Raw genomic sequence first — 105,037 nt, 5'->3', positions numbered from 1 at the left:
CGGTCACCATCCAGTGACCGTCCCGCCTCCCAACCCGTCACCGCTTGCCCGCGCTCAGCGCGCCAGGCGCCGATGCCGCGCCGTCCTGCCCGCCGCACTCGCCGCTCGTGTCGCGCGCGCCCCAGCGCTGCGCGAGCGCCGCGCACGCCATCAACTGGATCTGGTGGAACAGCATCAGCGGCAGCACGATCGCGCCGACCGCGTTCGCCGAGAAGATCACCTTCGCCATCGGCACGCCGGCCGCGAGGCTCTTCTTCGATCCGCAGAAGATGATCGTGATCTGGTCGGCCCGGTTGAAGCCGAGCCGCTTGCTGACGAACGCGGTCAGCAGCAGCGCGATCGCGAGCAGCACGAGGTTGACGACCAGCAGGCCGCCGAGCGCCCGCGCCGGAATCTGGTGCCACAGGCCCTCGTTGACGGCTTCGCTGAACGCGACGTAGACCACGAGCAGGATCGAGCCCTGGTCGACGAAGCGCAGCACGCCGCGGTTGCGTTCGATCCAGCCGCCGATCACGGGCCGCAGCAACTGGCCGGCGATGAACGGCACGAGCAGCTGCATCACGATGCTGGCGACGGTGCTCCACGCCGACGCCGCGGCGGCCGACTGCGACGTGATCATCAGCCCGACGAGCGCCGGCGTGACGAAGATCCCGAGCAGGCTCGACGCCGATGCCGCGCACACGGCGGCCGGCACGTTGCCCTTCGCGATCGACGTGAACGCGATCGACGACTGGACCGTCGACGGCAGCGTGCACAGAAACAGCACGCCCGCATAAAGCGCCGGCGTGACGAGCGGCTGCAGCACGGGTTTCAGCACGAGGCCGAGCAGCGGGAACAGCGCGAACGTGCTGAGCAGCACGACCGCGTGCAGCCGCCAGTGGGTTGCGCCCGCAACGACGGCTTCCCGCGACAGCTTCGCGCCGTGCAGGAAGAACAGCAGGCCGACGGCGATGTTGGTCGCCCAGTTGAACGCGTGGGCGGCCGGGCCGCGGCACGGCAGGAGGCTCGCGAGCACGACGGTGCCGACCAGGGCGAGCGTGAAGTTGTCGGGAAGAAAACGGGGACGGGCCATCGGGAACTCGATTCGAAAACGACGGAGGCGCGCGTCGCGCGCGTGGATGGCGCTATTGTCCCGGTTGGCCATTCACTACACAAATTCATTGTGAGAATCGATTGATGATTCGATTGCATGCGACAACGGCCGTCGCGCCTGCCCGGCCATGCGCAAAACGGCAGAAGAATGTTCTGTCGCGTTCGCCCCCTGAAGTGAAAAAACCTAGCAGTAACATGGTGTTACACCGATGCCGGCGACCTAACACTTTTTGGCTCGACACCGTTTCGGGCCGCTCATAAATTACTGCTGAAAGCCTTGCGTCGGCCGAAAGGAGCCGGCGGCAGGCGTGGACAGGCACTGAACGATGACGGAACGTGTGAAACGGAAGATCGGACGATGGGTGGCAGGCGTGCTCGGCGCGCTGTTGGTGCCGCTTGCGCTCGCGCAGCCGCCACACGGCGGTCATGGGTTCGGCGGCCACGGGTTCGGTGGCGGCGACATGCGCGCGTATGGTCAGCAGGCTGGCGGCGGGTTCGGTGGCGGGCCCGTCTGGCGCCGCGTTCCGCCCCCCGCCGGTGCACGCGCCGGCGGCGTGAGCAGCTACGGCTCCCGCTGGGGGCTGCGGCCGACACCGTCGTACGGTCATTACGCCGCGCAAAGCCCGTATCGCCCGATCAGCGCCGACGCGCGCCAGATGCCGCGCCCGCCGGGCGGCGGCAACGTGCCGCTGCGCGCCGGTTCGATCCGCGCCGACGTCGCGCGCTACAACGAGGAGCGCGGCGGCCGTCCGATGCCGCCGCCCCGTTCGCAGGAAGAGCCCTCGCACTCGCCGTATTTCTCCCCGTTCTACCGAAACTGAGCGCCCGCGCGCTCGTCCTATGCCGGCTGATGCGAATTCGCCACAGTCGCGCGCAGATTTCCGCTGATTTTCCCGTCGCATTGCGCTATCTTTCGCGCCCGGCTCGCGTGCGCCACACCGCCGTCCCGTCGCGCAACCGCTTTCGCGCGGGGCCGCCGCGGTGCATCCGGCCACGTATCGATTCCGCGAAGTTAATGCTGGCGCTATACCAGCAATAAGTGTGCGCAATTTTGACCGGACAAATGATCCGTAAAGATGGCTGCGCCCCATACGACGCAAGCACTCGGCTCCAAAAAACAACGCTCGCGCCACTTATCGACTATCCGACAAAACCTGGAGATCCCATGAAAGCATTCGCTCGCCGTGCGTCGCGCACGTCCGTCAAGCTGATCGCCGCAGCCGCCTGTGCGGCGGCTGCCGCACCCGTTTATGCGCAATCGAGCGTGTCGCTCTACGGGCAGGTAGACGAATGGGTCGGCGCAACCAAGTTCCCGGGCGGCGATCGCGCATGGAACGTGTCGGGCGGCGGAATGTCGACGTCGTACTGGGGCCTGCACGGCGCAGAGGATCTGGGCAACGGCTACAAGGCGATCTTCACGCTGGAAAGCTTCTTCCGCGCGCAGAACGGCCAGTTCGGCCGCTTCCAGGGCGACACGTTCTTCGCCCGCAACGCGTACGTCGGCATCAGCTCGCCGTACGGCACGGTGACGGCAGGCCGCCTGACGACGCACCTGTTCCTGTCGACGATCCTGTTCAACCCGTTCTACGATTCGTACACCTTCTCGCCGATGGTGTACCACGTGTTCCTCGGCCTCGGCACGTTCCCGACCTATCCGAGCGACCAGGGCGCGGTCGGCGATTCGGGCTGGAACAACGCGGTGTCGTACACGTCGCCTTCGTTCGGCGGACTGAATGGCAGCGCGATGTACGCGTTCGGCAACCAGGCCGGCGACAACGGCTCGAAGAAGTGGAGCGCGCAGTTCAACTATGCGAACGGCCCGTTCGCGGCGACTGCCATGTATCAGTACGTGAACTTCAACAACGGCCCGCGCGACCTGAGCGCGCTCGTCGCCGGGATGAAGAGCCAGGGCATCGCGCTGGTCGGCGCGACCTACGACCTGAAGCTCGTGAAGCTGTTCGGCCAGTACATGTATACGAAGAATGACCAGGTCGCGGGCAGCTGGCACGTGAACACCGCGCAGGGCGGCGTGTCGGTGCCGCTCGGCGTGGGCAACGCGATGGCGTCGTACGCATATTCGCGCGATGCAGGCGGCCTCGACCAGACGCGCCAGACCTGGGCCGTCGGCTACGACTACCCGCTGTCCAAGCGCACGGACGTCTACGCCGCGTACATGAACGACCACATCAGCGGCCTGTCGACCGGCAACACGTTCGGCGCGGGCATCCGCGCGAAGTTCTGACGCGCACGCGCGATCGGCGCGCCGGACGCGCGCGGAAATCGCGCGTTCCGGCTGCATGTTTTCCCGCCCGAAACGGCGCCGCCTCCCCGCGGCGCCGTTTTGCCTTTGTTGACCTTTCTGTTTCCTCGCCTTTGTTACCCTATCTCGTAATTGGACCATTCCCCCGTCATTACGAGCTAGTTCGATGGATACCCTCGTCAGCATGAATGTGTTTCGCTACGTCGTCGAAGTGGGCAGCTTCGTCGGCGCGGCCGAGCGCATGCAGATGTCGGCTGCGATGGCGAGCAAGCACGTGATGCATCTCGAGCAGCAGCTCGGCGCGCGGCTGCTGCATCGCACGACACGACGCGTCGCGCCTACCGAGGCGGGACGCGAATACTACGAGCGCCTCGTGCAGGCGCTGTCTGAACTCGACGAAGCCGGGCAGGCCGTCGGTGCCGCGAGCGTGGTGCCGCAGGGCCGCCTGCGCGTGACGTCGCTGTCCGCGTTCGGGCTGCGGCACGTGATGCAGGCCGTCACCGATTACGCGGGCCGGTTCCCGGACGTGACCGTCGACATGACGCTGTCCGATCGCGTGGTCGACCTGATCGAGGAAGGCTACGACGTCGCGGTGCGCGCGGCGCCGAACGGATTGAAATCGTCGTCGCTGGTCGCACGGCAGATCGCGACCGCGCACATCCTGCTCGTCGCGTCGCCCGAGTATCTCGACAAGCACGGCACGCCCGCGACGATCGCCGATCTCGCGCACCACAACTACCTGCGGCGCGACTCGAATTCGACGATGCTCGACTCGCTCGTGATCGACGCGGCGGCCGCGTCGCGCGTGACCCTCAACGGCAACCTGATCGTGAACCATCTCGAAGGGCTGCGTGCGGCCGTGCTCGCGGGCGCGGGCATCGCGCTGCTCGGCACCGAGGTGGTCGGCGACGACATCGAATCCGGCCGGCTCGTGCCGGTGCTGCTCGATTCGGTGCCGCCGCACGAAGCGCCGATCTACGCGGTGTATGCGAGCCGCCGTCACGTGTCGGCTAAGGTGCGTTCGTTCGTCGATTTCCTCGCGGCGCGTTTCGAAGGCCAGTCGCTGTGCCCATCGATCGAGTCGCGCCTGCGCGTGCTGCCGATCACGCGGATCAAGCGCGCGGGCTGAGCCGCGTGTCCCGCGGCGGCGGGGCGATGAAAACAAAAGCGCGAACCGCTTGCGGTTCGCGCTTTTGTTTTGTCCGACGGGATTTGCGGCGGCGATGGCGAATGCGGCCGCAGGGGCCGCCGCATCCGTCAGCGTGCGATGCCGAGCCGCGCCTTCGCGTCGTCGTACTCGCGCTTCAGGCGCTCGACGAGCGCACCCACGGTCGGCAGGTCGTCCATCAGCCCGACGCCCTGGCCGGCGCCCCAGATGTCCTTCCACGCCTTCGTCTTGTCGCCGCCGAAATTCATCTTCGTCTTGTCGGATTCCGGCAGCGCTTCCGGATCGAGGCCGGCTTTCTCGATGCTCTCGCGGATGTAGTTGCCGTGCACGCCGGTGAAGAGGTTCGTGTAGATGATGTCGGACGATTTCGCGTTCAGGATCGCGTGCTTGTAGTCGTCGATCGCGTGCGCTTCCTGCGTTGCGATGAAGCGCGTGCCCATGTACGCGAAATCGGCGCCCATCGCCTGCGCGGCGAGGATCGAGCCGCCGTTCGCGATCGAGCCGGACAGCACGATCGGACCATCGAAGATCTTGCGGACCTCGCCGACGAGCGCGAACGGCGACGTCGTGCCCGCGTGGCCGCCCGCGCCGGCCGCGACGAGGATCAGCCCGTCGACGCCGGCTTCGAGCGCCTTCTGAGCGTGGCGCAGGTTGATCACGTCGTGCAGCACGATGCCGCCGTAGCTGTGCACCGCGTCGACGATCTCGCGCGCCGGCGCGCGCAGGCTCGTGATGAAGATCGGCACCTTGTGCTCGACGCATACGCGCACGTCGTGTTCGAGCCGCGCGTTCGACTGGTGGACGATCTGGTTGACCGCGATCGGGCCGATCACCGCGTCCGGGTGTTTCGCCTTGTGGTCGGCGAGTTCCGACTGGATCTGCGTGAGCCACTCGTCGAGCAGTTCGGCCGGACGGGCGTTGAGCGCGGGGAACGAACCGACGATGCCCGCCTTGCATTGCGCGAGCACGAGTTCGGGGTAGCTGACGATGAACATCGGCGACGCGATGACGGGCAGCGTCAGGTTCTGCAGGACGGTGGGCAATGCCATGTGATGTCTCCAGTCTCCAGGGAGGGCCGGCGCCCGCGCGGTCGCGTTGACGCCGACACCATGCTTTGCGGTCGAACGATGATTCGAGTGTAGCTGCGGAACGAGATCGTTCATATTAATACGAACGGTCGTGCGATTCTACGCGAGCTTAACAAAATGCGCGGTGTGGCCGCAATCGAGTGAGTGTTCTCTTTCTACGGATTCTGGCTGCTGCCCCGCTGTGAAGATGCGCGAGCGCTCCTAAAATAGCCGCCATAACAAACCAACGAGAAATAAACCATGTCGTTTGAGGCGTTTGCACCGTTTCGCGTGACGGTGCAGGACACCGACATCTTCGGTGTCAAAGGAGGCGCGGGCCCGCCGCTCCTGTTGCTGCACGGGCATCCGCAAACCCACATGATCTGGCATCGCGTTGCCGCGACGCTCGCGAATCACTTCACGGTGATCGCCACCGACCTGCGCGGATACGGCGCGTCGGGCCGGCCGCCGAGCGACGCGCGGCACGCGCCGTATTCGAAACGTGCGATGGCGGCCGACCAGGTCGCCGTGATGCGGCATTTCGGCTTCGAGCACTTCCATGTCTGCGCGCACGATCGCGGCGCGCGTGTCGCGCACCGGCTCGCGCTCGATCACGCGGATGCCGTCGAGCGGATGATGCTGCTCGACATCGCGCCGACGCTCGCGATGTACGAGAAAACCGATCGCGCGTTCGCGACCGCGTATTTCCACTGGTTCTTCCTGATCCAGCCGGAGCCGCTGCCCGAGACGCTGATCGGCGGGCATACCGATGCGTATATCGAGCGCGTGATGGGCAACCGGTCCGCCGGGCTCGCGCCGTTCGCGCCCGAGGCGCTCAATGCGTACCGCGCCGCGCTCGCGCAGCCGGGCGCGGTGCACGCGATGTGCGAGGACTACCGCGCATCGGCGACGATCGACCTCGAGCACGATCGTGCCGATCTCGAGCGCGGCAACAAGGTCGCGTGTCCGCTGCGCGTGCTGTGGGGCGAGAAAGGGATCGTCGGCCGCTGCTTCGATCCGCTCGACGAATGGCGTCGCGTCGCGCGCGACGTCAGCGGCCGCGCGCTCGAATGCGGGCACTACATTCCGGAAGAGGCGCCCGTCGCGCTGATCGACGAACTGCTCGCGTTCTTCGAGGCGCGCGACCCGGCCGCATGAGGGCGCGGGCGGGCGGCGCGGGCCGTCCGCTCAGCGGTGTGCGCTGTCGTCCTCGACGAGCGGCGGCAGGCGGCGCGGCACGGGCGTCGATTTCACGATCGCGGTGCTCGTCTCCGCGCGCTCCGTCACCTTCGACAGGATGTCGTCCAGGTGCGCGATCGTGCGCAGGTAGAGCCGGCAGATGAAGCAGTCTTCGCCGGTCACCTTGTCGCATTCGACGAATTCGGGAATCCGCCGCAGCAACTCCTCGACCAGATGCAACTGGCCGGGCAGCGGCTTCACGCGGACGATTGCCTGCAGCGTGTAGCCGAGCGCGCGCGGGTCGAGCTCGACGGTGAACGCGGCGATCACGCCTTGCGCCTCGAGCCGCCGCACGCGGTCGGCGGTCGCGGGCGCCGACAGCCCGATCTGCCGCGCGAGCTCGCTGGTCGCGATGCGCGCGTCGTCGGCCAGCGCCGCAAGGATCGCGCGGTCGGTCGCGTCGAGCGACGCGACGGCGGGTGGGGAAAGGCGTTTCGGCATGATCGCTTTGCTTTCGAAGGTAAATCGGCTGATTCACTTCAGTTTAGCCATGGTTGCGGCGAAAGCAAGTTTCTAGAATCGAAGTCATCCACTCTCATCGACGGAGTTCAAGATGGCCTCGAATGAAATTCGCCGCGGCGCCGCCGAAATGGTCGTCGCGATGATGATGTCCGGCACGATCGGCTGGCTCGTGATGTCGTCGCAGCAGCCGCTGACGAACGTCGTGTTCTTCCGCTGCCTGTTCGGCGCCGCGACGCTCGCGATCGTCTGCGCGGCGTTCGGCTTCCTGCGCCGCGCGCTGTTCTCGCTGCGGATGCTCGCACTTGCGACGCTCGGCAGCGTCGCGATCGTCGCGAACTGGCTGCTGCTGTTCGCCGCCTATTCGCGCGCGTCGATCTCGATGGCGACCGCCGTCTACAACACGCAGCCGTTCATGCTCGTCGCGCTCGGCGCGATCGTGTTCCGCGAACGGATCACCGCATCGACGATCACGTGGCTCGCGCTCGCGTTCGCCGGGCTTGTCTTCGTGGTGCGCGTCGAGCCGGCCGTGCTCGCGGTGCCGGGCGAATATCTGGAAGGCGTCGCGCTGTCGCTCGGCGCGGCATCCCTGTATGCGATCTCGTCGATCGTCACGAAGCATCTGAAGGGCACGCCGCCGCATCTGCTCGCGCTGCTGCAGGCCGGCCTCGGCATCGTGCTGCTCGCGCCGTTCGCGCACTTCGATACGCTGCCCGCGACTGCCGGGCAATGGCTCGACCTCGTCGTGCTCGGCGTCGTGAACACGGGCCTGATGTATGTGCTGCTGTACGGCGCGATCCAGAAGCTGCCGACCGCGATGACAGGCGCACTGTCGTTCGTGTATCCGGTCGTCGCGATCGTCGTCGATCGTGTTGCGTTCGGGCAGACGCTCGCGTGGACGCAGGTGTTCGGCGCGCTGCTGATCCTGCTCGCGGCGGCCGGCGTGAATCTCGGCTGGCGCATCGTGCCCGCGCGTCGCACGGCGGTCGGCAACTGAAACGGTCGTACGATTCGGCGCTGCGACGGGGTACCGCCGCGGCTCGCCGGCGGCGGATTTCGGGTACGAGGATTGCGCGCGGATTGTGCTCGAAATGAGCCCGCGCGCACGCGCGAAAGACGCTGTAAGAAGTTGTAGGGAAACACCCGATGCGATGCGGCCGCGTCGCTCGTATCATGCGGGCTGTGACGTTGATCACGTTCACAGGATTCCGATCTCGATGCCGTTCGCCCGTGAGGCTGAACGGCTTTTTTTTATGTGCCGCTCCCGGCGAGCATGCGCCGCCGCGCATCGAGCCGTGCGAGCAGCGCGCGCCGCGCGTCGTCGTCCGACGCACGCCATCCCTTGATCTCGTCGCGCGTGCGCAGGCAGCCCGCGCACCAGTCGGTGCGCGGATCGATCCTGCAGACGTCCGTGCACGGCGAGGCGACCGTGCCGACCGGCACCTGCACGTCGCTCATGCGTTGTCCCGCAAGGCGACGTCCGCGACCGGCGCGCCCGTCAGCGACACGAGTTCGTGCGGCGACAGGTTGAACACCGCGTGCGGATGGCCGGCGGCCGCCCACAGGCTGTCGAGCTCGAGCAGGTCGGCATCGATCAGCGTGACGGGCTCGACGAGATGGCCGATCGGGCAGACGCCGCCGATCGCATAACCGGTGTTGTCGCGCACGAACTTCGCGTCCGCGCGGCCCACCTCGCCGACCTGCGCGGCAACCTTCTTTTCATCGACGCGGTTGACGCCGCTCGCGACCACGAGCACGGGCGCGCCGTCCGACTGCCGGCGAAACAGGATCGACTTCGCGATCTGCGCGACCTCGCAGCCGAGCCCGGCCGCGGCCTCGGCCGACGTCTTGCCGGTTTCGGCGAGCATCACGATGCCTTTCGCATGGCCGCGCTCGCGCAGCAGCAGCGCGACTCTGCGCGCGGAATCGGGGAGGGAGTCGAATGAAGCAGGTGTCGTCATGTTGAGGAATCCATGGAATGCCGGGGTCAGACGCAGTTCGCGGCGTCGGCCGCGCTCTGCGCCTTGGCGAGCAGCGCGCGACCGGCGCGCGACACGTTCGTGCGGCCGATCGCGTTCGAGATGAAGTCGCCGGCGGCGACGACCTGCGCGAGATCGACGCCGGTGTCGATGCCGAGGCCCTGCATCAGGTACAGCACGTCCTCGGTCGCGACGTTGCCGGTCGCGCCCTTCGCGTACGGGCAGCCGCCGAGGCCGGCGACCGACGCGTGAAAGATCTCGATCCCTTCGAACAACGCCGCGTAGATGTTCGCGAGCGCCTGGCCGTAGGTGTCGTGGAAATGGCCCGACAGGCGTTCGCGCGGGAACACGCGCGTGACGGCCGAGAGCACTTCGCGCGTGCGCTTGGGCGTGCCGACGCCGATCGTATCGGCGATGTCGATCTCGTCGCAGCCGAGCGCCGCGAAGCGTTCGACGACGTCGACGACCGACGCGACCGGCACCTCGCCCTGGTACGGGCAGCCGAGCGTGCACGACACGCTGCCGCGCAGCCGCAGGCCCGCGTCCTTCGCGGCCTTCGCGACGGGCTCGAAGCGCGCGATGCTCTCGGCGATGCTGCAGTTGATGTTCCGCTGCGAGAACGCCTCGCTCGCCGCGCCGAAGATCACGACTTCGTCGGCGCGTGCGGCGAGCGCGTTCTCGAAGCCCTTCAGGTTCGGCGTGAGCACCGAGTACACGGTGCCCGCGCGGCGCTCGATGCCGGCCATCACGTCGGCGCCGTCGGCCATCTGCGGCACCCATTTCGGCGACACGAACGACGCGGCCTCGATGTTGCGGAAGCCGGCGCGCGACAGGCGGTCGACGAGCGCGATCTTCACGTCGGTCGGCACGAAGGTCTTCTCGTTCTGCAGCCCGTCGCGCGGGCCGACTTCGACGATCTTGACGGCGGTGGGGAAGCTCATGGTTGTCTCCGGTTTTGTCTGTATTCAGTAGCCGCGCGCGTAGTCGACGATGCCGCCGACGCGCTCGCCGCGCTCGAATGCGCGGATCTTGCCGGCGATCTGCTCGACGGCCTCCGCGCGCAGCGTTTCGGCCGAGCTGTGCGGCGTGATCGTGATGCGCGGCGCGCGCCAGAACGGATGGTCGTCCGGCAGCGGTTCGTGCTGGAACACGTCGAGCGTGGCCGCGGCGATCCGGCCGCTCGCGAGCGCGTCGAGCAGGTCGGCCTCGACGAGATGCGCGCCGCGCGCGACATTGACGACGTACGCGCCGGGCGCGAGCCGCGCGAACGCGCGCGACGACAGGATGCCGTCGGTGTCGGGCGTGCTCGGCAGCAGGTTGACGAGCACCTTCGCGCCGTCGATGCACGCGTCGAACGCGCCGTCGCCGGCGAAGGTCGCGATGCCGTCGAGCTGCTTCGCGCTGCGGCTGTAGCCGCGCACCGGCAGGCCGAGCGCGGCGAGCGCGAGCGCAACCTGCGCGCCGAGCACGCCGAGGCCGAGCACGGCGACGGTGAACGTTGCGCGCGGATGCGGTTCGAGCGGGTGCCAGCGGCGCTCGCGCTGCTGCGCGTCGTATTCGTCGAAGCGGCGCAGGTAGCGCAGCACCGCGTGCGTCACGTATTCGACCATCTGCTGCGCCATGCCCGAATCCTCGAGCCGCACGAGCGGCACGTGCGCGGGCAGCGTGCCCGGATGCGCGCGGTCGAGCGCGAGCAGCGCGTCGACGCCCGCGCCGAGGTTGAAGATCGCGCGCAGGCCGTCGCGCGGCGCGAACAACTCGCGCGGCGGGCGCCATACGAGTGCGTAGTCGGCGGCGGCCGTGTCGCCCGGCTGCCATGCGCGCAGTTCGGCTTCCGGCAGCGCGTGCGCGATCTCGTCGCGCCATGCGGCGGCTTCCTGGTGCGGGGAGTAGAACAGGATCTTCATTGCATGCTTTCGTGCGTGCCGGCGAGGCTCGTCACGGGAACGGCAAGAGGGAGCAGGCGCAGCGCGCCGGCGGGCGTAGCGGACATCGGGCGTCTCCTGACGACCGGGCCCGGCGCGTCGGCGCCCGGCCCGGTTCCGTGTGAAGCTGACGGGAAGCCCACATTCTACGGTTTCGACGCGAATTGCGCCGTCGCGCGGGCCGGCGCGCGCAAAAGCAAAGCACAAAATATTGGTTCGGCCGCCGGGCGCCGCGCGCCACAATCGAAACTCGTCTTCAAGCAAGCGAGGGCAATCATGCGCGCATGCAGCAAATCGGCGTGGCCGCCGCGGCTCGTCACCGTACCGGGCCTGCACGGCAGCGAAGGCGCTCATTGGCAGACCTGGCTCGAGCGGCAGTTCCCGCGCTCGCTGCGCGTCGAGCAGGACGACTGGGACGCGCCCGATCTCGCGCGCTGGGCGCAGTCCGTGCGCGCGCTGCTCGGCCGCGAGCGCGGCCCGTTCGTGCTCGCCGCGCACAGCTTCGGCTGCCTCGCGGCCGCGCATGCGCTCGCGCAGTGGCCGCATGCGGGCGATGTCGCGGGCGTGCTGTTCGTCGCGCCCGCCAGCCCGAAGAAATTCACGTTTGCCGGGCCGTTCGACGCGCGCCGGCTCGCGGTGCCGTCGATCGTGATCGGCAGCGAGACCGATCCGTGGATGCCGCTCGCCGATGCGCGCACGCTCGCGCAGCGCCTGGGCAGCGCGTTCGTGAACCTTGGCGATGCCGGGCACATCAATACGGCGGCCGGCTTCGGGCCGTGGCCGCGCGCGAAGTATTTCATCGACACGCTGGTGCACTGCGCGGCGCCGCTGCGCTTTCGCGAGACGACGGACGAGGCAGGCGAAACGTCAATTGTACTTTCCGAAACCGAATTGAGCCTAGAGCGCTCTGTGGTTCTGTTGGGTTGATCGTTGAGTACTGGACCATTCTAAGGGCAGTGATTCAGGCAGTATGCGATTTTGCGAGGCTCCAGACGTCGTTGTGGACCGGGTACATGCGTCGCAGCACGACGAACATAACCGGCTCCGACGACTGACCATACTCGCGCTCGACTTTGGTCAGCACGTCCCGATTGGCAGCCGTGTAGCGTCGCACAAAAGGCATTCGACGAAGTCCGTCTGACGCGCATCAGTGTCTTGAAATTGATCGAGTGCTTCACCAGCCGCGTGACATGGGCGCGGCTGACGCCGCGAAAGCGACGCAAATACAGTAGCACCAGCCCGCGATCGGCTGCGCTTGACGGGGGCGGTAACTCAAGGGCGCCAGAACCGACGCGATCCACGTGCATCGCGCCTGCGCGTTCGCGGGCGGCGTGAGTTCCAGTGTCCGGGTAGCGTCGAGCACGGCACTCATTTGCTCAACGGTGCAGATTCTTGTCTTGTCCAAATCGTTGATCACCTGACAGATGATCAACCATCTCCGATAGCCTGCGGCCCATCTGCAGTCAACTCCAGGCTCGCTTCCCCATTCAGTCTCGACGCCCGATGCAATTGAGCGCTTGCGGGCTCATTTGCCGTTGGATAGTACTGTTATGGATGATTTGCGTCGAATTGGACGATTTGCTATAGATCGCGAAGAATCTATTTCGTATTAACGATTGCAATGAAATCGAGCAACCCCGGGATTTCTGAAATTTGAATGCATACCGAACGAAATCCGAGGGATTGTGTTTGCACAGCGGTGGAGCATAAGCATGAAGCGTGAGGGCTGGATTATTTTGTTGCGACTACTTCTGACTTTCTTGTTGTTCCTCGGCGTTCATCGGCTGTTGGAACGCTTTACCGTTGATGTTGTGCTGCACTACATCGATGCGATTTCCGCAGTGGTTGCGGCGTTGCTCGGTGAATTCTTTTATCGAAGTTTTTCGAATGTGCGGGGAAAATATAATGACGCATGAAATCCATTTTAACAAAGCAGAGGTTTTCATCGCGGTCGCACCGACGATGTTCGGTCATTGGCCGTCTGCCGGTATTGCCGGCATGGTCAGCGGCGGGCTCGGCGGAGCCTTCGCTGGCTTTACTGGCGGCCCTCGCTGACCGAACAGCAGGCGGGCGAGTGGCGCGTCTGCCGAACGGCGCCCCGGTCACATTGCTGGCCGGGGCGTCGCATTTTCTCATGTACCGCGGGCTTTCTTTGGCGGGACGAGAATCGCCGGCTTGCGCATATGCGCTATGCCGTGACGGGCTGCACCGCGGCCGGGTCCGAATAGCTCGGCCGGCCATTCTCGACGTGGCCCGCGAAACGGCGCGAGAACGTGCCGTTCGCGCCGTCGCTCACCGTCACGTCATACCATTGGTGGCTCGACGCGAGCGCCCACTGCTCGACGCGCTCGTCGCCGCCGTGCAGTGTGACCTGCCGCGCCGGCGCGCCGTACGCGTTGTCGGTCAGCGTCAGCGTGATGTGCGCCCCGCCGTGGTTGTGCAGCTTCAGGTACAGATTCCCGTTCGCGACGTCGTAGCCGGCCTTCACCTCCGGCTGCGCCGGCTTGCGGTGGGGCGCGGTTCCGGCCGACACGTTGCCCGAGAACACGCGCACAAAGCCGTTCGGCCCGTACACCGAGAACGCATACGCGCCGTTCGTCACCGTCAGGTCGAAATCCGCATGCAGCAGGCGGCGCGCGCCGACCGTATAGCGCCACGGGCCGTCGGTGCGGTTCGTCGAATACACGTGGAAGTGCGCGCCCTGGTTGCCGCGGTTCGCGAACTCGATGCGCAGTGTGTTCCCGCCGTAGAGGTTCGTGTTCACGTGAAGCTCATATGGCAGCGCGCGCGCCGGCCGCACGCCGGGCTCCTGCGGGGCGACCGGCGACGGCGTCGCGGGCACGGTCGGCGCGGGCTGCGACGTGCACTGCCGGTCCGCGATCGAGCGGTACTGGCTCGTATCGGGCAGCGGCGGGAACGACGCATCGGACGAGCGGAAGTCGAATGCGGCGGTGAGATCGCCGCACACCGTGCGGCGCCACGGCGTGATGTTCGGTTCGTCGACGCCGAAACGCTCGCCGATGAAGCGGATCACCGACGTGTGATCGAACACCTGCGAGCAGACGAAGCCGCCCTTGGTCCACGGCGACACGACCGTCATCGGTACGCGCGGCCCGAGGCCGTACGGCAGGCCGTCGGCCGTGTAGCTGCCGCCGCGGCCGGGGTTCACGACCGTGTGCAGCTCGCCGTCGGTCGTCACGGTCGACGCGCCCTGCGCGGCCGACGTCGGCGGCTGCGGCGGCACGATGTGGTCGAAGAAGCCGTCGTTCTCGTCGTACATGATGAACAGCACGGTCTTGCGCCACACGTCCGGATTCGACGTGAGCGCGTCGAGGATCTGCGACGTGTAGTTCGCGCCGTACGCGGGCGTGAATTTCGGATGCTCGGAGAACGCGGCGGGCGGGCACAGCCACGACACCTGCGGCAGCCGGTCGTTGATCACGTCGTCCTTCAGGTTGTCGAGCGTGCGCACCGTCTGCGCGCGCCGGTACAGCGACGAACCCGGCTTCGCGTTGATGAAGTTCGCGAAGTTCTGCAGGACGTTCGTGCCGTAGTTGCCGTTGTACGGATCGCTGCCGGTCGTGCCCTGCTGGTAGATCTGCCACGACACGCCGTGTGCCTCGAGGCGCTCGGGAAAGGTTGGCCACGACAGCAACTGGTAGGCGGGCGGCCCGTCGCCGTCGACGTAGTCGCTGTTGTCGAGCAGCGGGCCGCCGAACTTGCCGGTCGGGTCGATCGTGCCCGTCATCAGGTACGAACGGTTCGGGTGCGTCGGCCCCGGCAGCGAGCAGAAGTAGTTGTCGCATACGGTGAACGCGTCGGCGAGCGCGTAGTGGAACGGGATGTCCTCGCGCACGTGATAGCCCATCGTCATGTCGGTCTTGTTCGCGGGCCACTGGTCGTAGCGGCCGCCGTCGATCGCCGCGTGCGTCTTGTACCACGAGTGGTCGAGGTCGCCCACGCACTGCGCGCTCGTCGTCAGCGTGTTCAGCCGGAACGGCAGCACGGGCTTGGTAGGGTCGGCCTTCGACGGCTGGTACCACACCGGCTTGCCGTTCGGCAGCGGGATCGGGAAGCGGTCGTTGTAGCCGCGCACACCGCGCAGGTGTCCGAAATAATGATCGAACGAACGGTTTTCCTGCATGAACACGACGATGTGCTCGACATCGCGGATCGTGCCGGTGCCGCGCGCGGCGGGAATCGCGAGTGCGCGGCGGATCGATTCGGGAAAGGCGTTGAGCGCGACGGCGGCGCCCGCGGATTGTGCGACGGTATGCAGGAAACGGCGGCGGCTCGATGACGGCATGTTGTTCACCTCGGTTCTGCGGTCGGGGGGGCGGAAACGGCGCGATCAGCTCGGCGAAGATGCAGCGGTGGCCGACGCGGCCGTGTTCGACGCGGGCTTCGCGTCGTCGTCGTCATCGGGCGGGTAATGCACGACGGGCGGCGCGAGCGGCGCGGCACCGGACGCGGCGGCATTCGCGCTGGCATCGCTGTTGAACGCGCTGGCGGAGCCGCTCGATGCGCCGGCCTGCTGCGATGCGTCGGCCGCGTGCGCGTCGTGCGGCGCGTCGTCGCTGCAGGCGGCGACCAAAGCGGCGGCACAAAGAACGACGAAGACGGAAACGCGACGCATGACTTCTCTCCTGGCAGGCTGATCGGGAAACGTTTTCGAGTATGCCGGTGCGATGCGACGTTTCGGTGAATCGTTTGCGACCGGCACGTGATCGCGAAATGCTTTCGTCAAACTAACGAATTACTTTCGTGCGCGCATGCAGCCGGCATGCGGCCATCGCCGGCCGCCGTCTGTCAGCGCGGCGGCGTCCTGCGCCGCACTTCGCTGCGCAGCCAGTCGAGCCAGGTGCGGATCGCCGCTTCGTGCGGATGGCCGGGGCGCCACACGACGTAGTGCGCATACACGTCGGTCACGCGCACCGTCGACACGCGCACGAGCGTGCCGGCCGCGAGTTCGGGCTCGATCAGCGAGCGGCGTGCGAGTGCGACGCCGCGCCCTTTCAGCGCCGCGTCGATCAGCGCGTTCGCATCGGTGAAGCGCGGCGCGCGCGCGGATTCGGTGAGGTCGAGCCGCGCGGCCTGGAACCACGGTTCCCACGGTTGCGCGGGATGGCGCAGCAGCGTCGCGCGCACGAGATCGGCCGGCGCGCGCGGCACGACGCCGTCGCGATTGCGGTACGCGGGGCTCGCGACCGGAAAGATCGTCTCGTTCATCAGCTTCTCGGCGACGACGCCCGGCCACGTGCCGGGCCCGTAGCGCAGCGCGACGTCGATGCGGTCGCGCTTGCGCAGCGGCGCGAGCGTCGCGTCCGGGTGCAGCGCGATCGCAATGTGCGGATGCGCGGCCGAGAAGCGCGGCAGGCGCGGTGCGAGCCAGCGCTCGGCGACGCTCGGCAGCACGCTGACGTTCAGCGTGACGTCGCAGGTGCGCGGGCGGCTGCGTACGGCGAGCGTCGGCTCGAATGCGCGTTCGAGCACGCTCAGGCCCTGGCGCACCTGCAGCGCGAGCGCGTGCGCGGCGTGCGTCGGTGTCGCGCCGTTGCGCTCGCGCGTGAAGAGCGGATAGCCGAGCTGCGCCTCGAGCGTGCGGATGTGCTGGCTGACCGCGCCTTGCGTGAGTGCGAGTGCATCGGCCGCGTGCGTGAAGCTCTGCAGCCGCACGGCGGCCTCGAACGCACGCAGCGTCTGCAGCGGAGGGAGGTGGATACGTCGCATGCGGGTATTAGTAACACTAATGTCCGAGCACGACAATTCATCGTTTGCGGCGCCCGGCCACGCATTCCTACACTCGGTTCAGTCTTCCACAGCCCGGTCGGGCCATACCATCATGAACGCATATCGTCTCTATCTTTCGCCGGGCGCGTGCTCGCTTGCCGCTCACATCGCGCTGGAGGAAACCGGCGCGCCGTTCGACGTCGAGATCGTCTCGGTGCAGAAGCAGCAGAACCTCGAAGCGCGCTATCTCGCGATCAACGCGAAGGCACGCGTGCCCGTGCTCGCGATTCCGGGTGAGCCGCGCGTGCTGACCGAAACGCCCGCGATCCTCACGTATCTCGCGCGCCGTTATCCGGATGCGCAATTGCTGCCGCTTGGCGATCCGCTGCGCGAGGCGCGCTGCCATGAATGGCTCGCCTGGCTGGTCGGCTGGGTGCATGGCGTCGGCTACGGCGCGCTGTGGCGGCCAGGCCGCTTCATCGGCGACCCGGCCCTGCACGGTGCGGTCAGCGAGCACGGTCGCGGCACGATCGATGCCGCGAACGAGAAGATCGAAGCCGCGCTCGCCGACGGCCGCACGTGGGCCGAACCGGGCGGCCATTCGATCGTCGATCCGTTCCTGCTCGTGCTGTATCGCTGGGGCGTCGCGATCGGGCTCGACATGACGCGGCATCCCGCGTGGACCGCTCATGCGCAGCGCGAGGCCGAACGGCCGGCCGTGCGGCGCGCGCTGGCGCGCGAGGCGGGCTGACGGATGCGCGAGCGTCGGTGCGTGCGCGGCGACGCCCGGCGTGCAACATGCGGCGCGCTATCGCACGGCGAACAGCGGATAGGTCGCGCCGGCGACCAGCGCGGCCGCGAGCCAGACCACGCTCCACGAACTGACGGCGAGCAGCGGCGGAATCGCGAGCGGCGTCGCGAACAGCCCGAGGTAGACGATCGTGTTCGCCATCCCGAGCGCAGTGCCCGCGTGGTTCGCGCCGGCGAGCGTCGCGAGTTCCGTGTACGCGACGCCGTGCCATGCCGATACGCAGACGCCCGCGAACACGAGAATCGCGACGATCGCCGCGAGCGGCACGTGTGGGCTGCCGGCCGTCGCGGCGGCAAGCAGCGCGAACGACCCGGCGGCGACGAGCACCGAACCGCGCAGGTACGCGCGGCGGTTGCCGTGCCGGTCGGTATGACGGCCGCTCCAGACGCGCATCACCATCGCGCCGAGCTGCAGCGCGACCATCGCCGCGCTGATGCCGGCGAGGCCGAGCCGGCCGAAGTCGTGCAGGAACACCGTCGCGAACGTGAGCACCGCGAACTGCGGCGTGCACAGCAGGCCCATGCCGAGCACGATGCGCCACACGCGGCCGCTCGCGAGCGGGCTGCGCGTTTGCCGGGCGGGCTGCTGCTGTTCGACGGGACGATGCACGGTGCCGTGCACGGCGGCCGGCGCGGCGGGCGGTTCGTGCAGCCAGCGCCAGGTCAGCGCGGCCGATCCCGCGCACAGCAGCATCAGCGCACCGAACACCGCGGCGAAGCCGAGATGCGACGCGAGCGACGGCAGCAGTGCCGCGCCGATGCCGCCGCCGAGCGGCACGGCCGTCTGGCGGATGCTCATCGCGAGGCCGCGTTCGCGCTCGCCGAACCAGCGCATCACCGCACGCCCGCTCGACCCGTTCACGCTGCCGCCAAGCAGGCCGACGCAGCTCATCATCGCGACGACGCGCATCAGCGGCGGCACCGCGTGCGCGGTCGGGACGATCGTGCACACCATCAGCGCGAGCATCGCGGCCGTCGCGACGAGCCCGCTCAGCAGCACGCGGCGATCGCCGAAGCGGTCGGCGGCGATCCCCCAAGGCAGCTCGGATAGCGCGACGCCGAAGCCGAGCGCGCCGAGCACGAGGCCGAGCGCGCCGTTGTCGAGGTGATAGGCCGTGCGCATCCACACGGCGGTGGTCGGAATGCCGGCCGCGGCGGCCGAAAAGCTCATGTTCGCGGCGACGCCGGCCGCCAGCACGCGCCAGCGGTGGGCCGGCCCGCGCGCGGGCGAGGAGGGGGAAGCGAAGCAGGTGGTATCCATGGCGACAGGCCCGGTTGGAAATTGACATCGACAGTCTGGCGGCCTACATTCATCCTGAAAATCGGAAAGTTTTTGATGAATCGTTCGATAAAACAGGATGATTGACGTGCCCGGACAAGACATTCCCCGTGGTGGCGGCGAGCCGCTCGCGATGGCCGATGCCGCGCAGGCAAGGCCCAATTTCGACGTGGCGGCGCTGCGCAGCCTCGTCGCGGGCGTGGATCTCGGCAGTTTCGCGAAGGCGGCCGACCGCGTCGCGCGCTCGTCGTCGGCGGTGAGCGCGCAGATCCGCAAGCTCGAGGAGCAGGCCGGCACGCCGCTGTTCGTGAAAGCCGGTCGCGGGCTCGCGCTGACCGATGCCGGCGACGCGATGCTGCGTTATGCGCGGCGGATGATCGAGCTGAACGACGAGGCGGCCGCGGCCGTGCGCGGCGTGAATCTCGACGGCTGGGTGCGCGTCGGGCTGCAGGAGGATTTCGGTGAGGCGATCCTGCCCGACGTGCTCGGGCGGTTTGCGCGCGCGCATCCGAAGGTGAGGATCGAGGCGCGCGTGGCGCGCAATGCCGAACTGCTCGACCGGCTCGATGCGAACCAGCTCGATCTCGCGCTCGTGTGGGGCGACCCGGCGTCGGCGGCGCTCGTGTCTCGGGCAGGGATCGACAGCGAAGCGATCGCGCAGGTGCCGATGCAATGGATCGGCGCGGCGGGCGCGGGCGGTTTCGGGATGCCGGACGGCGGCGGGGACGGCGCGGAAGACGGTGCGGCAGCGGTTACGCGCGGCGAAACGGGTTGCGAAGCGGGCGGCCGTGCCGTGCGCGCGCCTGGCGAGCCGCTGCCGCTCGTCGTGTTCGACCGGCCGTGCCGGTTCTTCGGCGCGGCGACCGATGCGCTCGACCGCGCGGGCGTGCCGTGGCGCGTCGCATTCACGACGCCGAGCCTCGCCGGGCTATGGGCGGCGGCGGCGGCCGGCCTCGGGCTGACGGTGCGCTCGCACTACGGGCTGCCCGCGTCGGTGCGCGTGCTCGACGCGGCGTCGTCCGGGCTGCCGGAGCTGCCGCGCCTGCCGCTGATCCTGCTGCGGCGCACGTCGTCGGCGACGCCGACCGTCGACCGGCTCGCGCGGATCGTGACGCAGGCGGTGCGGGATGCGACGGAGGGGGCGGGGGCGGCACTGGCGGCCTGACGAAGCGTACGATTGCCGCGGCGGTTCGCGACTCGGCAGCCCCTCGGCCGATCGGACGAATGGATCGATCGGGCGAACCTGACTGCAGTGATGGTCACCCGAAACGGAGGTCATCATGCAAAACGCGAACATTCCCGACGCCAGTGCGATCGATCCATCGCAACGGGCTGATTCCACGATCCGCGATGACGGGGCGTCAGCCGATCGACTCGCGCCTGCCAGGCCGCCCATTCGGTTCGGCGTCCTGCAAGGGCAGGCCTGGATCGCGGACGACTTCGACGCTCCGCTGCCCGATTACCTGCTGGATGCTTTCGAAGGGCGCTGATGCGGCTGTTGCTCGATACGCACATCTTTTTGTGGATCGTGACCAATGACCCCAAGCTCAGCACGCGGGCGCGCGGACTGATCTCGGCCGCCGACGAACGTTTCGTCAGCAGCGCGAGTATCTGGGAGGCCGCCATCAAGGCCGGCTTGAGGAAGCTCGACATTGACGTGGGCAAGCTGATTCGCTCGATCGGCGCAAGCGGGATTCGCGAGCTACCGGTTCGGGCCGTGCATGGGGCCGCAGTCCGTGATTTGCCTCACCACCATCGCGCCCCGTTCGATCGCTTGCTGGTCGTGCAGGCCCGGCTCGAACCGCTTCAGCTCGTGACCGCCGACGCCCTTCTTGCACGGTACGGCCTGTCTCTGGTTCCGACAGTTTGAAATAATCCGTCGGGCCGAAACGCTTCTGTCGCCAGCGCTCCACGCGGCGTTGACGCTTATGCCGCCGCGACGTCCGGCTCGATTTCGTCGAGTGCCGAGCAGATGGCTCCCAGCCGCTTCCGCAACCCATCGCTCGCCGGCACGAACGGCAGCCGCAATCCGTCCTCGCACCACCCTTGCGCAGCCAGCACGGCCTTCACCGGCGCCGGGTTCGGCTCTGCGAACAGCGCCGCGACGAGCGGCTGCAGCGCGACAGACAGGCGCCGCGCATCGGCGAGCCGCCCGTCGCGCAGCAGCGCATGGATGCGCACATGCCATTCGGGCAGCACGTGCGCGCTGCTGGCAATCGCGCCGTGCGCACCGGCGCACAGTGCCGCGAAGTTCTGATTGTCGTCGCCGGACAGGATCGCGAGCGGCGTGTCGTGCACGAGCCGGCTCATCCGGTCGAGCGTGCCGCCGCATTCCTTGATGCCCGCGACGCGCGGGTCGCGCGCGAGCGCCTGCAGCGTTTCCAGTTCGACGTTCACGCCGGTGCGGTACGGGATGTTGTAGACGAGCACCGGCAGGTCGGCCGCGTCGACGATCGCCTCGACATGGCGGCGGATGCCGTCCTGCGTCGGCCGCACGTAGACGGGCGGCGTGACGAGCAGCCCGTCGGGCCGCAGCGCGGCGAGTTCGCGCGCGCGGGCCGCCGCGACATGCGTCGCGCTCGCGGTCAGCCCGACGACGATCGGCAGGCCAGGCGCCGCGTCGCGCAGCGTCGCGAACACGGCATCCTGTTCGCGTGCGTCGAGCAGCACGCCTTCACCGGTCGTCGCGCCCGCGACGAAACCCGCGATGCCCGCGGCCGCATAGTGGCGCGCGAGTCGCGCGAGCGCCGCATGATCGACTTCGCCGTGGTGAAACGGCGTGATGATCGGCAGCCAGATACCTTCGAAACGTGTGTGCATGCAAAGCCTCATGGTGGAAACGGAGTGGGAAGGAACCGTTCCGCCGGCGGAGTGCCGGAACGAGGCATGCGGGCAAGGAGAAAGAAACGACCTGCGGGCATCCCGTCCGGCATTCGCCTGACGGGACGCGACGTCCCCGTCAGTCGAGGAGTCGTTTTTTCAGTTTCAGCCCGGCCGCGCGCGTACCTGCCGCGACGGCGGCGAGGATTGAGAGCGAACGCAGGGCAACGGACATGGATGAACCGTGAAGTGGGCTGAACGGCGATCTTAACACCGGATCTGGCGCGCACGCGAGCGTCCGCCGCCGTTTAGCAGGATTCGAGATTTGCTTTCCACGACTGATTGGAAAGCGCGCCGCGGCCGGCCGCTAGAATGCCCGCTTACGTTTCGATGACAGCGCGTACGCGTGCCGTCACGCACATTCACCACCACTGGAAACGGGGCATATCACGATGGCAAGCATCAAGGGGATCGGTCGCTGGCTGCACACGGGCGCGGCGGCGGCACTCGTCGTGGCGGCGACGGCTGCGCACGCGGACACGTCGATCCTGAACGTGTCGTACGACGTGACGCGCGAGCTGTACAAGGACATCAATGCGAGCTTTGTCGCCGCGTACAAGCAGAAGACCGGCGAGACGGTCGCGCTCAAGCAGTCGCACGGCGCGTCGAGCGCGCAGGCGCTGTCGGTGCTGCAGGGGCTGCAGGCCGACGTCGTGACGATGAACCAGCCGAACGACATCGACCTGCTCGCCGAGCGCGGCCAGCTGCTGCCGAAGGACTGGCGCGCGCGCTTCCCGGACAACAGCTCGCCGTATTCGACGACGATGGTGTTCCTCGTGCGCAAGGGCAACCCGAAGGCGATCAAGGACTGGAGCGATCTCGCGAAGCCGGGCGTCCAGGTGATCATCGCGAACCCGAAGACGTCGGGCAACGGCCGCTACGCGTATCTCGCCGCGTGGGGCTTCCAGAAGCAGAAGGGCGCGACCGACCAGCAGGCGCTCGACTTCGAGAAGGCGATCTTCCGCAACGTGCCGGTGCTCGACTCGGGCGGCCGAGGCGCCACGACGACGTTCACGCAGCGTGGCATCGGCGACGTGCTGGTCACGTTCGAGAACGAAGTCGCGCTGATGGACACCGGCGCGTCGGGCGCGCAGTTCGACGCCGTGTACCCGTCGGCGAGCATCCTCGCGGAGCCGCCCGTCGCCGTCGTCGACAAGGTCGTCGACAAGAAGGGCACGCGCAAGGTCGCGCAGGCGTATCTCGACTACCTGTACACGCCGGAAGCGCAGGAGATCATCGCGCGGCACCATCTGCGCCCGCGCGACGCGAACGTGCTGAAGAAGCATGCGGCCGAGTTCAAGTCGCTGAAGACGTTCAGCGTCGAGCAGGTCTTCGGTAGCTGGGCGAACGCGCAGAAGACCCATTTCGCCGACGGCGGCACGTTCGACCAGGTGATCGTCGACCGGAAGTGACAGCGGCGCGCACCGCGCGCTTGTCCGCACGATGACGATGCAGCCGGCCGCTTTCATGCGGCCGGTTTTTTTTGACGCTGCGCGGCCGCACGCGTCCGGCCACGCGGCAAATTTCCATTCCGAATCGGCACGCATTCCCGGCCGCCGCCGCGCGTGCTACGCTCATCGCCTTCCTGCAACCGGCACCGCGCGATGAACGTCGATTCGTCCTCCCCCGCCTCCCGCGGCCGTGGCCGCAAGCTCTGGTCGGGCACCCGCCCGGTGATCGCGTACGGGATGCCGCCGCTCGGCTGGCGCGACTTCTATCACCGCGCGCTGACGGTGAGCTGGCCCGTGTTCTTCCTGTCGCTCGCGGTGCTGTTCCTGCTGCTCAACGGCGGTTTCGCGATGCTCTACATGCTCGGCCACGCGCCGATCGCGAACCAGTCGCCGTCCGGGTTCGGCGGTGCGTTCTTCTTCAGCGTCGAGACGCTCGCGACCGTCGGCTACGGCGACATGCATCCGCAGACCACTTATGCGCACCTGGTCGCGACGTTCGAGATCTTCGTCGGGATGTCGAGCATCGCGCTGGCGACGGGGCTCGTGTTCGCGCGGTTTTCCCGGCCGCAGGCGAAGATCCTGTTCGCGCGCTATGCGATCGTGCGGCCGCTGAACGGCCGAATGACGCTGATGGTGCGCGCCGCGAACGCGCGCCAGAACGTGATTGCCGAGGCGCAGGCGAAATTGCGGCTGATGCGCGTCGAAGGCACGCACGAAGGCTACTCGCTGCGCAAGATCCACGACCTGCCGCTCGTGCGCAGCGAGCATCCGATCTTCCTGCTCGGCTGGAACCTGATGCACGTGATCGACGAATCGAGCGCGCTGTTCGGCGAGACGCCCGAATCGCTCGCCGCGCGCGACGCGTCGCTGCTGATCACGATCGAGGGCTCGGACGAGACGACCGCGCAGGTCATGCAGGCGCGTCACTCGTGGGCGCATGGGGAGATCCGCTGGCGTCATCGTTATGTCGACCTGATGCACGACGAAGACGGTGTCACGCACATCGACTACACGCATTTTCACGACATAGTGCCGGTCGACGCCGACACCGACGAGCGCGGTTCGCCGGGCGTGGTGGTCGACGCGGGCGCGGCGGCGCAGGGGCCGGCTGCGTAGGTGTGCTCGCGGGGCGGCGGGCGCCGCCCCGCATGCGTCACGCGTGCAGCAGACGCGCCGCTTCGCGTTGTTCGATCGCGACCGCGCGGCGGAACGCGTCGCGGTCCTCGGCTCGCGCGACGTAGTCGCCGAGCACGCCTTCGTGCGGCAGCAGATGCGCGTCGAACGCGATCTTCAGCGTGCTGGCGAGCAGCAGGTCGGCCGCGGTGAAGCGGTCGCCGACGAGCCAGGGGCTGTGGGCGAGCGTCTGCGCGAGTGCGCGCTGCACGCGCGTGATGTTGCCCCAGCCGAACGCGACCGGATTGCCCGATGCGCCCGTGAACTTCTCGGCCATCGCCGGCTCGAGGCAGGTCGGCGTGAAGAACATCCATTGCAGGAAACGGCCGCGCAGCGGATCGTCGGGTGCGATGCCGAGCCCGGCGCCCGGGCAACGGTCGGCGAGATAGAGCAGCACGGCGCCCGATTCGGCGAATGGCGCGCTGCCGTCGTCGAGCGCGGGCAGCTTGGCCATCGGGTTGACCTGCACGAACGCGTCGCTGCCCTGTTCGTGCGAGCGCAGGTCGATCGGCACGAGTTCGTACACCACGCCGATTTCCTCCAGCATCCACAACGCCCGGAATGCCCGGGTCTTCGGCCAGTAGTAGAGCTTCATCGCGCCTCCGCGTTTGGGTGCAGGCAGGGTCCGGTGGATGCTCAAGCGTACCCGAGCGCAGGAGGTTCGGACAGGGGCGCCCGGCTAGGGGCGCCCGGCTAAGGGTGGCCGGCTGGGGGCGCCCGACCCGGGGGCGGCCCGCTGAGCGTGTCTCATCCGGTGTGTTGTGTCGGATATGAATCGGGTGGAAGGCCGGTGCTACAAGGATTCTTCGAATAACTAGTTATATTGAAACTAGTTATGAATAACGTCGAAAAATCCCGGTGTAAGCCTGCGTCACTACAATGCACCGCCTCTCCCGCTGCACTCGTGCACATGGCAGTGCAGGCATTCATCCGTGATCGCGACGCTTCGCGCAACGCGGGAATCTTCAACCCGGCGCCGCTGCCGCGCGCCCACCGCCGGTTCGACCGCGCATGGAGACAAGCAACGAATGGCAAACGACGATCGCACCACGATCATTCCGCGAAGAACGCCGGAATCGGCGGCCATGGTGGCCGAGGTCAAGCGAGCGATGGCGATCACCGCGCGGCTCAACCGTCTGACGTTCGACGATGCGGCAGACGTTCGAACGTTGTTCAGCGAACTGATCGGCGCGCAGGTGGACGACGGCTTCGTGCTGATCCCGCCGTTCCATGCGACGGGCGGCACCGGCATGAAGATCGGGCGCAACGTGTTCGTCAACCAGAACTGCACGTTCTACGATCTGGGCGGGCTCGAGATCGGCGACGACGTGATGATCGGGCCGAACGTCAGCCTCATCACGTCCGGCCATCCGGTCGAACCTTCCCGGCGGCGCGACTTCGTCGTCGCGAAGCCGATCGCGATCGAACGGAACGTGTGGATCGGCGCGGGTGCGACGATCATCGGCGGCGTGACGGTGGGCGAGCATTCGGTCGTCGCGGCCGGGGCCGTCGTGACCAGGGACGTTCCGCCGAATACGCTGGTCGGCGGCAATCCGGCAACGGTCATCCGTTCGATTGCCGAGTGAGGTTGCCCGGAGTGCGTGTCGGCTTGAGTCAGCGCAATGGGCCGGATGTGGACAACTCACCCCCAAGGCGACTCGAAACGCTGTGCATTTGAATGGTGAGGGTGCCGCCAAGGCTGTCTGGACAAGGCTTTCCGGCTACTACCGGATTGCTGCGCATCGATGCGCAAATCGCTTCAGCCGATGTGCCGACAAACGTTTCTTCGCGCGATCCGTTGTGGATATCCGCGCACCGAAACGACTCGCAGCCCTGTGCATTTCACCGGTGAGGATGACCGGATACCGCGTAATGCAGGAAGAGGGGTGTGGATAACCGACCCGCGGAACGACGCGAAATGCTGTGAAATTCAGCGGTGAGTGTCGGCGCCTGATCGCGCGACGCGCCTGTTCCGGCGCAGCTTCCCGAACCTTGGTGTGATTCGGAGCGCCGCGCATTCTAGCCGAACGCGCGAATGCGTGACCGAACCGCGAATGTGTCCCGGGGTGGATATCCGGTTCCGGAAGTTACTCGAAGGGCCGTGCATTCTAACGGTGAGAGTGGGTGTGTGGTCCGGCAACGAGCAGATTTCATTGCGCGTCTCAACCTTCTCGAGCGACTCGAAGCGCTGTGTAATTCAATGGTGAGCGTGAGTGCGCTACGGCGGACAGCCGGTCAAGACACGGCCGTTCGGCCGACAGCGCCGTCTGAATCGCCGCGCATTTCAGGCTCGGGAGCGAGCACGCTATCGAGGGCAACGCGGATTCTCGTGTGGATATCCGGCCAACCAAACGACTCGCGGCACTGTGTATTTCGAAGGTGAGCGTCGACGCCCGATCGGACAGCGTGCCGATGCCGGCGTGGACTTCCGGTCGTCGCGGCCCTTGGAAACGTACTTTCATGGCTGATCAAAGGATTCGTGTCCATGTGGATATCCGCCTCTCCGGGCCACTCGAAGCGCTGTGATTTTCGACGGTGAGGGTGTGTGCGAGATCGGACGGCAGTGCAGGTCCGGGCGGTGGACAACCACCACCGCAGCCACTCGAAGCGCTGTGATTCTCAACGGTGAGGGTGCGTGCGGGACCGGTCAGCAGAGCCGGTTCGGGCGTGGACAACTTCCACCGCAGCCACTCGACGCGCTGTGATTCTCAGCGGTGAGGGTGCGTGCGAGACCGGACGACAGAGCCGGTTCGAGCGTGGACAACCACCACCGCAGCCACTCGAAGCGCTGTGATTCTCAGCGGTGAGGGTGCACTTGAGACCGGACGACAGAGGCAGTTCGGGCGGTGGACAACCATCACCACAGCGACTCGAAGCGCTGCGGTTTTCAACGGAGAGGATACGCTTGAGACCGGACGACAGAGGCAGTTCGGGTGGTGGACAACGACCACCGCAGCCACTCGACGCGCTGTGATTTCCGACGGTGAGGGTGCGCGCGAGACCGGACGACAGAGGCAGTTCGGGCGGTGGACAACCACCGCCACAGCCACTCGAAGCGCTGTGGTTTTCTACGGTGAGCGCGAGCCCACGACTGCGCAGCATGCCTGTTCTGGCGTCGATATCGGGCGAACGAACCCACTCGCGCTCCTGTGTATTCGATCGGTGAGGGTGAACCTCGGATCGACGAAACGAGCCGTTCCCGATGTGGCTATCCACCGCCGAAACTCACTCGCCGCGCTGTGAATTTTTACGGTGAGCATCGGCGCCCGAGCGAAACGGATACCGATCACGGATGTGGACATCCCGTCCCCAACGCCACTCGAAACGCTGTGCAATCGAACGGTGAGCGCGCGAGCCCGATCGGCCGAAGGGCGCAGCATTGTGGACATCCCGCGCCCCGACCAATCGGAATGCTGTGCATTTCAATGGTGAGGGTGACCGCCTCCGACAGCTGAAACCCTTATCACACGAGGCGTGAGCGCCCGCCGCCGCGCCGGCCGATTGCCTTCGGGCCGCACCGGTTGTTCCACCAAACCACCCGACCGTCCCGACCCCCCGCCCATCCCGCTCCGCCACCGCGCGCGAAAACTCTCTCAAATCCCGATAAAAAGCTGCGCAGTTTTTCTCGCTGCGGGCCCGCCCGAGCAAGAAGAGAAAAAACATTCTCGTCTGCGCGCGAAAAAATAGAGCCATTCGCTGGCGCCGATCACGCGTCGTCCGACGCCCCGCCGCGCAGCCCAGAACAGCACAGCACAATCAGGAGACTTCCCCCATGACCGCCCGCTTGCCCGTCGACGGCCCGCCCGCCCTGTCCGACTACCGCCTGACCGACAACCTGACCGCGACGCGCGGCCGGATCTTCCTGACCGGCACGCAGGCGCTGGTCCGCCTGCTGCTGATGCAGCGCACGGTCGATACCGAACAGGGGCTCAACACGGCCGGCTTCGTCAGCGGCTATCGCGGCTCGCCGCTCGGCATGGTCGATCAGCAGTTGTGGAAAGCGCAGAAACTACTCGACGGCAGCGGCGTGCGCTTCCTGCCCGCGATCAACGAGGAACTCGGCGGCACGGCCGTGCTCGGCACGCAGCGTGTCGAGGCCGATCCCGAGCGCACGGTCGAGGGCGTGTATGCGATGTGGTACGGCAAGGGCCCGGGCGTCGATCGCGCCGGCGACGCGCTGAAGCACGGCAATGCGTACGGTTCGTCGCCGCACGGCGGCGTGCTCGTCGTCGCGGGCGACGACCACGGCTGCGTATCGTCGTCGATGCCGCACCAGAGCGACTTCGCGATGATCGCGTGGCACATGCCGGTCGTGAACCCGGCGAACATCGCCGACATGCTCGAATTCGGCCTGTACGGCTGGGCGCTGTCGCGCTACTCGGGCGCCTGGGTCGGCTTCAAGGCGATCTCGGAAACGGTCGAGTCGGGCTCGACCGTCGATCTCGACGCGCTGCAGACGCAGTGGCCGGCGCCGACCGGCTTCACGCCGCCGCCGGGCGGCCTGCACAACCGCTGGCCCGACCTGCCGAGCCTCACGATCGAGGCACGTCTCGCCGCGAAGCTCGACGCGGTGCGCCATTTCGCGCGCACCAACAGCATCGACAAGTGGATCGCACCGAGCGCGCAGGCGAACGTCGGCATCGTCACCTGCGGCAAGGCGCACCTCGACCTGATGGAAGCGCTGCGCCGTCTCGACCTGACGGTGGCCGACCTCGACGCGGCCGGCGTGCGGATCTACAAGGTCGGCCTGTCGTATCCGCTCGAGATGACGCGCATCGAGACCTTCGTCGACGGGCTCGCCGAAGTGCTCGTGATCGAGGAGAAAGGCCCGGTCATCGAGCAGCAGATCAAGGATTACCTGTACAACCGCACGGAAGGCCCGCGTCCGCGCGTGCTTGGCAAGCACGACGCTGCCGGCGCCTGCCTGCTGTCCGAGCTCGGCGAGATGCGCCCGTCGCGCATCCTGCCGGTGTTCGCCGAATGGCTCGCGCGGCACAAGCCGGCGCTCGACCGCCGCGAACGCGTCGTCGATCTCGTCGCGCCGCAGATCCTGTCGAACGAGGCCGACGCGGTGAAGCGCACGCCGTACTTCTGCTCGGGCTGCCCGCACAACACGTCGACGAAGGTGCCGGAAGGCTCGATCGCGCAGGCCGGCATCGGCTGTCACTTCATGGCGTCGTGGATGGAGCGCGACACGACGGGGCTGATCCAGATGGGCGGCGAGGGCGTCGACTGGGCCGCGCACGCGATGTTCACGAACACGAAGCACGTGTTCCAGAACCTCGGCGACGGCACCTACTTCCACTCGGGGATCCTCGCGATCCGCCAGGCGGTCGCCGCGAAAGCGAACATCACGTACAAGATCCTCTACAACGATGCGGTCGCGATGACGGGCGGCCAGCCGGTCGACGGCAGCATCTCGGTGCCGCAGATCGCGCGGCAGGTCGAGGCGGAAGGCGTGTCGCGCTTCGTCGTCGTGTCCGACGAACCGGAGAAGTACGACGGCCATCACGGGCTGTTCCCGAAGGGCACGACGTTCCATCACCGCAGCGAGCTCGACACGGTGCAGCGCGAGTTGCGCGAGACGCCGGGCGTCACCGTGCTGATCTACGACCAGACCTGCGCGGCCGAGAAGCGCCGCCGCCGCAAGAAGGGCGAATTCCCCGACCCGGACAAGCGCCTGTTCATCAACGAAGCGGTGTGCGAAGGCTGCGGCGACTGCGGCGTGCAGTCGAACTGCCTGTCGGTCGAGCCGCTCGAGACGCCGCTCGGTCGCAAGCGCCGCATCGACCAGTCGTCGTGCAACAAGGACTATTCGTGCGTGAACGGCTTCTGCCCGAGCTTCGTGACGGTCGAAGGCGCGGCGCTGAAGAAGGCCGCGGGTGCCGCGTTCGACGAAGCGGCGCTCGCCGTGCGTGTCGACGCGCTGCCGGTGCCGGCGACGCATCTCGATGCGGCGCCGTTCGACATGCTCGTGACGGGCGTCGGCGGCACGGGCGTCGTGACGGTCGGCGCGCTGATCAGCATGGCCGCTCACCTCGAAGGCAAGAGCGCATCGGTGCTCGACTTCATGGGCTTCGCGCAGAAGGGCGGCTCGGTGCTGTCGTTCGTGCGGATCGCCGCGAGCGACCGATGGCTGAACCAGGTGCGCATCGACACGCAGCAGGCCGACGTGCTGCTCGCGTGCGACATGGTCGTCGGCGCGAGTGCCGAAGCGCTGCAGACGGTGCGTCACGAGCGTTCGCGGATCGTCGTCAACACGCACCGGATTCCGAACGCGTCGTTCGTGCAGAACCCCGACGCGAACCTGCACGCTGACGCGCTGCTCGAGAAGATGCGTCACGCGGCCGGCGACGGTTACCTGTCGAGCTGCGATGCGCAGGCGCTCGCTGCGAAGTTCCTCGGCGATTCGATCGGCGCGAACATCCTGATGCTCGGCTACGCGTGGCAGCTCGGCCTCGTGCCGGTGTCGCTCGCCGCGATGATGCGCGCGATCGAGCTGAACAACGTCGCGGTGCCGATGAACAAGCTCGCGTTCTCGATCGGCCGGATGGCGGCCGGCGATGCGGCGGGCCTCGATGCGTTGTGGAACGCGCGTCATGCGGTGGCCGCGCACGCCGCGCCGGAAACGCTCGCCGAGCTGATCGCCGATCGCGAAGCGCGTCTCGACGCGTACGGCGGCGCGCGCTACGTCGAGCGCTACCGTGCGCTCGTGAGCGCGGCGGCCGCGAAGGGCGATGACGCGCTGACGCGCGCGGTCGCGACGACGTTCTACCGGCTGCTCGCGGTAAAGGACGAATACGAGGTCGCGCGGCTCTACGCGGACGATGCATTCCGCACGGCGCTCGAAGCGCAGTTCGAAGGCGTGCCGGGGCAGGCCTATCGCGTGAAGTTCAACCTTGCGCCGCCGACGGTCGCAAAGGCCGGCAGCGACGGCAGCGTGCCGAAGAAGCGCGTGTTCGGCCAGTGGATGTGGCCGGTGTTCGGCATGCTGGCGCGCGTGCGCAGCCTGCGCGGCACGTGGCTCGATCCGTTCGGCCGCACCGTCGAGCGCAGGATGGAACGCGCGCTCGCCGACGACTACGAGACGACGCTCGCCCGAGCGCTCGCCGCGACGACGGCCGGCAATGCGGCGCAGGTCGCGCAGCTGGCCGACCTGCACGCCCGCGTGCGTGGCTTCGGTCACGTGAAGGTGCGCAACCTGGCCGGCGTGAAGCGCGCGGAGCGCGAGCTCGCGCTGCAGCTCGGCATCGACGCGGCGACGAGCGCGGCCGTGCAGCACGCGCTCGACGAGATGAAGGGCGCGGGCATGCTGAAGGGGATTCCGGTCGTCGTCGCGAAGTAACACGAACGCGGACGGATGTGAAAACGGCGACGCATCGGCGTCGCCGTTTTTTATGGGAGGTTGCTTCCGGGCATCGAACGGCCCGTCAGAGAATGCCTTTCTTGCGCGTCGACAGCACGGTTTCCGACAGGTCGATCTCGCGGATCAGCTTCGTCAGCGTCTCGTCGGAAATCTTGCTCTCGCTGCGCAGCCGGTACAGCACCGAGCGTTCCGCGCGCACGGCCGCGATCCGCATCTGCAGCTCCATCGTCTCGGACTGCTTCGCTTCCGCGCGCGGCGTGGGGCCGTCCTCGGCAAGCGCGGTGAGCCGGCGGCGATACTGGTCCATCACACGCGCCGAGATGTCCGCGCAGCGCGCGGCGCCCGATTCGTCGAGATCGGCCGAGATCGCGTCGTGCGACGAGTCGATCGCGCGGATCGCGGCCTGCGCGGCGGCTGCGCGCGCGGCGCGCTCCTCGTCGGCGAGCGGGTTGCGCGACGAGCGCACGCCGCGCAGCAGCAGCGGCAGGCCGATCACCGCGACGACGAGCGAGCCGAGGATCACGGCCGACGCGACGAAGATCGCGGTGTCGCGCCCCGGCAGCGGCGCGCCGTCGGCGAGTGCGACCGGGATCGACAGCACGCCGGCGAGCGTGACCGCGCCGCGCACGCCGCCGACCGTCATCACCGCGATCGTGCGCACGCCGGCCATCGTGCCGGCGAGGCCCTGGCGCGCCGCGCGGCGGCTCGCGAACCAGCGCAGCAGCCAGACCCACAGGAAGCGGATCGCATACAGCGCGAGCATCATCGCGCACACGTTGAAGATCATCCGGCCGACCAGCGCGTCGCTCGTATGGTGCGCGTCGACGAGCGCGCGGCCGATGATGTGCGGCAACTGCAGCCCGAGCATGATGAACACCATGCCGTTGAACACGAACTCGATCATCGCCCACGTGCTTTCGGCGCGCACGCGCGACGCGACGGTGCTTTTGCGCGAGAAGCTCGTGTAATTCATCATCATCCCGGCCGACACGGCCGCGAGCACGCCCGACAGGTCGAGATGCTCGGCGAACAGGTAGGCCGCGAACGGCACGAGCAGCGTCATCACGATGCCGGGGGCCGGGTCGCCTTCCTGCTCGGCGTTCAGGAAGCGCGTCGACAGCGCGCTGAACACCCACGACACGATCGCGCCCGTCGCGAGCCCGCCGGCGGCGACGATCACGAACGTGACCGACGCGGCGCGCAGCGAGAACACGCCGGTCAGCGCGGCCGCGATCGCGAACTTCAGCGCGACGAGGCCCGACGCGTCGTTCATCAGCGCCTCGCCTTCGAGGATGTGCATCAGTTGCGGCGGGATTCTGCCACGGCCGGCGATGCCCGACAGCGCGACCGCGTCGGTCGGCGACAGCACGGCCGCGAGCGCGAACGCGATCGGCAGCGGCAACTCGGGAATCAGCCAATGCGCGAAGTAGCCCACTGCGAGTACCGTCATGAACACGAGCCCGAATGCGAGCATCAGGATCGCGCGGCGCTGCAGGTACAGCTCGCGTTTCGGAATTCGCCAGCCGTCCGCGAACAGCAGCGGCGGGATGAACAGCAGCATGAAGATTTCGGGATCGAACGTGACGTGCAGGTTGAACTTCGGCCATGCGAGGATCGCGCCGAATGCGATCTGCATCAGCGGCAGCGGCAGTTGCAATGGCAGGTTGCGCGTGACGGCGCCGGACAGTGCGACGGTCAGCAGCAGGATCAGGACGGTGAAGACGATTTCCATCGATACGGCGAATGCGGGGAATGAAACGATCGTACGGAGTGTAGCGTGCCGCAATGACGGCTGCGCTCGAGCGGCCGGTGCGTGCGCACGGAAATGGTGCGTCGGACGCGCGCCACGCTGGTGCGGCAGCCCCGCGCACCCGCGCGGCGTATGGGTTGTTCGCCCCTTGCACGGAGCTTGCTTGATGCTGGGCAGCCGTCCGGCACCGACCGGACAACCGAGGGTCCAACCAAGACATTGCACGCGCCGTCCGTTTCGTCGGTCGGCGCGTTCGAGTGCTTCACCAGGAGGAAGGCATGACGATCGTGCAACAGGAGCGTCCGGCCGCCGCGTCGCCGTACCGTTTCGAGCGGGAGATGAGCTCCGGCCTCGAGCGTCTGGCGACGCAGCATCGCGACCTGACGCTCACGACCGTGTTCCAGCCGATATTCAGCCTGTCGCACCAGCGTGCGGTCGGCTACGAGGCGCTGTTGCGCGCGCACGATGCGCTCGACCGCCCCGTGTCGCCGCTCGACGTGTTCGGCGAAGCCGCGCGCCAGGGCGAATTGCTGCAGCTCGACCGGCTCGCGCAGGCGCTGCATCTCGAGAACTTCGCGCTGTTCGGCGCCGAGCGCGAGTGGCTGTTTCTCAACGTCCATCCGGGCGTGCTCACCGACCCGTTCCAGGCGGCCGCGCTGCTCGCGAACCTGAAGCGGCTCGGCATGCCGCCGCGCCGCGTCGTGCTCGAAGTGCTCGAACAGCGCGCGGATGACGTCGAGCGGCTCGCCGAGGCCGTGCGCGAATTCCGCACGCACGGCTTCCTGATCGCGCTCGACGATTTCGGCGCAGGCCACTCGAACCTCGAGCGGATCTGGCAATTGAACCCGGACATCGTGAAGCTCGACCGCATCATGCTGTCTCACGCGGCGCACCGCACGGGGCTCACCGCGATCCTGCACGGGCTGGTGACGCTGCTGCACGAGGCCGGCAAGCTCGTGCTCGTCGAAGGGATCGAGACCGAGCACGAGGCGCAGATCGCACTGTCGTGCGAGGCCGATTTCGTGCAGGGCTACTACTTCGGCCGCCCGGCGCCGGGGCTGCCCGACAGCGCGGCCGCGACGGCCTGCATCGGCGAGTTGACCGAGCGCTTTCGTCAGCAGACCGAAGCGCGCGAGCGGCGCGACGCGCAGCGAATCGCGCCGTACCTGCGCGCGTTCGAGCGCGCGGCCGAGCGTCTCGCGGCCGGCGAGACGCTCGACGAGGTGTGCTGGAACTTCCTCGCGCTCGATGCCGCCGCGCGCTGCTTCCTGCTCGACGCGCAGGGCCGGCAGTCGGGCCGCAACGTCGTGCTGCGCGCCGATCGCGCGCTGAGCGAGGCGCGCTTCTCGCCGCTGGCGGACGCGCAGGGCGCGAACTGGCTGCGCCGGCCGTATTTCCGCTCGGCGATTGCCGAGCCGGGGCGCGTGCAGGTCACGCGGCCGTACCTGTCGATCAACGAGGCGCAGCCGTGCGTGACGCTGTCGGTGGCCGTACGCGTCGGCGATGCGCAGCGCGTGCTGTGCGGCGATATCGACTGGGTCGACGACGAGGCGGACGCCGGCTAGCGCAGCGTGCACTTACTGCATGTGGCGGTTGCATTGACCCGATGCGCCGGCGCGGGCCGGCCGCGTGCGCGGGGCGCAGGCATCGCGCTGCTCGTCGCGACCGCGGCCACCGCGCTCGGGATGATGGGCTGGGCGTCGCTGTTGCTGGCGCCGGGGATCGTAGACGTGATGCAGCAGGGCGTGGACGTGAACGCGCGGATGTTCCGGTTCGCGCCCGGTGCCGTGGTGACGGCGTTGTCCGCGCTGGCCGGCGTCTGGCTCGTGGGGCGCGGCTGATACGCGCGGCGGCCGGCACGCTGGCGCCCGTCGCGCCGCTCGGCTAGGATGCGCGAATTGTCCTGACGAATCGCGAGCCGCCGATGAACCGAAACGCTGCTTCCTCCGTCCTCCTCGAAGTGATCGCCACGACCGTCGGCGATGCGAAGGCCGCGGCCCGCGCGGGCGCCGACCGCCTCGAACTCGTGACCGCGATCACCGAAGGCGGGCTAACGCCGAGCGTCGGCCTGATCGAGGCCGTCGTGGCCGCCGTGCCGATTCCCGTCAATGTGATCGTGCGTCCGCACAGCCGGTCGTTCGTCTACGACGCCGACGATCTGCGCGTGATCGAACGCGACGTGCGCGCGGCCGTCGCGGCCGGCGCGAACGGCGTCGTGTTCGGCGCGCTCGACGCGCGCGGCGACGTCGATCTCGGCGCGCTGGCGCGCATCGCCGCCGCCGCGGATGGCCGCGCGCTGACGTTCCACCGCGCGTTCGACGTGTCGCGCGACCTCAACGCCGCGTTCGATGCGCTGCTGCGCGTGCCGGCCGTCACGTCGGTGCTGACGTCGGGCGGCCATCCGTCGGTGCTCGACGCGGCCGCGACGATCACGCGGATGGTGCGGCAGGCCGAAGGGTCGACGTGCACGGTGCTCGCCGGCTCGGGGCTCACCGTCGATGCGGTCGGCGATTTCGTCCGGGCCACCGGCGTGCACGCCGTGCATTTCGGCTCGGGCGTGCGGCCGCGCGGCGAGGTGCTGGCGCCCGTCGACGCACAGCTCGTCGAGCGGGTGCGCGCGGCGCTCGACGGCGCGGCGTCGCACGTGTGACGCTCGATTGCGTGCGCAGGCGCGTCGCGAAGACCGTGATCCGAGCCGCGAAAACCAACGCGGTGCAGACGATCGGATACAAAAAAGCCGGGGCATGCCCCGGCTTTTTCGTTCGCAGGCGCAGCCCGCCGGCCGCCGTTTCGCTTACGCGTTGTCCGACAGCGCGTCGGCCTGGCTCGCGCGGATGCCGAGGCGCTCGAACAGCGCGCGGTCGCGCTGCGTCTGCGGGTTGCTCGTCGTCAGCAGCTGGTCGCCGTAGAACATCGAGTTCGCGCCGGCGAGGAAGCACATCGCCTGCATCGCGTCGTCGAGCTGCTCGCGGCCGGCCGACAGGCGCACGACTGCCTTCGGCATCGTGATGCGCGCGACCGCGATCGTGCGCACGAACTCGAACGGGTCGAGCGGCGCGGTGCCTTCGAGCGGCGTGCCTTCGATCGCGACGAGGTTGTTGATCGGCACCGATTCCGGATACGGGTTCAGGTTCGCAAGCTGCGAGATCAGGCCCGCGCGCTCGCGGCGCGACTCGCCCATCCCGATGATGCCGCCGCAGCACACGTTGATGCCCGCGTCGCGCACGCGGTCGAGCGTGTCGAGGCGGTCCTGGTACGTGCGCGTCGAGATCACCTGGCCGTAGAACTCCGGCGACGTGTCGAGGTTGTGGTTGTAGTAGTCGAGGCCCGCGTCGGCGAGCTGCTGCGCCTGTTCGTCCTCGAGCATGCCGAGCGTCATGCAGGTTTCGAGGCCGAGCTCCTTCACGCCGCGCACCATCTCGGTCAGCGCCGGCATGTGGCGCTCCTTCGGGTTGCGCCACGCGGCGCCCATGCAGAAGCGGCTCGCGCCGTTCGCCTTCGCCGCGCGCGCGGCGTCGAGCACCGTGTCGACGTCCATCAGCTTCTCGGCCTTCAGGCCCGTGTCGTGATGCGACGACTGCGAGCAGTAGCCGCAATCTTCCTCGCAGCCGCCCGTCTTGATCGACAGCAGCGTCGACAGCTGCACCGCGTTGGCATCGAAGTGCTCGCGATGCACCTGCTGCGCGCGGAAGATCAGGTCGTTGAACGGCAGAGCGAACAGCGCGACGACGTCGGCGACGCGCCAGCGCTGCGGGGCCGGTGCGGCCACGGGAATCGCGTCGGGTTGCACGGCGGCGGTCTGGGCTTGGGTCATTTCGTTTTCCTGTCCTGGGCGGGATTGGGGGATCGGTTGGGTCAATGCTGCGCGGCGCGCAGCGACTCGACGAGCGCGGCGATGTCGAGCATCGCCGCGGCGGATTCGGGAGCGGCCGGGCTCAGGTGCGCGATGCGGCCGAGCAGCGGCGCGCGATGCTCGCGCGCGAGCCAGTCGCGGATCGTCGCGACGTTCTCGTCGGCGAACGACATCGCCGGGTCGACATGGTTCGCGACCCAGCCCGCGAGCGTGAGGCCGCGTTGGCGAATCGCGTCGGCCGTCAGCAGCGCGTGGCTGATGCAGCCGAGCCGCACGCCGACCACCATCACGACCGGCAGGCCGAGTGCGACCGCGAGATCGGCCGTGTCCTGCGTGTCGTTCAGCGGCACGCGAAAGCCGCCGACGCCTTCGACGACGACGATGTCCGCGCGCGTCAGCGCTTCGCGGTGGCACGCGACGATGGTGTCGAGGTCGAGCGTCACGCCTTCCTGCGCGGCGACGATATGCGGCGCGGCCGGTGCTTTCAGCAGGAACGGCGTGCGCAGCTCGGGCGGCAGCACGACGTTTGCGGCCGCGTCGAGCTGGTCCGCATCCTCGTTGCGCCAGATGCCGTCGCGCTCGTACGCGCCGGCCGCGACCGGCTTCAGCGCGGCCGCGCGCAGGCCGTGCCGCGCGAAGCCGTGCAGCATCGCGGCCGACACGAAGGTCTTGCCGATTTCGGTGTCGGTGCCGGTGACGAAGAGCGAGAGCGGGAGAGTCATGCAGCTGCCTCGCTGGCTTCGATCAATGCGGTTTCGAGCCGCGCGAGATCGTCGAACGAATGCGCGGCCGACAGCGACACGCGCAGCCGCGACGTGCCGGCGGGCACCGTCGGCGGCCGGATCGCGGGCACCCACAGGCCGTGCGCGTCGAGCGCGCGCATCGCGGCGAGCGTCGCGTCGTTGCTGCCGATCACGAGCGGCTGCACGGCCGTGTGCGAATCGACCGGCTGCCAGCGCGTGTTGCGCAGCAGCGCGCGCGTGCGCTCGATCAGCGCGGCGAGATGCGCGCGGCGCGCGTCGCCTTCGTCGCCCGCGATCACCTTCAGGCTGGCCGATACCGCATGCGCGACGGCCGGCGGCGCGGCCGTCGTGAAGATGTAGCTGCGCGCGCGCTGGATCAACCATTCGATCACGGTCTCGTGCGCGATGACGAACGCGCCCGCGACGCCGGCCGCCTTGCCGAGCGTGCCGACGTAGACGAGATTCGGCGAACGCAGCGCGGCGGCCGCGAGTGCGCCGCGGCCCTGCGGGCCGAGCACGCCGAAGCCGTGTGCGTCGTCGACGACAAGCCATGCGCGGTGGCGTTCGGCCAGCGCGACGAGTTCGGCGAGCGGCGCGACGTCGCCGTCCATGCTGAACACGGTGTCGCTGACGATCAGTTTCGTTTCGGCATCCGATGCTTCGAGCAGCGCGGCGAGCGCGGCCGTGTCCGCGTGCGGGTAGACCTGCACGTTCGCGCGCGACAGCCGCATGCCGTCGATCAGCGATGCATGGTTCAGCGCGTCGGAGAAGATCGTCGCGCCTTTGCCGGTGAGCGCCGTCATCGCGGCGAGGTTCGCCATGTAGCCGGTGCTGAAGTACAGCGCGCGCGGCGCGTCGCAGAAGCCGCCTGCGAAGCCCGCGAGTTCGTCCTCGAGCTTTGCATGCGCGCGCGAATGGCCGCCGAGCAGGTGTGAGCCGCCGCTGCCGGAGCCGTAGCGCTGCGCGCCTTCGGCGAACGCGGCGACGAGCGCCGGGTGCGCGGCGAGGCCGAGGTAGTCGTTGCTCGCGAAACCGACGATCTCGCGGCCGTCGACGGTCATGCGCGCGTCGCACGCGGTGTCGGCGATGCGGCGCACGCGACGCAGCCCTTGCGCGTCGAGATCGGCGAGGCCGCGCTGCAGCGTGTCGAGCAGGGGCGTCGTCATTGCATGATCTCCGCGAGCGTTGCGTCGAGCGTGTCGCGCGTATGCTGCGCGAGCCACGCGATGTCGTCGTCGCTCATCACGTACGGCGGCATCAGGTACACGGTCGTGCCGATCGGGCGCAGCAGCAGCTCGCGCTCGAGCGCGCGTTCGAAGAAGCGCCGCGAGAAGCCGCGCGCCGCGTCGCCGTCGAGCGCGACGTCGAATGCGAACAGCGTGCCGCGTTCGCGCAGGTGGCGCACCTGCGGGTGCGCGTCGAGCGGCGCGAGCGCGGCGCGCATCGCGGCCGACTTGCGCGCGTTTTGCGCGAGCACGTCGTCGCGCGCGAACAGGTCGAGCGTCGCGACCGCCGCGCGGCACGCGAGCGGGTTGCCCGTGTACGAATGCGAGTGGAGGAAGCCGCGCGTCGTGTCGTCGTCGTAGAACGCCGCGAACACATCGTCTCGCGTGAGCACGAGCGACAGCGGCAGGTAGCCGCCGCTGATGCCTTTCGACAGGCACATGAAATCGGGCCACGCGCCGGCCTGCTCGCACGCGAAGAAGGTGCCCGTGCGGCCGCAGCCCACCGCGATCTCGTCGGCGATCAGGTGCACGCCGAATTCGTCGCACAGCGCGCGCAGCCCGCGCACGTACGACGGATCGTGCATCGCCATGCCGGCCGCGCACTGCACGAGCGGCTCGACGATCAGCGCGGCGATCCGGTCGCCGCGTTCGACGAACAGGCGCCGCACGTCCGCGAGCGCGCGGCCCGCGACATCGGCGGCCGTCTCGCCCGGCAGCGCGCCGCGCGCATCGGGCGACGCGACGACGTGTGCATGGCGGATCAGCGGGTCGTACGCATCCTTGAACAGCGCGACGTCGGTCACGCCGAGCGCGCCGATCGTCTCGCCGTGATAGCTGTTCGCGACGCAGACGAATTCCTGCTTGTTCGCGCGGCCGCGGTTGCGCCACGCGTGGAAGCTCATCTTCAGCGAGATCTCGACGGCCGACGCGCCGTCCGACGCGAAGAACGCATGGCCGAGCGTGCGCTCGGTGAGCGCATGCAGCCGCTCGGCGAGCTCGATCGCGGGCTCGTGCGTGCAGCCGGCGAGCATCGCGTGCTCGAGCGTGTCGAGCTGGTCCTTCAGCGCCGCGTTGATGTCCGGGTTCGCATGACCGAACAGGTTGACCCACCACGAGCTGATTGCGTCGAAGTAACGACGGCCTTCGCGGTCGTACAGCCACACGCCCGCGCCGCGCGCGACCGGAATCAGCGGCAGGCGCTCGTGGTGCTTCATCTGGGTGCAGGGATGCCAGACCGCGCGCAGGCTGCGCGCGACCCAGTCGTCGGTGGCTGGCGTACTCAAGGCAACTCCGAAGGGTAAAACGGCCGCGCGGCATCGACGGGATGCCGCGCGGCAGATTCCAAAACGCGCTGAGATTAGCGTGTTCCGCGACACGTTGCACTAGCGGTTACAAACGCCGCAAAGCCTTGCCGGGCGGGAGTTCGGCGCAGATCGGCGCTGCTCGGGACGGTACGATCCAGATGCCCAGAAATGTGCGCAGATGACGACGTTCGAGTGACACCCCCCGGCAGAAAAAAATCGCGGGACGGGGCGCGATGCGATCGCGAAAAATCGGGGATCGAAGGGGGCCGGCAAAACGGGGCGGCGCCACGCGCGAACCGCGGCAGCGGAATGGTCTGCTGAATTCGGGGGGATCAGGCTGCCGGAACGGCAGGCGATGGCGTGATGGCGCGATTGCGCGAATACGGCGACGCGCGATGCGATCGCGCACGGAAGAACGGGGCGGGAAGCGGAAGGGAAGCGAATAAGGCGCGGCGGGCGGCCCGCCGCGCGTCAGCGCGAAGCCAGCGCGTGCGTATCGGTGTCGTGCGTGCTGCCGTCGCCGTTGTCGGCCGTTTGCGTCGTGTTCGCGTTCCACACGACGCGGTCGTTGACCGCATACAGCCGGCACGCGCCTGCGCCCTGTTTCGCGCAGTTGTCGAGCGCGAGCGCCATCGGGTCGTCGCCGCCTTCGGCCCACGACCACGCGCCTTCCGACGACACCGCGAACGCGCGGCTCGGATGCTGGTTCAGGAAGCGGCGATAGCCTTCGCGGCCGGCTTCGTCGACATACGGCACCGCGTTGACCGCGTCGATGGCCGCATAGCCGGTGGCCTTCGGTTCGTGCGGGTTCGCGACCGCGTAGCGTACCGAGGTCGGCAGGTTCAGTTTCTCGAGGAACGCGTTGACGGCCGGCCACCAGACCGGCACGCCGTCGCGATCGACGATCAGCCGGTGCGCGTCGTCCTTGTAGCGCCCGAAATCGATGAACTGGGCCTGGGTGCCGTGCGACACGTACGCGTCGTGCATTTGCGCGACGAGCGCGGGCGTCCACACCGAATCGTTGTCGCCGTACAGCCACAGCGACCGCACGGCCGTGCGTGCGCCGTATTGGTCGAAGGCATCGACCAGGTTGCGCTGCCAGCCGTCGCACAGGTCCTGGCGCAGCCCGCCGGAGAAGTTGATGATGCCGCGCACGCCCGGTGCGGCTTCGGTGCCGTACGCGACCGACGCGAGGCCGCCGTGCGACGTGCCGGCGACGACGATGCGCGACGCATCGACATACGGCTGGCGCGACATGTAGCGCACCGTCGCGTCGACGTCGGCGGCCTGCGCGAGGCCATTCTTGCCGACGTTGCAGCCTTCCTGCTGATAGGTGCCGCCCGAGCCGGCGAAGCCCTGGCGGTTCGGCGCGATCACCGCATAGCCGCGGCGCACGAATTCGCGTGCGAACGCGAGCGGCCGGCTGCGCGGCTGCAGATGGAGATCGCCGGTGTTCTTGCCGTGGTTGAAGACGACGAGCGGGAACGGGCCGGGGCCGTCCGGCTTGAAGAGCGTCGCCTCGAGCGTGACGGAGCCCGAAGCATCGGCCGGAATGCGGAGGATCTGTTCGTTGAGGCCGGCCGCGACCTGCGGCAGGTTCGAGCCGCCGTAATCGAAGCGTTCGGCGTGGGCGAGCGAGCCGCTGGCGGTGCCGGCACCCGTATTTGCGTTCGGCAGCGTACCGGCCTGAGCGGCCGACAGCGCACCGGCCGCCATCCATCCCACCAATATCTTGCTGAACGCCATTCGTAAGCCCTGCCATGCAACATGACCAATCTGACAGCCATCCTAGCCTGACAAAATCGGGTTGTGCAATGCGGGAATTACCCGGCGTCTGACATGGCAACTATTTGTCAGCGGTCGCTTACTTCGCCGTCGACATAGCGCCAGAAACCGTGCTCGTCGCGCTCGAAACGGCTCGTCTCGTGGAGCCGGTAAGCACGTCCGCCAACCTTGTAGCGGGCCACGAATTCGACCTCCGCGTGCCGTTCGTCGAGCGGCACATGGCGTTTTACCGCGAGGCCGAGCCAGCGCGGCGCGTCGGGCGCTTCGGGATCGGTGTCGAGATCGGGCGGGCAGGTGCGCGCGGCCCACGTCGCGCGCAGGTAGCCGGTCGCGCCGAGCACGTACGCGCTGTACCGCGAACGCATCAACTCGAGCGCCGTCGGTGCGGCTTCGCCGCCGTCGATGAAGCGGCCGCAGCAGGCCGCATAGCGCGGGGCCGGCGCTTTGCCGGCGGGAGCAGGGGACGCGCCGCCGCACGGGCACGCGTCAGGTCGGTTCAAAATCATGCGAAACGGGAATTAACGACGCTCGGTTGTGATCGCGGCTCACCAGCTCAGCTCGATGCCGTCGTACTGGAAGAAACGGCCGTTTGCCTGCGACACGTCGGCGCCGGCTTCGGCGATCACGCGGCGCATGCCGGTCACGCTGGTTTCCGGATCGATCGCGGCCTGCGCGCCGCCCATGTCGGTGCGCACCCAGCCGGGGTGGAGCGAGATGCACGCGGCGTGGCGCGTCTGCAGCGACGCGATGCGCAGCACGTCGTTCAGCGCCGCCTTGCTCGCGCGGTACAGCCAGCCGGTCGTGCCGGTCGCCTCGGCGATGCTGCCCATCCGGCTCGACACGACGGCCAGCACGCCGCGCGCATCCTCGACGAGCGGCAGCAGGATCGGCAGCAACTGCATCGGCCCGCGCACGTTCGTATGCATCACCGCGTCGAAATCCTCGGCGGTGATCGTCTCGACGCCTTCGGTGCGCGGCCCGTAGACGCCCGACACGAGCACGGCCGCATCGAGCCGTTCGCCGTCGAGCTTCCAGCCGAGCGCCGCGATCTGCTCGGGCTGCGCGATGTCGAGCGCATGCGCCTGCGCGCCGAGCGCGCGCAGCGCGGCGAGCGACGCGTCGTCGCGCGCGGTGGCGATCACGTTCCAGCCGTCGCGCCGGTATTGCCGGACGAATTCGCGGCCGAGGCCGCGCGATGCGCCGACGATCAGTACGGTTTTCATGTTCGCCGCTCCTTTGCAGTGCCGTGGTGACGGCGTCAGGTCAGTTCGATGCAGGCTGCCGTTGCGTCGCCGCCGCCGCGGAGCGCGTGCTTACTCCGCGTCCGTGCAAGGCTTCAGCGTATCGACCACCGCCTGCGCGACTTCGTTCATTTGCGCGGCATCGGCGGCGACCATGTCGTTGTCGGGCGCATGCTGGCCGCCCGCGGTCAGCGCGGCGACGCAGCGCTTGTAGGTTTCGTCGAGCGCTTCGAAGTTCGACACGGCCATCCCGAGGTTGCGCATCCGGCCGTCGTGCACACCGTACACGAGCCCGTGCACGGTGAGCGACTGGCCGCGTGCCCATGCGTCGTTGACGATCGTCGTGCGGCACACGTTGACGACCTGTTCGATCGCGTTCAGCTCGATCAGGCGGCGATAGCGTGCCTCGCCCACCGGCCATTCGTCGAGCAGCGCCGCATGGCGCTCGCGCACGTCCTGCACGTGATGCAGCCAGTTGTCCGCGAGGCCGACGCGGCGGTTGTGCAGCGCCGCGTTCACGCCCGAGCAGCCGTAGTGGCCGACGACCATGATGTGCTTCACGCGCAGGATGTCGACCGCGAACTGGATCACCGACAGGCAGTTCAGGTCGCTGTGCACGACGACGTTCGCGATGTTGCGGTGGACGAACACTTCGCCCGGCGGCAGGCCGATGATCTGGTTCGCGGGCACGCGCGAATCCGAGCAGCCGATCCACAGATATTCCGGCGCCTGCTGGTCGGCGAGGCGCGTGAAGAACTCGGGGTCGTCGGCGAGCTTGCGCCTGACCCAGGCGTCGTTGTTGTCGAACAGGTGCGAGAGCGGGTTGACTGGAGTGTTCATCGGTGTGGATTCCGTTTTCGGAACTCGGGTCGATATCGGGTTCGGTGTAACCGGCGTCAGGCGGCGCGCTGCGCGTCGCCTTCACCGTCGTTCTGGTCCGTCGCGCCGAAGCGCTCCGGGTAGCGCACGCAAAAGCGCAGCGCGACGTCGTACGGATGAAAATCGGGCAATTCGCCCTGCAGCAGCTTGTCCTTGCTCGTCTGCCACAGCACGGGGTCGAAAAAGTCCGCGTGATGCTTCATGAATACGTCCCGCACGCGCGGGTCGCCGAGCAGGAACGGCCCGTAGGTCTCCGGAAAGATGTCGTGCGGGCCGACGGTATACCACGGTTCGCCGGACAGCTCGTCTTCCTCGTTGCGCGGTGCCGGCACGCGGCGCACGTTACAGTCGGTCAGGTACTCGATCTCGTCGTAGTCGTAGAACACGACGCGGCCGTGGCGCGTGACGCCGAAGTTCTTGTACAGCATGTCGCCGGGGAAGATGTTCGCCTTCATCAGCTCCTTCACCGCGTTGCCGTACTCCTTCACGCCGTGCTCGATGTCCGCGTCGGTGCCGTTCTGCAGGTACAGGTTCAGCGGTGTCATCCGGCGCTCGATGTACAGGTGCTTGATCACGAGATTGTCGTCCTCGTATTCGAGCAGCGACGGCACTTCCTTCTCGAGCTCGCGCACGAGCGCATGGTCGAGCCGCGCGAGCGGCAGCGCGACGCTCGAATACTCGAGCGTGTCGGCCATCCGTCCGAGGCGGTCGTGGCGCTTCACGAGCTGGTACTTCTCCATGATCTGCGCGCGCGTCGTTTCCTTCGGCGGCGGGAAGTGATCCTTGATGATCTTGAACACGTACGGGAACGACGGCAGCGTGAACACGAGCATCACGAGGCCCTTGATCCCGGGCGCGACGATGAAGCGGTCGCTCGAGTGCGACAGGTGATGCAGCAGGTCGCGGTAGAACAGGTTCTTGCCCTGCTTCTGCAGGCCGACCGACGTGTAGATCTCCGCCTTCGGCTTGCCGGGCATGATCGTGCACAGGAAGTCGACATACGCGGACGGCACGCCCATGTCGACCAGGAAATACGAGTGCGAGAAGCTGAAGATGATCTGCAGCAGGTCGCGGCGCAGCAGCACGGTGTCGAGTGCGAGCAGGCCCGGGCGCACGTGGCGGATCGGCACCGCGAACGGCAGCACGCGGTCGGCATTGATGATGCGGCCGACGATGTACGCGCTCTTGTTGCGGAAGAACAGCGACGACAGCACGTGGATCTGGAAATTCGGCGCTGCGTCGAAGTGGCCGAATTCGTCGTGGATCGCCTGCATCACGCACGCGGTGTCGCGCGAGAGATCCTCGAACGGCGGGTCGAGCTGGAAGTTCGTGACGATGCGCTCGAGCGTGACCGCGAGCCCGTCGGTGCCCGGGTAATACGCGCGGTAGGTCGGTTTCGCGGCCGGCTCGTCGTTCTCGAGATATTCGGTCGAGATCGCCGGGCGCACGAAGATGAAATCGTTGTTGAAATACGAGCGGTGCAGGATCTTGCAGCACACCGAATTGAAGAACGTCTCCGCGCACTCGGGCTGGCGGTGCGACGTGAGCAGGCCGATATAGTGCAGCTTGATCTGCTGCCAGACCTCGTCGTCGATGTTCTCCGCGTCGTATTCGTCTTCCAGCACCTCGACGCACTCCTGCACGCGATCGTCGTACGACGTGATCCGTTCGCGTGCGAGCCGCTGCAGCCCGTGCCAGTCGGCGCGCTCGTACAGCGTCTTCGCCTCGACGGCCGCTTCGCGGAAGATCCGGTAGTGGCGGTCGAAGTTTTCGAGCATCGTCTGCGCGACGTCGAAACCGATCTGCGAAGACAGCAGTTTGGGGAAGTGATTCATTGCGTGCAGGCTCGTTCAGGAGGGGCTGTAAGCACTCGCCATTTTAGCGCCCAAGCGGGCGGATCAAAGACTTTGCGGCGACGCGTGGCCGGCCGGCAAGCGGCGGGTTATCCGTCGTTGGGCGCCGTTCGGTGCATCTTCGCGTAAAGATACGGGTACGGAACCGATTCTGACACGAACTTTTTTGACGGGCCGGCGGCCGCCGGGCACGCGTTTCGCGCGACGGCGATAGAATCGACGCACCGCCCGCCGCGGCCTGCCGCCGGCGCGCATTCGCACCGATAACGACGAGACGCCCCACCGATGAACGCACTGGAACACCAACTCGACTATCCCTTCGCCGACACGTTGCCCGCCGCGGGCGACACGTTCGAGGTCGCGCCCGGCGTGCGCTGGCTGCGCATGCCGCTGCCGTTCTCGCTCGATCACATCAACCTGTGGCTGCTGCGCGACGAGATCGACGGGCAGGCCGGCTGGACGATCGTCGATTGCGGGATCTCGTCGGATGCGATCCGCACGCACTGGGAGCAGATCTTCGATACGCATCTCGACGGCCTGCCCGTGCTGCGCGTGCTCGTCACGCACTGTCACCCCGATCACTTCGGGCTCGCGAACTGGCTGTGCGAAGGCGGCGACAAGGGCCGCTGGAACGTGCGGCTATGGATGACGCTCGGCGAATACATGTTCGGCTGCCTGATGGCGGCCGGCAACGGCTCGAACGCGGGCGGCGCGGCCGCCGCCGATCATTTCGCGCGCCACGGGCTGACCGATCCGGCCGCGCTCGACAAGCTGCGCAACCGCCGCAGCTACTACTCCGATCTCGTGCCGGCCGTGCCGCCGCGCTACCGGCGCCTGCGCGAAGGCGATGCGGTGACGATCGGCGCGCGCACTTGGCGCGTCGTCACCGGCTACGGCCATTCGCCTGAACATTGCGCGCTGCACTGCGAAGCGGACGGCGTGCTGATCTCCGGCGACATGGTGCTGCCGCGCATCTCGACGAACGTGTCCGTGTTCGACCTCGAGCCGGAAGCGAACCCGCTCGCGCTGTACCTGCAGTCGCTCGGCCGCTACGAGACGATGGCGCCCGACACGCTCGTGCTGCCGTCGCACGGCAAGCCGTTCCGCGGTGTGCGCACGCGCATCGTGCAACTGCGCGAGCACCACGACGCGCGGCTCGACGAAGTGCGCGTCGCGTGCGCGGAGCAGCCGATGAGCGCGGCCGACATCGTGCCGATCATGTTCCGGCGCCGCGAGCTCGACATCCACCAGATGACGTTCGCGCTCGGCGAGGCGCTCGCGCATTTGAACCTGCTGTGGCTCGCGGGGGAACTCGTGCGCGAGCAGGGCGACGACGGTGTAATCCGATTCGTGCGGCGTTGAGCATGTGCGCAGGCGGTAGCGCGTCCGGCGCTTTTGTAGAATTCCCGGGATCCGGACTCGATACTCGTCGCACCCCATGCCAGGTAATGTCTCCCTCTCCGATGTCATCACGCTCGCGGAAATCCGGGCCCTGGCCGACCCGAAATCCTTCGAACGCGGCAAGGCCTACTATCACGACGGCGCGGTTTCGCGGCTGATCGAAAGCAACGGCGAACTGTCGGCGACCGTGCGCGGCACGTATCGCTATCGTGTCGAATTCGCGGTGGGCGACGACGGCACACTGGCCTACGCATGCAACTGCCCGGTAGGCGATGATGGCGCTTTCTGCAAGCATGCGGTGGCCGTTGCATTGTCGTGGCTCGAAAACAGCGGCGAGGAAGTCTTTCACGACGAGGCGCTCGAACAACCGGCGCGTCCGCGACGCAAACGCAAGACCCATGCGGAACTGATTCACGACTATCTGAATACGCTCGACGAGGATGCGTTGCGGAGCTGGCTGCTCGACGCGGCCGAGCGCGATCGGTCATTGCGCGACAGGCTGCTGTTCGACGCACGTGCCGCGAATGCCGGCGATGCGGCAAGCCTGCGCGCCGCCGTCCGGCAATTGACGCGCGTGTCGCGGCCGCTCGGCTGGGATGAAGCGCACACGTACGGCGAAGCCCTCTTCGAAGTGGCCGACATGCTGCGGCGGCAGTTGGCGGGCCCTCATGCCGTGCAGGTGGTCGAGCTGGCAGAACTGGCGATTGCGGACGCGGAAGCGAGCCTCGAACAGATCGACGACTCGGACGGCAGCGTGGCGCCCGGCATCGGCGAACTCGCCGATGTGCACCTCGAGGCATGCATCCGGACGCGGCCGGAGCCGGTGAAACTGGCCGAACGCCTGTTTCGCCTGCAGGTCGGGGGACAGTGGGACACGTTCCGCGGCGTGCTGCCGGCCTATGCGGAGCCGCTGGGCGACGCGGGATTGAGCCGCTACCGGGAACTGGTCGAGCATCAATGGGCCACGCTGCCTCCGCTGCCGGCCGGGCGGGAGGATCGGCGCGCGTTCGATTCGGTGCGCTCGAATCTCGAGCATGCGATGGAATCGCTGGCGAGGCACGACGGCGACGTCGACGCGCTGATTCGCATCTGGTCGAAGGATCTGTCGGCGTCGTACCGATTCGCGCAGATCGCGGAATTGTGCGCGGAGCATGGCCGTTTCGACGAAGGGCTGGCGTGGGCCGAACGCGGGATGCGCGAAACGAAGGACCGGCACGACGATCGTCTGCTGGGTTTCTGTATCGACGAGTATGTGCGCCGGCGCGCATTCGATCGGGCGGACGAACTCGCGTGGCAACGCTTCGCGTACCATCCGACGGCAGACGCATTCCGGGCGCTGATGAAGGTTGCGAAGGCGACGAAGCGACGCGACGCCGTGCAGGAGCGGGCGATTTCGCATCTGTTGTCGCTTGCCCGGGCGCGGGAAACCCCGGGGCGGGCGATCCCGGCTGCACGGCGCTGGGAACCGCCGCCGCGTACCGAACTGGTGAAGCTGCTGCTCGCGGAGCAGAACGATGCCGCCGCGTGGGATGCGTTTCTCGGCGGGCCGGTCGAGGTCGATGTCTGGCCGGCGATGGCGGCGGCGCGCGCGAAGACGCATCCGGAGGACGCGATCGCCGTTTATCACCGGTATCTGCCGTTCGCGGTTGATCATGGCGCCGGCAGCGCGCGGTACGACCAAGCGTTCGGTGTCGTGCGCGATATTCGCGCGCTGCGGGCCGCGCATCGCCAGCAGGCGGCATTCGAAGCGGAGCTCGAAGAGATCCGCAAGACCTACCGCGCGAAGCGCAACTTCATCAAGCTGCTCGCGACGCTCGGTTCCTGACCGGGCGATCGGATCGGAGGAAATGGCGATGAAGATCGATCTCGACGCCGTTGACGACGCCGTTCTGGCGCTCTTTCATTTGACCTTGCACGATCGCAATCGCGCGTGGAAAACCTTCGATTGGGACGTGCTGAACCGGTTGCATGAACGCGGACTGATCGGCGACCCCGTCAACAAGACGAAATCTGTCGTGCTGACCGACGAGGGCCTGCGGGAATCGGAGCGGCTCTTCACGCAGCTGTTCGTCGATTCCGGCGGCACGCCGACAGACGATTCGCGATGATCTTCAGTTAGACAACGGGTTCGTAGCGCCACCCGTCGCGATGCCATTGCATCGTGTGCGTCGGTTCGAGCGCCGCGAGAAACGCGGTGTCGTGCGACGCGACCACGATCGCGCCCGGGAAGCCGGCCAGCGCGGCTTCGATCGCGCGCACCGATTCGAGATCGAGGTGATTGGTCGGCTCGTCGAGCAGCAGCAGTTGCGCGGGCGTGCCGCGCCACAACGCACACGCGAGCGCGGCCTTCAGCCGTTCGCCGCCGCTCAGTTGCCGCGCCGGCTGCGTCGCGCGTGTCGCGTCGAGCTGCAACAGCGCGAGGCGGCTGCGCAGGTCGCCTTCGGCGAGCGGCGTATCGAGCAGCCCCAGTTGCTCGACGATCGAGCGGTCGGGATCGAGCAGCGCGAGCCGCTGGTCGAGATACGCGGCGCTCACGTGCGTCGTGCATGTGCCTGAACGCGGCGCGAGTTCCCCCGCGAGCATCCGCAGCAACGTCGATTTGCCGCAGCCGTTCGGGCCCGTCAGCGCGATGCGCACGACGCCGCTTGCCGACCACGTGATCGAATCCGAATCCGCATCGCCGGCCGCGCGCCACGGCAGTTGCGCGCGTTCGAGCGTGAACAGCTGGCGGCGCGCGCTGACCTCGGTGCCCGGCAGCGACACGAGCACGGGCGCATCGGCTTCGACGCGCGCGGCCGCCTGCTGCACGCGTTCGTCGAGCGTTGCCTTGAAATCGTACTGTTGGCGCCGGACCTGTCCCATGATGTTGCGCGCCGCACCCTTGCGGCTCTGTTTTGCCCCCGACGACAGGTTGGCCGTCTTCGCATCGCGCAGCGAGCCGGCTGCGTGACGCTGAATCGTGTCGTGTTCCTGTTCGAGCCTGCGCTTCACGCGCCCGCGCTCGGTGCGCGCATGATCGAGTGCCGCCTGCGCGGCGTCCTGTTCCGCGCCGCGCTGCGCGCGGTAGAGCGCGTAGTTGCCGCCGTACGAGCGTGCGCCTTGCGGTGTCAGCTCGACGATGCGCTGCACGTCGGCGAGCAGCGCACGATCGTGGCTCACGACCACGAGCCCGCCGCGCCAGCCGTCGAGCGCCGCGCGCAGCCATGCACGGCCCGGCGCGTCGAGATGGTTGGTCGGTTCGTCGAGCACGAGCAGGCCGGCGCCGGACAGCAGCGCGCCGATCAGCGCGACGCGCGCGAGCTGGCCGCCGCTCAGCGCGTGTGCGGGCGTGTCGGGCCGCACATCGTGCAGGCCGGCCGCGTCGAGCGCCGCGCGCAGCCGCTCGGCGAGATCCCAGCGATCGCCGATCAGGTCGAAGTCGTGCGGCTCCGCGCGGCCGTTCGTGAGACGCGCAAGCGCGCCGAGCGGCGCATCGAGCGCGGCGATCCGCGCGACGGTCCGCGGGCAGGCCGCAGCGTCGTCGTTGTGCTGCTGCGCGACGTAGGCGACCGGCACATGCCGGTCGATCGTCCCCGAGCTCGGTGCGCAGCGGCCCGCGATCAGTTGCGCGAGCTGGCTCTTGCCGATGCCGTTGCGGCCGACGATGCCCGTCGGCGTGCGATCGATGGAAAGGTCGAGCGAATCGAACAGCGTGAAGCCGTCGTCGAAGCGGAAGGAAACGTGATGAAGCGCGACGAGCGCGCCGGTGGGCGTGGCTGCAGCCATAAGCACCTCCGAAAATGCGTGAAGACCTTCGCGCGGCGTGCATGGCACGGCGGCGAAAACATTTTGGGAAGGCTTAGTTGTTCACTTTGGCTGGCGTCCGGTATGAGGAATAGGGGCGGAGTGTAGCAAGCGGGGTGCGCGGGCCGCAAGCGAGCGGCGCGAACGCCGTCGCTTGCGCGCCACGCGCGGTTACTGCACGGCGACCGCCGTGAAGTTCTGCCGTCCGAACGGGCTCACGCGATAGCCGCTCACGTTCGCGCGCGTGAGCGCCGCGGCGGTCGGGTAGCCGAGCGGGATCCACAGCGCCTGGTCGTGGATGATCTTCTGCGCGGCTTCATACAGCTTCGTGCGCTTGGCCTGGTCGGCGGTCGACTTGCCGTCGACGATCAGCTTGTCGAGCTGCGCGTCGCAGAAGCGCGCGAAGTTGATGCCCGACTTCACCGCATTGCAGCTGAACTGCGGCGACAGGTAGTTGTCCGGATCGCCGTTGTCGCCGGCCCAGCCCATGAACAGCATGTCATGCTGGCCGAGCTTCGCCTGCTTGATCAGCTCGCCCCATTCGATCACCTTCACGTCGGCCTTCACGCCGATCTTCGCGAGGTCGGCCTGCAGCAGTTCCGCGCCGACCTTCGGGTTCGGGTTCAGCACGCTGCCGGTCGGGCGCGTCCAGATCGTCGTCGAGAAACCGTTCGGGAAGCCGGCCTGCGCGAGCAACTGCTTCGCCTTCGCGGGATCGTACGCATACGGCGCGACGTCCTTCGCGTAGCTCCACGTGTTCGGCGGATACGGGTTGTTCGCGGCCGTCGCGGTGTTGTCGAACACGACCTTCAGGTAGGTCGCACGATCGAACGCGAGGTTCAGCGCCTCGCGCACCTTGTCGTTGTCGAGCGGCTTCTTCTGCGTGTTCAGCGCGACGAACGCGGTCATGAACGCGGGCGTCTGCACGACCTTCAGCGCGCTTTCGCCCTTCGCGGCGAGCACGTCCTGCGGCTTCGGCGACAGCGCGATCTGGCATTCGCCGGCCTTCACCTTCTGCAGGCGCACCGACGGGTCGGGCGTGATCGCGTAGATCAGCCGGTCGACCTTCGGCTTCGCGCCCCAGTACGTCGGGTTCACGTCGTAGCGGATCAGCGCGTCCTTCGTATAGCTCTTCAGCACGAACGGGCCCGTGCCGACCGGCTTCGCGTTCAGGTCGGCCTGCTTGCCGGCCTTCAGCAGCTGGTCCGCGTATTCGGCCGAGTAGATCGACGCGAAGCCCATCGTCAGGATCGGCACGAACGTCGCGTTCGGCTCGTTCAGCACGAACTTCACGGTGCTGTCGTCGACCTTCGTGACCGACTTCACGAGCTTCACGAGGCCCATCGACTGCGCGTGCGGGAAGCCGCTCGCGCCGGCCACCTTGTGCCACGGGTTCGCATCGTCGAGCATCCGCGTGAACGTGAACACGACGTCGTCCGCGTCGAGCGCGCGGCCCGGCTTGAAATAGTCGGTGGTCTGGAACGCGACGTTCGGGCGCAGGTGGAACGTGTAGGTGAGGCCGTCGGCGCTCGCGTCCCATTTGTCGGCGAGCGCGGGCACGACCTTTTTCGCGGCTTCGTCGTACGACACGAGCGTGTTGAAGATCACGTCGGCCGATGCGTTGGTCGTGACGAGCGAGTTGTACTGCACGACGTCGAAGCCGTCCGGGCTCGATTCGGTGCAGACGGTGAGCGGCTTGGCGGCGGCGAGGCCGGGGGCGGCGAGTGCGGCGGCGACCGCGGCCGCGGCGAACAGCTTGACGTGCATAGGATCTCCCACGTGGCTTGTGCTTTTGCTTGGTGACGGGATGCAGGCGCGGCCCGGAAGCGGGCGGGCCGGCGCGGCTGGCGAACAGCATAACGTCAAAGCGTGCGGCGCGTGAAAAAAGGCGCCGGAACGCAGCGAATTGACCGAAAAACGGCTGCGTTCGCGACGGAACGGGTGTTGATGCGGCGGAAGGTGCTGCGGAGGCGGCGGGTGGGGAGGGGAGGTCGCGGCGCGTCGGCGCGCGCGGCGGGATCTGCGCGGCCGCCGCAGGAAGTGCCGCGAAATCGAAGCTTCGATGCGGCGATGCGGCCCGGCGCGTGTTACACGGGCCGGCCGCCGATTCGTCAGTGCGCGCCGGCCTTCGGCTTGCGCGGCGCCTTCTCGAACAGGCGGTCGTACAGCCAGCGCGGCAGCACGTGCAGCACCTTCGCGACGACGCCCATCTGCCACGGAATCACGCGGAACGCGTGCTGCCGCGCAATCGCTTTCGCCGCGCGCGCGGCGAAGCGGTCGGCGTCCATCAGGAACGGCATCCGGTACGGGTTGTGCGCGGTCATCGGCGTGCGGATGTAGCCGGGTGCGATCGTCACGACGCCGACGCCGGCCGGGCGCAACTCGACGCGCAGCGATTCGAGATACTTGATCGCGGCCGATTTCGACGCGCTGTACGCGCCGGAGCCGGGCAGGCCGCGCACGCCGGCGACGCTCGCGACGCCGACCAGCGTGCCGTGGCGCGCAGCCGTCATCGGGCCGACGAACGGCTCGAACGTCGCGACCATCCCGTAGTAGTTGATGTCCATCACGTTGCGGAACGTCGCGAGATCGCCCTGGCCCGTGACGGCACCCTGGCTGATGCCCGCGTTCGCGATCACGACGTCCGGGCAGCCGTGCGTCGCGATGAACGACGCGGCGGCCGTCGCGAGCGCGTCGGCATCGCGCACGTCGGCGGAGTAGACGGAGATGGACAGCTTGGGGAAGCGCCGCGCGAACGCATCGAGCGCGTCGGTGCGTCGCGCGACCAGCGCGAGCGTGGCGCCCTGGCGGGCGTATTCCTCGGCCATCGCGAGGCCGAGGCCGCTCGACGCGCCGGTGATGAAGACCTTCAGCGGAGTAGTCATGCCGGCGCGCGGGCGGGGATCAGAGCTTCTTGTCCTGAACCTGCTTCACGAGGAAGTCGAGCACCTGGGCGGTACCCGGGATGCTGTTCGTGTAAGCGGGGCCCGTCTTGTACTTGCCCTGGACGACGACCGTCGGCACGCCGTCGATCGCATAGTTCTTCAGCAGTTCGGCCGATTGCTTCACCTGGCCCTGCACGCTGAACGAGTTGTACGCGTCCATGAACTGCTTCTTGTCGACGCCCTGCGTGGCCAGGAAGTCGGCCTGCGCCTGCGGCGTCAGCAGGTAGTTCTTCTGCTTGTGGATCGCGTTGAAGATCGCCGGCGTGACCTTCTCGGAGATGCCGAGCGCGGACACCGCATAGAACAGCTTCGAGTGCGGGATGAAATCGTCGCGGAATGCGACCGGCACGCGCTTGAAGTCGATGTTGTTGCCCTGCTTCTTCACCCAGGCCTCGATCGTCGGCTCGAATTCGTAGCAGTGCGGGCAGCCGTACCAGAAGAACTCGATCACCTCGACCTTACCGGCCGGCGCGGACACCGGCTGCGGCGACTTCATCACCTCGAAGTCCTTGCCGGAGGCGGGCGCGGCAGGCGTTGCCTGGGCGAAGCCGGCCGCGAGGCCCAGGGACAGAAGGAGCGTGCTAAGCAGTTTTTTCATGTTGTGAACGTCGAATCAGTTGCTCGGGTTACGAAACGTAACGGGTTCTGCGTGGGCTCGACCGGCTGCCTACTGCTTCGTGAAGCGGATCACCGCCGTGTCGACACCTGCATCGGACAAGCGCTGACGGGCCGAGTTCATATCCTCGAACTTCGAGAACGGGCCGACGCGCACGCGGAAATAGGTCACGCCGCTGACATCGCGCTTCGACACCTTCGACTCGAAGCCCTGGAAGCCGAGGCGCGCGCGCTGCTGCTCGGCGTCGCCTTCCGTCTTGTACGCGCCGACCTGCAGGAAGTAGCCGGTATTCGCGTCGTTCGCGGTCGGCGGCTTCGCTGCCGCGGTGGCGGTGGCCGACGACGTCGGCTTCGGCGTGTTCGCGGCCTGCTGCTGCTGTTGCTGCTTTTGCGCGGCGGCCTGCTGCGCCTGCTTCTGCGCGGCGAAGCGCGCGAGGTCGTCCTCGCCGGCCTGCTGTTGCTGTTGCGGCGGCGGCGTCTTCTTCGGCGGCGTGGTGTCGGCCGGCTTCGGCGCGACGGCGACGCCGTTACCCGACGACGTATTGTTCGATGCGGTCGTGTTGCTCGAGCTGCCGGTGTTGTTCGAGCCGCTCGACCCGTTGGCCGACGGCGGCACTTCGACGATCTGCGGCTCGGGCAACAGGCCGCCCTGGGTCTGGTTCGCGGCCTGGCCGGGCGCGGTGTTGGGCGGCGCGGGCTGCGCGGCCTGCGGCACCGGCTGGCCGGGCGTCTTGCCCTGCAGCGCGCGGTTCGGGTCGAACTGCTGCGGCTGGCTCGCGCCGTTGTCGGCCGGCGGCGGCGCGACCTTCGACACGAACGGCGACGGCGAACGCGTGATGTAGAGCGCCACCACCACGGCGATCGCGAGGCCGACGATCAGGCCCAGCACGATTCCAAGAAATGTCCCTCCGGCTTGTTTCGATTGTTTCGAAGTGCGGCGTGGTTGTGCCATTGCTTGAGTCACCTGCAAAAAGAATCGTGAAAAGGCTGCGGCAGGCGCTCCTGCGGCGGGCGCTGCCGCGGCCATTCGCTGCCCGGTTCGGGCCGCTTGCGTCCTTACATCTTGGCGGGCGCGGACACGCCGAGCACCGCCAGGCCGTTCTCGAGCACCTGCCGGGTCGCGGCGAGGAGCGCGGCGCGCGCGTTGCGCGGCGCTTCATCGTCGACCAGCACGCGCTCCGCATTGTAGAACGAGTGGAATTCGCCAGCGAGATCGCGCAGGTAGAACGCGACCGCGTGCGGCGCCAGCTCGTTCGCCGCGTGCGTGAGCATGTCCGGATACTCGGCGAGCTTCTGCATCAGCGATGCGGCCTGCGCGCTCGTCAGTTGCGACAGGTCGGCGCCCGGCAGTTGCGCGGCGTCGACGTTGTAGCGCGACTTCAATTCATTGAGCACCGAGCAGATCCGCGCATGTGCGTACTGGACGTAATAGACCGGGTTCTCGTCGTTCTGTTTCAGCGCGAGGTCGATGTCGAACACGAACTCGGTATCGGCCTTGCGCGAGATCAGGAAGAAGCGCACCGCGTCGCGGCCGCGCGTGATGGTCGCCTCGTCGATCAGGTCGGGCGCCGCTTCCTGGCCCGCCGCCGCGCCGCCCGACCATTCGATCAGGTCGCGCACCGTCACGTAGCTGCCCGCGCGCTTCGAGATCTTCACTTCCTGGCCGTCACGCATCACGGTGACCATCTTGTGCAGCACGTAGTCGGGATAGCCCTTCGGGATCCCGATGTGCAGCCCCTGCAGGCCCGCGCGCACGCGCGCGATCGTGCCGTGGTGGTCCGAGCCCTGGATGTTGATCACCTTCGTGAAGCCGCGCTCCCACTTCGTCACGTGGTACGCGACGTCCGGCACGAAGTACGTGTACGTGCCGTCCGACTTGCGCATCACGCGATCCTTGTCGTCGCCTTCGTCGGTCGTGCGCAGCCACAGCGCGCCGTCCTGCTCGTAGGTCATGCCGGCCTTGATCAGCGCGTCGACCGTCTTCTCGACGCGGCCTTCGCTGTACAGCGACGATTCGAGGTAGTACTGGTCGAACTTCACGCCGAACGCCTGCAGGTCCATGTCCTGTTCGCGACGCAGGTACGTGACCGCGAACTTGCGGATCGCGTCGAGATCCTCGACGTCGCCCGCGCCCTTGACGGGCTCGCCGTCCGACGCGGCGACCGTTTCGCCGTTCAGGTAGTCGCGTGCGATGTCGGCGATGTATTCGCCGTTGTACGCGGCTTCCGGCCAGCCCGCGTCGCCCGGCTTCAGGCCGCGCGCGCGCGCCTGCGTCGAGATCGCGAGGTTGCCGATCTGCACGCCCGCGTCGTTGTAGTAGAACTCGCGGTGCACCGCGTAGCCCTGGCTCGCGATCACGTTCGCGAGCACGTCGCCGAGCGCGGCCTGGCGGCCGTGGCCGACGTGCAGCGGGCCGGTCGGGTTCGCCGACACGAATTCGAGCAGCACCTGCTTGCCTTTCTCGCGATCCGACGTGCCGAACGCGCGGCCCTGGTCGAACACGGCGGCGATCACCGCCTGCTTCGCGGCGGCCGACAGGCGCAGGTTGATGAAGCCGGGGCCGGCGATTTCGGCGGCTTCGACGAGCCCTTGCGCGGCCGGCTGCGCGGTGAGCGCGGCGACGATCTGCTCGGCGAGCTGGCGCGGGTTCGCGCCGAGCGGCTTGGCGAGCTGCATCGCGACGTTGCACGCGACGTCGCCGTGCGCGGCGACCTTCGGGCGCTCCAGCGTGATGGCCGGGGCGACGAACGCTGCGTCGGCGCCTTTCAGCGCGTGTGCGACCTGCTTGACGCTATCCGCGAGCAGGGCTTCGAGGGTCTGTTTGTGTGCTGGCAGCATGCTGGTAGAAGGCTTCGTTGGTGGCGGCCGGAAACGCCGGGCCGCCGGCGCGCTTTTTAAGCGCGCGTTTCAGGGATCGCAGAATTTTAACAGGTGCTAATATGCCGCTCAGGCGCCCCGCGTCCGCGAGGCCGGACGCCGGTCTGCCGGCGTTCCCCCAACCTCGCCGCGCAGGCACAACAAGATGAAAAGGGAATTGTCATGATTACGTTCAAGAGCAAGGCGGCACAGGATCTCGACGTGCTGAAGGATTTCGCGGTGTATGTGCTGGGCCTCGTCGGCAAGCAGCTGGGCGAGCGCGGTGTGATTACGCACGACGAGCTGGACCACGCGATCGCGAAGCTGGAAGGCGCAGTCGCGCAGGCGAAGCAGGCGCGCGCCGAGCACGCCGGCCATTTCCATGAGGACGAAGCCGATCACGCACACCATGAAGTGCCGCCGAGCCTGGCCCAGCGCGTCGCGCCGTTCCTCACGATGCTGCGCGAGGCGAAAGCCGGCGAAGCCGACGTGCACTGGGGCTTCTGAGCTTCGTTGCCCGGCAGTACGAAAGTTTAGTAAGGCAGGAAAAAGCCCGCTTCCGAGCGGGCTTTTTCTTTTTGTCTGACCAAACGAGCGGTCGGCCGCCCGTGCGCATCGATCAGAGCTGCGGCGCGAGCGCGCGGCGCGCATCGTCGAGCGACAGCGCCATGCGCCGCGCGTAGTCCTCGAGCTGATCCTGCCCGATTTTGCCGACCGAGAAATAGCGGCTGTCCGGATGCGCGAGGTAGAAGCCCGATACGCTCGCGGCCGGCAGCATCGCCAGCGAGTCGGTCACGCTCATGCCGATCTCGTCCGCATGCAGCACGTCGAACATGTCGCGCTTCACGAGGTGGTCGGGGCAGGCCGGGTAGCCGGGCGCCGGGCGGATGCCTGCGTACTTTTCGGCGATCAGCGCGTCGTTGTCGAGCGTCTCGCCGCTCGCGTAACCCCACAGCTCGCGTCGCACGCGCGCATGCATCGCCTCGGCGAACGCTTCCGCGAAACGGTCGGCGAGCGCCTTCAGCATGATCGCGCTGTAATCGTCGTGGTCGGCTTCGAACTGCTTTTCCTTCACGTCGACGCCGAGGCCGGCCGTCACCGCGAACATGCCGATGTAGTCGGCGACGCCCGATTCCTTCGGCGCGATGAAGTCGGCGAGCGAGCGGTTCGGCCGCATCACGCCGTCCACCACCGGGCGCACGCTCTGCTGGCGCAGGTTGCGCCACGTGAGCAGCACTTCCGAGCGCGACTCGTCGCTGTAGATCTCGATGTCGTCGTCGTTGACGGTGTTCGCCGGCAGCAGCGCGATCACGCCGTTCGCGCTCAGCCAGCGGCCCTGGATCAGGCGCGCGAGCATCGATTTCGCGTCGGAGAACACGCGCCGCGCCGATTCGCCGACGATCTCGTCGTTCAGGATCGCCGGGTACGGGCCTGCCAGGTCCCACGTCTGGAAGAACGGGCCCCAGTCGATGTAGTTCGCGAGTTCGTTCAGGTCGTAGTTCTTGAACACGCGGCGGCCGATGAACTTCGGCTTCACGGGCGTGTAACCGGCCCAGTCGACCTTCGTCTTGTTCGCGCGCGCCTCGGCGAGCGTGACCATCGGCTGCGCCTTGCGGTTCGCGTGCTGGTCGCGGATGCGCTCGTAGTCGGACTTCAGCTCGTCGAGATACTTCGCCGCGCCTTCGTCGGACAGCAGGCTCGACGCGACCGACACCGAACGCGACGCATCGGGCACGTAGACGACCGGGCCCTCGTAGTGCGGCGCGATCTTCACGGCCGTGTGCACGCGCGACGTGGTCGCGCCGCCGATCAGCAGCGGGATCTTCTTCACGCGGAAGTAGTCGTCGCGCTGCATTTCGGACGCGACGTACGCCATTTCCTCGAGGCTCGGCGTGATGAGGCCCGACAGCCCGATGATGTCCGCGCCCTCGACCTTCGCTTTCGCGAGGATCTCGTTGCACGGGACCATCACGCCCATGTTGACCACTTCGAAGTTGTTGCACTGGAGCACGACCGACACGATGTTCTTGCCGATGTCGTGCACGTCGCCCTTCACGGTCGCGATGACGATCTTGCCCTTCGCGCGCACGTCGCCGCCCGCTTCCGCGAGCAGGCGCTTTTCTTCCTCGATGAACGGGATCAGGTGCGCGACCGCCTGCTTCATCACGCGCGCCGACTTCACGACCTGCGGCAGGAACATCTTGCCCTGGCCGAACAGGTCGCCGACGATGTTCATCCCGTCCATCAGCGGGCCTTCGATCACGTTGATCGGGCGACCGCCGGCCGCGTCGATCTTCGCGCGCACTTCTTCGGTGTCCTCGACGATGAAGGTCGTGATGCCGTGCACGAGCGCATGCGAGAGCCGTTTCTCGACCGGCTGGTTGCGCCACTCGAGGTTCTCTTCCTTCTTCGCGCCGCCCGCCTTGAACTTGTCGGCGATCTCGAGCAGGCGGTCGGTGGAATCGGCGCGGCGGTTCAGGATCACGTCCTCGACGCGCTCGCGCAGCTCGGCGTCGAGCTCGGCATACACGCCGAGCTGGCCGGCGTTGACGATGCCCATGTCCATGCCGGCCTGGATCGCGTGATACAGGAACACGGTGTGGATCGCCTCGCGCACCGGGTCGTTGCCGCGGAACGAGAACGACACGTTCGACACGCCGCCGCTCACCTTCGCGTACGGCAGGTTCTGCTTGATCCAGCGGGTCGCCTCGATGAAGTCGACCGCGTAGTTGTTGTGCTCCTCGATGCCGGTCGCGACCGCGAAGATGTTCGGGTCGAAGATGATGTCTTCCGGCGGGAAGCCGACTTCGTTCACGAGGAAGTCGTACGAGCGCTTGCAGATCTCGGTCTTGCGCTCGTACGTATCGGCCTGGCCCTTCTCGTCGAACGCCATCACGACGGCCGCCGCGCCGTAGCGGCGGATCAGGTTCGCGTGGCGGCGGAACGCTTCCTCGCCTTCCTTCAGCGAGATCGAGTTCACGATCGCCTTGCCCTGCACGCACTTGAGGCCGGCCTCGATCACGTCCCACTTCGACGAGTCGATCATGATCGGCACGCGCGCGATGTCCGGCTCCGACGCGATCAGGTTCAGGAAGCGCACCATCGCTGCCTTCGAATCGAGCATCGCCTCGTCCATGTTGATGTCGATCACCTGCGCGCCGTTCTCGACCTGCTGGCGCGCGACGGCGAGCGCCTCGTCGAACTGGCCGTTGAGGATCATCCGCGCGAACGCCTTCGAGCCGGTGACGTTGGTGCGTTCACCGACGTTGATGAAGAGCGTTCCGGACGTGACGTTGAACGGCTCGAGGCCGGCAAGGCGCATCATGTGATCGGTCATGGCGGTGCGAATTCGTGTAATGAAGGGCGTGGGGCGGTCGGGTCAGGCGTTGTCGCTGTACTGGTTCGGCCAGCGGCGCGGCTTCACGTCGGCGAGCGCCTTCGCGATCTCGGCGATGTGCTCGGGCGTCGTGCCGCAGCAGCCGCCCGCGAGGTTCACGAGCCCGGCCTGCGCGAATTCCTTCAGCAGGCCCGACGTGACGTCCGGCGTTTCGTCGAAGCCGGTGTCGCTCATCGGGTTCGGCAGGCCCGCGTTCGGGTAGCACGACACGTAGGTGTCGCACAGCTTCGCGAGCTCGGCGATGTACGGGCGCATCAGCGCCGCGCCGAGCGCGCAGTTCAGGCCGAACGTGAGCGGCTTCGCGTGGCGCAGCGAATTCCAGAACGCCTCGACCGTCTGGCCCGACAGGATCCGGCCCGATGCATCCGTGACGGTGCCCGAGATCATGATCGGCAGGCGCTCGCCGGTGTCCTCGAACAGCTCGTCGAGCGCGAACAGCGCGGCTTTCGCGTTCAGCGTGTCGAAGATCGTCTCGACGAGGAACAGGTCGACGCCGCCGTCGAGCAGCGCCTTCGCCTGCTGGTAGTACGCGTCGCGCAGCTCGTCGAACGTGACGTTGCGGGCGCCCGGATCGTTGACGTCCGGCGAGATGCTCGCCGTCTTCGGCGTCGGCCCGATCGCGCCCGCGACGAAGCGCGGTTTGTCCGGCGTCGCGTATTTCGCGGCCGATTCGCGCGCGAGCTTCGCCGATTCGACGTTCATCTCGACGACGAGATCTTCCATCCCGTAGTCGGCCTGCGCGACCGTCGTCGCGCCGAACGTGTTGGTTTCGACGATGTCGGCACCGGCCGCGAAGTACTGGTCGTGGATCTCGCGGATGATCTGCGGCTGCGTGAGCGACAGCAGCTCGTTGTTGCCCTTGATGTCGCGCGGGAAATCCTTGAAGCGCTCGCCGCGATATGCGGCTTCGTCGAGCTTGTAGCGCTGGATCATCGTGCCCATCGCGCCGTCGAGGATCAGGATGCGCGATTTCAGCAGCGCGGGCAGTGCGGCGCCGCGCGTGTAGGGCGCGTCGAGCGGGACGGAAGCGGCGAGAGGAGTCGCAGACATGGGCGGAGGACCGGCGAAGACGGGAAAACCGTCATTGTAGCCGCTGCGCCTGGCCGCCGCCCGGCCTCGCGCCGGCCGGGGCGTCCGCCAAATGAAAGCCCCCGCCAGGCGAACCGGACGGGGGCATGATCGGAGTGCTCGCGGGCGCCGCGTCGGTGCGCGGCGAATGGCCCGGCCGCGCGAGGCGCCGGGCCGCGGGTCGTCAGTGCAGCACGACGGGCATCATCATCAGGCTGTCGAATTGCCCGAGGAATTCGTCGACTTCGTCGAGCGACGGTTCATCCTCGATCAGTTGCTTCACGTGCGCTCGAAAGCGTTCGGCAAGTTCGCCGTCGATGAAGATCTCGCGCTGCGCGTTCTTGTCGACGATTTCGTATCCGCCGGCATTCATCAGATGATGGCCGGCCTGCGGCGCAAATTCGACGACGCAGTAGTTGGGGCTGTTGTAGATCATTTGCATGGCGGCACTCCTCTTCGCAGTGGCATCTGGCCTTGTTGTCCCCTAGGTGGGGCGAGCCTTGCCGGTTTCAAGGGGCTTGCGCAGCACACCCCGTTCCCGTTGCGTGGGGTGTATCGGTTAGAAGCCGATGTCTATGAAACGTTTCCCATTGTCTGCCGGTGGACTGAAATAGTTGTTAAAGAGTGTCATCGGCCATTTCACGGAAATCTGTAATCGGTCGAAATTGCCGATCCACGCGCGTTCACTGTGTGACAGGCGACGACGCCGGCGGTGCAGCCGGTTGCGCGGGCGGTTGCACGGTGGCAGGCGGTGCAGGTTGTGCCGGTTCCGTGGGCGGTGCGGATGATGCGGCCGATGCTTCGGGCGTCGCTGCGCCAGCGGGCGCGTTCGTTGTGCCGCCTGCCGGCGCCGCATCGGACGGCACGGCAGGCGCCGCGAGCCGGCCGTGCCACAGCAGCTCGATCTGCGCGCCGTTCGGTTCGCTCTGCACGAGCCGCGCGGGCAGCCAGCCGAGCGACGGCGCGAGCCACATGTCGATGCGGCGCGTGTCGCCGTCGCGGCGCGGCAGGCGCATGAAGTGCCGCGCGTCGATGATGCCGGCCTGCGTCTGTACCTGCTCGTCGCCGATCACCGTGATCGGCCAGGTCTCGCCGCTGTTGTTGTCGATCACGAAGAACTGCTGCGTGACGCCCGGCTTGTAGGCGGACGGGTTGCCGCGCAAGAGCCCCGACAACTGCATCAGCATGCTGAAGCGGTCCTGCACACCGTCGGGTAGCGGCGCGTTGTTCGGCGTGCGCGTGAACACGACCTGCCGGATCTCGCGGTTGAAGATCGCGATGTCTTCCGGCCGCTTGCCGCGCTTCTCGACGTAACGGTCGGGCGCAACGCCGAATGCGTCGATGCGGCCTTCGCTGCGATAGGCGAACGGGCCGACGAACGGCACCGGCATCGATACCGACAGGTCGTAGGTGTGCCCGTCGGTGCGCCAGTGGATCGTACCGATCATGTTCTGCATCCCGTTGTAGAACGTGTCGTACTGCAGGTCGCCGGACGGCGGCGCGGCGAACTTCACGCCGCTGGCCGCGGGGCCCGGCGTCGCGGCGCTGCCGGCGCCGGCGGCCGATGCGGCGTGCGCGTCCGATGCATCCGGCACGCCGCTCGCCGCGGAGGCGGCAGCCGGTGGCGGCTCGCCGTGCTCGGCCGTCTGCGTCGACGTGAGGACCGGCTCGGGCGACGGTGCGGGCTTCGGTGCGGCGGCCTTCGGCGCGGCCGGTGCGGGGGCGGCCGGATGCTCGACCGGCTTCGGCGCAGGCGGCGCGGGCTGGCGCTCGATCGGTTGCGGCTTCAGCAGCTCGATCTGCACGGGGACCTCGGCGGGTGCCGGCGGCGTGAACGATTCGCGATTGCGCATCAGCCAGATCGCGGCGAGCGCGTGCAGCACCAGCACGACGACGAGCGCGACGCCCACGCGCAGCCAGCGGCGGGGCAGGGCGTGACGCGGGCGGATGTCGGCAGGCTGCATGGGCATCGGAACGGGGGCGGGGCGGTCGCGTGAAGTTGGGCGCGCAACGCGCCACAGGAATCGGACCGTCGGAGGCGCCGCGCGTTCGCGGCGCGTACCGGGGGTGTCTCGCGTGCGTCAGGCGTCGCGTGCGTCGGGACTATAGCCGAGTTCGTAAGACAGTTTCCGCGCGCACGCGCGCAGCGCGGTGTCGATCTCGCCGCCCCACGCGATATCGAACGAGCCTTCCTGGCCGAGCGCGACGATCGCGAGCGCGAGCTCGCCGACCGCGTCGAACACGGGCATGCAGAACGCGTGGATCGTCGGCAGCAGCATCCCTTCGACGCGCGCGGCCTCGTGTTCGCGCACGTCGGCCAGCACCGCGTCGACCTCGTCGAGCGTGCGCGGGCCGCCGTGATGCGGCGAGCGGCGCGTATCGGCGAGTTCGCGCTCGAGCATCGCGGCGGTCTTGCTGCGCGGCAGGTACGCGGCGAACAGCAGCCCGGTCGCGGAGCCGAGCAGCGGCATCACGTCGCCGAGCTTCAGCGACGCCTTCGCCGGATGGCTCGATTCCATCCAGTGCACGATCGTCGGCCCCTGGTTGCCCCACACCGCGATGCCGACCGTCTGGTCGAGGCGGTCGCGGAACTCGGTCAGCGCGATCCGCGCGAGCTTCACGCCGTCGACGCGCGCGAGCCGCGCGAGCCCCATCTGCAGCGCGAAGCCGCCGAGTTCGTAGCGGCCCGATACGGGATCCTGCGATACGACGCCGAGCCGAGAAAAGCTGACCAGGTAGCGGTGTGCCTTCGCAGGACTCATGCCCGCGCGCTGCGCGAGGTCGCGCAGCATCATCGCGCGCGGCTCGCTCGTCAGCACGTCGAGCAGGCGGAAGCCGACCTCGATCGACTGGATGCCGGAACGGACCTTCTCGCCGTGCTCGCCGGAAGCGGCGTCGTCGGTGTCGGAGTCGGCGAGATCGTCGTCGGGAAGCGGGCTGGCGGGCATGGGCAGCGGGTGCGCGAAAATGCGGCAAGGATCGGGGCGAACACGGCGTGCGCGATCGTCGCGCGCCGCATGGATTCACCATCGTAAAATAGATTCCTTCCATCGTCACTACAACGGCAGATCCCCGCTATGAAACTTGCTTCGCTGAAGGACGGCACGCGCGACGGCCAGCTGATCGTCGTGTCGCGCGACCTGCACACCGCGGCGATCGCCGACGCGATCGCGCCGACGCTGCAGCGCGTCCTCGACGACTGGGCGTTCTACGCGCCGCAGCTGCGCGACCTGTCCGACGCGCTGAACCACGGTCGCGCGCGCAACGCGTTCCCGTTCGATCCGGCCAACTGCATGGCGCCGCTGCCGCGCGCGTTCCAGTGGGCCGACGGCTCCGCGTACGTGAACCACGTCGAGCTCGTGCGCCGCGCGCGCGGCGCGGAGATGCCGCCCGAGTTCTGGACCGATCCGCTGATGTACCAGGGCGGCAGCGACGATTTCCTGGGGCCCCGCGACGACGTCGTGTGTCCGTCCGAGGAATGGGGCATCGATTTCGAGGCGGAAGTCGCGGTGATCACCGGCGACGTGCCGATGAGCGCCTCGCCCGACGACGCGCTGAAGGCCGTGCGGCTCGTCACGCTCGTGAACGACGTGTCGCTGCGCAACCTGATTCCGGCCGAGCTCGCGAAGGGCTTCGGTTTCTTCCAGAGCAAGCCGGCCACCGCGTTCGCGCCGGTCGCCGTGACGCCGGACGAGCTCGGCGACGAATGGCGCGAAGGCCGCGTGCACCGGCCGATGATCGTCCACTGGAACGGCAAGAAGGTCGGCCAGCCCGATGCGGGCACCGACATGGTGTTCCACTTCGGTCAGCTGGTCGCGCACGCGGCGAAGACGCGCAACCTGCGTGCCGGTTCGATCGTCGGTTCGGGCACGGTATCGAACAAGGATGCGAAGCGCGGCTATTGCTGCATCGCCGAGAAGCGCTGCCTCGAGACGATCGAGCACGGCGCGCCGCAGACCGAATTCATGCGCTACGGCGACACCGTGCGCATCGAGATGTTCGATGCGGCCGGCAAGTCGATCTTCGGCGCGATCGAGCAATCGGTCGCACCGCCCGACGGCGCGGCGTAAGGCGAGGCGCGCGACGCACGCAGCGCCCGCGCGAAACCCGGCCCCGGCCCGCGCGCCGGGTTTCGCCTGATGTTTGCCCGCGCGGGCTTGGCTACACTCGATTCAAGAGCCTCGAGCAAGGAGCAGGCGCATGGCCGATCTCGCCGCGTACGGCGGTTACGAAGCACTGAAGGTGACGCGCCGCGACCATGGCGTGCTCGACATCGTGATGAGCGGCGAGGGCGCGAACCGCAGCGGTCTCGCGACCGCGAACGCGCGCATGCATCGCGAGCTCGCCGACATCTGGCGCGACGTCGACCGCGATCCCGACACGCGCGTCGCGGTGATCCGCGGCGAAGGCAAGGGCTTTTCGGCGGGCGGCGATCTCGCGCTCGTCGAGGACATGGCGAACGACTTCGACGTGCGCGCCCGCGTGTGGCGCGAAGCGCGCGACCTCGTCTACAACGTGATCAACTGCAGCAAGCCGATCGTGTCGGCGATGCACGGGCCGGCCGTCGGCGCGGGGCTCGTCGCCGGGCTGCTCGCCGACATCTCGATCGCCGCGAAGGATGCACGCATCATCGACGGCCATACGCGGCTCGGCGTCGCGGCCGGCGACCACGCGGCGATCGTGTGGCCGCTGCTGTGCGGGATGGCGAAGGCGAAGTACTACCTGCTGCTGTGCGAGCCCGTGAGCGGCGCGGAAGCCGAGCGGATCGGGCTGGTGTCGCTCGCGGTCGAGCCGGCCGACCTGCTGCCGAAGGCGTACGAAGTGGCCGAGCGGCTCGCGCACGGTTCGCAGTCGGCGATCCGCTGGACCAAGTACGCGCTGAACAACTGGCTGCGCACGGCCGGGCCGACCTTCGACACGTCGCTCGCGCTCGAATTCATGGGCTTCTCGGGGCCCGACGTGCAGGAAGGCATTCGTTCGCTGCGCGAGCGGCGCCCGCCCGACTTCCCCGGCGACGCGCCGTTCTGACGACGCGCGCTATGATCGAATCACGCGCGGCTGCACGACGCATGGCGGCCGCCTCGCTCCCCCAGTCAACCAGGATGCCCGTATGACGACCGATGCCTCCGGCTCCAACCCTTTCGCCGGCTTTGCCGGCTTCAAGCCCGCCGACATGATGGACCGGATGTGGGACATGATGCGGATGTCGCCGTTCGGCGGGATGACGTCGTTTCCGGGCGCCACGCAAGGGCTGCCGCCGTCGCTGTCGAGCATGTCCGACATGATGGCGCCGCTCACGAGCGTCGAGGAACTCGACAAGCGGATCACCGATCTGCGCGCGGTCGAGCAGTGGCTGAAGCTCAATCTCGGGATGCTGCAGTCCGCGATCCAGGCGCTCGAGGTGCAGCGCGCGACGCTCGCGACGCTGCGGGCGTTCGGCGCGTTCGCGCAAAGCTCGATGTCGGCGGCCGAGGAAGCGGCCGTCGCGGCGGCGCAGGCGGCGAAAGCCGCGTCGGCGCCGCCGGGCGACGCAGCGCCGGCGGCGGACGGTGCGGATGCGCCGCCGGAAGGCGATGCCGCGCAGCAGGCGTTCGATCCGGCCGGCTGGTGGAACCTGCTGCAGTCGCAGTTCAACCAGCTCGCGAGCCTCGCGATGGCGCAGCCGGGCATGCAGCCCGCGGCGCCGGGCGACGCGCCGCCGGACGCGGCCGCCCCGCCGGAGCAGGCCGCGAAGCCGGCACGGGCCGCCGCCGCGCCGCGCAAGCCCGCCGCGAAGCGCGCGAAGCCGACCGGTTCGGCCGCGGCGAGCGCGGCGGCCGCTTCGTCGCCCGAAACCCGTCCGCCGAAGCGCTCGACGTGACGCGGCGCCGGTAGCAGGTCGATCATGCGGCTCGCGCTCGTTCTGATGGGAGGCGGCGCGCGTGCCGCCTACCAGGTCGGCGTGCTGAAGGCGCTGGCCGAGATCGCGCTCGAGGCCGATCCGGACCGGCACACGCTGCCGTTCGCTGTCGTGTGCGGCTCGTCGGCCGGCGCGATCAACGCGACGTCGATCGCGAGCCACGCGGACGACTTTTCCCACGGCGTGCGCCGCCTGCTCGAATTCTGGGAGCACCTGCGCCCCGACTACGTGTACCGCACCGACTGGCTCGGCATCGCGGCCGCCGGCGCGCGCTGGCTCGCGACGATGACGTTCGGCTGGGCGGCCCGCCGTTCGCCGCGCGGGCTGCTCGACAACACGCCGCTCGCGCACCTGTTGCAGCGCGAACTGAGCTTCCACCGGATCGAGCAGATGCTCGAGGCGCGGCTGCTGCACGCGCTTGCGGTGACGGCGCTCAGTTATTCGAGCGGCCGGCACCTCACGTTCTACCAGGCGGCCGAACCGATCCAGGCGTGGCGGCGCGCGCAGCGCACCGCGCGGCTCGTCGATCTGTCGGCGTCGCACCTGCTCGCGTCGTCGGCGATTCCGTTCGTGTTCCCGGCCGTGCCGCTCGTGCTCGACGGGCAGATCGAATATTTCGGCGACGGTTCGATCCGGCAGATCGCGCCGCTGTCGCCGGCGATCCACTTCGGCGCGCACCGGATCGTCGTCGTCGGCGCGGCCGATCCGCGGCCCGAGATTCCGGCCGCGAACGGCGCCGGCCGCGTGCGCGGCTACCCGACGCTCGCGCAGATCGGCCAGCAGGTGCTTGCGAGCGTGTTCCTCGACTCGATCGGCTCGGACATCGAGCGGATCGAGCACATCAACCGGATGATCGAGCACCTGCCGCACCAGGTCGAGATCGACAGCGGCTGGCGGCACGTCGACGTGCTCGCGATCGCGCCGTCCGAGCGGATCGAGCTGATCGCCGCGAAGCACCTGAAGCAGATGCCGGCCGCGATGCGCGGGCTGCTCGGCGCGGTCGGCGGCAGCCAGCCGGCCGGCGCGTCGTTCGCGAGCTACCTGCTGTTCGAGGAGGCGTTCACGCGCGAACTGATCGAGCTCGGCTACGGCGACGGGCGCGCGCAGCGCGACACGCTCGCCGGCTGGATCGCGCAGGCGGACGGCGGCAGCGCGCCGGCAGCCGGCACGCCGCCGGAAGACGGGCTCGCGACGGGCGAAATACGGGTCTGATGCGCGCGGATGGCGGATGGTTGCGCGCGGTTGCGTTTTCGCGACGGCCGGGCGCGACCGATCGCCGCACCGGGATTGGCGGCGCGCGACCGGGCAGGCGTCTCGGAAGCGTCATACACGCGTGATATCATGGCCGCCGCCGTATACACCACATCGAGCAGCCCGCCGATCCGGCATCCGCACGGGACCCTACGGGGAACCCGCCTGGGGGCAGGGGACGGGCTCGCCAACGAGCCGGCCAGCGCCGGCCCCCAACTCAGGCAAGCGCGGCCGGTTCCGTTCGAACGGAGCGTGGCTGCGGCGTGCCCAACGGCGGCGGCGCGGCCGCCCGGCTGCCGGACGCGGAATCAGCGTCCGGTCGGTCGGTTTCACGCGTAAAATTACAGTCTTGGCTGCAAAAAGCGCGCTTGGCGCGCCTTTGTGGCAACAGTCACGTTTAGAGAAGTCGCATTGCGCAGAACAGGGGTGGGACCATCATGAACACGATGCTTTATCCGGAACTTTACAGGTCGCTCGAAGCCGTCCGCTGGGACATGGAGAAGGACATTCCGTGGGACAAGTTCGACGCTTCGCTGCTCACCGACGAGCAGGCGAAGACGATCAAGATGAACGCGATCACCGAATGGTCGGCGCTGCCCGCGACGGAAATGTTCCTGCGCGACAACCAGCACGACAGCGACTTTTCCGCGTTCATGAGCGTATGGTTCTTCGAGGAGCAGAAGCATTCGCTCGTGCTGATGGAATACCTGCGCCGCTTCAAGCCGGAAATGGTGCCGACCGAAGAGGAGCTGCATGCGGTGCGCTTCCAGTTCGATCCGGCGCCGCCGCTCGAAACGCTGATGCTGCACTTCTGCGGCGAAATCCGCCTGAACCACTGGTACCGCTGCGCGGCCGACTGGCACACCGAGCCCGTCATCAAGCAGATCTACGAAACGATCTCGCGCGACGAAGCGCGCCATGGCGGCGCGTACCTGCGCTACATGAAGAAGGCGCTGAACAACTGCGGCGACGTCGCACGTGCCGCGTTCGCGAAGATCGGCGTGCTGATGGCGTCGGCGCGCCGCACCGAGAAGCCGCTGCACCCGACCAACCTGCACGTGAACCAGGCGCTGTTCCCGCGCGATACCGTGCAGTCGCGCCTGCCGGATCCGGAATGGCTCGAGCGCTGGCTCGACGAGCAGATCCGTTTCGACGGCGAGTGGGAAAAGAAGGTCGTCGAGCGCATCCTGCACAACCTGTCGATCCTGTTCGAGCGCACGTTCGCGACCGCGCAGGAACTGAACCGCTACCGCAAGGAAGTCACCGGCCGCCTGCAGGCCGAAAGCGGCCCGTCGTCGGCCGCGCAGCCGGCCTGAGGCCGCAACGCACTGCAGCCGGCGTGAGTCGCGCCGGCCGCACCGCGTCGTTTCGTGTCCGTTGCATGAAGCCCGCCCGGCCGGTCCGGCGGGCTTTTTATCTGGCGCCGCCATCGCGCCCTGCCGTCCGGGCCGCCGCGCGCGCCATCGTTCATTTCGTCCGATCTCCATCATGTCCGCCACCTTCGAACGCAAGCTGATCACCCGCGACGCCCTCGTCGCCCTGCGCGCGTCGCTGCCGTCGCCCGTCGTGTTCACCAACGGCGTATTCGACATCCTGCATCGCGGCCACGTCACGTATCTCGCCGACGCGAAAGCGCTCGGCGCATGCCTGATCGTCGGCGTGAACTGCGATGCGTCGGTGCGCATGCTCGGCAAGGGCGACGATCGGCCGATCAATCGCGAGGACGATCGCGCGGCGCTGCTCGCGGCGCTGGAAAGCGTCGACTGGGTCGTGAAGTTCGAGGAAAAGACGCCGGTGTCGCTGATCGAGGCGATCCGCCCGGACATCCTCGTGAAGGGCGGCGACTACGACATGGATGCGCTGCCGGAATCGGCGCTCGTGCGCAGCTGGGGCGGCCGCGCGCTGGCGATTCCGTTCGCGCACGACCGCTCGACCACCGCGTTGCTGAAGAAGGTCCGCGCGCAGCAGTCCTGAGCGCGGCCCGGCGCCGTCAGGGCGCGGATGCCGCGAGCGGCGCGGCCGTGACGGCCGGCGGCGCGATCGGGCCGCCGACGACGGGTTGGTCGGCAGCCTGCGCCAGCGGCGTCACGCGCAGCACGTCGGGCTGCACCTGCCGCGACAGCACGCCCGGTTCGCGCGGGCCGGCTGCCGGCAGCGGCCCGAACACGCCGCGCGCCACCACGAACGCGAGCATGTTGGCGAGAAAGAGAACAGCGATCAGCCAGCGCAGCATCGTCGATACCCCTTTTCGTTCAGTCGTTCAGTCGGACCCGCCGCATGGCCGGCCTGTTCGTTGTTTTCATGACTGTTCGCAACAGTCAGGCAATGCATGTGCGACCTTTGCCGCGCGGTGGCCTGCTGCCTGTATCGCCGCGGCGGCGTGCTTCCTCACCGTCACCGCGATGAAGCCCTGCATGGGCATTCGTCGATACCGCCGGTGCGGTGCTAAGCCGGCGAATTTCCGTCAATCCTGCGCGACAGCTTCCGCGGCGATCAGCGCGAGCCCGGACAGGATCAACGCGTCGTGCCGCGTATGCGGCAGCGTCAGCGCGCGCGCGACCTCGTCCGCCGCGCCGCCTGCCAGCACGAGCCGCACGGGTGCCTGCCATGCATCGGCGAGATCGCGCCACGCGCGTTCGATCAGCCCCGCCTGCGCGTACAGGCAGCCTGCCGACAGCGAACGCGGTGTGTCGACCTGAAACGGCTCGGCCTGCGCACCGGCGAGCAGCCCGCTCGCGATGTCGGTGGTCAGCGTCGGCAACTGCGCGGTGTGCGTGCCGAGCGCGCGCATCATCAGCGCCCAGCCCGGCGCGATCAGGCCGCCCGTGAAGCGGCCGTCCGCGCGCAGCGCCTCGAGTGTCGTCGCGGTGCCGAACGTCGCGATCAGCAGATGCTCGCCCGGAAAGGCCGCGCGCGCGCCGATCAGGCCGGCCCAGCGGTCGCTGCCGAGCTGGTCGGGCGTCGTATAGCCGTTCGTCACGCCGCATTGCGCGGGGCGCGAGCGTATCGTCGTGCGCGGCAGGCCGGGCCAGCGCGCGTCGAGCAGCGCGTCGATCCGTGCGGCCACGTCGGCGCCCGCGACGTTCGAGATCCATGCGCCGCGCGGACGCGGCAGGTTCGACCAGTCGGGGTCGCCGCCGCCGTCGCGTGCGTGGCCGAACGCGCCGGTCTGGACAAGCGTGCGCTGCGCATCGGCGAGCGCCCACTTGATCCGGCTGTTGCCGGCGTCGATCAGCAGGGACGGCTCGTTCATTGCGCTTCGCGCAGCGAAACGTCGCCGGCCGCGATCGCCTGCACGCCGTTCGGCGTGTCGAGCAGCAACTGGCCGGTCGCATCGATACCGGTCGCGATGCCGCGCGCGCGTTCGACGCCCTGTTCGAGCAGCACGACTTCACGCCCCGCATAGGCGTGCAGCGCGTGCCAGCGCGGCAGGAACGGCGCGAGCCCGTCGGCGCCGAACTGCGCGAGTGCGGGCGTGAGCGCGTTCAGCGACGCGGCGAGCGTATCGGTGAGGTTGGCCGATGCGCATGCAATCGACAGCGCGGCGGGCGGCAGCCCGCTCGCGAGCGTCGCTTCGCGCGCGCGCAGCGCGTCGACCTGCGCGGCGACGGCTTCCGCGCCGCGCACGTTGATACCGAAGCCGATCACGACGGCGGTCGCATCGGCGGTGGTCCAGACGGTTTCGATCAGGATCCCGGCGAGCTTGCCGACGATGCGCGGCGTGCCGTCGTCGGCGGCCGCCAGCAGCAGGTCGTTCGGCCATTTGAGCGCGACGCGCATGCGGGCGTCGAGCGGCAGCGTGGCCAGCCCTTCGGCGAGCGCGACGCCGATCGCGATGCTCAGGCCGCCGAGTGCGTCGACGGCGCGCGGCACGATGCAGCCGACCGAGCAGAGCAGCGCATTGCCGGGCTGCGCGAACCACGGGCGGCCCTGCCGGCCGCGGCCGGCCGTCTGCTCGAACGCGACGCGCACGAGCGGCGCGGGCAGCGCGTTCGCGCTGCGCGGCAGCGCCTTGAGCCGCGTCGCGACGTCGGCGTTGGTCGAGCCGGTGGCGGCGACGATGTCGAGCGGCCACGCACGCGGCGCGGCGTCCAGGTGCGCCTCGAGCCGGTTGCGCGCGATGTGCGCGTCGCCGGAATCGGGCGTGTCGGAGGAGGTGGGGGCGTTCATGGTGGCTATTGTAGCGACAGGGGGCGGGAGGCGAGTCGGGAAGCGGGGAACAGGTAAGTACCGATATGGTCGCGCCGCGCAAGTTCAGAGTCTTGGGATTTCGCGAGACCGAATCAACATCGATACAAAGATCTGGCACAACGATTCGCTCATTCTCCCGAGCCAGCGTAACCGGATCGAGATCGAGTTCATTCCCGCCGGTTCGCGTGGCGGCTGTGAGAACACTTGCGGCGCAACCATGCACCGGCAGAAATATCGACGGCGACGGCCGCGCATCCGGCGCGGCCGTTTGTTTGCCGGCTCGGCTTCACGGACACGCAAGCGCTTGCAGTCGGTGTCCTGCTTGACCACGGGCCTGTTGCCGCTTTCGTCTGCAGAACCCGGCACCGTTGCGCACCGGCGCCAGCCTGCATCTTGATATTCCCGACCGGCGCGACTACGTTCGATATATCCGCTCCGGCGGCCCGCGCGGCGCGTCCTCGTCGTTGCCGCATCGAGGGAAATGGCAATGAACAAGCTTCATTCGTGTTCGAGCCTGTCCAGCCTGTTCGAGCGCTTTCACCGCAAGACGCGCCGGATCTCCGACACCGTCGGTCCCCCGATGACGCGCGCCTGTCGCCGGCTGATGGACTCGCTCGCGTCGGCATGGTCGGCGGTGCGCTCGGGTATGTCGCATACGCACCGGCACTGACGCGGCGGACCGTTTTCAAGGAGGTGGCCATGCAACTCCACATGCATTCGCACCATTACGCGCGCCGCGTTCCGGTGTGGCGCGCCGCCGTGATCGGCGGGTGCGTGGCCGGTGCGGTTTTCCTCGTCATCCAGGTCGTCGCGGCGGCAATCATCGGACACGACGCGTGGGCGCCGCTGCGCATGATCGCGGCGATCTACTTCGGCGACGACGCGCTCGCGCCGTCGATCACGGTCGAAGTGGGGACGCTGCTGGCGGCGCTGGGCGTGCACTTCGCGTTGTCGATCGTATTTGCGCTGATTCTGGCCGTGATCATCGCGTGTTTCAGCCTGGATTCGAGCGTCGGGATGGCCAGCGTGGCGGGGGCCGTATTCGGCGTGCTGCTGTACGTCGTCAACTACTACGGCATGACTCAGTTGTTCCCGTGGTTCGCCGACGCGCGAGGCTGGGTGAGCGCGCTCGATCACATCCTCTTCGGACTGATCGTGTCCGACGCGTACATGCGTCTGGAGCGACCCGCGCAGAGCGGTGCCGCCTGACGGGATGCCGCGACGGCGCCCGGCCAGGCGGCAGGGTCGCGTCACGGAGCAACGACCGGATGCTTCAGCGCATGCGCGGTCTCGATCCACTGCGCGTGGAATTCGTCCGCGTCGGGCCGGAGCCCCAGCTCGCCGTTGCGATAGGCCATCGCGAGCGTCTGCACGGCTTCCGGCAGCTCGTGTTCGGCGGCCCGGCGATACAGCGCGAGTGCGCGCGCGTCGTCGCGCGGCACGCCGCTGCCGTCGCGGTACGCGTTCGCGAGCATGAAGTCGGCGGCCGGGATGTCCGCGCGCGACGCGACGTCGAACCAGTGCGCGGCCTGCACCGGATCGGCGGCGATGCCGTAGCCGCTGCGATAGATCAGCCCGAGGTAATACGCGGCGGCCGGGTCGCCCTGTTCGGCCGCTTCGCCGAGCAGCGCGCGTGCGCGTGCGTAGTCCTTCGGGATGTCGCCGCTGCCGAGCAGCAACGCCTTGCCGAGCGCGAGCTGCGCGCGCCGCGCGGCCGGTGCGTCAGCCTTGCCGTCCGCCTGCGCGGCGGTTTCCAGCCAGCCGCGCCCCTCGTCGCGCAGCCCCGGTTCGCGCGCGTCGACGAGCGCGATGCCGAGCGCCGCCTGCGCGGCGCCCGACCCGCGGCGCGCGAGCGTGCGCAACTGCGCGAGCGCGTGCGGCTCGGTGGCCTGCGTGACCATCGCCTGCCACTCGTCGAGCTGCGCGGCGCTCGGTGCGGGGCCGGCGCCGCGCAAGCCGGTCGCAGCGACCACGGCCGCGACGGTCACGGCCGCCGCCGCGAGCAGCGCGGCCGGCGGGAGTTTCGCGCGCAGCAGGCGCCGCGCGGCGGCGGCGAAGCCGGTTTCGGCCGGCCGCATCGTCCGGATCGGTTGCAGCGCGTGTCTCATTGCGTGAGGTCGATCTCGTAGGTGGCGAGGTTCTTGCCCGAACCGTCGTCGGCCGCGACCTGCGTGATGCCGGCCAGGCCCGCGGCGGCGGCATCGCCGAGCCGGTTCGGCGCGGACGCGAACTGCACGTGCGCGACCGAGCTCGCGAGCTTCGTGAAGCGCCAGCTGCGCTGCGCGCCGTCCGCCGTGCGCGTGATCGCGCCGCGCTTCTTGATGAACGAGATCAGCACGTCGCGGTTCGCGTCCGGCGACGCGAAGATCGTCTTGCTGCCGTCGAGGCCCGGGAAGTTGCCGCCGCCGCTCGCGCGGTAGTTGTTGGTCGCGACGATGAACTGCGCGTTCGGGTCGATCGGCGCGCCCTTGTACGTCAGATTCCTGATCCGGCTGCCGAGCGGCTGCGTGACGTCGATCTCGTACGACAGATCGGCCGACGTGAACATGTCGAAGTTGTAGCCGGGGAAGCTGCTGACGAGCTTCTGCACGGTCGCTTGCGTCGGATCGATCCGGTTGAAGCGCTTCGCGGCGGTCTCGAGCCAGTTCTTCACGTCGGCGCCGCTCACCTTCACCGCGTACACGGTGTTCGGATACAGGTACAGGTCGGCCGCGTTGTTGATCGCGAGCGCGCCCGGCGCGACGTCGGTGTAGTCGCTGCCGCCGCCGAAGCCGCTCTTGAACGGCGCGCTGACCGACAGCACCGGCAGCGACGCGTACTGCGGCAGGTTCGCCTGCACGTAGGTCTTCACGTAGTCGGCCTGCGCCTCGTTGACGATCTGGATCGCGCCCGGATCGCCGACATCCGCGAAATACGAGTTCATCCGGTAGTCGGTCGAGCCGATCGGCGTCTTCACGTAGTCGATCGTCGCCTGGTGCTCGGCCGCGATCGCCGCGGATACCGACGGGTCGGCCGCGACGTAGGTCTTGTCGGTGTTCTGGATCGGTCGCGCCTCGACGGTCGTCTGCGACTTGTCGACGCTCCACGTCTTGCCGTCGAACTTCAGGCCGAGCTTGATCACGCCGAGGTGCTTGCCCCAGTAGTTGGCCATCACGGTTGGCACGCCGTTGACGGTGCCCTTGACCTTGTCGACGCCCGGCAGGTTGAACTGCGACACGGTGCTGTTCGCGTCCGGGAACACCTGGTGCGAGTGGCCGATCAGCATCGCGTCGATGCCGGCTACCGTCGACAGCCACCAGCTGCCGTTCTCCATCGTCGGCGAATACGCGGAATTGTCGAGGCCGCCGTGCGAGATCGCGACGACGAGATCGGCGCCCTTCGCACGCATCTCGGGAATGTACTTCTCGGCGGCTTCCTTCAGGCCGGTCGTGTAGACCTTGCCGTCGAGCCAGCGTTTGTCCCAGCTCATGATCGCGGGCGGCGTGAAGCCGATGATGCCGATCTTCACGGGTGCACTGACCGTCTTGCCGTCCGGCGTCGTCGCCGTCACCGTGCGGGTCAGGATCGTGTACGGCGTGAACAGCGGCGCGTTGGTTTTCGCGCTGATCACGTTCGCGAGCACCTGCGGGAAGTTCGGGCCCGCGCATTTCTTCTGCTGGGCCGGAGCCGGCAGCCCGTCGACCTCGAACGTGTTGCCGGTCACCTGCGACAGGTACGGCAGCCCGTAGTTGAACTCGTGGTTGCCGATCCCGCCGCCGTCGAATTTCGCGGCGTTCATCACCTTGTAGATCGCCAGCGTCTGGTCGCAGCCGATCGGCTTCACGAGCGCCTGGTAGTCCGACAGCGCGGTGCCCTGGATCGTGTCGCCGTTGTCGAGCAGCAGCGTGTTCGGGTACTGCGCGCGCGCCTGCGCGATCAGCGTCGACACCCGCTCGAAGCCGAGCGAATTGTCGGCGGCGAGCTTGAAATAGTCATACGACAGCACGTTGGTGTGCAGGTCGGTCGTCTCGAGCAGCGCGAGCGTGGCCGTCGTGCCGACGGGCGCCTGGGCCTGCGACGGCGGCGGGGCGGTGACGTCGTCGCCGCCGCAGCCGGCGAGGGCAAAGGCCAGGCTGGCGAGCGCGGCGGCGGCCGGTACGCGGCGACGGGAAAGCGGGGGGAAACGCATCGGTTGTCCTGTTCTCGGAGTTCTGTTTTGTGAAATGCGAAGTGCGCAACAAAATGGCGGCGCGGGGCGCCGACGGCCTGAGGTGCGGCGCGTGAGAGTATCGAAAGGAATCGTGACGGAAGAATGAAAGGCGATGACGCCGGCAGCGGGCCGCGATGTGCGGCGGCCTCCGGCAGGCCCGGGCCGGGCGCCGCCGCTGAATCCTCACGTCGCTGCGCCGGGCGGTTCGCTACAATGGCCGCTGTCATCCTTTTGCAAACAACCTGCCCTTGGACTTCGAGACTCCTCCCGGCCTGTCGGTCGACGCCGGCGGCCAGGGCCAGACGGTGCGCCTGACCGGCCAGTGGACCGCCATCGCGCTTGCGCGCAATCGCGGCGCGGTCGCGCGCCGCGTCGCGAGCATCGGGTCCGGGCGCGTGAGCGAATGGGATCTGTCCGGCATCGAGCGGCTCGACCACGTCGGCGGCCAGGCGCTGTGGCGCGTGTGGGGCCGCAAGCTACCGGCCGGCGTCACGCTGAGCGACACGCAGCGCACGATCTTCGAGCGCGTCGAGCGGCTCGACAGCGGGCGCGAGGCGCCCGAGCGCGTCGTGCGCGTCGATCCCGTCACGCGGCTCGGCCAGGCGATCTTCACGTTCGGCGAACACCTGCAGGGCGGCATCGCGATGTTCGGCCTCGTGATCCTCGACGCGCTGTCGGTGCTGCGCCGTCCGCAGACCATGCCGTGGAAGGAAACCTCGGCGAACATCTACAGCGCCGGCGCGCAGGCGCTGCCGATCACCGCGCTGGTCGCGTTCCTGATCGGCATCGTGCTCAGCTACCTGTCCGCGCAGCAGCTGCAGATGTTCGGCGCGAACCGCTACATCGTGAACATCCTCGGGCTGTCGGTGATCCGCGAGCTCGGCCCCGTGCTGTCGGCGATCCTCGTCGCGGGCCGCTCGGGCTCGGCGATCACCGCGCAGATCGGCGTGATGCGCGTGACCGAGGAGCTCGACGCGATGCGCGTGATGGGCATCCCGCACGGGCTGCGGCTGGTCCTGCCGCGCGTGCTTGCACTCGGCGTCGCGATGCCGCTGCTCGTGATGTGGACCAACATCATCGCGCTGACGGGCGGCGCGCTCGCCGCGAAGCTCGTGCTCGGGATCGACGTCAATTATTTCGTGCGCTCGCTGCCGGGCGTCGTGCCGATCGCGAACCTGTACATCGGCATCGGCAAGGGCGTCGTGTTCGGCATGCTGATCGCGCTGGTCGCCTGTCATTTCGGCTTCCGGATCAAGGCGAACTCGCAGAGCCTCGGCGAAGGGACGACCACGTCGGTCGTGTCGTCGATCACGGTCGTGATCCTCGCCGACGCGGTGTTCGCGATCCTGTTCCAGAACGTGGGGCTCGGATGAACGCATCGAACGAATCGTCGGCCGGTGCCGCGCCGGCCCATGCCGCGGCAGCCGGCGCCGCCCCGGTCGGCACGCCGCCGGCCGCGGCGGCGGATGCCGGCGACCTCGTGATCGAGGTGCGCAACCTGACCAAGCGCTACGGGCGCAACATCGTTCACCAGAAGCTCGACTTCGACGTGCGGCGCGGCGAGATCGTGTCGGTCGTCGGCGGCTCGGGCTCCGGCAAGACGACGCTCGTGCGCCAGATCCTCGGCCTCGAGCGGCCGACGTCGGGCACGATCAAGGTGTTCGGCGAAGATACCGCGACGATCGACGATGCGACCGCGCGGATGATGCGCACGCGCTCCGGGATGCTGTTCCAGCAGGGCGCGCTGTTCTCGTCGATGACGGTGTTCGACAACGTCGCGCAGCCGCTGCGCGAGCTCGGCCGCGTGCCGCCGGACCTGCTGCACGACATCGTGATGCTGAAGCTCGAGATGGTCGGGCTGCCGTGCAAGCACGCGTCGAAGATGCCGGCCGCGCTGTCGGGCGGGATGGTGAAGCGGGTCGGCATCGCGCGCGCGATTGCGCTCGAGCCCGAGCTGCTGTTCCTCGACGAGCCGACGGCCGGCCTCGATCCGCAGGCGTCCGACGAATTCGTCGAGCTGATCGCGACGCTGCACCGCACGCTCGGGCTGACCGTCGTGATGATCACGCACGATCTCGACACGATGGTCGCGCTGTCGACGCGCGTCGCGGTGCTGGCCGACCGCAAGGTGCTGGTCGCGGCGCCGGTCGAGGAGGTCGCGAACGTCGACCATCCGTTCATCCACGAATATTTCCTGGGGCTGCGCGGGCGCCGCGCATTGCAGGCGCTGCCGCCCGAGCGGCGCGCGAAGCTGCCGAAGGCGGCCCTCGAACCGGCGCTGTCGAGCGTCGAGCTGTAGGCAAGGCAAGGAGCAAGGAACCCGCGAATGGAAAACAAATCACATGCGTTCTGGGCCGGCCTGTTCACGATCGCGCTGACGCTCGCGATCGCGGGCACCGTGTTCTGGTTCAACGTCGACCGCACCGTGCGCGTGCCGTACGACCTGCTCGCGCGCACCAACGTGACGGGGCTGTTCCCGGACGCGGCCGTGCGCTTTCGCGGTCTCGACGTCGGCAAGGTGCAGTCGATCGGCTTCGACCGCACGCACCCGGGCCAGATCCGGATCCGGATTCTCGTCGACCACGACGCGCCGATCACGCAGTCGACCTACGGCAGCCTCGGCTTCCAGGGCGTGACGGGCATCGCGTTCGTGCAGCTCGAGGATACGGGCCGCGACCTGGCGCCGCTGCCGTCGTCGCCGAAGGCGATTGCGCAGATCCCGATGCGGCCGAGCCTGTTCGACCAGATCCAGGAGCGCGGCGACGTGCTGCTGCGGCAGCTCGAACTGGCCGCGAAAAGCGCGAACGCGCTGATGTCGCCCGAGATGCGCGAGCAGTTGCGCGCGACGGCCGAAAGCCTGCAGCACGCGGCCGATGGCGCGACGACGCTGTCGAAGCAACTCGCCCCGGCCGTCGCCGCACTGCCGGAAACGATGCACCAGGTGAACCGCACGATGGCGTCGGCGAACACGCTGCTGCAGCCGAACGGGCCGCTCGTGTCGAACCTGAACAAGGCCGGCACGGCCGCCGAGCAGGTCGGCGTCGCGCTGAACGATCTCAACGCGCGCGTGCAGTACGACACGCTGCCGCGCTTCAATGCGCTGGCCGGCAGCGTCGGCGACGCGTCGCAGCAATTGAAGGACGTCGCCGGTGAACTCGGCCGCAACCCGCGCAGTCTGTTGTTCGGTTCGCCCGGCGCGGCGCCGGGGCCCGGCGAAGCGGGCTTCGTCTGGCCGGGTGCGACGGCCGGGAAGTGAAGCGGGCCGGAAACCCGTCGATCGCCCGGCCGGAAACGGCAGGGCAGTGACGTCCATCGAAACCGGAAACATCATGCAGGAACACGCCATGCCACGAATCCTTGACCGCGCGCTGCGTCCGGCTGCGACCGCGCTCGCCGTGCTGACGCTTGCGCTTGCGGCCGGCTGTGCCGGCAACAGCGCGGTGCTGTCGAATGTCCGCTACGACCTGGGGCCGGCCGCGCCGGTCGTGACGGCCGGTGCGGGCCCCGCGCTGAAGGTGCTCGACGTCGCCGCGCCCGATGCGCTCGATTCGGACAAGTTCGCGTACCGCCTCGCGTATGCGGATGCGCAGCACGTGGCCGTCTATCGCGACAGCCGCTGGACCGCACCGCCCGCGCAACTGCTCACGCAGCGGCTGCGCGGCGCGCTGTCGTCGCGCGGCGCGGTGCTCGAAGGGTCCGACGGCGTGCGCGCGCCGACCCTGAAAGTCGACCTGAACGAATTCGAGCAGGTGTTCGACGGGCAGTCGCAAAGCCACGGCGCCGTCACCGCGCGCGCGACGCTGATGCTCGACGGCAAGGTGCTCGGCCAGCGCACGTTCGTCGCGCGCGCGCCGTCGAGCACGCCCGACGCGGCCGGCGGCGCGCGTGCGCTTGCGACGGCGAGCGACGAGCTCGTGTCGCAGATCGCCGCGTGGGTCGGCATGCAGGCGTACGCGGGCACGCCGTGACGCACGCAGCGCAGCCGCGATGAACGCGACCGGCGCGCATCGCGCATCGCCGCTCGCGCGGCAGGCCTTTGCTGCCTACGCGGCGCTCATCGTCTACGCGTCGCTGTATCCGTTCGAAGGCTGGGTGTCGCTCGGCATCGGGCCGTTCGACTACCTGTTCGCGCCGATGCAGCGCTACGTGACCGCGTTCGACGTGGTCACGAACGTGCTCGGCTATTTGCCGTTCGGCGCGCTCGGCGTGCTTGCGCTGCACCCGCGCTGGCGCGGGGTTGCCGCGACACTGATCGCGGGCGCGCTCGGCGTGCTGCTGTCGGGCTCGATGGAGGCGCTGCAGACCTACCTGCCGACGCGCATCGCATCGAATCTCGATCTCGCGGCCAACGCGCTCGGCGCGCTGCTGGGCGCGGCGCTCGTCGCGCCGGCCACCGGTGCGCTGCTCGACCGCGGCGCGCTGCGCCGGCTGCGCTTCGCGTGGTTCGAGGCCGATGGCGCGACGCCGCTGCTGCTGGCCGCGCTGTGGCCGTTCGCGATCCTGTTTCCGTCGCCGTTCCTGTTCGGCATCGGCGACTGGCCGGCCGCGCTGTGGGAGCGCGCCGACGCGTCGATGCAGGACACGCTGCTCGCATGGCTGCCGGCCGCGTGGCACGTGAGCGAATGGCCCGAGCGCGTCGACGGCTGGCTGTCCGATTCCGCGTGGGAGGCCGCGCTCGGCGGGCTGATGCTGTTCGCCGTGCTGGCGATCGCGTCGCTCGCGATGCGGCCGCGTGCGCCGCGCATCCGGCTGCTGATCGCGTTCGTCGCCGCGACGCTCGTGCTGAAGGCGGCCGCGACGTTCATGCAGTCGGCCACCGGTCTCGTCGTCGTGTGGGCGACGCCCGGCGCGCGGCTCGGCATCGAGCTCGGCTTCGCGGCCGCGCTCGTCGCGCTGCACGTGCCGGCGACCTGGCGCGCGACGCTGGCGGCACTTGCGCTGCTGGCCGGCGTGGCGCTCGTCAACCTGTTGCCGGTCAATCCGTTCTTCGACTTCACGCTGTCGGGCTGGCGGCAGGGCCGCTACGTGCACTTCAACAGCATCGCGCGCTGGCTCGCCTGGATCTGGCCGTACGCGGCGCTGATCTGGCTCGGCCAGCGCGTCGAGCGCGCGTGGCTGCCGGCCGCGGTGCGCCGCTGACGGTGCAGGCCGGGCAGCGCAGCCCCGGCCGCATCGCGGGCAGCGGCGCGCGCCGGTCGCTATAATCGTCCGGACCATCATCCGTTGCACCGCGCAACGGCTATCGCCCCTCTTTCCGCCCGGCATCGCGCCGGGCCGCTCGCCACCATCATGGATTCCTACTACCAGCACCACGTCTTCTTCTGCCTGAACCAGCGCGAACCGGGCGCCGAGCGTCCGAGCTGCGCGCAATGCGACGCGCAGACCATGCAGGAATACGCGAAAAAGCGCGTGAAGGAACTCGGCCTCGCGGGGCCCGGCAAGGTTCGCATCAACAAGGCCGGCTGCCTCGACCGCTGCGAGGAAGGGCCCGTGATGGTCGTGTATCCGGAAGGCACGTGGTACACGTACGTCGACCAGGCCGACATCGACGAGATCGTCGAATCGCACCTGCGCGACGGCAAGGTCGTCGATCGCCTGAAGATCTGAGCGGGCCGGCCGAATGAACGTTCATACGCAGAAATCGCTGATCGCGGGCCCGGTCGGGCAGATCGAAATCGCGGTCGACCTGCCCGACGCCGTGCGCGAAGGCGGCGCCGCGCCGCGCGGCATCGCGCTCGTCGCGCATCCGCATCCGCTGTTCGGCGGCACGATGGACAACAAGGTCGCGCAGACCCTGGCGCGCACGCTCGTGCAGCTCGACTACGTCGTCTACCGGTCGAACTTCCGCGGCGTCGGCGCGACCGAAGGCGTGCACGACAACGGCATCGGCGAGGCCGACGACCTGCTCGCGGTGCTCGCGCACATGCGCGCGCAGCCCGCGTATGCGGACCTGCCGCTCGTGCTCGCGGGCTTCTCGTTCGGCACCTTCGTGCTGTCGCATGTCGCGAAGCGGCTGCGCGACGCGGGCGAGTCGATCGAGCGGATGGTGTTCGTCGGCACGGCAGCGAGCCGCTGGCAGGTAGCCGACGTGCCCGAGAACACGCTCGTGATCCACGGCGAAACCGACGACACGGTGCCGATCGCGTCGGTGTACGACTGGGCGCGGCCGCAGGAGCTGCCGGTCGTCGTGATCCCCGGCGCCGAGCATTTCCTCCATCGCAAGCTGCATGTGCTGAAGCGCATCATCGTCGACGCGTGGCGCTAGCCGGTACGCGGGCGCCGGCGTAACGGCCGGCGGCTCGCGTTGCGCACCGGCATCCGCCGAATACGCGATCGACCACACGACAGCGCGCCGCACCGCCTGCGCGCGCCTTTCGCGCGCCTTCGGGCGATTTCCCGCAGCGTGCCCGCGCTATCCTCCTGAAGCCGGTGTGCGGCCGGCCAGCGATCGTGCAGTGTTCGGCGCCAACCGGCGCCGACGTGCTGCGCCTTCGCATCCATGGCGGCGTGGCAAATCCTCGCGATGCCGCTACACATCGCCGCGGTTTGCGCGTCGCAATGAGCACGAATCTGCCGGCACATCGGCACAGCCTGGCACCGGACGCTACACCCGGTTCGCGAAAACGCCGTTCGCGGCCACGTATAATGGCCGCATTTCGCGTCGCCCGCGGCCCGGCTGGGCGCATGCGGCGCTCGTTTCGCCGCCTGTCCGCCCGCTCGCGACGGCCGCGAACCGAACGCGTCCGCACGAGTCCAACCGGCGCGTTTCGCGTCGCCCGACGATGTCGGGCGAGTGCCCGAAACGCCCGCCGCCTTGCCGTTCAACCCTGCGCGTTTCGCACCGCACTTTCTGCCATCAGCCTGAATCGATCATGCGTCTGTCTCCCCAAGGCCTCAAGTCCCTCGCTTCCTCCATCGCCTTCGGCACCGCCGCGCGCAACGTCGCGCTCGGCGTGATGCTGCCCGTCGCGCTCGCGTCGACGATCGTCGTCGCCGAGGCGAAGCCGGCCGCCAAGGCCAAGGCCGCGCACGCGGCGCCGGCCGCTGCTGCCGAGCAGTTCACCGGCGCGCCCGCGACCTTCATGCCGGGCGCGGTTCCGCCGCCGGGCGTGAACGCGCGTTCGTGGGTGCTCGTCGACGCGACGAGCAACACGGTGCTCGCATCGGGCAATGCGGACGAGCGTGTCGAGCCCGCATCGCTGACGAAGCTGATGACGGCCTACCTGGTGTTCGAGGCGCTCGACAAGAAGAAGATCTCGATGGAGCAGATCGTCACGCCGAGCGTAGCGGTGCGCCGTGTCGGCACCGACGAGTCGCGCATGTTCATCGAGGCGAACAAGCCGGTGTCCGTGCACGACCTCGTGTACGGGATGATCATCCAGTCGGGCAACGACGCCGCGATCGCGCTGGCCGAACTGGTCGGCGGCAGCGAAGGGCAGTTCGTCACGCTGATGAACGACGAGGCACAGCGCCTCGGCATGAAGGGCACGCACTTCGCCGACGTGAACGGCATGCCCGACCCGAACCACTACACGACGGCCGGCGACCTCGCGAAGCTGTCCGCGCACCTGATCCGCGATTTTCCGCAGTACTACGGCATCTTCTCGGAGAAGGAATTCAAGTACAACAACATCCGCCAGGGCAACCGCAACCGTCTGCTGTGGCTCGACCCGACGGTCGACGGCCTGAAGACGGGCCATACGCAGGCGGCCGGCTACTGCCTGATCGCGTCGGCCAAGCGCGCGATTCCGGGCGTCGACGGCCAGCGCCGCCTGGTGTCGGTGATGATGGGCGAGCAGAAGGAAGGCGAGCGCACGCAGGACAGCATGAAGATGCTGAACTACGGCTACAGCGCGTTCGATTCGGTGCGCCTGTTCAAGGGCGGCCAGGCGATCTCGACGCCGCGCATCTACAAGGGCAAGGCAAACACCGTGCAGGTCGGCGTGAAGGGCGACCAGTGGGCGACCGTGCCGCGCGGCCTCGGCGACAAGGTCAAGACGGAAGTCGACGTCAACGCGCCGCTGATCGCGCCGCTCGCGGAAGGCCAGCAGGTCGGCACCGTGAAGATCGTCGCCGACGGCAAGACGCTGTCCGAATTCCCGGTCGTCGCGCTGCAGGCCGTGCCGGAAGCCGGTATCTTCGGGCGTATCTGGGACTCGATCCTGCTGATGTTCAGCAAGAAGAAGTAAGCACGACGGGCCTTTGTTTTTACGACTTCATCCCCATCTGTCATAGCCATGAGCCAAGCCGAATTCGAACCGATCGTCTACCTCAGCGTCTCGTCGCAGGAGGAACTGGTGCCGCTGTCCGAAGCCCGTGTCCCGGTGCTCGACCGCGGGTTCATCTTCGGCGACGGCGTGTATGAAGTCGTTCCCGTTTATGCGCACGACGGCGCGCACGTGCCGTTCCGGATCGAGCAGCATCTGGAGCGGCTCGCGCGCAGCCTGAAGAAGATCGGCATCGACAATCCGCACGACGCCGCCGGCTGGCGCGCGCTGATCGAGCGCGTCGTCGCGGCGAATGCCGAAGGCCTCGGCGATGGCAACGCGCTCGTCTACCTGCAGGTGACGCGCGGCGTCGCGAAGCGCGGCCATGCGTTCCCGGCGAACGCGGTGCCGACGGTGTTCGCGATGACGAGCCCGCTGCGCCTGCCGTCGGAAGAGGAGCGCGCGAAGGGCGTGCGCTGCGTGACGGCCGAGGATCGCCGCTGGCTGCATTGCGACATCAAGTCGATCTCGCTGCTCGGCAACGTGCTGATGGCGCAGCATGCGGCCGAACGTGACGCGTTCGAGACGCTGCAGTTGCGCGACGGCTACCTGACCGAAGGCTCGTCGTCGAACGTGTGGATCGTGAAGAACGGCGAGCTGATCGCGCCGCCGCGCAGCAACAAGATCCTCGAGGGGATCCGCTACGCGCTGGTCGAGCAGCTGGCCGACGAATGCAAGATCCCGTTCACCGCGCGGGAGATCGGCGAAGCGGAGTTGCGCGCGGCCGACGAGATCATGATCACGTCGGCCACGAAGGAAGTACTGCCCGTCACGTCGCTCGACGATCTGCCCGTGCAGGGCGGCAAGCCAGGCCCCGTGTTCGCGGCGCTGTACGACGCGTACCAGCGTGCGAAGGCACGCGAGTTTGAACAGTTTGACCTAACCCGGAGAAAATGATGAGCGAACCGACCAAAACCGTCGAGGTCACCGGCGCGATCGAGACCCGGAAGGAGTCGCTGCTGGAGTTCCCGTGCGATTTCCCGATCAAGATCATGGGCAAGGCGCACCCCGAGTTCAAGGACACGATCTTCAAGGTCGTCGCCGTTCACGACAACGAGATCGATGTCGAGAAGATCGAGGAGCGCGCGTCGAGCGGCGGCAATTACACGGGCCTCACGATCACCGTGCGCGCGACGAGCCAGGAACAGCTCGACAACATCTACCGCGCACTGACCGGCCATCCGATGGTCAAGGTCGTACTCTAAGCGCCTCCTTCCTGCGCGCACTCGGCGGGGGTCTTCCCCGCCGCGCGCCGCGCGTCCAGTTCGTCGCACAGCCGCTTGTATTCGGCGACCTCATCGAGCAGCCAGGTCCTGAACGCCTGCACGCGCGGCGTGTTCAGCAGCGGCGGCGGACACACGAAAAAATAGTGCCACGGGCTCGGCCCGTCGATGTCGAACAGGCGCACGATGCGCCCGTCCAGCAGGTCGTGCACCGCGAGCGAGCGGCGCACCAGCGCGATGCCCTGGCCGTCGATCGCGGCCAGCAGCAGGTTCGACGAATCCTGGTACAGAATCCCCCGCTTCGGCTCGGTCAGCGTATCGAGCCCGGCCGCGTCGAACCACGGCCGCCACAGCTCATCGTCCGAACGCAGCAGGTTGTAGTGCGCGAGATCGGCGGGCGTCTGCGGCAGCTTGCCGCCATTCAGCGTCGGCGAGCACGCCGGAAAGAACACCTCCTCGAACAGCGGCTCGACATGCAGCCCCGGATAGCTGCCGAAGCCGAAGCGGATCGCGAGATCGACGTCGTCGCGCGCGAAATCGGTGAGCGAGTTGGTCGACTGCAGCTCGACGTCGATTTCCGGATGCCGCTCGATGAACGTGCCGATGCGCGGCGTGATGAAGCGCGCGGCGAACGACGACAGCATCGACACCACGAGCCGCCGGTCGCGGTCGCTCGCGCGCACGTCGCGCGTCGCGTCGGCGATCACCATCAGCGCGGTGCGGATCTGCTGCGCGTAGCGCATGCCGGCGTCGGTCAGGCACAGCCGCTTGCCGTTGCGCGTGAAAAGCTGCACGCCGAGCTCCTCCTCGAGCGCGCGCACCTGGTGGCTGACCGCGCCGTGCGTGACGTACAGCTCGTCGGCGGCGCGCGAGAAATTCTCGTGACGGGCGGCGGCTTCGAACGCGCGAATCGCGTTCAATGCAGGCAGCTGGCGGAGGTCCATTTGCTAATTTTCCTCACATCGACGTGAAAATTGGTCGTTTTGTCGGACGCCTTGAAGTGACTACGATTGTAGCCATCGAAGCACTTATTGGCGGAGTCGATCATGCAAGAAATTTCCTCAAGCATCACGTTCGAAATCCCCGCGGGCGAAACCGTGCCGATGAAGGTGCAACGCAGCACGCGGCTGATTGTCCAGTGCGGGCCGATCTGGGCCACGCGCAGCAACGACGTCGACGACTATTTCCTGGTCGATGGCGAGACGCTGAAGCTGCGCCGCGGCGAGCGGCTGTGGCTCAGCGCGGAAGGCCGGGAGGGCGCGTGCGTCGCGTTCTCGGTGTCGCGGCCGACCAGGGAAGTCGCGCTCGGCGGGCTGGCACGGCTGCGCGAACGCGTCGCCGCGCTGTTCCACGACGGATGGCGCACGGTTTGACCGCCATTTCATCCGACGGATACTGACCATCCGTCCCTTTCCCGGGCCGGCGAGACCCATGGGTTTTCGGTAAACTACCGCCCATGTCCGTTTCGCCGGTTTCCATCGTGTCCACGCCTGTCGCCGTCTCCGCATCGCCCGCCGAATCGCCGGATCACCCGGTCACCGTGCGCTGGCGGGGCGTCGAGGCCTACCAGACGAGCTTCGACGCGATGCGCGCGTTCACCGATACGCGCACGGCCGGCACCGGCGACGAGATCTGGGTGGTCGAGCATCCGCCCGTCTACACGCTCGGCCAGGCGGGCGACCCGGCTCACCTGCTGGTGGCCGACAGCGGCGTGCCGCTCGTGAAGGTCGACCGCGGCGGGCAAATCACTTATCACGGCCCCGGCCAGATCGTCGTCTACCTGCTGCTGGACTTGCGCCGGCGCAAGCTGATGGTGCGCACGCTCGTGACGAAGATCGAGGAGGCCGTGATCGAAACCCTCGCGGCGTATAATCTCGCTTCGGTCCGCAAGGCGGGCGCGCCGGGGATCTACGTGGCATCCGGCGTGCACGAAGGCGCGAAAATCGCGGCCCTCGGCCTGAAGATCCGCAACGGCTGCAGCTATCACGGGCTGAGCCTGAACGTGAAGATGGATCTGCGCCCGTTTCTTGCGATCAACCCGTGCGGCTATGCCGGACTGGAAACCGTCGACATGGCGAGCCTCGAGGTTGCCGCCGACTGGAACGACGTCGCCCACACGCTGGTGCGCCGTCTGATCGCCAACCTCGACGGCGCATCCGCGGCCGCCGACAAGCCGCAGGCACTGGAACAATCGAATGACTGACGTTACCGCTTCTCCCGCACCGGCCGATTCGGCCGCGACCGCTGCCTACGATCCGACCGCCAAGCAGAAGGCGCAGGCGAAGACGGCGCGCATCCCGATCAAGGTCATTCCGATCGAGAAGCTGAAGAAGCCCGAGTGGATCCGCGTGAAGGCGGCCACCGGCAGTTCGCGTTTCAACGAGATCAAGACGATCCTGCGCGAGCACAACCTGCATACCGTGTGCGAGGAAGCGAGCTGCCCGAACATCGGCGAATGCTTCGGCAAGGGCACCGCGACGTTCATGATCATGGGCGACAAGTGCACGCGCCGCTGCCCGTTCTGCGACGTCGGCCACGGCCGTCCCGATCCGCTCGACACCGATGAGCCGAAGAACCTCGCGCGCACGATCGCCGCACTGAAGCTCAAGTACGTGGTGATCACGAGCGTCGATCGCGACGACCTGCGCGACGGCGGCGCCGCCCACTTCGTCGAATGCATCCGCGAAGTGCGCGAGCAGTCGCCGGAAACGCGCATCGAGATCCTGACGCCGGACTTCCGCGGCCGTCTCGACCGTGCGATCTCGATCCTGAACGCCGCGCCGCCCGACGTGATGAACCACAACCTCGAAACGGTGCCGCGCCTGTACAAGGAAGCGCGCCCGGGTTCGGACTACGCGCACTCGCTGAAGCTCTTGAAGGACTTCAAGGCGCTGCATCCGGACGTCGCGACGAAGTCGGGCCTGATGGTCGGCCTCGGCGAGACCGAAGAGGAAATCCTGCAGGTGATGCGCGACCTGCGCGCGCACGACGTCGACATGCTGACGATCGGCCAGTACCTGCAGCCGTCCGAGCACCACCTGCCGGTGCGGGCGTACGTGCATCCGGATACGTTCAAGATGTACGAGGAAGAGGCGTACAAGATGGGCTTCACGCACGCGGCCGTCGGCGCGATGGTGCGTTCGAGCTATCACGCCGATCTGCAGGCGCATGGGGCTGGCGTGGTCTGAGCGCCGCGTTGGCGTTACCGCAGCCTTCACGCAGTCGAAAAAGCCCGCAGCGATGCGGGCTTTTTTGCTGGTGCGGCTGCGATCCCCGCATTCGCACGACAATCGCCACCCGACCGGACGTACGATCCGGTCGAGCGTGGAAAGCAAAGCTGAAACGGCATCGATAGCTTCGCAGGATAAGTTCGCTCCCGCCGCGCGCAAAGCTCCTATAGTCGGCTCTCCCGCAGCAATGCCCGCATCCGAAGGAGAGCCGCATGTCCCGTTTCAGCTTCATCCGCCGCGCCGTCGTCGCGCTGACCGCCCTGGCCGCGCTCGGCGCGGCGCACGCCGAATCGCGCGAAGTCGTGATCGCGTACCAGGACATGGTCGTGCCGTGGCGCTACGCGCAGGCGAGCGGTGAAGTCGAAAAGGCGACCGGCTACAAGGTCAGGTTCCGCAAGCTCGACAGCGGCGCCGACGTGATCCGCGCGCTCGCGTCGGGCTCCGTGCAGCTCGGCGAAGCCGGGTCGAGCCCGATCGCGGCCGGGCTGTCGCAGGGGCTCGACATCTCGCTGTTCTGGGTACTCGACAACATCAACGACGCCGAGGCGCTCGTCGCGCGCAACGGCTCGGGCGTCACCAACATCGCGGCGCTGAAGGGCAGGAAGATCGGCGTGCCGTTCGTGTCGACGTCGCATTTCCATACGCTCGTCGCGCTGCAGGCCGCGGGCGTCAACCCGAACGACGTGAAGATCGTCAACCTGCGTCCGCCCGAAGTCGCGGCCGCGTGGGCGCGCGGCGACATCGACGCGACCTATATCTGGGATCCCGTGCTGGCGAAGGTCAAGCAGTCGGGCACCGTGCTGACGACGTCGGGCCGGGTTGCGAAAGAAAGCGGCAAGGCAACCTTCGACGGCTTCGTCGTGAGCCGCAAGTTCGCGCGCGAGAACCCCGAGTTCGTCACGCGCTTCGTGAAGGTGCTCGCCGCCGCCGATGCCGATTACCGTGCGCATGCAGCCGCGTGGAAGGTCGGCTCGCCGCAGGTCGAGGCGGTGGCGAAGGTGTCGGGCGCGAACGCGCAGGACGTGCCGGCCAGCCTCGCGCTCTACGCATTCCCGACGGCGGCCGAGCAGGCGTCGCCGACGTGGCTCGGCGGCGGTGCGCAATCGGGCGCCGCGAAGTCGCTCGCGGCCACCGCCACGTTCCTCAAATCGCAGGGCACGATCCAGACGGTGCTGTCCGACTATTCGGCCGGCGTCGATCCGCAGTTCGTGCAGAAGGCCGCGCGCTGAGCACGGCCACGCAACGCATCGCGGAGCATCGCTCATGAGCACGCTGGAAGTTCGTCAGGTATCGGTTGCCTATCCGGGCGAGCGCGGTCGGCCGACGACGCAGGCGCTCGCGCGCGTCGACCTGCGCATCGATGCCGGTGAATTCGTCGTCGCGCTCGGTGCGTCCGGGTGCGGAAAGACGACGCTGCTGAACTGCATGGCCGGTTTCGTCGCGCCGACCACCGGCGACGTGCGCGTCGACGGCGTGCCGGTCACGGGCCCGGGTGCTGATCGCGGTGTCGTGTTCCAGAAATACGCGCTGTTGCCGTGGCTCGACGTGCTCGACAACGTCGCGCTCGGGCTGCGCTTCGCGCGCGTGTCGAAGGCCGAACGCGAAGCGCGCGCGCGGGAGATGCTCGCGCTGGTCGGGCTCGACAAGCATGCGTATGCGCGCGTGTACGAACTGTCGGGCGGCATGCAGCAGCGTGTCGGCATCGCGCGTGCGCTCGCGAGCGACCCGCGCGTGCTGCTGATGGATGAGCCGATGGGCGCGCTCGACGCGATGACGCGCGGCACGATGCAGGCGCTCGTGCTCGACGTGTGGGCACGCACCGGCAAGACGGTGTTCTTCATCACGCACGACGTCGAGGAGGCGCTGTTCCTCGCGACGCGTCTTGTCGTGATGACGCCGGGCCCCGGCCGGATCGCCGAAACCTTCGAGTTGCCGTTTGCGCGTCGCTATGTCGAATCGCGCGATGCGCGCGCGGTGAAGTCGTCGCCCGATTTCATCGGATGGCGCGAGCGGCTGATCGCGTATCTGCATCGCGACGAAGCCGTCGGGGAAGCCGCGTGACGCGCGAGCTGGCGCGGCAGGGCGTGGCCGTCGGGCGCGGCCGGAACAGTATTTTGCACAGGCAGGACAGCATGAGCACGCAGGATTCGTGGGCGGCCGATCGCACGGCCGTGGGTTTCGAGCAGGACGAACACACGACGCGGCGTCCCGCGGCGGCGCGCGCGTCGCACCGTTACCGGTTGCCTGGGCAGGGCAAGACCGCAGGGCTGAGCGTGGCGACGGTCGCGGCGCTCGCCGTGCTGTGGTGGGTCGCGACGCATCGGCAGTGGCTGCCGCCGTTGTTCCTGCCCGCGCCGGAAGCCGTGTGGACGGCCTTCGTCGACGCGTGGCACGGCCGCATCCAGGGCGGCCTGCCGCTGTCCGAGCATCTGCTGTGGAGTGCCGCGCGCGTGTTCGGCGCGTTCCTGCTCGCGACCGCGATCGGCGTGCCGGCCGGCATCCTGATGGGCGTGAGCCGCGTCGCGCGCGGCGTGCTCGATCCGCTGCTGGAGTTCTACCGGCCGCTGCCGCCGCTCGCGTACCTGCCGCTCGTCGTGATCTGGTTCGGCATCGACGAGACGGCGAAGCTCGTCGTGATCTTCCTCGCATGCTTCGCGCCGATTGCGATGGCCGCGCGCGCCGGCGTGCGCGCGGCGACGGTCGAGCAGATCAACGCCGCGTATTCGCTCGGCGGCAGCTTCGCGCAGATCGTGCGCCACGTGGTGCTGCCGGCCGCGCTGCCGGAAATTCTCACCGGGCTGCGGATCGCGATCGGTTTCGGCTGGACTACGCTCGTCGCGGCCGAGATGGTCGCCGCGACGGCCGGGCTCGGGCAGATGGTGCTCAACGCATCGAGCTTCCTGCGCACCGACATCGTCGTGATGGGCATCCTGATCATCGGTGCGATCGCGTGGCTGTTCGATCTCGCGATGCGGTGGGTCGAGCGGCGGATCGTGCCGTGGAAGGGCAGAGGCTGAGCGGGCGCCGAGATCGTCCTCGCGTTCGTCGATCCGATCGCGTTGCCGACTGCAGCCTGGCTCGGCGCAGGTTGCGCGCGGCGGCCAGCCCGAACGCTGCCCGCTCCGACCAGCCGCAGCCGTGCCTTCGGTGGCTGGTCCGCCATTCCTCCGTGTAAAACGAACTCGTGGGCGGCAACTGCCGGCTGTCACGCCCAAAAACAAATTGTCTGTCGGTGCGCGCCAATTCTTCATAAGATATTTCTATCTTAAGCAAAGAAGGCGCAGTGCAGCGCATCGAGGAGACGATACGGATGGACAAGGAACTGTGGCGCCTGAGCGCAACGGAGGTCGTGGCAAACCTGACGCAACGCGAATGCCTTGCCCAGGAGGTCGTCGCGAGCTGTCTCGCGCGGCTCGATGCCGTCAATCCGCAGACCAACGCGGTCGTCGACGTGCTTGCCGACGACGCGATGCGGGCCGCGGCCGACGCGGACGCGCGGATCGCCCGAGGGGCGCGGGTCGGCCCGCTGCACGGCGTGCCGGTGACGGTGAAGGTCAATGTCGACATGACCGGGCGTGCGACGAGCAATGGCGTCGCCGCCTATCGCGACGTCGTGGCGGTTGCCGACAGCCCGGTCGTCGCGAATCTGCGCAAGGCAGGCGCGATCATCATCGGCCGTACCAATACGCCCGCGTTTTCGCTGCGCTGGTTTACCGACAACGAGCTGTACGGCCGGACGCTGAATCCGTGGGTGCCCGGCCTGACATCCGGCGGATCGAGCGGCGGCGCGGCTGTCGCGGTGGCGACCGGCGTGGGCGCGATCGCGCACGGCAATGATCTGGGCGGCTCGATTCGATATCCGGCGTATGCGTGCGGCGTTGCGGGATTGCGCCCGAGCCAGGGGCGCGTGCCCGCGTTCAATCCGAGTCAGGCGCACGAGCGGACTCCGGCCGTTCAGCTTGCGTCGGTGCAGGGGCCGCTTGCACGCACGGTGGCCGATCTGCGTCTCGCGCTGCGGGCGCTTGCTGCGCCGGATCTCAACGATCCGTGGTGGGTGCCGGTACCGTTGAGTGCCGACGCGGGGCCGACGCGCGTTGCGTTGTGCCGGCAGATGGACGGCATCGAGGCCGATCCTGCGGTGCTCGATGCGCTCGATTTCGCCGCCGGCTGCCTCGATGCGGCAGGCTATTCGGTCGTGCACGCGACGCCGCCGGCGCTGCGGGAAGCGGCCGATCTGTGGCTCGCGTTGACGACGGCCGAAATGGAGGCCGGCATGGGCGGTGCGATCGACGCCTACGGCGACGACGCGGTCCGTGCCGCTTACGCGAGCATGATGCATCTCGCGAAGCCGCTCGACACGGTCGGCTACATGAACGCGCTGTCGCGGCGGTCGTCGGTGCTGCGCCATTGGCAGGCTTTTTTTGCCCGTCATCCATTGCTGCTGATGCCGGTGTCCTGGCAACGCCCGTTCCCGATCGATGCGGACCGCCGCGGAGACGACGCGATGCGGCGCATTCTGGATGCGCAAAGCCCGATGCTCGCCACCGCGATTCTCGGCCTTCCGGGCCTGTCCGTGCCGGTCGGCGCGGTGGATGGGCTGCCGGTCGGCGTGCAACTTGTGGCCGGGCGCTTTCAGGAAGGCCGTTGCCTTGCGGCGGGCGAGGTGATCGAGGCGCGTTGCGGCGTGACGACGCCGATCGATCCGCGACGCGGTCCGTTGCACTGAAGTGAGGCGTTCGGTTTCTGCGCGCCGATCCGCTGCCAGTCGGGCATCGCCTCGAATGGAACGGGCCGGGTTTCGTGTCGATCGAAACCCGGCCCGTTCCGGATGATGCTGTCGGCAATGCCGCGACGGCTTACCAGCGATAGCCGGCGCCGGCGCCGACTGCCACGGTGCCTCGAGTATTGGTCGACCCGGACGCCTTGACGACCCAGCGACCGTTGCGGGTCGCGGTCGACAGGCCGAACGCGACGGCCGACTGACCGCTGTACGTGCCGCCGGCAATCGATACCATGCTTTCGCCCGCCAGCGACGCCTGCGGCAGGTTCGCGATCGCGACGGCGGACGCGATGCCGCCGCTTGCGTCGCGCCGGTAGTGATCGATGTCGGATCGAACGCTGCCGATCTGGTCGTTCAACTGCTGCACGTTCACGGCATCGGTCGGCGCGGTGCCGGCCTTGACGTTGGTGATCTGCCGTTCGTGGCCGGGCGAGCCGACGGAGACCGAGTCGTCGCGATCGGCGACGGAGTTCGCGCCGAGCGCGACCGAATTATTGCCCGATGCCGTCGCATTGTTCCCGAGCGCGACGCCGCCATTGCCGGATGCGTTCGAGTTCTGACCGAGCGCCATCGAGTCCGATCCGGTCGCTCCGGAGCCGTCGCCGAGCTGGGCCAACTGGTTGCCATGCTCGCCCGTCCACGGTTTGGCGCCGGTGCCGTTCTGCTCGACATTCGTCAGGCGGGAATTCAGTGAATCGACGCTGCTCTGGAATTTCTGCTCCATCGCAAAGAGTTGCCCGCCGTTGACGGCCTGCATGCTGCCCGCCGCAATTGCGCCTCCCTTGACGTTATTGAGCAAGGTGCCGCCGACGCCGCCGAGCGTTGCGCTGCCGAGCGTCAGGTCGTCGTACACGATCGCGCCGAGCGGCTTGCCATTCGGGTCGATCAGGCCGGTCGCCTTGAGCTGCGCGACCGTCACGGCGTCGGTATCGCCGGTGCCGTTCGACAGCCCGGTCAGTGCGCGCGTGCCGTTCGCGCCGGCGACGCTGACCGACGTGCCGCCCTTGTCGGCGCCGATCGAGATCGCGAGGCTCGCCGGGTCCTGCCGGACCAGGCCGGTCGTGCCGTTGTCGAGCCGCGTGCCGAGATCGTCGACGTCGACGCGGAGCGAGTTGACGCGCCCGTCGAGATTCGTCAGTGCGCCGCCGACATTGCTGAAGGATTTGCCGTCGATCTCGTAGCTCGGGCCGCGCACGGTGCCGTCCGCGTTGACGGCGGCATCGCCGCCTAGCGCGTCGACGACGGGCTTGAGCTGCGACAGGTTGGTTGCGTCGGTGTCGCGCGTGCCGGCCCGCAGGTTGACGAGCTGGCGCTCGTTGCCGGTGTTGCCGATCGACACGGTGTTCGTGCGGTCGGCGACGCTGCCCTGGCCGAGTGCGACCGCGCCGTGCGCGCTGACCTTCGTGTCGGCGCCGAGCGCGAGGCTGCGGTTCGCATTGACGTTCGACGATACGCCGAACGCGTTCGAGCGGTCGCCGTGGACGTTCGCGTTTTCGCCGACGGCGACGGTAGCTTGCCCGTCGGCAACGGCTTTCGCGCCGATCGCGATCGCCGAGTAGTCGCTGCCGGTTTCGCCAAGCGCTTGCGCGCCCGGTCCTATCGCGATCGCGCTGGCGCCGGACGCGATCGGATCGCCGCCGTTACCGCCGAGAATGACCAGGTTGGTCTGGATCAGGTCGTCGCCGGCATGGCCGTAGCACGGTGCGAGCGCGGCGAGCGCGAGAGCGAATGCCGTGAGTCTGGCGGCAGGTGTGCGCTTCGGCTTGATCGAAGCGCGCGAGCGTGCGCACGGAATACCGGAGCGAATGGCGATGACGCTTGTCATATGAATCGTAGTCCTGATTGATTGATGTCGTATGTCAGACGGCCGGACGATGCACGTGCGACTCACCGAACGGAGCAGGTACGATGTACCGCCGTCGGTGAAGACATGTCCGTATCGGGTGGCCTTGAACCGGGGCAATATACGGTTCGTCGAATGCGCCGTCGATCAGACAGTTACGAAAATGATGACGTTGCTAATGGGACAAATCGTATGGGGGGAGGCTGGCGGGGGCCGTGGCCGCGATTCGATGGGCGGCCACGGATAATCGGTCGTCGGTATGTGTGATGCAAGGAGCGGCGCGTGACGGCTCACGCGCGCTGCCGCGGACGGGGGGCGTCCGTCAATCCCCCATCGCAACCCCTTCGCGCCGTGGGTCCGCGCCGCCGAACCACACCGTCTGCCCCTGCACGTTCAGCCGCTGGATTCCCTGCAGCCCCGAGTTCATCTCGACGACCTGCACGTCGTGCCCGCGGCCCTTCAGCCCGTCGGCGAGCGCGTCCGACACGCGGCCGCGCTCGAGTTGCGTCGGCCCGTTCATCGACCCGAAGTTCGGCAGTGCGATCGCCTGCTGCATCGTCATGCCCCAGTCGAGCACGCCGACCAGCGTCTTCGCGACGTGATTGATGATCGCGGGGCCGCCGGCCGAGCCGACGATCATCGTCACCTGCTTCGTCTTCTTGTCGAACACGAGCTCCGGCGACATCGCCGAACGCGGCCGCTTGCCGGGCTGCACGCGGTTCGCGACCGGCCGGCCGTTGTCGTTCGACACGAACGAGAAATCGGTGAGCTGGTTGTTCAGCATGAAGCCGCGCACCATCAGCCGCGAACCGAACGCATCCTCGATGCTCGTCGTCATCGACAGCGCCTGCCCGTAGCGGTCGACGATCGCGATGTCGGACGTCGACGGCAATTCGGGGCTGCGATCGTCGGCCATCGCGAGCGTCGCGCCCTGCGGCGCGCCGGCCTGCACGACGCCCATGCTGCTGTCGCCGATCAGCCGCGCGCGCTGTGCGAGGTAGGTCCTGTCGGTGAGGCTTGTCCAGTTGCCGCCCGGCAGCGGCACGAAATCGGGATCGGCGACATAGCGCGCACGGTCCGCATACGCGAGGCGCCCGGCTTCGCTGAACAGGTGCGCGGCGAACGGCGTCGGCTCGTAGCCGACGTCGTTGCGCACCGGCTTCTGCGCGCCGATCTGCTGCCAGTCGGGCATCGCCTCGAGGATGCCGAGCATCTGCGCGATCGCGAGACCGCCGGACGACGGCGGCGGCATCCCGCAGACGACCGAGCGCCGGTAGTCCGCGCACAGCGGCGTGCGCACCTTCGTCTTGTAGCGTGCGAGATCCTGGAGCGACAGCAGGCCCGGATTGGTCGGGTGCTTGCGGACCTTGGTGACGATGTCGCGCGCGATCGCGCCGGTGTAGAACGCGTTCGCGCCGCGGTCGGCGACCTGGCGCAGCACGGTCGCGAGCGCGGGGTTCTTCAGCACCGTGCCGGCCGCCTTCGGCGTGCCGTCCGGGTTGTAGAAGTACGCACGCGCGGCCGGGTCGTTCTTCAGGTACTTGTCGTTCGCGATCAGTGTCGCGAGCCGCGGGCTGATCGTGAAACCGTGCTCGGCGAGCCGGATCGCGGGCTGGAACAGCCGGCGCCACGGCAGCTTGCCGTGCGCGCGGTGCGCGGCGTCGAGCATGCGCAGCACGCCCGGCGTGCCGACCGAGCGCCCGCCGACGACGCCTTCGTAGAAGCCCATCGGCTGGCCGGTCGGCCCGTAGAACAGGCGGTCGGTCGCGGCGGCCGGCGCGGTTTCGCGGCCGTCGTACGCCTGCGTCGCCTTGCCGTCGAAGTACAGCATGAACGCGCCGCCGCCGATCCCCGACGATTGCGGCTCGACGAGCGCGAGCACCATCTGCGTCGCGATCGCGGCGTCGATCGCGGTGCCGCCGGCCTTCAGCATCTCGTAGCCGGCCTGCGTCGCGAGCGGGTTCGCGGCCGCGATCATGCTGTGCTGCGAAGTCCAGCCCGGCTTGTCGACCCAGCCGGACGACAGCTCGGGCGCATGGAAGCCAGGCAGCGGCACGGCTGCGCCCGACGCGGCGGCCACCGGGACGACGGCGCCCGACGGCGTTGACGGGGACGTGCAGCCGGCGTTGAACGCGACGAACGCGACGGCGGCGAGCAGCGTCCAGGGACGCGAATGCGGACGAATCCGGTCGAACATTGAACCCTCGGCAGCAGTGAATTCGAATGAAGCGATGGTGCGGGCGCAACGGGGCTGCGCGCCCCGGCGCGCTATTGTCGCCGCGAGGCCGGCGGATTGTCATCCGACAGGAAACCCTGACGCATCGCGCCGGGCCCGCCCCGGCCGGCCTTTCCGGCCTGTTCGAGGATGAACTCTATGAACGTCGACGTCGCGCGCGTGTGGTGCCGGTTCGGCATGTAGAGCATGTACATGTGCGTGCCGAAGATGCTGAGCCGGTATGCGTCGAGCGACGTGACGACGGCGCCGCGCCGCATGTCGTCCTGCATCACGTAGTCGGGCACGATGCCGACGCCGATCCCCGCGAGGATCGCCTGGCGCAGGAACAGGAAGTTCTCCGAAATCAGCGTGGGCTCGAGCAGCACCTCGTGCCGCTCGTCGCCGAGATACGCGGCGATCCTGAGCTGGCGGCCCATCACCGTCGCGGTGACGACCGGCGCGGCGGCCAGCGCGCCGAGGCTCGCTGGCATCCCGTGCGCGGCCGCGAACGCAGCCGACGCGCACGCGACGTAGCGCACCGCGCCCATGTCGCGCGCGACGAGGTTCTGCGGCGGCTCGGGCATCACGCGCACCGCGATGTCGATCTCGTCGCGCATCAGGTCTTCCACGCGGTTCTCGAATACGACGTCGAGCACGATGCCCGGATGCAGCCGCTTGAACGCGAGCAGCCATTCGGACATCACCATTTGCCCATAGCCGCTCGGCACCGACAGCCGCACGCGGCCCTGCAGGTCCTGGCCGAGCGTCGTCACCGATTCCTCCGCGGCGAGCAGCTCGTTGCGGATGCGCCGGCCGTGCTCGTACAGCTTCAGCCCGATCTCGGTCGGCTCGATGCGCCGCGTCGTGCGCCGCACGAGCTGCTGGCCGATCGAGCGCTCGAGCTGGTTCAGCCGGTAGCTGACGTTCGCGCGGCTCATCTTGAGCCGCTGCGCTGCCTTGCTGAGATTGCCGGCGTCGAGGATCTCGACGAGCAGCGTCAGCGCGTTCAGGTCCATGCGTTCGCTCCTGATCCGTCCCGTTTAACGGTCGGAAAACATTCAGTGTCAAGTCAGACTTGACAGCTTGTAAAGGCGAGAGGGAATTGTCAATGAATCTCGATCAATCGAGAATCGGTGCATGTCTGGTGCATATGACAGGACAGGAGACACCATGAATTCATCTGCAACACCCCAAGCCGGCACGGTCACGCGCGAGCGGCGCGATAAGGTGCTCGTCGTCACGATCGACCATCCGCCCGTCAACGCGCTGTCGGCCGACGTGCGGCGCGGCCTCGCCGACGCGCTCGACGCCGCGCAGGCCGACGACGCGATCCGCGCGGTGCTGATCGTCGGCGCCGGCCGCAACTTCATCGCGGGCGCCGACATCCGCGAATTCGGCAAGCCGCCCGTGCCGCCGTCGCTGCCCGACGTGTGCGAGCGGATCGAGTCCAGCGCGAAGCCGGTCGTGGTCGCGCTGCACGGCGCGACGCTCGGCGGCGGCCTCGAAGTCGCGCTGGCCGCGCATTACCGGCTCGCGGTGCCCGGCGCGAAGCTCGGGCTGCCCGAAGTCACGCTCGGCCTGCTGCCCGGCGCGGGCGGCACGCAGCGTACGCCGCGCCTGATCGGCGCAAAGGCCGCGCTCGACCTGATGCTGACGGGCCGCCACGCGAGCGCGGACGAAGCGCTCGCGCTCGGTCTCGTCGATCGCGTCGCGCACAGTGACGACACGCTTGCCGAAGGCCTTGCCTATGCGCAGGAACTCGTGTCGCTCGGCGCGCCGGTGCGCCGCACGCGCGATGCGCAGGGGCTCGCCGATCGCGCGGCCGCGCAGGCCGCGATCGACGCGGCGCGCGCGGAACTGCCGAAGAAGTCGCGCGGGCTGTTCTCGCCGGCGAAGATCGTCGAAGCGGTCGAGACCGCGCTCACGCAGTCGTTCGATGCGGGGATGACGTTCGAACGCAGCCTGTTCCTGCAGTGCATCGACAGCCCGCAGCGCGCGGGCCTCGTGCATGCGTTCTTCGCGGAGCGCGAAGCCGCGAAGGCGCCCGAGGCGCGGCGTGCGAGCGCGCGGCCGGTCGAGCGGATCGGCGTGGTCGGCGGCGGCACGATGGGCGCGGGCATCGCGGTCGCGGCGCTCGACGCCGGGCTGCCGGTGACGATGATCGAACGCGACGAAGCGTCGCTCGCGCGCGGCCGCGCGCACGTCGAGAAGGTGTACGACGGCCTCGTCGCGAAAGGGCGGATGACGCCGGCCGCGCACGCGGCACGGCTCGCGCGCTTCAAGGGCAGCACGTCGTACGACGCGCTCGCGCAGGCCGATGTCGTGATCGAGGCCGTGTTCGAGGACATGGCAGTGAAGAAGGCCGTGTTCGCCGAACTCGCGCGCGTCTGCAAGCCGGGTGCGGTGCTCGCGACCAACACGTCGTATCTCGACATCGACGAACTGGCCGCGAGCATCGACCGCCCGGCCGACGTGATCGGCCTGCATTTCTTCTCGCCGGCCAACGTGATGAAGCTGCTCGAGATCGTCGTGCCGGCGCGCGTCAGCGCGGACGTCGTCGCGACCGCGTTCGCGCTTGCCAAGCAGTTGAAGAAGACGCCGGTGCGCGCAGGCGTATGCGACGGCTTCATCGGCAACCGGATCCTCGCCGTCTATCGCACGGCGGCCGACTACCTGATGGAAGACGGCGCGTCGCCGTACCAGATCGATCGCGCGGTGCGCGAATTCGGCTTCCCGATGGGGCCGTTCCAGGTGGTCGATCTCGCGGGCGGCGACATCGGCTGGGCGACCCGCAAGCGCCGCGCGGCGACGCGCGATCCGCGCGCGCGCTACGTGGAGATTTCCGACCGGCTGTGCGAGCGCGGCTGGTTCGGGCAGAAGACGTCGCGCGGCTACTACCTGTATCCGGACGGCGCGCGCGTCGGCACGCCGGACCCGGAAGTCGAAGCGATCGTCGCGGCAGAACGCGCGAAGAAGGGCGTCACGCCGCGCACGTTCACCGACGACGAAATCCTGCGCCGCTACCTCGCCGCGATGATCAACGAAGGCGCGAACGTCGTGCACGAGAAGATCGCGCTGCGCCCGCTCGATGTCGACGCGGTGTTCCTGTACGGCTACGGCTTCCCGCGCTATCGCGGCGGACCGATGCACTACGCGGACACGCTCGGCCTCGCGAACGTGCTCGCCGATATCCGCGCGTTCGCGAAGGAGGATCCGCTGTTCTGGAAGCCGTCGCCGCTGATCGTCGAACTCGTCGCGCGTGGCGCGGATTTCGCGAGCCTGAACCGCATCGACTGAACGCCAACCGCATTCGCAACGGACCGAAGATGGACCTCAATTTCACTCCCGAAGAGGAAACCTTCCGCACGGAAGTGCAGCGCTTCCTGCAAGCGGAACTGCCCGAGCGCATCGCGCGCAAGGTGAAGGGCGGCCTGCACCTCACGCGCGACGACATGCGCGAATGGCACGCGACACTCAACGCGCGCGGCTGGCTCGCGAGCCACTGGCCGCGCGAATACGGCGGCCCCGGCTGGAGCGTCGCGCAGAAGTTCCTGTTCGACAACGAATGCGCGCTCGCCGGTGCGCCGCGCATCGTGCCGTTCGGCGTGAACATGCTCGGCCCGGTGTTGATCAAGTACGGCAGCGAGGCGCAAAAGCGCCACTGGCTGCCGCGCATCCTCGACGGCACCGACTGGTGGTGCCAGGGTTACTCGGAGCCGGGCGCCGGTTCCGATCTCGCGGCGGTGAAGACGAGCGCGGTGCGCGGAATCGACGCGCAGGGCGAGCACTACATCGTGAACGGGCAGAAGACGTGGACCACGCTCGGCCACTACGCGAACATGATCTTCTGCCTCGTGCGCACCGCGACCGACGTGCGCAAGCAGGAGGGCATCAGCTTCCTGCTGATCGACATGAACACGCCGGGCGTCGAAGTGCGTCCGATCATCACGCTCGACGGCGAGCACGAGGTGAACGAGGTGTTCTTCACCGACGTGCGCGTGCCGGCGGAAAACCTCGTCGGCGAGGAGAACCGCGGCTGGACCTACGCGAAATTCCTGCTCACGTACGAGCGCACCAACATCGCCGGGATCGGCTTCTCGACGGCCGCGCTCGACCGGTTGCGCGCGGTCGCCGCGAAGGTGATGAAGAACGGCAGGCCGCTCGCGGACGATCCGTTCTTCGCGGCGCGTGTCGCGCGCGTCGAGATCGAGCTCGAGAACATGCGCACGACCAACCTGCGCGTGCTGGCCGCGGTCGCGGGCGGCGGCGCGCCGGGCGCGGAAAGCTCGATGCTGAAGATCCGCGGCACGCAGATCCGCCAGGAGATCGCGTCGCTGATGCGGCGCGCGATGGGGCCGTACGCGCAGCCGTTCGTCGACGAAGCGCTCGATGCGGACTACGACGGCGAACCGGTCGGCCCGGACGAAGCCGCGAGCGCCGCGCAGCAGTACTTCAACAACCGGAAGCTGTCGATCTTCGGCGGCTCGAACGAGATCCAGAAGAACATCATCGCGAAGATGATGCTCGGGCTGTAACGAGGAGCGCGACGATGGATTTCCAGCACACAGAAGACCGCCGGATGCTGGCGGACACGTTGAACCGCTTCATCGCCGAACAGTACGCGTTCCCGGTGCGCGATCGCATCGCGCAGTCGGCCGAAGGCTTCGATCGCGCGATGTGGCAGCGCTTTGCCGAGCTCGGCACGGTCGGCGCGCTGTTTGCCGAAGCCGACGGCGGCTTCGGCGGCGCGGGCTTCGACATCGCCGTGGTGTTCGAATGCCTCGGGCGCGGGCTCGTCGTCGAGCCGTTCCTCGGTGCGCTGCTGGCTGGCCGCGCGCTGTCGCTCGCCGGCGGCGATGCGCATCGCGACAAGCTCGCGGCGTTGATCGACGGCAGCGCGAGCGCCGCGTTCGCGCACAACGAGCCGGGCTCGCACTACGAACTGACGACCGTGCGCACGCGCGCCGAACGCTCGGGCGACGGCTGGGTGCTGACAGGCGCGAAGGGCGTCGTCGACCAGGCCGCGCAGGCGGCGTTCTTCGTCGTCAGCGCGCGCGTGTCCGGCCACGACGACGATGCGGCCGGCATCGGCCTGTTCGTCGTGCCGGCCGATGCGCCGGGCGTATCGCTGCGCGATTACCGGAAGATCGACGGCGGCCGCGCGGCCGAGGTGCGCTTCGATCGCGTTGCACTGCCGGTCGATGCCGCGCTCGGCGATCCGGACGTCGAGCGCGACGGCGAAGCGGGCGCGGCGCTGCTCGAACGCGTGCTCGGCTACGGGCTGCTCGCGCTGTCGGCGGAAGCGCTCGGCGCGATGGACGTCGCGAAGGAACACACGCTCGACTACCTGCGCACGCGCAAGCAGTTCGGTT

At 68.2% G+C, this 105,037-nt stretch carries 94 protein-coding genes (1 of these 94 running past the window's edge); 51 read left to right on the top strand and 43 right to left on the bottom strand.

The window, feature by feature from the left end; genetic code table 11:
* Positions 1-37: 37 nt before the first annotated feature.
* Positions 38-1,072: a bile acid:sodium symporter family protein gene (locus ACM6JT_RS04050; RefSeq protein WP_414856006.1), complete on the bottom strand. Its 1,035-nt coding sequence runs from the start codon at positions 1,070-1,072 to the stop codon at positions 38-40.
* 346 nt (positions 1,073-1,418) lie between these two features.
* Here ACM6JT_RS04050 and ACM6JT_RS04045 point away from each other — a divergent pair, with 346 nt between their 5' ends.
* The 3 genes from ACM6JT_RS04045 (at position 1,419) to ACM6JT_RS04035 (ending at position 4,481) form a co-directional block, all read left to right on the top strand.
* Positions 1,419-1,913, top strand: coding sequence for a peptide-binding protein (locus tag ACM6JT_RS04045; protein WP_414856005.1), 495 nt, complete (start codon positions 1,419-1,421; stop codon positions 1,911-1,913).
* A gap of 344 nt (positions 1,914-2,257) precedes the next feature.
* Positions 2,258-3,334 (top strand): porin, encoded by a 1,077-nt coding sequence (locus ACM6JT_RS04040; protein ID WP_105389562.1) that lies wholly within the window; start codon positions 2,258-2,260, stop codon positions 3,332-3,334.
* 184 nt (positions 3,335-3,518) lie between these two features.
* Complete coding sequence (locus tag ACM6JT_RS04035; protein ID WP_034179216.1) at positions 3,519-4,481, top strand: LysR family transcriptional regulator; 963 nt, start codon at positions 3,519-3,521, stop codon at positions 4,479-4,481.
* A 128-nt stretch (positions 4,482-4,609) separates the two neighbouring features.
* Here the strand turns inward: ACM6JT_RS04035 and ACM6JT_RS04030 are convergent, their stop codons facing one another.
* Positions 4,610-5,569, bottom strand: a complete 960-nt coding sequence (locus ACM6JT_RS04030) for an NAD(P)H-dependent flavin oxidoreductase (RefSeq protein WP_034179215.1) — start codon at positions 5,567-5,569, stop codon at positions 4,610-4,612.
* A 279-nt stretch (positions 5,570-5,848) separates the two neighbouring features.
* Here ACM6JT_RS04030 and ACM6JT_RS04025 point away from each other — a divergent pair, with 279 nt between their 5' ends.
* On the top strand, positions 5,849-6,745 hold the full coding sequence (locus ACM6JT_RS04025) for an alpha/beta fold hydrolase (RefSeq protein WP_414856004.1): 897 nt from the start codon (positions 5,849-5,851) through the stop codon (positions 6,743-6,745).
* A gap of 30 nt (positions 6,746-6,775) precedes the next feature.
* Here the strand turns inward: ACM6JT_RS04025 and ACM6JT_RS04020 are convergent, their stop codons facing one another.
* A complete protein-coding gene (locus ACM6JT_RS04020; RefSeq protein ID WP_034179213.1) occupies positions 6,776-7,267 on the bottom strand; it encodes an Lrp/AsnC family transcriptional regulator in 492 nt (163 codons plus the stop codon).
* A gap of 112 nt (positions 7,268-7,379) precedes the next feature.
* Between ACM6JT_RS04020 and ACM6JT_RS04015 the strand changes: the two genes are divergently transcribed.
* Positions 7,380-8,282 carry a DMT family transporter gene (locus ACM6JT_RS04015; RefSeq protein WP_414856003.1) on the top strand — a complete coding sequence of 301 codons (903 nt, stop codon included), beginning with the start codon at positions 7,380-7,382 and terminating at the stop codon, positions 8,280-8,282.
* A gap of 254 nt (positions 8,283-8,536) precedes the next feature.
* Here the strand turns inward: ACM6JT_RS04015 and ACM6JT_RS04010 are convergent, their stop codons facing one another.
* From ACM6JT_RS04010 to ACM6JT_RS03995, 4 genes are read right to left on the bottom strand one after another with little or no spacing between them, the layout of a single operon-like run.
* The gene (locus tag ACM6JT_RS04010) at positions 8,537-8,743 is read right to left on the bottom strand and encodes a DUF1289 domain-containing protein (protein WP_034179211.1); all 207 of its coding nucleotides are present in this window, start codon (positions 8,741-8,743) and stop codon (positions 8,537-8,539) included.
* Positions 8,740-9,246 carry a YbaK/EbsC family protein gene (locus ACM6JT_RS04005; RefSeq protein ID WP_034179210.1) on the bottom strand — a complete coding sequence of 169 codons (507 nt, stop codon included), beginning with the start codon at positions 9,244-9,246 and terminating at the stop codon, positions 8,740-8,742. Before ACM6JT_RS04005 ends, ACM6JT_RS04010 begins: the two co-directional genes overlap by 4 nt.
* Before the next feature lie 26 nt (positions 9,247-9,272).
* Entirely contained in the window at positions 9,273-10,205 is a 933-nt protein-coding gene (locus ACM6JT_RS04000) for a hydroxymethylglutaryl-CoA lyase (protein WP_034179209.1), read from the bottom strand.
* Between the two features lie 24 nt (positions 10,206-10,229).
* Entirely contained in the window at positions 10,230-11,171 is a 942-nt protein-coding gene (locus tag ACM6JT_RS03995) for a 2-hydroxyacid dehydrogenase (RefSeq protein WP_414856002.1), read from the bottom strand.
* Positions 11,172-11,465: 294 nt separating this feature from the next.
* Between ACM6JT_RS03995 and ACM6JT_RS03990 the strand changes: the two genes are divergently transcribed.
* The 3 genes from ACM6JT_RS03990 to ACM6JT_RS03980 all read left to right on the top strand — a co-directional run bounded on the left by ACM6JT_RS03990 (position 11,466) and on the right by ACM6JT_RS03980 (position 13,244).
* Positions 11,466-12,116 carry an RBBP9/YdeN family alpha/beta hydrolase gene (locus tag ACM6JT_RS03990; RefSeq protein ID WP_414856001.1) on the top strand — a complete coding sequence of 217 codons (651 nt, stop codon included), beginning with the start codon at positions 11,466-11,468 and terminating at the stop codon, positions 12,114-12,116.
* A 785-nt stretch (positions 12,117-12,901) separates the two neighbouring features.
* Positions 12,902-13,105: a hypothetical protein gene (locus ACM6JT_RS03985; protein ID WP_152603872.1), complete on the top strand. Its 204-nt coding sequence runs from the start codon at positions 12,902-12,904 to the stop codon at positions 13,103-13,105.
* Positions 13,095-13,244 carry a hypothetical protein gene (locus ACM6JT_RS03980; protein WP_414856000.1) on the top strand — a complete coding sequence of 50 codons (150 nt, stop codon included), beginning with the start codon at positions 13,095-13,097 and terminating at the stop codon, positions 13,242-13,244. The genes ACM6JT_RS03985 and ACM6JT_RS03980 overlap by 11 nt, the downstream gene beginning before the upstream one ends.
* Positions 13,245-13,377: 133 nt before the next feature.
* Here ACM6JT_RS03980 and ACM6JT_RS03975 read toward each other — a convergent pair whose 3' ends face one another.
* From ACM6JT_RS03975 to ACM6JT_RS03965, 3 genes are all read right to left on the bottom strand, one after another.
* A complete protein-coding gene (locus ACM6JT_RS03975) occupies positions 13,378-15,495 on the bottom strand; it encodes a phosphocholine-specific phospholipase C (protein ID WP_414855999.1) in 2,118 nt (705 codons plus the stop codon).
* A 45-nt stretch (positions 15,496-15,540) separates the two neighbouring features.
* A complete protein-coding gene (locus tag ACM6JT_RS03970; protein ID WP_407970935.1) occupies positions 15,541-15,825 on the bottom strand; it encodes a hypothetical protein in 285 nt (94 codons plus the stop codon).
* A 173-nt stretch (positions 15,826-15,998) separates the two neighbouring features.
* The gene (locus tag ACM6JT_RS03965; RefSeq protein ID WP_414855998.1) at positions 15,999-16,919 is read right to left on the bottom strand and encodes a LysR substrate-binding domain-containing protein; all 921 of its coding nucleotides are present in this window, start codon (positions 16,917-16,919) and stop codon (positions 15,999-16,001) included.
* Between the two features lie 112 nt (positions 16,920-17,031).
* On the opposite strand from ACM6JT_RS03965, the gene ACM6JT_RS03960 reads away from it, so the two are divergent.
* Positions 17,032-17,670, top strand: a complete 639-nt coding sequence (locus ACM6JT_RS03960) for a glutathione S-transferase family protein (protein ID WP_034179204.1) — start codon at positions 17,032-17,034, stop codon at positions 17,668-17,670.
* Positions 17,671-17,727: 57 nt separating this feature from the next.
* On the opposite strand, the gene ACM6JT_RS03955 is transcribed toward ACM6JT_RS03960, so the two are convergent.
* Entirely contained in the window at positions 17,728-18,990 is a 1,263-nt protein-coding gene (locus ACM6JT_RS03955; protein ID WP_243564969.1) for an MFS transporter, read from the bottom strand.
* 106 nt (positions 18,991-19,096) lie between these two features.
* Between ACM6JT_RS03955 and ACM6JT_RS03950 the strand changes: the two genes are divergently transcribed.
* From ACM6JT_RS03950 to ACM6JT_RS03940, 3 genes are all read left to right on the top strand, one after another.
* Positions 19,097-20,173, top strand: coding sequence for a LysR substrate-binding domain-containing protein (locus tag ACM6JT_RS03950; RefSeq protein ID WP_414855997.1), 1,077 nt, complete (start codon positions 19,097-19,099; stop codon positions 20,171-20,173).
* 115 nt (positions 20,174-20,288) lie between these two features.
* Entirely contained in the window at positions 20,289-20,498 is a 210-nt protein-coding gene (locus tag ACM6JT_RS03945) for a hypothetical protein (RefSeq protein ID WP_414855996.1), read from the top strand.
* Positions 20,498-20,878, top strand: coding sequence for a type II toxin-antitoxin system VapC family toxin (locus ACM6JT_RS03940; protein WP_414855995.1), 381 nt, complete (start codon positions 20,498-20,500; stop codon positions 20,876-20,878). The genes ACM6JT_RS03945 and ACM6JT_RS03940 overlap by 1 nt, the downstream gene beginning before the upstream one ends.
* 56 nt (positions 20,879-20,934) lie before the next feature.
* Here the strand turns inward: ACM6JT_RS03940 and dapA are convergent, their stop codons facing one another.
* Positions 20,935-21,828 carry a 4-hydroxy-tetrahydrodipicolinate synthase gene (gene dapA, locus ACM6JT_RS03935; RefSeq protein ID WP_414855994.1) on the bottom strand — a complete coding sequence of 298 codons (894 nt, stop codon included), beginning with the start codon at positions 21,826-21,828 and terminating at the stop codon, positions 20,935-20,937.
* A 452-nt stretch (positions 21,829-22,280) separates the two neighbouring features.
* On the opposite strand from dapA, the gene ACM6JT_RS03930 reads away from it, so the two are divergent.
* Together ACM6JT_RS03930 and ACM6JT_RS03925 are read left to right on the top strand one after the other, a co-directional pair.
* Positions 22,281-23,300 carry a sulfate ABC transporter substrate-binding protein gene (locus ACM6JT_RS03930; protein WP_105389574.1) on the top strand — a complete coding sequence of 340 codons (1,020 nt, stop codon included), beginning with the start codon at positions 22,281-22,283 and terminating at the stop codon, positions 23,298-23,300.
* Positions 23,301-23,492: 192 nt separating this feature from the next.
* Positions 23,493-24,455: an ion channel gene (locus tag ACM6JT_RS03925; RefSeq protein ID WP_414855993.1), complete on the top strand. Its 963-nt coding sequence runs from the start codon at positions 23,493-23,495 to the stop codon at positions 24,453-24,455.
* A gap of 37 nt (positions 24,456-24,492) precedes the next feature.
* On the opposite strand, the gene ACM6JT_RS03920 is transcribed toward ACM6JT_RS03925, so the two are convergent.
* Complete coding sequence (locus ACM6JT_RS03920; protein WP_034179197.1) at positions 24,493-25,107, bottom strand: glutathione S-transferase family protein; 615 nt, start codon at positions 25,105-25,107, stop codon at positions 24,493-24,495.
* Between the two features lie 433 nt (positions 25,108-25,540).
* Here ACM6JT_RS03920 and ACM6JT_RS03915 point away from each other — a divergent pair, with 433 nt between their 5' ends.
* Positions 25,541-26,098, top strand: a complete 558-nt coding sequence (locus ACM6JT_RS03915; protein ID WP_034179196.1) for a sugar O-acetyltransferase — start codon at positions 25,541-25,543, stop codon at positions 26,096-26,098.
* A 2,186-nt stretch (positions 26,099-28,284) separates the two neighbouring features.
* On the top strand, positions 28,285-31,857 hold the full coding sequence (locus ACM6JT_RS03910; RefSeq protein WP_414855992.1) for an indolepyruvate ferredoxin oxidoreductase family protein: 3,573 nt from the start codon (positions 28,285-28,287) through the stop codon (positions 31,855-31,857).
* An 85-nt stretch (positions 31,858-31,942) separates the two neighbouring features.
* On the opposite strand, the gene ACM6JT_RS03905 is transcribed toward ACM6JT_RS03910, so the two are convergent.
* Positions 31,943-33,610, bottom strand: a complete 1,668-nt coding sequence (locus tag ACM6JT_RS03905) for a Na+/H+ antiporter (RefSeq protein ID WP_414855991.1) — start codon at positions 33,608-33,610, stop codon at positions 31,943-31,945.
* Between the two features lie 296 nt (positions 33,611-33,906).
* Between ACM6JT_RS03905 and ACM6JT_RS03900 the strand changes: the two genes are divergently transcribed.
* The 3 genes from ACM6JT_RS03900 (at position 33,907) to ACM6JT_RS03890 (ending at position 36,278) form a co-directional block, all read left to right on the top strand.
* Positions 33,907-35,193 (top strand): EAL domain-containing protein, encoded by a 1,287-nt coding sequence (locus tag ACM6JT_RS03900; protein ID WP_034179193.1) that lies wholly within the window; start codon positions 33,907-33,909, stop codon positions 35,191-35,193.
* Between the two features lie 33 nt (positions 35,194-35,226).
* Positions 35,227-35,469 carry a hypothetical protein gene (locus tag ACM6JT_RS03895; protein ID WP_414855990.1) on the top strand — a complete coding sequence of 81 codons (243 nt, stop codon included), beginning with the start codon at positions 35,227-35,229 and terminating at the stop codon, positions 35,467-35,469.
* Positions 35,470-35,552: 83 nt separating this feature from the next.
* Positions 35,553-36,278, top strand: coding sequence for a copper homeostasis protein CutC (locus ACM6JT_RS03890; protein ID WP_414855989.1), 726 nt, complete (start codon positions 35,553-35,555; stop codon positions 36,276-36,278).
* A 144-nt stretch (positions 36,279-36,422) separates the two neighbouring features.
* On the opposite strand, the gene bioB is transcribed toward ACM6JT_RS03890, so the two are convergent.
* From bioB to aceK, 9 genes are all read right to left on the bottom strand, one after another.
* The gene (bioB, locus tag ACM6JT_RS03885; protein ID WP_034179184.1) at positions 36,423-37,442 is read right to left on the bottom strand and encodes a biotin synthase BioB; all 1,020 of its coding nucleotides are present in this window, start codon (positions 37,440-37,442) and stop codon (positions 36,423-36,425) included.
* A gap of 41 nt (positions 37,443-37,483) precedes the next feature.
* Positions 37,484-38,203, bottom strand: coding sequence for a dethiobiotin synthase (gene bioD, locus ACM6JT_RS03880; protein WP_034179183.1), 720 nt, complete (start codon positions 38,201-38,203; stop codon positions 37,484-37,486).
* The gene (bioF, locus tag ACM6JT_RS03875) at positions 38,200-39,390 is read right to left on the bottom strand and encodes an 8-amino-7-oxononanoate synthase (protein WP_034179182.1); all 1,191 of its coding nucleotides are present in this window, start codon (positions 39,388-39,390) and stop codon (positions 38,200-38,202) included. The genes bioD and bioF overlap by 4 nt, the downstream gene beginning before the upstream one ends.
* On the bottom strand, positions 39,387-40,733 hold the full coding sequence (gene bioA / locus ACM6JT_RS03870; protein WP_414855988.1) for an adenosylmethionine--8-amino-7-oxononanoate transaminase: 1,347 nt from the start codon (positions 40,731-40,733) through the stop codon (positions 39,387-39,389). The genes bioF and bioA overlap by 4 nt, the downstream gene beginning before the upstream one ends.
* Positions 40,734-41,225: 492 nt before the next feature.
* Positions 41,226-42,500 (bottom strand): dienelactone hydrolase family protein, encoded by a 1,275-nt coding sequence (locus ACM6JT_RS03865; protein WP_034179180.1) that lies wholly within the window; start codon positions 42,498-42,500, stop codon positions 41,226-41,228.
* Positions 42,501-42,607: 107 nt separating this feature from the next.
* Complete coding sequence (locus tag ACM6JT_RS03860) at positions 42,608-43,045, bottom strand: YchJ family protein (protein WP_034179179.1); 438 nt, start codon at positions 43,043-43,045, stop codon at positions 42,608-42,610.
* A 39-nt stretch (positions 43,046-43,084) separates the two neighbouring features.
* Complete coding sequence (locus ACM6JT_RS03855; protein WP_034179178.1) at positions 43,085-43,762, bottom strand: SDR family oxidoreductase; 678 nt, start codon at positions 43,760-43,762, stop codon at positions 43,085-43,087.
* 90 nt (positions 43,763-43,852) lie between these two features.
* Positions 43,853-44,620, bottom strand: a complete 768-nt coding sequence (gene can / locus ACM6JT_RS03850; RefSeq protein WP_034179177.1) for a carbonate dehydratase — start codon at positions 44,618-44,620, stop codon at positions 43,853-43,855.
* Between the two features lie 56 nt (positions 44,621-44,676).
* A complete protein-coding gene (gene aceK, locus ACM6JT_RS03845) occupies positions 44,677-46,494 on the bottom strand; it encodes a bifunctional isocitrate dehydrogenase kinase/phosphatase (protein ID WP_034179176.1) in 1,818 nt (605 codons plus the stop codon).
* Between the two features lie 303 nt (positions 46,495-46,797).
* Here aceK and ACM6JT_RS03840 point away from each other — a divergent pair, with 303 nt between their 5' ends.
* The 3 genes from ACM6JT_RS03840 to ACM6JT_RS03830 all read left to right on the top strand — a co-directional run bounded on the left by ACM6JT_RS03840 (position 46,798) and on the right by ACM6JT_RS03830 (position 50,021).
* Positions 46,798-47,874, top strand: coding sequence for an MBL fold metallo-hydrolase (locus ACM6JT_RS03840; protein ID WP_414855987.1), 1,077 nt, complete (start codon positions 46,798-46,800; stop codon positions 47,872-47,874).
* A 76-nt stretch (positions 47,875-47,950) separates the two neighbouring features.
* On the top strand, positions 47,951-49,738 hold the full coding sequence (locus tag ACM6JT_RS03835) for an SWIM zinc finger family protein (RefSeq protein WP_414855986.1): 1,788 nt from the start codon (positions 47,951-47,953) through the stop codon (positions 49,736-49,738).
* Between the two features lie 28 nt (positions 49,739-49,766).
* Positions 49,767-50,021 carry a DUF6429 family protein gene (locus ACM6JT_RS03830; protein WP_217590910.1) on the top strand — a complete coding sequence of 85 codons (255 nt, stop codon included), beginning with the start codon at positions 49,767-49,769 and terminating at the stop codon, positions 50,019-50,021.
* Positions 50,022-50,028: 7 nt separating this feature from the next.
* On the opposite strand, the gene ACM6JT_RS03825 is transcribed toward ACM6JT_RS03830, so the two are convergent.
* From ACM6JT_RS03825 to argS, 6 genes are all read right to left on the bottom strand, one after another.
* On the bottom strand, positions 50,029-51,678 hold the full coding sequence (locus ACM6JT_RS03825) for an ABC-F family ATP-binding cassette domain-containing protein (protein WP_414855985.1): 1,650 nt from the start codon (positions 51,676-51,678) through the stop codon (positions 50,029-50,031).
* Between the two features lie 189 nt (positions 51,679-51,867).
* Entirely contained in the window at positions 51,868-53,463 is a 1,596-nt protein-coding gene (locus ACM6JT_RS03820) for an ABC transporter substrate-binding protein (RefSeq protein ID WP_034179173.1), read from the bottom strand.
* Positions 53,464-53,807: 344 nt separating this feature from the next.
* A complete protein-coding gene (locus ACM6JT_RS03815) occupies positions 53,808-54,581 on the bottom strand; it encodes an SDR family oxidoreductase (RefSeq protein ID WP_034179172.1) in 774 nt (257 codons plus the stop codon).
* Positions 54,582-54,600: 19 nt separating this feature from the next.
* Positions 54,601-55,239 carry a thiol:disulfide interchange protein DsbA/DsbL gene (locus ACM6JT_RS03810; RefSeq protein ID WP_034179171.1) on the bottom strand — a complete coding sequence of 213 codons (639 nt, stop codon included), beginning with the start codon at positions 55,237-55,239 and terminating at the stop codon, positions 54,601-54,603.
* A 69-nt stretch (positions 55,240-55,308) separates the two neighbouring features.
* Positions 55,309-56,208, bottom strand: a complete 900-nt coding sequence (locus tag ACM6JT_RS03805) for an SPOR domain-containing protein (RefSeq protein WP_034179170.1) — start codon at positions 56,206-56,208, stop codon at positions 55,309-55,311.
* Between the two features lie 104 nt (positions 56,209-56,312).
* Positions 56,313-58,094 carry an arginine--tRNA ligase gene (argS, locus tag ACM6JT_RS03800; RefSeq protein ID WP_034179169.1) on the bottom strand — a complete coding sequence of 594 codons (1,782 nt, stop codon included), beginning with the start codon at positions 58,092-58,094 and terminating at the stop codon, positions 56,313-56,315.
* 201 nt (positions 58,095-58,295) lie between these two features.
* On the opposite strand from argS, the gene ACM6JT_RS03795 reads away from it, so the two are divergent.
* The gene (locus ACM6JT_RS03795; protein ID WP_034179168.1) at positions 58,296-58,619 is read left to right on the top strand and encodes a DUF1840 domain-containing protein; all 324 of its coding nucleotides are present in this window, start codon (positions 58,296-58,298) and stop codon (positions 58,617-58,619) included.
* A 112-nt stretch (positions 58,620-58,731) separates the two neighbouring features.
* Here the strand turns inward: ACM6JT_RS03795 and metH are convergent, their stop codons facing one another.
* From metH to ACM6JT_RS03770, 5 genes are all read right to left on the bottom strand, one after another.
* On the bottom strand, positions 58,732-61,449 hold the full coding sequence (metH, locus tag ACM6JT_RS03790) for a methionine synthase (RefSeq protein WP_034179167.1): 2,718 nt from the start codon (positions 61,447-61,449) through the stop codon (positions 58,732-58,734).
* A gap of 42 nt (positions 61,450-61,491) precedes the next feature.
* Complete coding sequence (locus tag ACM6JT_RS03785; protein ID WP_034179166.1) at positions 61,492-62,559, bottom strand: homocysteine S-methyltransferase family protein; 1,068 nt, start codon at positions 62,557-62,559, stop codon at positions 61,492-61,494.
* Between the two features lie 202 nt (positions 62,560-62,761).
* Positions 62,762-63,019: a DUF3567 domain-containing protein gene (locus ACM6JT_RS03780; protein ID WP_006477667.1), complete on the bottom strand. Its 258-nt coding sequence runs from the start codon at positions 63,017-63,019 to the stop codon at positions 62,762-62,764.
* A 241-nt stretch (positions 63,020-63,260) separates the two neighbouring features.
* A complete protein-coding gene (locus ACM6JT_RS03775; RefSeq protein WP_105389590.1) occupies positions 63,261-64,547 on the bottom strand; it encodes a DUF3108 domain-containing protein in 1,287 nt (428 codons plus the stop codon).
* 111 nt (positions 64,548-64,658) lie between these two features.
* Complete coding sequence (locus ACM6JT_RS03770; protein WP_034179164.1) at positions 64,659-65,525, bottom strand: IclR family transcriptional regulator; 867 nt, start codon at positions 65,523-65,525, stop codon at positions 64,659-64,661.
* 129 nt (positions 65,526-65,654) lie between these two features.
* Here ACM6JT_RS03770 and ACM6JT_RS03765 point away from each other — a divergent pair, with 129 nt between their 5' ends.
* From ACM6JT_RS03765 to rfaE2, 6 genes are all read left to right on the top strand, one after another.
* Positions 65,655-66,647: a fumarylacetoacetate hydrolase family protein gene (locus ACM6JT_RS03765; protein WP_105389592.1), complete on the top strand. Its 993-nt coding sequence runs from the start codon at positions 65,655-65,657 to the stop codon at positions 66,645-66,647.
* 130 nt (positions 66,648-66,777) lie between these two features.
* On the top strand, positions 66,778-67,605 hold the full coding sequence (locus tag ACM6JT_RS03760) for an enoyl-CoA hydratase/isomerase family protein (RefSeq protein ID WP_047899145.1): 828 nt from the start codon (positions 66,778-66,780) through the stop codon (positions 67,603-67,605).
* A gap of 82 nt (positions 67,606-67,687) precedes the next feature.
* Entirely contained in the window at positions 67,688-68,437 is a 750-nt protein-coding gene (locus tag ACM6JT_RS03755) for a PhaM family polyhydroxyalkanoate granule multifunctional regulatory protein (protein ID WP_034179161.1), read from the top strand.
* Positions 68,438-68,461: 24 nt separating this feature from the next.
* Positions 68,462-69,688 (top strand): patatin-like phospholipase family protein, encoded by a 1,227-nt coding sequence (locus ACM6JT_RS03750; RefSeq protein ID WP_034179160.1) that lies wholly within the window; start codon positions 68,462-68,464, stop codon positions 69,686-69,688.
* Positions 69,689-70,164: 476 nt separating this feature from the next.
* On the top strand, positions 70,165-71,043 hold the full coding sequence (locus tag ACM6JT_RS03745; RefSeq protein ID WP_011353352.1) for a diiron oxygenase: 879 nt from the start codon (positions 70,165-70,167) through the stop codon (positions 71,041-71,043).
* 172 nt (positions 71,044-71,215) lie between these two features.
* Positions 71,216-71,701 carry a D-glycero-beta-D-manno-heptose 1-phosphate adenylyltransferase gene (gene rfaE2, locus ACM6JT_RS03740; RefSeq protein WP_034179159.1) on the top strand — a complete coding sequence of 162 codons (486 nt, stop codon included), beginning with the start codon at positions 71,216-71,218 and terminating at the stop codon, positions 71,699-71,701.
* A gap of 16 nt (positions 71,702-71,717) precedes the next feature.
* On the opposite strand, the gene ACM6JT_RS03735 is transcribed toward rfaE2, so the two are convergent.
* The 3 genes from ACM6JT_RS03735 to ACM6JT_RS03725 all read right to left on the bottom strand — a co-directional run bounded on the left by ACM6JT_RS03735 (position 71,718) and on the right by ACM6JT_RS03725 (position 73,897).
* Positions 71,718-71,960, bottom strand: a complete 243-nt coding sequence (locus ACM6JT_RS03735; RefSeq protein ID WP_034179158.1) for a hypothetical protein — start codon at positions 71,958-71,960, stop codon at positions 71,718-71,720.
* A 231-nt stretch (positions 71,961-72,191) separates the two neighbouring features.
* A complete protein-coding gene (locus tag ACM6JT_RS03730) occupies positions 72,192-72,980 on the bottom strand; it encodes a type III pantothenate kinase (protein WP_414855984.1) in 789 nt (262 codons plus the stop codon).
* Positions 72,977-73,897, bottom strand: coding sequence for a biotin--[acetyl-CoA-carboxylase] ligase (locus ACM6JT_RS03725; protein ID WP_407970918.1), 921 nt, complete (start codon positions 73,895-73,897; stop codon positions 72,977-72,979). The genes ACM6JT_RS03730 and ACM6JT_RS03725 overlap by 4 nt, the downstream gene beginning before the upstream one ends.
* A 508-nt stretch (positions 73,898-74,405) precedes the next feature.
* On the opposite strand from ACM6JT_RS03725, the gene ACM6JT_RS03720 reads away from it, so the two are divergent.
* Together ACM6JT_RS03720 and ACM6JT_RS03715 are read left to right on the top strand one after the other, a co-directional pair.
* Positions 74,406-74,588 carry a hypothetical protein gene (locus ACM6JT_RS03720; RefSeq protein WP_175748974.1) on the top strand — a complete coding sequence of 61 codons (183 nt, stop codon included), beginning with the start codon at positions 74,406-74,408 and terminating at the stop codon, positions 74,586-74,588.
* Between the two features lie 29 nt (positions 74,589-74,617).
* Complete coding sequence (locus ACM6JT_RS03715) at positions 74,618-75,127, top strand: hypothetical protein (RefSeq protein ID WP_034179445.1); 510 nt, start codon at positions 74,618-74,620, stop codon at positions 75,125-75,127.
* Positions 75,128-75,168: 41 nt separating this feature from the next.
* Here the strand turns inward: ACM6JT_RS03715 and ACM6JT_RS03710 are convergent, their stop codons facing one another.
* A complete protein-coding gene (locus tag ACM6JT_RS03710; RefSeq protein ID WP_414855983.1) occupies positions 75,169-76,026 on the bottom strand; it encodes a tetratricopeptide repeat protein in 858 nt (285 codons plus the stop codon).
* Positions 76,023-78,086 (bottom strand): bifunctional 2',3'-cyclic-nucleotide 2'-phosphodiesterase/3'-nucleotidase, encoded by a 2,064-nt coding sequence (locus ACM6JT_RS03705; protein ID WP_414855982.1) that lies wholly within the window; start codon positions 78,084-78,086, stop codon positions 76,023-76,025. The genes ACM6JT_RS03710 and ACM6JT_RS03705 overlap by 4 nt, the downstream gene beginning before the upstream one ends.
* A 269-nt stretch (positions 78,087-78,355) precedes the next feature.
* Between ACM6JT_RS03705 and ACM6JT_RS03700 the strand changes: the two genes are divergently transcribed.
* The 10 genes from ACM6JT_RS03700 (at position 78,356) to ACM6JT_RS03655 (ending at position 87,579) form a co-directional block, all read left to right on the top strand.
* Complete coding sequence (locus ACM6JT_RS03700) at positions 78,356-79,480, top strand: MlaE family ABC transporter permease (protein ID WP_414855981.1); 1,125 nt, start codon at positions 78,356-78,358, stop codon at positions 79,478-79,480.
* Positions 79,477-80,406, top strand: a complete 930-nt coding sequence (locus tag ACM6JT_RS03695) for an ABC transporter ATP-binding protein (RefSeq protein ID WP_414855980.1) — start codon at positions 79,477-79,479, stop codon at positions 80,404-80,406. Before ACM6JT_RS03700 ends, ACM6JT_RS03695 begins: the two co-directional genes overlap by 4 nt.
* A 27-nt stretch (positions 80,407-80,433) precedes the next feature.
* Positions 80,434-81,363: an MlaD family protein gene (locus tag ACM6JT_RS03690; protein WP_105389601.1), complete on the top strand. Its 930-nt coding sequence runs from the start codon at positions 80,434-80,436 to the stop codon at positions 81,361-81,363.
* A gap of 88 nt (positions 81,364-81,451) precedes the next feature.
* Positions 81,452-82,075 carry an ABC-type transport auxiliary lipoprotein family protein gene (locus ACM6JT_RS03685; protein ID WP_034179444.1) on the top strand — a complete coding sequence of 208 codons (624 nt, stop codon included), beginning with the start codon at positions 81,452-81,454 and terminating at the stop codon, positions 82,073-82,075.
* A gap of 19 nt (positions 82,076-82,094) precedes the next feature.
* Positions 82,095-83,246 carry a VanZ family protein gene (locus ACM6JT_RS03680; protein ID WP_217590779.1) on the top strand — a complete coding sequence of 384 codons (1,152 nt, stop codon included), beginning with the start codon at positions 82,095-82,097 and terminating at the stop codon, positions 83,244-83,246.
* Positions 83,247-83,396: 150 nt separating this feature from the next.
* Complete coding sequence (locus tag ACM6JT_RS03675; protein ID WP_011694422.1) at positions 83,397-83,714, top strand: (2Fe-2S) ferredoxin domain-containing protein; 318 nt, start codon at positions 83,397-83,399, stop codon at positions 83,712-83,714.
* Between the two features lie 13 nt (positions 83,715-83,727).
* Positions 83,728-84,372 carry an alpha/beta hydrolase gene (locus ACM6JT_RS03670; protein ID WP_034179149.1) on the top strand — a complete coding sequence of 215 codons (645 nt, stop codon included), beginning with the start codon at positions 83,728-83,730 and terminating at the stop codon, positions 84,370-84,372.
* Between the two features lie 607 nt (positions 84,373-84,979).
* Complete coding sequence (locus ACM6JT_RS03665; RefSeq protein WP_105389639.1) at positions 84,980-86,296, top strand: D-alanyl-D-alanine carboxypeptidase family protein; 1,317 nt, start codon at positions 84,980-84,982, stop codon at positions 86,294-86,296.
* 48 nt (positions 86,297-86,344) lie between these two features.
* Entirely contained in the window at positions 86,345-87,271 is a 927-nt protein-coding gene (locus tag ACM6JT_RS03660) for a D-amino acid aminotransferase (protein ID WP_034179147.1), read from the top strand.
* Positions 87,271-87,579, top strand: a complete 309-nt coding sequence (locus ACM6JT_RS03655; protein ID WP_011546305.1) for a YbeD family protein — start codon at positions 87,271-87,273, stop codon at positions 87,577-87,579. The genes ACM6JT_RS03660 and ACM6JT_RS03655 overlap by 1 nt, the downstream gene beginning before the upstream one ends.
* Here the strand turns inward: ACM6JT_RS03655 and ACM6JT_RS03650 are convergent.
* Positions 87,576-88,541 (bottom strand): transcriptional regulator GcvA, encoded by a 966-nt coding sequence (locus tag ACM6JT_RS03650; RefSeq protein ID WP_175748968.1) that lies wholly within the window; start codon positions 88,539-88,541, stop codon positions 87,576-87,578. The genes ACM6JT_RS03655 and ACM6JT_RS03650 overlap by 4 nt on opposite strands.
* Before the next feature lie 102 nt (positions 88,542-88,643).
* On the opposite strand from ACM6JT_RS03650, the gene ACM6JT_RS03645 reads away from it, so the two are divergent.
* From ACM6JT_RS03645 to ACM6JT_RS03615, 7 genes are all read left to right on the top strand, one after another.
* Entirely contained in the window at positions 88,644-88,970 is a 327-nt protein-coding gene (locus tag ACM6JT_RS03645; protein ID WP_034179443.1) for a DUF2917 domain-containing protein, read from the top strand.
* 83 nt (positions 88,971-89,053) lie between these two features.
* Positions 89,054-89,800 (top strand): lipoyl(octanoyl) transferase LipB, encoded by a 747-nt coding sequence (gene lipB / locus ACM6JT_RS03640; RefSeq protein WP_414855979.1) that lies wholly within the window; start codon positions 89,054-89,056, stop codon positions 89,798-89,800.
* Positions 89,793-90,785, top strand: coding sequence for a lipoyl synthase (gene lipA, locus ACM6JT_RS03635; RefSeq protein WP_105389606.1), 993 nt, complete (start codon positions 89,793-89,795; stop codon positions 90,783-90,785). Before lipB ends, lipA begins: the two co-directional genes overlap by 8 nt.
* A 254-nt stretch (positions 90,786-91,039) precedes the next feature.
* Positions 91,040-92,056, top strand: a complete 1,017-nt coding sequence (gene tauA, locus ACM6JT_RS03630) for a taurine ABC transporter substrate-binding protein (RefSeq protein WP_414855978.1) — start codon at positions 91,040-91,042, stop codon at positions 92,054-92,056.
* 34 nt (positions 92,057-92,090) lie between these two features.
* Positions 92,091-92,888 (top strand): taurine ABC transporter ATP-binding protein, encoded by a 798-nt coding sequence (locus tag ACM6JT_RS03625; protein WP_414855977.1) that lies wholly within the window; start codon positions 92,091-92,093, stop codon positions 92,886-92,888.
* Positions 92,828-93,844: an ABC transporter permease subunit gene (locus ACM6JT_RS03620; RefSeq protein WP_414855976.1), complete on the top strand. Its 1,017-nt coding sequence runs from the start codon at positions 92,828-92,830 to the stop codon at positions 93,842-93,844. Before ACM6JT_RS03625 ends, ACM6JT_RS03620 begins: the two co-directional genes overlap by 61 nt.
* 293 nt (positions 93,845-94,137) lie before the next feature.
* A complete protein-coding gene (locus tag ACM6JT_RS03615) occupies positions 94,138-95,553 on the top strand; it encodes an amidase family protein (RefSeq protein ID WP_105389610.1) in 1,416 nt (471 codons plus the stop codon).
* A 130-nt stretch (positions 95,554-95,683) separates the two neighbouring features.
* Here ACM6JT_RS03615 and ACM6JT_RS03610 read toward each other — a convergent pair whose 3' ends face one another.
* The 3 genes from ACM6JT_RS03610 to ACM6JT_RS03600 form a co-directional block, all read right to left on the bottom strand.
* Positions 95,684-97,432: a YadA family autotransporter adhesin gene (locus ACM6JT_RS03610; protein ID WP_414855975.1), complete on the bottom strand. Its 1,749-nt coding sequence runs from the start codon at positions 97,430-97,432 to the stop codon at positions 95,684-95,686.
* A 340-nt stretch (positions 97,433-97,772) separates the two neighbouring features.
* Entirely contained in the window at positions 97,773-99,647 is a 1,875-nt protein-coding gene (gene ggt, locus ACM6JT_RS03605; protein ID WP_414855974.1) for a gamma-glutamyltransferase, read from the bottom strand.
* Between the two features lie 71 nt (positions 99,648-99,718).
* Complete coding sequence (locus ACM6JT_RS03600; protein ID WP_034179137.1) at positions 99,719-100,681, bottom strand: LysR family transcriptional regulator; 963 nt, start codon at positions 100,679-100,681, stop codon at positions 99,719-99,721.
* A 154-nt stretch (positions 100,682-100,835) separates the two neighbouring features.
* On the opposite strand from ACM6JT_RS03600, the gene ACM6JT_RS03595 reads away from it, so the two are divergent.
* The 3 genes in view from ACM6JT_RS03595 to ACM6JT_RS03585 are tightly spaced (at most 29 nt apart) and all read left to right on the top strand, a layout consistent with a single transcriptional unit that may run on beyond the window.
* Entirely contained in the window at positions 100,836-102,962 is a 2,127-nt protein-coding gene (locus ACM6JT_RS03595; protein ID WP_414855973.1) for a 3-hydroxyacyl-CoA dehydrogenase NAD-binding domain-containing protein, read from the top strand.
* Between the two features lie 29 nt (positions 102,963-102,991).
* On the top strand, positions 102,992-104,200 hold the full coding sequence (locus ACM6JT_RS03590) for an acyl-CoA dehydrogenase family protein (RefSeq protein ID WP_414855972.1): 1,209 nt from the start codon (positions 102,992-102,994) through the stop codon (positions 104,198-104,200).
* Positions 104,201-104,214: 14 nt separating this feature from the next.
* A protein-coding gene (locus ACM6JT_RS03585; RefSeq protein WP_407970904.1) for an acyl-CoA dehydrogenase family protein crosses the window boundary here: on the top strand, positions 104,215-105,037 show its 5' portion. Its footprint extends 326 nt past the window's final position; the window shows 823 of its 1,149 coding nt (coding positions 1-823); it begins with the start codon at positions 104,215-104,217; its stop codon lies off the right edge, out of view.

The organism is Burkholderia sp. IT-111MI5 (assembly GCF_949752865.1).
Lineage (GTDB): Bacteria > Pseudomonadota > Gammaproteobacteria > Burkholderiales > Burkholderiaceae > Burkholderia > Burkholderia pyrrocinia_C.
This window is presented reverse-complemented; position numbering and strand designations above follow the sequence as displayed.

Coding starts and splice junctions, on each gene's coding strand:
- ACM6JT_RS03820 (WP_034179173.1), bottom strand. CDS start 53,463: ATGCACGTCAAGCTGTTCGCCGCGGCCGCGGTCGCCGCCGCACTCGCC.
- ACM6JT_RS03960 (WP_034179204.1), top strand. CDS start 17,032: ATGAACGCATATCGTCTCTATCTTTCGCCGGGCGCGTGCTCGCTTGCC.
- ACM6JT_RS03990 (WP_414856001.1), top strand. CDS start 11,466: ATGCGCGCATGCAGCAAATCGGCGTGGCCGCCGCGGCTCGTCACCGTA.
- ACM6JT_RS03750 (WP_034179160.1), top strand. CDS start 68,462: ATGCGGCTCGCGCTCGTTCTGATGGGAGGCGGCGCGCGTGCCGCCTAC.
- ACM6JT_RS03675 (WP_011694422.1), top strand. CDS start 83,397: ATGGATTCCTACTACCAGCACCACGTCTTCTTCTGCCTGAACCAGCGC.
- ACM6JT_RS03955 (WP_243564969.1), bottom strand. CDS start 18,990: ATGGATACCACCTGCTTCGCTTCCCCCTCCTCGCCCGCGCGCGGGCCG.
- ACM6JT_RS04020 (WP_034179213.1), bottom strand. CDS start 7,267: ATGCCGAAACGCCTTTCCCCACCCGCCGTCGCGTCGCTCGACGCGACC.
- ggt (WP_414855974.1), bottom strand. CDS start 99,647: ATGTTCGACCGGATTCGTCCGCATTCGCGTCCCTGGACGCTGCTCGCC.
- ACM6JT_RS03685 (WP_034179444.1), top strand. CDS start 81,452: ATGCCACGAATCCTTGACCGCGCGCTGCGTCCGGCTGCGACCGCGCTC.
- ACM6JT_RS03900 (WP_034179193.1), top strand. CDS start 33,907: ATGACGATCGTGCAACAGGAGCGTCCGGCCGCCGCGTCGCCGTACCGT.
- ACM6JT_RS04030 (WP_034179215.1), bottom strand. CDS start 5,569: ATGGCATTGCCCACCGTCCTGCAGAACCTGACGCTGCCCGTCATCGCG.
- ACM6JT_RS03760 (WP_047899145.1), top strand. CDS start 66,778: ATGGCCGATCTCGCCGCGTACGGCGGTTACGAAGCACTGAAGGTGACG.
- ACM6JT_RS03680 (WP_217590779.1), top strand. CDS start 82,095: ATGAACGCGACCGGCGCGCATCGCGCATCGCCGCTCGCGCGGCAGGCC.
- ACM6JT_RS03925 (WP_414855993.1), top strand. CDS start 23,493: ATGAACGTCGATTCGTCCTCCCCCGCCTCCCGCGGCCGTGGCCGCAAG.
- ACM6JT_RS03620 (WP_414855976.1), top strand. CDS start 92,828: ATGGCGCGAGCGGCTGATCGCGTATCTGCATCGCGACGAAGCCGTCGG.
- ACM6JT_RS03945 (WP_414855996.1), top strand. CDS start 20,289: ATGCAAAACGCGAACATTCCCGACGCCAGTGCGATCGATCCATCGCAA.
- ACM6JT_RS03615 (WP_105389610.1), top strand. CDS start 94,138: ATGGACAAGGAACTGTGGCGCCTGAGCGCAACGGAGGTCGTGGCAAAC.
- ACM6JT_RS03735 (WP_034179158.1), bottom strand. CDS start 71,960: ATGCTGCGCTGGCTGATCGCTGTTCTCTTTCTCGCCAACATGCTCGCG.
- ACM6JT_RS03865 (WP_034179180.1), bottom strand. CDS start 42,500: ATGGCGTTCAGCAAGATATTGGTGGGATGGATGGCGGCCGGTGCGCTG.
- ACM6JT_RS03830 (WP_217590910.1), top strand. CDS start 49,767: ATGAAGATCGATCTCGACGCCGTTGACGACGCCGTTCTGGCGCTCTTT.
- ACM6JT_RS03920 (WP_034179197.1), bottom strand. CDS start 25,107: ATGAAGCTCTACTACTGGCCGAAGACCCGGGCATTCCGGGCGTTGTGG.
- ACM6JT_RS04005 (WP_034179210.1), bottom strand. CDS start 9,246: ATGACGACACCTGCTTCATTCGACTCCCTCCCCGATTCCGCGCGCAGA.
- ACM6JT_RS03625 (WP_414855977.1), top strand. CDS start 92,091: ATGAGCACGCTGGAAGTTCGTCAGGTATCGGTTGCCTATCCGGGCGAG.
- ACM6JT_RS03775 (WP_105389590.1), bottom strand. CDS start 64,547: ATGCCCATGCAGCCTGCCGACATCCGCCCGCGTCACGCCCTGCCCCGC.
- ACM6JT_RS03645 (WP_034179443.1), top strand. CDS start 88,644: ATGCAAGAAATTTCCTCAAGCATCACGTTCGAAATCCCCGCGGGCGAA.
- ACM6JT_RS03805 (WP_034179170.1), bottom strand. CDS start 56,208: ATGGCACAACCACGCCGCACTTCGAAACAATCGAAACAAGCCGGAGGG.
- lipA (WP_105389606.1), top strand. CDS start 89,793: ATGACTGACGTTACCGCTTCTCCCGCACCGGCCGATTCGGCCGCGACC.
- ACM6JT_RS03655 (WP_011546305.1), top strand. CDS start 87,271: ATGAGCGAACCGACCAAAACCGTCGAGGTCACCGGCGCGATCGAGACC.
- ACM6JT_RS03985 (WP_152603872.1), top strand. CDS start 12,902: ATGAAGCGTGAGGGCTGGATTATTTTGTTGCGACTACTTCTGACTTTC.
- tauA (WP_414855978.1), top strand. CDS start 91,040: ATGTCCCGTTTCAGCTTCATCCGCCGCGCCGTCGTCGCGCTGACCGCC.
- ACM6JT_RS04040 (WP_105389562.1), top strand. CDS start 2,258: ATGAAAGCATTCGCTCGCCGTGCGTCGCGCACGTCCGTCAAGCTGATC.
- ACM6JT_RS03660 (WP_034179147.1), top strand. CDS start 86,345: ATGAGCCAAGCCGAATTCGAACCGATCGTCTACCTCAGCGTCTCGTCG.
- ACM6JT_RS03770 (WP_034179164.1), bottom strand. CDS start 65,525: ATGCCCGCCAGCCCGCTTCCCGACGACGATCTCGCCGACTCCGACACC.
- ACM6JT_RS03815 (WP_034179172.1), bottom strand. CDS start 54,581: ATGACTACTCCGCTGAAGGTCTTCATCACCGGCGCGTCGAGCGGCCTC.
- ACM6JT_RS03855 (WP_034179178.1), bottom strand. CDS start 43,762: ATGAAAACCGTACTGATCGTCGGCGCATCGCGCGGCCTCGGCCGCGAA.
- ACM6JT_RS03590 (WP_414855972.1), top strand. CDS start 102,992: ATGGACCTCAATTTCACTCCCGAAGAGGAAACCTTCCGCACGGAAGTG.
- ACM6JT_RS03860 (WP_034179179.1), bottom strand. CDS start 43,045: ATGATTTTGAACCGACCTGACGCGTGCCCGTGCGGCGGCGCGTCCCCT.
- ACM6JT_RS03965 (WP_414855998.1), bottom strand. CDS start 16,919: ATGCGACGTATCCACCTCCCTCCGCTGCAGACGCTGCGTGCGTTCGAG.
- ACM6JT_RS03780 (WP_006477667.1), bottom strand. CDS start 63,019: ATGCAAATGATCTACAACAGCCCCAACTACTGCGTCGTCGAATTTGCG.
- ACM6JT_RS03930 (WP_105389574.1), top strand. CDS start 22,281: ATGGCAAGCATCAAGGGGATCGGTCGCTGGCTGCACACGGGCGCGGCG.
- metH (WP_034179167.1), bottom strand. CDS start 61,449: ATGACCGATCACATGATGCGCCTTGCCGGCCTCGAGCCGTTCAACGTC.
- ACM6JT_RS03745 (WP_011353352.1), top strand. CDS start 70,165: ATGAACACGATGCTTTATCCGGAACTTTACAGGTCGCTCGAAGCCGTC.
- ACM6JT_RS03720 (WP_175748974.1), top strand. CDS start 74,406: ATGAACAAGCTTCATTCGTGTTCGAGCCTGTCCAGCCTGTTCGAGCGC.
- ACM6JT_RS04025 (WP_414856004.1), top strand. CDS start 5,849: ATGTCGTTTGAGGCGTTTGCACCGTTTCGCGTGACGGTGCAGGACACC.
- ACM6JT_RS03840 (WP_414855987.1), top strand. CDS start 46,798: ATGAACGCACTGGAACACCAACTCGACTATCCCTTCGCCGACACGTTG.
- ACM6JT_RS03970 (WP_407970935.1), bottom strand. CDS start 15,825: ATGCGTCGCGTTTCCGTCTTCGTCGTTCTTTGTGCCGCCGCTTTGGTC.
- rfaE2 (WP_034179159.1), top strand. CDS start 71,216: ATGTCCGCCACCTTCGAACGCAAGCTGATCACCCGCGACGCCCTCGTC.
- ACM6JT_RS03650 (WP_175748968.1), bottom strand. CDS start 88,541: ATGGACCTCCGCCAGCTGCCTGCATTGAACGCGATTCGCGCGTTCGAA.
- ACM6JT_RS03600 (WP_034179137.1), bottom strand. CDS start 100,681: ATGGACCTGAACGCGCTGACGCTGCTCGTCGAGATCCTCGACGCCGGC.
- dapA (WP_414855994.1), bottom strand. CDS start 21,828: ATGCACACACGTTTCGAAGGTATCTGGCTGCCGATCATCACGCCGTTT.
- ACM6JT_RS03915 (WP_034179196.1), top strand. CDS start 25,541: ATGGCAAACGACGATCGCACCACGATCATTCCGCGAAGAACGCCGGAA.
- ACM6JT_RS03715 (WP_034179445.1), top strand. CDS start 74,618: ATGCAACTCCACATGCATTCGCACCATTACGCGCGCCGCGTTCCGGTG.
- ACM6JT_RS04000 (WP_034179209.1), bottom strand. CDS start 10,205: ATGAGCTTCCCCACCGCCGTCAAGATCGTCGAAGTCGGCCCGCGCGAC.
- ACM6JT_RS04045 (WP_414856005.1), top strand. CDS start 1,419: ATGACGGAACGTGTGAAACGGAAGATCGGACGATGGGTGGCAGGCGTG.
- can (WP_034179177.1), bottom strand. CDS start 44,620: ATGAACACTCCAGTCAACCCGCTCTCGCACCTGTTCGACAACAACGAC.
- bioD (WP_034179183.1), bottom strand. CDS start 38,203: ATGACTCTCCCGCTCTCGCTCTTCGTCACCGGCACCGACACCGAAATC.
- ACM6JT_RS03980 (WP_414856000.1), top strand. CDS start 13,095: ATGACGCATGAAATCCATTTTAACAAAGCAGAGGTTTTCATCGCGGTC.
- ACM6JT_RS03910 (WP_414855992.1), top strand. CDS start 28,285: ATGACCGCCCGCTTGCCCGTCGACGGCCCGCCCGCCCTGTCCGACTAC.
- ACM6JT_RS03705 (WP_414855982.1), bottom strand. CDS start 78,086: ATGCGTTTCCCCCCGCTTTCCCGTCGCCGCGTACCGGCCGCCGCCGCG.
- ACM6JT_RS03690 (WP_105389601.1), top strand. CDS start 80,434: ATGGAAAACAAATCACATGCGTTCTGGGCCGGCCTGTTCACGATCGCG.
- ACM6JT_RS03755 (WP_034179161.1), top strand. CDS start 67,688: ATGACGACCGATGCCTCCGGCTCCAACCCTTTCGCCGGCTTTGCCGGC.
- ACM6JT_RS03890 (WP_414855989.1), top strand. CDS start 35,553: ATGAACCGAAACGCTGCTTCCTCCGTCCTCCTCGAAGTGATCGCCACG.
- ACM6JT_RS03665 (WP_105389639.1), top strand. CDS start 84,980: ATGCGTCTGTCTCCCCAAGGCCTCAAGTCCCTCGCTTCCTCCATCGCC.
- bioB (WP_034179184.1), bottom strand. CDS start 37,442: ATGACCCAAGCCCAGACCGCCGCCGTGCAACCCGACGCGATTCCCGTG.
- ACM6JT_RS03835 (WP_414855986.1), top strand. CDS start 47,951: ATGCCAGGTAATGTCTCCCTCTCCGATGTCATCACGCTCGCGGAAATC.
- ACM6JT_RS03670 (WP_034179149.1), top strand. CDS start 83,728: ATGAACGTTCATACGCAGAAATCGCTGATCGCGGGCCCGGTCGGGCAG.
- argS (WP_034179169.1), bottom strand. CDS start 58,094: ATGCTGCCAGCACACAAACAGACCCTCGAAGCCCTGCTCGCGGATAGC.
- ACM6JT_RS03785 (WP_034179166.1), bottom strand. CDS start 62,559: ATGTCTGCGACTCCTCTCGCCGCTTCCGTCCCGCTCGACGCGCCCTAC.
- ACM6JT_RS03765 (WP_105389592.1), top strand. CDS start 65,655: ATGAAACTTGCTTCGCTGAAGGACGGCACGCGCGACGGCCAGCTGATC.
- ACM6JT_RS03810 (WP_034179171.1), bottom strand. CDS start 55,239: ATGAAAAAACTGCTTAGCACGCTCCTTCTGTCCCTGGGCCTCGCGGCC.
- ACM6JT_RS03725 (WP_407970918.1), bottom strand. CDS start 73,897: ATGAACGCCCCCACCTCCTCCGACACGCCCGATTCCGGCGACGCGCAC.
- ACM6JT_RS04015 (WP_414856003.1), top strand. CDS start 7,380: ATGGCCTCGAATGAAATTCGCCGCGGCGCCGCCGAAATGGTCGTCGCG.
- ACM6JT_RS03995 (WP_414856002.1), bottom strand. CDS start 11,171: ATGAAGATCCTGTTCTACTCCCCGCACCAGGAAGCCGCCGCATGGCGC.
- aceK (WP_034179176.1), bottom strand. CDS start 46,494: ATGAATCACTTCCCCAAACTGCTGTCTTCGCAGATCGGTTTCGACGTC.
- ACM6JT_RS03940 (WP_414855995.1), top strand. CDS start 20,498: ATGCGGCTGTTGCTCGATACGCACATCTTTTTGTGGATCGTGACCAAT.
- ACM6JT_RS04010 (WP_034179211.1), bottom strand. CDS start 8,743: ATGAGCGACGTGCAGGTGCCGGTCGGCACGGTCGCCTCGCCGTGCACG.
- ACM6JT_RS03730 (WP_414855984.1), bottom strand. CDS start 72,980: ATGAACGAGCCGTCCCTGCTGATCGACGCCGGCAACAGCCGGATCAAG.
- ACM6JT_RS03795 (WP_034179168.1), top strand. CDS start 58,296: ATGATTACGTTCAAGAGCAAGGCGGCACAGGATCTCGACGTGCTGAAG.
- ACM6JT_RS04050 (WP_414856006.1), bottom strand. CDS start 1,072: ATGGCCCGTCCCCGTTTTCTTCCCGACAACTTCACGCTCGCCCTGGTC.
- ACM6JT_RS03825 (WP_414855985.1), bottom strand. CDS start 51,678: ATGGCTGCAGCCACGCCCACCGGCGCGCTCGTCGCGCTTCATCACGTT.
- ACM6JT_RS03695 (WP_414855980.1), top strand. CDS start 79,477: ATGAACGCATCGAACGAATCGTCGGCCGGTGCCGCGCCGGCCCATGCC.
- ACM6JT_RS03595 (WP_414855973.1), top strand. CDS start 100,836: ATGAATTCATCTGCAACACCCCAAGCCGGCACGGTCACGCGCGAGCGG.
- ACM6JT_RS03710 (WP_414855983.1), bottom strand. CDS start 76,026: ATGAGACACGCGCTGCAACCGATCCGGACGATGCGGCCGGCCGAAACC.
- ACM6JT_RS04035 (WP_034179216.1), top strand. CDS start 3,519: ATGGATACCCTCGTCAGCATGAATGTGTTTCGCTACGTCGTCGAAGTG.
- lipB (WP_414855979.1), top strand. CDS start 89,054: ATGTCCGTTTCGCCGGTTTCCATCGTGTCCACGCCTGTCGCCGTCTCC.
- bioF (WP_034179182.1), bottom strand. CDS start 39,390: ATGACGACGCCCCTGCTCGACACGCTGCAGCGCGGCCTCGCCGATCTC.
- ACM6JT_RS03905 (WP_414855991.1), bottom strand. CDS start 33,610: ATGGAAATCGTCTTCACCGTCCTGATCCTGCTGCTGACCGTCGCACTG.
- ACM6JT_RS03610 (WP_414855975.1), bottom strand. CDS start 97,432: ATGACAAGCGTCATCGCCATTCGCTCCGGTATTCCGTGCGCACGCTCG.
- ACM6JT_RS03975 (WP_414855999.1), bottom strand. CDS start 15,495: ATGCCGTCATCGAGCCGCCGCCGTTTCCTGCATACCGTCGCACAATCC.